The sequence below is a fragment of the Paenibacillus sp. J22TS3 genome (assembly GCF_018403205.1).
In the GTDB taxonomy this organism is placed as follows: domain Bacteria; phylum Bacillota; class Bacilli; order Paenibacillales; family Paenibacillaceae; genus Fontibacillus; species Fontibacillus tuaregi.
Map to the genome: position 1 here is coordinate 460,213 of NZ_BOSF01000001.1, position 115,343 is coordinate 575,555.

The 115,343-nt window shown below is 48.2% G+C and carries 120 protein-coding genes, 1 pseudogene and 1 other annotated feature (2 of these 122 only partly in view); of the genes and pseudogenes, 21 read left to right on the forward strand and 100 right to left on the reverse strand.

The window, feature by feature from the left end:
• Both KJS63_RS02170 and KJS63_RS02175 read right to left on the reverse strand, forming a co-directional pair.
• Positions 1 to 242 carry the start of a DNA sulfur modification protein DndB gene (locus KJS63_RS02170; protein ID WP_213617772.1) on the reverse strand. It extends 970 nt beyond the left edge of the window, so only the first 242 of its 1,212 coding nucleotides appear in the window; its start codon is at positions 240 to 242; its stop codon lies off the left edge, out of view.
• Positions 243 to 460: 218 nt separating this feature from the next.
• Positions 461 to 916 carry a hypothetical protein gene (locus KJS63_RS02175; protein WP_213617773.1) on the reverse strand — a complete coding sequence of 152 codons (456 nt, stop codon included), beginning with the start codon at positions 914 to 916 and terminating at the stop codon, positions 461 to 463.
• A gap of 184 nt (positions 917 to 1,100) precedes the next feature.
• On the opposite strand from KJS63_RS02175, the gene KJS63_RS02180 reads away from it, so the two are divergent.
• The 3 genes from KJS63_RS02180 (at position 1,101) to tlp (ending at position 2,364) form a co-directional block, all read left to right on the forward strand.
• Entirely contained in the window at positions 1,101 to 1,685 is a 585-nt protein-coding gene (locus tag KJS63_RS02180; protein WP_213617774.1) for a helix-turn-helix domain-containing protein, read from the forward strand.
• Between the two features lie 73 nt (positions 1,686 to 1,758).
• Complete coding sequence (locus KJS63_RS02185) at positions 1,759 to 1,974, forward strand: hypothetical protein (protein ID WP_213617775.1); 216 nt, start codon at positions 1,759 to 1,761, stop codon at positions 1,972 to 1,974.
• A gap of 159 nt (positions 1,975 to 2,133) precedes the next feature.
• Positions 2,134 to 2,364, forward strand: coding sequence for a small acid-soluble spore protein Tlp (gene tlp, locus KJS63_RS02190; protein ID WP_068617011.1), 231 nt, complete (start codon positions 2,134 to 2,136; stop codon positions 2,362 to 2,364).
• A gap of 110 nt (positions 2,365 to 2,474) precedes the next feature.
• Here tlp and KJS63_RS02195 read toward each other — a convergent pair whose 3' ends face one another.
• The 16 genes from KJS63_RS02195 to KJS63_RS02270 form a co-directional block, all read right to left on the reverse strand.
• Positions 2,475 to 2,909, reverse strand: coding sequence for a peptidylprolyl isomerase (locus KJS63_RS02195; RefSeq protein ID WP_213617776.1), 435 nt, complete (start codon positions 2,907 to 2,909; stop codon positions 2,475 to 2,477).
• A 230-nt stretch (positions 2,910 to 3,139) separates the two neighbouring features.
• Positions 3,140 to 4,471, reverse strand: coding sequence for a diaminopimelate decarboxylase (gene lysA / locus KJS63_RS02200; protein WP_213617777.1), 1,332 nt, complete (start codon positions 4,469 to 4,471; stop codon positions 3,140 to 3,142).
• A 114-nt stretch (positions 4,472 to 4,585) separates the two neighbouring features.
• Complete coding sequence (locus tag KJS63_RS02205) at positions 4,586 to 6,214, reverse strand: spore germination protein (RefSeq protein ID WP_213617778.1); 1,629 nt, start codon at positions 6,212 to 6,214, stop codon at positions 4,586 to 4,588.
• Positions 6,215 to 6,237: 23 nt separating this feature from the next.
• Positions 6,238 to 6,666 carry a stage V sporulation protein AB gene (locus tag KJS63_RS02210; RefSeq protein WP_068617004.1) on the reverse strand — a complete coding sequence of 143 codons (429 nt, stop codon included), beginning with the start codon at positions 6,664 to 6,666 and terminating at the stop codon, positions 6,238 to 6,240.
• Complete coding sequence (locus KJS63_RS02215; RefSeq protein ID WP_213618306.1) at positions 6,663 to 7,304, reverse strand: stage V sporulation protein AA; 642 nt, start codon at positions 7,302 to 7,304, stop codon at positions 6,663 to 6,665. The genes KJS63_RS02210 and KJS63_RS02215 overlap by 4 nt, the downstream gene beginning before the upstream one ends.
• 165 nt (positions 7,305 to 7,469) lie before the next feature.
• Positions 7,470 to 8,225 carry an RNA polymerase sporulation sigma factor SigF gene (sigF, locus tag KJS63_RS02220; RefSeq protein ID WP_068617000.1) on the reverse strand — a complete coding sequence of 252 codons (756 nt, stop codon included), beginning with the start codon at positions 8,223 to 8,225 and terminating at the stop codon, positions 7,470 to 7,472.
• A gap of 11 nt (positions 8,226 to 8,236) precedes the next feature.
• The gene (gene spoIIAB, locus KJS63_RS02225) at positions 8,237 to 8,689 is read right to left on the reverse strand and encodes an anti-sigma F factor (RefSeq protein WP_213617779.1); all 453 of its coding nucleotides are present in this window, start codon (positions 8,687 to 8,689) and stop codon (positions 8,237 to 8,239) included.
• The gene (gene spoIIAA / locus KJS63_RS02230) at positions 8,686 to 9,039 is read right to left on the reverse strand and encodes an anti-sigma F factor antagonist (protein ID WP_068616995.1); all 354 of its coding nucleotides are present in this window, start codon (positions 9,037 to 9,039) and stop codon (positions 8,686 to 8,688) included. The genes spoIIAB and spoIIAA overlap by 4 nt, the downstream gene beginning before the upstream one ends.
• A 92-nt stretch (positions 9,040 to 9,131) precedes the next feature.
• Positions 9,132 to 10,319: a D-alanyl-D-alanine carboxypeptidase family protein gene (locus tag KJS63_RS02235; protein WP_213617780.1), complete on the reverse strand. Its 1,188-nt coding sequence runs from the start codon at positions 10,317 to 10,319 to the stop codon at positions 9,132 to 9,134.
• 152 nt (positions 10,320 to 10,471) lie between these two features.
• Entirely contained in the window at positions 10,472 to 11,296 is an 825-nt protein-coding gene (locus KJS63_RS02240; protein ID WP_213617781.1) for a purine-nucleoside phosphorylase, read from the reverse strand.
• Positions 11,297 to 11,338: 42 nt separating this feature from the next.
• Positions 11,339 to 12,244 carry a tyrosine recombinase gene (locus tag KJS63_RS02245; protein WP_213617782.1) on the reverse strand — a complete coding sequence of 302 codons (906 nt, stop codon included), beginning with the start codon at positions 12,242 to 12,244 and terminating at the stop codon, positions 11,339 to 11,341.
• Positions 12,245 to 12,265: 21 nt separating this feature from the next.
• The gene (locus KJS63_RS02250; RefSeq protein ID WP_213617783.1) at positions 12,266 to 12,502 is read right to left on the reverse strand and encodes a DUF4227 family protein; all 237 of its coding nucleotides are present in this window, start codon (positions 12,500 to 12,502) and stop codon (positions 12,266 to 12,268) included.
• Between the two features lie 213 nt (positions 12,503 to 12,715).
• Complete coding sequence (fur, locus tag KJS63_RS02255; RefSeq protein ID WP_213617784.1) at positions 12,716 to 13,198, reverse strand: ferric iron uptake transcriptional regulator; 483 nt, start codon at positions 13,196 to 13,198, stop codon at positions 12,716 to 12,718.
• A gap of 93 nt (positions 13,199 to 13,291) precedes the next feature.
• Entirely contained in the window at positions 13,292 to 13,939 is a 648-nt protein-coding gene (gene spoIIM / locus KJS63_RS02260; RefSeq protein ID WP_213617785.1) for a stage II sporulation protein M, read from the reverse strand.
• Between the two features lie 74 nt (positions 13,940 to 14,013).
• The gene (locus KJS63_RS02265; RefSeq protein ID WP_213617786.1) at positions 14,014 to 15,204 is read right to left on the reverse strand and encodes an endonuclease Q family protein; all 1,191 of its coding nucleotides are present in this window, start codon (positions 15,202 to 15,204) and stop codon (positions 14,014 to 14,016) included.
• Positions 15,197 to 15,766, reverse strand: a complete 570-nt coding sequence (locus KJS63_RS02270; RefSeq protein WP_068616979.1) for an NUDIX hydrolase — start codon at positions 15,764 to 15,766, stop codon at positions 15,197 to 15,199. The genes KJS63_RS02265 and KJS63_RS02270 overlap by 8 nt, the downstream gene beginning before the upstream one ends.
• Before the next feature lie 100 nt (positions 15,767 to 15,866).
• Between KJS63_RS02270 and mciZ the strand changes: the two genes are divergently transcribed.
• A complete protein-coding gene (gene mciZ, locus KJS63_RS02275; RefSeq protein WP_082926865.1) occupies positions 15,867 to 16,010 on the forward strand; it encodes a Z-ring formation inhibitor MciZ in 144 nt (47 codons plus the stop codon).
• Between the two features lie 77 nt (positions 16,011 to 16,087).
• A complete protein-coding gene (locus KJS63_RS02280; RefSeq protein ID WP_213617787.1) occupies positions 16,088 to 17,272 on the forward strand; it encodes a hypothetical protein in 1,185 nt (394 codons plus the stop codon).
• A 76-nt stretch (positions 17,273 to 17,348) separates the two neighbouring features.
• Here KJS63_RS02280 and KJS63_RS02285 read toward each other — a convergent pair whose 3' ends face one another.
• The gene (locus tag KJS63_RS02285; protein WP_213617788.1) at positions 17,349 to 18,479 is read right to left on the reverse strand and encodes a M20/M25/M40 family metallo-hydrolase; all 1,131 of its coding nucleotides are present in this window, start codon (positions 18,477 to 18,479) and stop codon (positions 17,349 to 17,351) included.
• A gap of 291 nt (positions 18,480 to 18,770) precedes the next feature.
• Between KJS63_RS02285 and prli42 the strand changes: the two genes are divergently transcribed.
• Positions 18,771 to 18,866 carry a stressosome-associated protein Prli42 gene (gene prli42, locus KJS63_RS26390; RefSeq protein ID WP_089153545.1) on the forward strand — a complete coding sequence of 32 codons (96 nt, stop codon included), beginning with the start codon at positions 18,771 to 18,773 and terminating at the stop codon, positions 18,864 to 18,866.
• On the opposite strand, the gene lipB is transcribed toward prli42, so the two are convergent.
• The 5 genes from lipB to lpdA form a co-directional block, all read right to left on the reverse strand.
• On the reverse strand, positions 18,859 to 19,551 hold the full coding sequence (gene lipB, locus KJS63_RS02295) for a lipoyl(octanoyl) transferase LipB (RefSeq protein ID WP_213617789.1): 693 nt from the start codon (positions 19,549 to 19,551) through the stop codon (positions 18,859 to 18,861). The two genes, prli42 and lipB, sit on opposite strands and share 8 nt — an antisense overlap.
• A 291-nt stretch (positions 19,552 to 19,842) precedes the next feature.
• On the reverse strand, positions 19,843 to 21,237 hold the full coding sequence (locus KJS63_RS02300; protein ID WP_213617790.1) for a dihydrolipoamide acetyltransferase family protein: 1,395 nt from the start codon (positions 21,235 to 21,237) through the stop codon (positions 19,843 to 19,845).
• Positions 21,238 to 21,292: 55 nt separating this feature from the next.
• Positions 21,293 to 22,279: an alpha-ketoacid dehydrogenase subunit beta gene (locus tag KJS63_RS02305; protein WP_213617791.1), complete on the reverse strand. Its 987-nt coding sequence runs from the start codon at positions 22,277 to 22,279 to the stop codon at positions 21,293 to 21,295.
• Positions 22,279 to 23,307, reverse strand: coding sequence for a thiamine pyrophosphate-dependent dehydrogenase E1 component subunit alpha (locus KJS63_RS02310; protein WP_213617792.1), 1,029 nt, complete (start codon positions 23,305 to 23,307; stop codon positions 22,279 to 22,281). Before KJS63_RS02310 ends, KJS63_RS02305 begins: the two co-directional genes overlap by 1 nt.
• Positions 23,308 to 23,434: 127 nt before the next feature.
• Positions 23,435 to 24,853 (reverse strand): dihydrolipoyl dehydrogenase, encoded by a 1,419-nt coding sequence (lpdA, locus tag KJS63_RS02315; protein WP_213617793.1) that lies wholly within the window; start codon positions 24,851 to 24,853, stop codon positions 23,435 to 23,437.
• A gap of 181 nt (positions 24,854 to 25,034) precedes the next feature.
• Between lpdA and KJS63_RS02320 the strand changes: the two genes are divergently transcribed.
• Positions 25,035 to 25,343, forward strand: a complete 309-nt coding sequence (locus tag KJS63_RS02320; RefSeq protein ID WP_068616964.1) for a DUF2627 domain-containing protein — start codon at positions 25,035 to 25,037, stop codon at positions 25,341 to 25,343.
• Between the two features lie 75 nt (positions 25,344 to 25,418).
• Here the strand turns inward: KJS63_RS02320 and KJS63_RS02325 are convergent, their stop codons facing one another.
• Genes KJS63_RS02325 through KJS63_RS02335 form a run of 3 tightly spaced genes read right to left on the reverse strand, consistent with a single transcriptional unit; the run spans position 25,419 to position 26,750 of the window.
• The gene (locus KJS63_RS02325) at positions 25,419 to 26,135 is read right to left on the reverse strand and encodes an SAM-dependent methyltransferase (RefSeq protein WP_244862468.1); all 717 of its coding nucleotides are present in this window, start codon (positions 26,133 to 26,135) and stop codon (positions 25,419 to 25,421) included.
• A gap of 21 nt (positions 26,136 to 26,156) precedes the next feature.
• Complete coding sequence (locus tag KJS63_RS02330) at positions 26,157 to 26,339, reverse strand: hypothetical protein (protein WP_213617794.1); 183 nt, start codon at positions 26,337 to 26,339, stop codon at positions 26,157 to 26,159.
• Positions 26,340 to 26,372: 33 nt separating this feature from the next.
• Positions 26,373 to 26,750 (reverse strand): hypothetical protein, encoded by a 378-nt coding sequence (locus KJS63_RS02335; RefSeq protein ID WP_213617795.1) that lies wholly within the window; start codon positions 26,748 to 26,750, stop codon positions 26,373 to 26,375.
• Positions 26,751 to 27,088: 338 nt separating this feature from the next.
• Here KJS63_RS02335 and KJS63_RS02340 point away from each other — a divergent pair.
• Both KJS63_RS02340 and KJS63_RS02345 read left to right on the forward strand, forming a co-directional pair.
• Positions 27,089 to 27,492: pseudogene (locus KJS63_RS02340) on the forward strand (DEAD/DEAH box helicase family protein).
• Between the two features lie 142 nt (positions 27,493 to 27,634).
• Complete coding sequence (locus KJS63_RS02345; protein WP_213617796.1) at positions 27,635 to 28,981, forward strand: GH1 family beta-glucosidase; 1,347 nt, start codon at positions 27,635 to 27,637, stop codon at positions 28,979 to 28,981.
• Positions 28,982 to 29,173: 192 nt separating this feature from the next.
• On the opposite strand, the gene KJS63_RS02350 is transcribed toward KJS63_RS02345, so the two are convergent.
• The 32 genes from KJS63_RS02350 to KJS63_RS02505 all read right to left on the reverse strand — a co-directional run bounded on the left by KJS63_RS02350 (position 29,174) and on the right by KJS63_RS02505 (position 56,536).
• Positions 29,174 to 29,764, reverse strand: a complete 591-nt coding sequence (locus tag KJS63_RS02350) for a GNAT family N-acetyltransferase (RefSeq protein WP_213617797.1) — start codon at positions 29,762 to 29,764, stop codon at positions 29,174 to 29,176.
• Positions 29,765 to 30,136: 372 nt separating this feature from the next.
• On the reverse strand, positions 30,137 to 30,955 hold the full coding sequence (gene spo0A / locus KJS63_RS02355; protein WP_213617798.1) for a sporulation transcription factor Spo0A: 819 nt from the start codon (positions 30,953 to 30,955) through the stop codon (positions 30,137 to 30,139).
• A gap of 199 nt (positions 30,956 to 31,154) precedes the next feature.
• On the reverse strand, positions 31,155 to 32,501 hold the full coding sequence (gene spoIVB, locus KJS63_RS02360; protein ID WP_068616952.1) for a SpoIVB peptidase: 1,347 nt from the start codon (positions 32,499 to 32,501) through the stop codon (positions 31,155 to 31,157).
• Positions 32,502 to 32,622: 121 nt separating this feature from the next.
• On the reverse strand, positions 32,623 to 34,341 hold the full coding sequence (recN, locus tag KJS63_RS02365; RefSeq protein ID WP_068616950.1) for a DNA repair protein RecN: 1,719 nt from the start codon (positions 34,339 to 34,341) through the stop codon (positions 32,623 to 32,625).
• Between the two features lie 21 nt (positions 34,342 to 34,362).
• A complete protein-coding gene (ahrC, locus tag KJS63_RS02370; RefSeq protein ID WP_068616948.1) occupies positions 34,363 to 34,812 on the reverse strand; it encodes a transcriptional regulator AhrC/ArgR in 450 nt (149 codons plus the stop codon).
• A 29-nt stretch (positions 34,813 to 34,841) separates the two neighbouring features.
• Positions 34,842 to 35,297, reverse strand: coding sequence for a hypothetical protein (locus tag KJS63_RS02375; RefSeq protein ID WP_213617799.1), 456 nt, complete (start codon positions 35,295 to 35,297; stop codon positions 34,842 to 34,844).
• Between the two features lie 170 nt (positions 35,298 to 35,467).
• Positions 35,468 to 36,310: a TlyA family RNA methyltransferase gene (locus tag KJS63_RS02380; protein ID WP_213617800.1), complete on the reverse strand. Its 843-nt coding sequence runs from the start codon at positions 36,308 to 36,310 to the stop codon at positions 35,468 to 35,470.
• A gap of 39 nt (positions 36,311 to 36,349) precedes the next feature.
• On the reverse strand, positions 36,350 to 38,257 hold the full coding sequence (gene dxs, locus KJS63_RS02385; protein WP_213617801.1) for a 1-deoxy-D-xylulose-5-phosphate synthase: 1,908 nt from the start codon (positions 38,255 to 38,257) through the stop codon (positions 36,350 to 36,352).
• A gap of 225 nt (positions 38,258 to 38,482) precedes the next feature.
• Positions 38,483 to 39,358, reverse strand: coding sequence for a polyprenyl synthetase family protein (locus KJS63_RS02390; protein ID WP_244862495.1), 876 nt, complete (start codon positions 39,356 to 39,358; stop codon positions 38,483 to 38,485).
• A gap of 19 nt (positions 39,359 to 39,377) precedes the next feature.
• Complete coding sequence (gene xseB / locus KJS63_RS26065; protein ID WP_262363152.1) at positions 39,378 to 39,632, reverse strand: exodeoxyribonuclease VII small subunit; 255 nt, start codon at positions 39,630 to 39,632, stop codon at positions 39,378 to 39,380.
• Complete coding sequence (gene xseA, locus KJS63_RS02400; RefSeq protein ID WP_374706252.1) at positions 39,622 to 40,935, reverse strand: exodeoxyribonuclease VII large subunit; 1,314 nt, start codon at positions 40,933 to 40,935, stop codon at positions 39,622 to 39,624. The genes xseB and xseA overlap by 11 nt, the downstream gene beginning before the upstream one ends.
• A 79-nt stretch (positions 40,936 to 41,014) precedes the next feature.
• On the reverse strand, positions 41,015 to 41,872 hold the full coding sequence (gene folD / locus KJS63_RS02405; RefSeq protein WP_213617805.1) for a bifunctional methylenetetrahydrofolate dehydrogenase/methenyltetrahydrofolate cyclohydrolase FolD: 858 nt from the start codon (positions 41,870 to 41,872) through the stop codon (positions 41,015 to 41,017).
• A 26-nt stretch (positions 41,873 to 41,898) separates the two neighbouring features.
• Positions 41,899 to 42,348, reverse strand: a complete 450-nt coding sequence (nusB, locus tag KJS63_RS02410; RefSeq protein ID WP_213617806.1) for a transcription antitermination factor NusB — start codon at positions 42,346 to 42,348, stop codon at positions 41,899 to 41,901.
• Between the two features lie 283 nt (positions 42,349 to 42,631).
• Positions 42,632 to 42,877: a DUF2273 domain-containing protein gene (locus KJS63_RS02415; protein ID WP_374706239.1), complete on the reverse strand. Its 246-nt coding sequence runs from the start codon at positions 42,875 to 42,877 to the stop codon at positions 42,632 to 42,634.
• 2 nt (positions 42,878 to 42,879) lie between these two features.
• On the reverse strand, positions 42,880 to 43,419 hold the full coding sequence (gene amaP / locus KJS63_RS02420; RefSeq protein ID WP_068616936.1) for an alkaline shock response membrane anchor protein AmaP: 540 nt from the start codon (positions 43,417 to 43,419) through the stop codon (positions 42,880 to 42,882).
• A 69-nt stretch (positions 43,420 to 43,488) separates the two neighbouring features.
• Positions 43,489 to 43,896, reverse strand: coding sequence for an Asp23/Gls24 family envelope stress response protein (locus KJS63_RS02425; RefSeq protein WP_068616935.1), 408 nt, complete (start codon positions 43,894 to 43,896; stop codon positions 43,489 to 43,491).
• Between the two features lie 114 nt (positions 43,897 to 44,010).
• Positions 44,011 to 45,354 (reverse strand): acetyl-CoA carboxylase biotin carboxylase subunit, encoded by a 1,344-nt coding sequence (gene accC, locus KJS63_RS02430; protein WP_213617808.1) that lies wholly within the window; start codon positions 45,352 to 45,354, stop codon positions 44,011 to 44,013.
• 58 nt (positions 45,355 to 45,412) lie between these two features.
• Positions 45,413 to 45,916 carry an acetyl-CoA carboxylase biotin carboxyl carrier protein gene (gene accB, locus KJS63_RS02435; protein WP_068616933.1) on the reverse strand — a complete coding sequence of 168 codons (504 nt, stop codon included), beginning with the start codon at positions 45,914 to 45,916 and terminating at the stop codon, positions 45,413 to 45,415.
• Between the two features lie 178 nt (positions 45,917 to 46,094).
• Positions 46,095 to 46,889: a SpoIIIAH-like family protein gene (locus tag KJS63_RS02440; protein WP_213617809.1), complete on the reverse strand. Its 795-nt coding sequence runs from the start codon at positions 46,887 to 46,889 to the stop codon at positions 46,095 to 46,097.
• Between the two features lie 36 nt (positions 46,890 to 46,925).
• Positions 46,926 to 47,573 carry a stage III sporulation protein AG gene (gene spoIIIAG / locus KJS63_RS02445; RefSeq protein WP_068616929.1) on the reverse strand — a complete coding sequence of 216 codons (648 nt, stop codon included), beginning with the start codon at positions 47,571 to 47,573 and terminating at the stop codon, positions 46,926 to 46,928.
• 19 nt (positions 47,574 to 47,592) lie between these two features.
• On the reverse strand, positions 47,593 to 48,357 hold the full coding sequence (spoIIIAF, locus tag KJS63_RS02450) for a stage III sporulation protein AF (protein ID WP_213617810.1): 765 nt from the start codon (positions 48,355 to 48,357) through the stop codon (positions 47,593 to 47,595).
• A gap of 25 nt (positions 48,358 to 48,382) precedes the next feature.
• A complete protein-coding gene (spoIIIAE, locus tag KJS63_RS02455; protein ID WP_068616926.1) occupies positions 48,383 to 49,573 on the reverse strand; it encodes a stage III sporulation protein AE in 1,191 nt (396 codons plus the stop codon).
• Between the two features lie 19 nt (positions 49,574 to 49,592).
• Positions 49,593 to 49,982: a stage III sporulation protein AD gene (gene spoIIIAD, locus KJS63_RS02460; protein WP_068616924.1), complete on the reverse strand. Its 390-nt coding sequence runs from the start codon at positions 49,980 to 49,982 to the stop codon at positions 49,593 to 49,595.
• Positions 49,983 to 49,994: 12 nt separating this feature from the next.
• Positions 49,995 to 50,198 (reverse strand): stage III sporulation protein AC, encoded by a 204-nt coding sequence (gene spoIIIAC / locus KJS63_RS02465; RefSeq protein ID WP_068616922.1) that lies wholly within the window; start codon positions 50,196 to 50,198, stop codon positions 49,995 to 49,997.
• A gap of 54 nt (positions 50,199 to 50,252) precedes the next feature.
• Positions 50,253 to 50,771, reverse strand: coding sequence for a stage III sporulation protein SpoIIIAB (gene spoIIIAB, locus KJS63_RS02470; RefSeq protein WP_213617811.1), 519 nt, complete (start codon positions 50,769 to 50,771; stop codon positions 50,253 to 50,255).
• Positions 50,772 to 50,795: 24 nt separating this feature from the next.
• Positions 50,796 to 51,758 (reverse strand): stage III sporulation protein AA, encoded by a 963-nt coding sequence (gene spoIIIAA / locus KJS63_RS02475; RefSeq protein ID WP_213617812.1) that lies wholly within the window; start codon positions 51,756 to 51,758, stop codon positions 50,796 to 50,798.
• 91 nt (positions 51,759 to 51,849) lie between these two features.
• A complete protein-coding gene (locus tag KJS63_RS02480; RefSeq protein WP_068616918.1) occupies positions 51,850 to 52,116 on the reverse strand; it encodes a YqhV family protein in 267 nt (88 codons plus the stop codon).
• Positions 52,117 to 52,271: 155 nt separating this feature from the next.
• Positions 52,272 to 53,525: an aspartate kinase gene (locus KJS63_RS02485; RefSeq protein ID WP_213617813.1), complete on the reverse strand. Its 1,254-nt coding sequence runs from the start codon at positions 53,523 to 53,525 to the stop codon at positions 52,272 to 52,274.
• Positions 53,526 to 53,819: 294 nt separating this feature from the next.
• Positions 53,820 to 54,377, reverse strand: coding sequence for an elongation factor P (efp, locus tag KJS63_RS02490; protein ID WP_068616915.1), 558 nt, complete (start codon positions 54,375 to 54,377; stop codon positions 53,820 to 53,822).
• A gap of 55 nt (positions 54,378 to 54,432) precedes the next feature.
• Entirely contained in the window at positions 54,433 to 55,503 is a 1,071-nt protein-coding gene (locus tag KJS63_RS02495) for a M24 family metallopeptidase (RefSeq protein WP_213617814.1), read from the reverse strand.
• Between the two features lie 12 nt (positions 55,504 to 55,515).
• Complete coding sequence (gene aroQ / locus KJS63_RS02500) at positions 55,516 to 55,959, reverse strand: type II 3-dehydroquinate dehydratase (RefSeq protein ID WP_213617815.1); 444 nt, start codon at positions 55,957 to 55,959, stop codon at positions 55,516 to 55,518.
• A gap of 55 nt (positions 55,960 to 56,014) precedes the next feature.
• On the reverse strand, positions 56,015 to 56,536 hold the full coding sequence (locus tag KJS63_RS02505) for a YqhR family membrane protein (RefSeq protein ID WP_213617816.1): 522 nt from the start codon (positions 56,534 to 56,536) through the stop codon (positions 56,015 to 56,017).
• A 213-nt stretch (positions 56,537 to 56,749) separates the two neighbouring features.
• Here KJS63_RS02505 and KJS63_RS02510 point away from each other — a divergent pair, with 213 nt between their 5' ends.
• Both KJS63_RS02510 and KJS63_RS02515 read left to right on the forward strand, forming a co-directional pair.
• Complete coding sequence (locus tag KJS63_RS02510) at positions 56,750 to 57,745, forward strand: DUF1385 domain-containing protein (RefSeq protein WP_213618308.1); 996 nt, start codon at positions 56,750 to 56,752, stop codon at positions 57,743 to 57,745.
• Positions 57,746 to 57,752: 7 nt separating this feature from the next.
• Positions 57,753 to 58,076 (forward strand): hypothetical protein, encoded by a 324-nt coding sequence (locus tag KJS63_RS02515; RefSeq protein WP_068616905.1) that lies wholly within the window; start codon positions 57,753 to 57,755, stop codon positions 58,074 to 58,076.
• A 26-nt stretch (positions 58,077 to 58,102) separates the two neighbouring features.
• Here the strand turns inward: KJS63_RS02515 and KJS63_RS02520 are convergent, their stop codons facing one another.
• From KJS63_RS02520 to mntR, 3 genes are all read right to left on the reverse strand, one after another.
• Positions 58,103 to 59,077 carry a patatin-like phospholipase family protein gene (locus KJS63_RS02520; protein WP_213617817.1) on the reverse strand — a complete coding sequence of 325 codons (975 nt, stop codon included), beginning with the start codon at positions 59,075 to 59,077 and terminating at the stop codon, positions 58,103 to 58,105.
• 113 nt (positions 59,078 to 59,190) lie between these two features.
• Positions 59,191 to 60,825, reverse strand: coding sequence for a family 10 glycosylhydrolase (locus tag KJS63_RS02525; protein WP_213617818.1), 1,635 nt, complete (start codon positions 60,823 to 60,825; stop codon positions 59,191 to 59,193).
• Positions 60,826 to 60,948: 123 nt separating this feature from the next.
• The gene (gene mntR, locus KJS63_RS02530) at positions 60,949 to 61,374 is read right to left on the reverse strand and encodes a transcriptional regulator MntR (RefSeq protein WP_068616900.1); all 426 of its coding nucleotides are present in this window, start codon (positions 61,372 to 61,374) and stop codon (positions 60,949 to 60,951) included.
• Positions 61,375 to 61,576: 202 nt separating this feature from the next.
• On the opposite strand from mntR, the gene splB reads away from it, so the two are divergent.
• On the forward strand, positions 61,577 to 62,647 hold the full coding sequence (gene splB / locus KJS63_RS02535; protein ID WP_213617819.1) for a spore photoproduct lyase: 1,071 nt from the start codon (positions 61,577 to 61,579) through the stop codon (positions 62,645 to 62,647).
• Here the strand turns inward: splB and KJS63_RS02540 are convergent.
• From KJS63_RS02540 to adhE, 16 genes are all read right to left on the reverse strand, one after another.
• Positions 62,644 to 63,357: a cytochrome c biogenesis CcdA family protein gene (locus KJS63_RS02540; RefSeq protein WP_213617820.1), complete on the reverse strand. Its 714-nt coding sequence runs from the start codon at positions 63,355 to 63,357 to the stop codon at positions 62,644 to 62,646. The genes splB and KJS63_RS02540 overlap by 4 nt on opposite strands.
• A 25-nt stretch (positions 63,358 to 63,382) precedes the next feature.
• A complete protein-coding gene (locus tag KJS63_RS02545) occupies positions 63,383 to 64,186 on the reverse strand; it encodes a metal ABC transporter permease (protein WP_068616894.1) in 804 nt (267 codons plus the stop codon).
• 45 nt (positions 64,187 to 64,231) lie between these two features.
• Positions 64,232 to 64,999, reverse strand: a complete 768-nt coding sequence (locus KJS63_RS02550; protein ID WP_213617821.1) for a metal ABC transporter ATP-binding protein — start codon at positions 64,997 to 64,999, stop codon at positions 64,232 to 64,234.
• 36 nt (positions 65,000 to 65,035) lie between these two features.
• The gene (locus KJS63_RS02555) at positions 65,036 to 65,989 is read right to left on the reverse strand and encodes a metal ABC transporter substrate-binding protein (RefSeq protein WP_213617822.1); all 954 of its coding nucleotides are present in this window, start codon (positions 65,987 to 65,989) and stop codon (positions 65,036 to 65,038) included.
• A 171-nt stretch (positions 65,990 to 66,160) separates the two neighbouring features.
• Complete coding sequence (metG, locus tag KJS63_RS02560; protein WP_213617823.1) at positions 66,161 to 68,188, reverse strand: methionine--tRNA ligase; 2,028 nt, start codon at positions 68,186 to 68,188, stop codon at positions 66,161 to 66,163.
• A 99-nt stretch (positions 68,189 to 68,287) separates the two neighbouring features.
• Positions 68,288 to 68,556 (reverse strand) — a binding site (T-box leader).
• A 51-nt stretch (positions 68,557 to 68,607) separates the two neighbouring features.
• Complete coding sequence (gene yidD, locus KJS63_RS02565; RefSeq protein ID WP_213617824.1) at positions 68,608 to 68,862, reverse strand: membrane protein insertion efficiency factor YidD; 255 nt, start codon at positions 68,860 to 68,862, stop codon at positions 68,608 to 68,610.
• Between the two features lie 4 nt (positions 68,863 to 68,866).
• A complete protein-coding gene (locus KJS63_RS02570; RefSeq protein WP_068616886.1) occupies positions 68,867 to 69,316 on the reverse strand; it encodes a Fur family transcriptional regulator in 450 nt (149 codons plus the stop codon).
• Positions 69,317 to 69,677: 361 nt separating this feature from the next.
• A complete protein-coding gene (gene nagZ / locus KJS63_RS02575) occupies positions 69,678 to 71,303 on the reverse strand; it encodes a beta-N-acetylhexosaminidase (protein WP_213617825.1) in 1,626 nt (541 codons plus the stop codon).
• An 18-nt stretch (positions 71,304 to 71,321) separates the two neighbouring features.
• Positions 71,322 to 72,923, reverse strand: coding sequence for a response regulator (locus KJS63_RS02580; protein WP_213617826.1), 1,602 nt, complete (start codon positions 72,921 to 72,923; stop codon positions 71,322 to 71,324).
• Entirely contained in the window at positions 72,920 to 74,782 is a 1,863-nt protein-coding gene (locus tag KJS63_RS02585; protein ID WP_068616881.1) for a cache domain-containing sensor histidine kinase, read from the reverse strand. The genes KJS63_RS02580 and KJS63_RS02585 overlap by 4 nt, the downstream gene beginning before the upstream one ends.
• A gap of 22 nt (positions 74,783 to 74,804) precedes the next feature.
• Positions 74,805 to 75,635: a carbohydrate ABC transporter permease gene (locus KJS63_RS02590; RefSeq protein WP_213617827.1), complete on the reverse strand. Its 831-nt coding sequence runs from the start codon at positions 75,633 to 75,635 to the stop codon at positions 74,805 to 74,807.
• Positions 75,635 to 76,519 carry a carbohydrate ABC transporter permease gene (locus tag KJS63_RS02595; protein WP_213617828.1) on the reverse strand — a complete coding sequence of 295 codons (885 nt, stop codon included), beginning with the start codon at positions 76,517 to 76,519 and terminating at the stop codon, positions 75,635 to 75,637. The genes KJS63_RS02590 and KJS63_RS02595 overlap by 1 nt, the downstream gene beginning before the upstream one ends.
• Before the next feature lie 112 nt (positions 76,520 to 76,631).
• The gene (locus KJS63_RS02600; RefSeq protein WP_213617829.1) at positions 76,632 to 78,011 is read right to left on the reverse strand and encodes an ABC transporter substrate-binding protein; all 1,380 of its coding nucleotides are present in this window, start codon (positions 78,009 to 78,011) and stop codon (positions 76,632 to 76,634) included.
• 214 nt (positions 78,012 to 78,225) lie between these two features.
• On the reverse strand, positions 78,226 to 78,966 hold the full coding sequence (gene pflA / locus KJS63_RS02605; RefSeq protein ID WP_213617830.1) for a pyruvate formate-lyase-activating protein: 741 nt from the start codon (positions 78,964 to 78,966) through the stop codon (positions 78,226 to 78,228).
• Between the two features lie 72 nt (positions 78,967 to 79,038).
• Entirely contained in the window at positions 79,039 to 81,300 is a 2,262-nt protein-coding gene (pflB, locus tag KJS63_RS02610) for a formate C-acetyltransferase (protein WP_213617831.1), read from the reverse strand.
• Positions 81,301 to 81,558: 258 nt separating this feature from the next.
• The gene (gene adhE / locus KJS63_RS02615) at positions 81,559 to 84,171 is read right to left on the reverse strand and encodes a bifunctional acetaldehyde-CoA/alcohol dehydrogenase (protein WP_068616872.1); all 2,613 of its coding nucleotides are present in this window, start codon (positions 84,169 to 84,171) and stop codon (positions 81,559 to 81,561) included.
• 340 nt (positions 84,172 to 84,511) lie between these two features.
• Here adhE and KJS63_RS02620 point away from each other — a divergent pair, with 340 nt between their 5' ends.
• A complete protein-coding gene (locus KJS63_RS02620; RefSeq protein ID WP_068616870.1) occupies positions 84,512 to 85,228 on the forward strand; it encodes a Crp/Fnr family transcriptional regulator in 717 nt (238 codons plus the stop codon).
• Positions 85,229 to 85,324: 96 nt separating this feature from the next.
• Here KJS63_RS02620 and KJS63_RS02625 read toward each other — a convergent pair whose 3' ends face one another.
• The gene (locus tag KJS63_RS02625; RefSeq protein WP_213617832.1) at positions 85,325 to 87,304 is read right to left on the reverse strand and encodes a serine hydrolase domain-containing protein; all 1,980 of its coding nucleotides are present in this window, start codon (positions 87,302 to 87,304) and stop codon (positions 85,325 to 85,327) included.
• Positions 87,305 to 87,535: 231 nt separating this feature from the next.
• On the opposite strand from KJS63_RS02625, the gene KJS63_RS02630 reads away from it, so the two are divergent.
• Both KJS63_RS02630 and KJS63_RS02635 read left to right on the forward strand, forming a co-directional pair.
• Complete coding sequence (locus KJS63_RS02630) at positions 87,536 to 88,249, forward strand: response regulator transcription factor (protein WP_213617833.1); 714 nt, start codon at positions 87,536 to 87,538, stop codon at positions 88,247 to 88,249.
• Positions 88,246 to 89,640 (forward strand): HAMP domain-containing sensor histidine kinase, encoded by a 1,395-nt coding sequence (locus KJS63_RS02635; protein WP_213617834.1) that lies wholly within the window; start codon positions 88,246 to 88,248, stop codon positions 89,638 to 89,640. The genes KJS63_RS02630 and KJS63_RS02635 overlap by 4 nt, the downstream gene beginning before the upstream one ends.
• A gap of 282 nt (positions 89,641 to 89,922) precedes the next feature.
• Here the strand turns inward: KJS63_RS02635 and KJS63_RS02640 are convergent, their stop codons facing one another.
• From KJS63_RS02640 to KJS63_RS02725, 19 genes are all read right to left on the reverse strand, one after another.
• Entirely contained in the window at positions 89,923 to 90,675 is a 753-nt protein-coding gene (locus KJS63_RS02640) for a hypothetical protein (RefSeq protein WP_213617835.1), read from the reverse strand.
• A 32-nt stretch (positions 90,676 to 90,707) separates the two neighbouring features.
• Positions 90,708 to 91,628, reverse strand: coding sequence for an ABC transporter ATP-binding protein (locus KJS63_RS02645; protein WP_213617836.1), 921 nt, complete (start codon positions 91,626 to 91,628; stop codon positions 90,708 to 90,710).
• A 37-nt stretch (positions 91,629 to 91,665) separates the two neighbouring features.
• The gene (locus tag KJS63_RS02650) at positions 91,666 to 93,345 is read right to left on the reverse strand and encodes an ABC transporter ATP-binding protein (RefSeq protein WP_213617837.1); all 1,680 of its coding nucleotides are present in this window, start codon (positions 93,343 to 93,345) and stop codon (positions 91,666 to 91,668) included.
• Between the two features lie 3 nt (positions 93,346 to 93,348).
• On the reverse strand, positions 93,349 to 93,510 hold the full coding sequence (locus KJS63_RS02655) for a hypothetical protein (RefSeq protein ID WP_213617838.1): 162 nt from the start codon (positions 93,508 to 93,510) through the stop codon (positions 93,349 to 93,351).
• A complete protein-coding gene (locus KJS63_RS02660; RefSeq protein WP_213617839.1) occupies positions 93,507 to 94,751 on the reverse strand; it encodes a radical SAM protein in 1,245 nt (414 codons plus the stop codon). Before KJS63_RS02660 ends, KJS63_RS02655 begins: the two co-directional genes overlap by 4 nt.
• A gap of 42 nt (positions 94,752 to 94,793) precedes the next feature.
• Positions 94,794 to 96,269: a radical SAM protein gene (locus KJS63_RS02665; RefSeq protein WP_213617840.1), complete on the reverse strand. Its 1,476-nt coding sequence runs from the start codon at positions 96,267 to 96,269 to the stop codon at positions 94,794 to 94,796.
• Positions 96,270 to 96,357: 88 nt separating this feature from the next.
• Positions 96,358 to 96,546 carry a hypothetical protein gene (locus tag KJS63_RS02670; RefSeq protein ID WP_213617841.1) on the reverse strand — a complete coding sequence of 63 codons (189 nt, stop codon included), beginning with the start codon at positions 96,544 to 96,546 and terminating at the stop codon, positions 96,358 to 96,360.
• A 61-nt stretch (positions 96,547 to 96,607) separates the two neighbouring features.
• Positions 96,608 to 96,793 (reverse strand): hypothetical protein, encoded by a 186-nt coding sequence (locus KJS63_RS02675; protein WP_213617842.1) that lies wholly within the window; start codon positions 96,791 to 96,793, stop codon positions 96,608 to 96,610.
• Positions 96,794 to 97,340: 547 nt separating this feature from the next.
• On the reverse strand, positions 97,341 to 97,976 hold the full coding sequence (locus KJS63_RS26070) for an IS110 family transposase (RefSeq protein WP_244862469.1): 636 nt from the start codon (positions 97,974 to 97,976) through the stop codon (positions 97,341 to 97,343).
• Positions 97,977 to 98,032: 56 nt separating this feature from the next.
• Positions 98,033 to 98,182 carry a hypothetical protein gene (locus KJS63_RS26075; RefSeq protein ID WP_244862470.1) on the reverse strand — a complete coding sequence of 50 codons (150 nt, stop codon included), beginning with the start codon at positions 98,180 to 98,182 and terminating at the stop codon, positions 98,033 to 98,035.
• Between the two features lie 279 nt (positions 98,183 to 98,461).
• Positions 98,462 to 98,812 (reverse strand): nitrite reductase small subunit NirD, encoded by a 351-nt coding sequence (gene nirD, locus KJS63_RS02685; protein ID WP_213617843.1) that lies wholly within the window; start codon positions 98,810 to 98,812, stop codon positions 98,462 to 98,464.
• 23 nt (positions 98,813 to 98,835) lie between these two features.
• A complete protein-coding gene (nirB, locus tag KJS63_RS02690; RefSeq protein ID WP_213617844.1) occupies positions 98,836 to 101,271 on the reverse strand; it encodes a nitrite reductase large subunit NirB in 2,436 nt (811 codons plus the stop codon).
• Between the two features lie 161 nt (positions 101,272 to 101,432).
• Positions 101,433 to 102,137 (reverse strand): iron-sulfur cluster repair di-iron protein, encoded by a 705-nt coding sequence (gene ric, locus KJS63_RS02695; protein ID WP_213617845.1) that lies wholly within the window; start codon positions 102,135 to 102,137, stop codon positions 101,433 to 101,435.
• Positions 102,138 to 102,301: 164 nt separating this feature from the next.
• Positions 102,302 to 102,868 carry an FAD-dependent oxidoreductase gene (locus KJS63_RS02700; protein ID WP_213617846.1) on the reverse strand — a complete coding sequence of 189 codons (567 nt, stop codon included), beginning with the start codon at positions 102,866 to 102,868 and terminating at the stop codon, positions 102,302 to 102,304.
• A gap of 64 nt (positions 102,869 to 102,932) precedes the next feature.
• Positions 102,933 to 103,247: a winged helix-turn-helix transcriptional regulator gene (locus KJS63_RS02705; RefSeq protein ID WP_068616857.1), complete on the reverse strand. Its 315-nt coding sequence runs from the start codon at positions 103,245 to 103,247 to the stop codon at positions 102,933 to 102,935.
• A gap of 254 nt (positions 103,248 to 103,501) precedes the next feature.
• Complete coding sequence (locus tag KJS63_RS02710) at positions 103,502 to 104,470, reverse strand: sugar phosphate isomerase/epimerase family protein (protein ID WP_213617847.1); 969 nt, start codon at positions 104,468 to 104,470, stop codon at positions 103,502 to 103,504.
• A 21-nt stretch (positions 104,471 to 104,491) separates the two neighbouring features.
• A complete protein-coding gene (locus KJS63_RS02715; protein ID WP_213617848.1) occupies positions 104,492 to 105,574 on the reverse strand; it encodes a Gfo/Idh/MocA family protein in 1,083 nt (360 codons plus the stop codon).
• Positions 105,567 to 106,340 (reverse strand): sugar phosphate isomerase/epimerase family protein, encoded by a 774-nt coding sequence (locus KJS63_RS02720; protein WP_213617849.1) that lies wholly within the window; start codon positions 106,338 to 106,340, stop codon positions 105,567 to 105,569. Before KJS63_RS02720 ends, KJS63_RS02715 begins: the two co-directional genes overlap by 8 nt.
• Positions 106,341 to 106,589: 249 nt before the next feature.
• Positions 106,590 to 107,687 (reverse strand): Gfo/Idh/MocA family protein, encoded by a 1,098-nt coding sequence (locus KJS63_RS02725; RefSeq protein ID WP_213617850.1) that lies wholly within the window; start codon positions 107,685 to 107,687, stop codon positions 106,590 to 106,592.
• Between the two features lie 156 nt (positions 107,688 to 107,843).
• On the opposite strand from KJS63_RS02725, the gene KJS63_RS02730 reads away from it, so the two are divergent.
• Positions 107,844 to 108,668: an AraC family transcriptional regulator gene (locus tag KJS63_RS02730; protein WP_068616848.1), complete on the forward strand. Its 825-nt coding sequence runs from the start codon at positions 107,844 to 107,846 to the stop codon at positions 108,666 to 108,668.
• 150 nt (positions 108,669 to 108,818) lie between these two features.
• On the opposite strand, the gene KJS63_RS02735 is transcribed toward KJS63_RS02730, so the two are convergent.
• Positions 108,819 to 109,508 (reverse strand): TerC family protein, encoded by a 690-nt coding sequence (locus tag KJS63_RS02735; RefSeq protein WP_213617851.1) that lies wholly within the window; start codon positions 109,506 to 109,508, stop codon positions 108,819 to 108,821.
• A 581-nt stretch (positions 109,509 to 110,089) separates the two neighbouring features.
• On the opposite strand from KJS63_RS02735, the gene KJS63_RS02740 reads away from it, so the two are divergent.
• The 3 genes from KJS63_RS02740 to KJS63_RS02750 all read left to right on the forward strand — a co-directional run bounded on the left by KJS63_RS02740 (position 110,090) and on the right by KJS63_RS02750 (position 112,042).
• Complete coding sequence (locus KJS63_RS02740) at positions 110,090 to 110,698, forward strand: TVP38/TMEM64 family protein (RefSeq protein WP_213617852.1); 609 nt, start codon at positions 110,090 to 110,092, stop codon at positions 110,696 to 110,698.
• 44 nt (positions 110,699 to 110,742) lie between these two features.
• Positions 110,743 to 111,717 carry a peptide-methionine (S)-S-oxide reductase MsrA gene (gene msrA, locus KJS63_RS02745; RefSeq protein ID WP_213617853.1) on the forward strand — a complete coding sequence of 325 codons (975 nt, stop codon included), beginning with the start codon at positions 110,743 to 110,745 and terminating at the stop codon, positions 111,715 to 111,717.
• A gap of 142 nt (positions 111,718 to 111,859) precedes the next feature.
• The gene (locus KJS63_RS02750) at positions 111,860 to 112,042 is read left to right on the forward strand and encodes a DUF2188 domain-containing protein (RefSeq protein WP_213617854.1); all 183 of its coding nucleotides are present in this window, start codon (positions 111,860 to 111,862) and stop codon (positions 112,040 to 112,042) included.
• Positions 112,043 to 112,157: 115 nt separating this feature from the next.
• On the opposite strand, the gene KJS63_RS02755 is transcribed toward KJS63_RS02750, so the two are convergent.
• Positions 112,158 to 112,820, reverse strand: coding sequence for a YitT family protein (locus KJS63_RS02755; protein ID WP_213617855.1), 663 nt, complete (start codon positions 112,818 to 112,820; stop codon positions 112,158 to 112,160).
• A gap of 495 nt (positions 112,821 to 113,315) precedes the next feature.
• On the opposite strand from KJS63_RS02755, the gene hmpA reads away from it, so the two are divergent.
• Positions 113,316 to 114,515: an NO-inducible flavohemoprotein gene (gene hmpA, locus KJS63_RS02760; RefSeq protein ID WP_213617856.1), complete on the forward strand. Its 1,200-nt coding sequence runs from the start codon at positions 113,316 to 113,318 to the stop codon at positions 114,513 to 114,515.
• Between the two features lie 294 nt (positions 114,516 to 114,809).
• Positions 114,810 to 115,343, forward strand: the beginning of a protein-coding gene (locus KJS63_RS02765; protein WP_213617857.1) for an amidase family protein. The gene runs 1,392 nt beyond the window's last position; the window shows 534 of its 1,926 coding nt (coding positions 1-534); it begins with the start codon at positions 114,810 to 114,812; its stop codon lies beyond the right edge, outside the window.

Consider the following 115,343-nt stretch of genomic DNA (forward strand, 5'->3'; position numbering starts at 1 on the left):
ACGTTCTCCATGGTCACAGGCAGTTCAACCCGGCTGCTTGACGGCCTCTCTGCGATGGATTCCCGAGAAACCCTGATTTCCTTCTCCGTAAACCATTCCACAGGATTAATTTGGGCATCATTTGTCACCTCAAACAACACAACGGTTAGAATGCACAGCAATGGCATTTCCACCGAAGAGAGCGGTTTAATTCCTTTGGAGATCTCATCAAATACCCCAATCGGAACTCCTTTATTACTCAATCTTTTATTGACATCCAAAACTTTCTTCCTCGAAAGTTTAATTTCCTTTATCATTTCATGAAGGTAAAATTCTAAGTCTTGCCTGTCTTTTCTCAAAGAACCACCCCATCTACAATTCTGACCATGCTTAAGTGAGTTATAACATAAATATATTATATTATTTTTGTTTGTATGAATATACTTATTTTATAAACAAAATAAAAAACACTCATTTATCATCAAATGAGCGTCGATTTTTTACTGGGCGACATTTCGTATTTTAATATTAACTCCATCATTTGATCTTCAGGATTCCGCATATGAAGCCAATACATCTGCTCAGCAGTCATACCTGAACTTGCGAATCTGTGCATTTTCCCAGGCTGTATGTGCTCCTGCAGCATATTTTCCAGTGCTAAAATTGGGTCACTTCCATAGTCCGCCAAGAATTGTTCAAGCGATAGCGTTGTACTTTTCAACCTGCGAAGCCTAATTTCCCATAATAAATCCCTGACTAATCTCCCCATCATGGTGACGGGATAATTAAATAACATCTGTTTATGCCTAGCTTCTTTAATAAAATCAAGCTTTTGCTGGTCAGATATCAAGAAATATTTTATTAAATTGATAAGTTCTTGTGCCTTAGGATTTAAGCCCAGTTCCTTCAGTACGTAAGTATGAGATAGCGTATCCATGTATTCCAGCCTCCAAGCGGCCTAACTTTTTTAACTACAGTAGTTATAATATAATCTGCATAAAGCTGTTAGTCAACCAAAATTAACTCCTGAAGTTAAAATTCATAACCCTATAAGATTGTCACCAGGACCTGCGCATGGTATAATTATTTCTAAAATCTTAGTAGGAAGAGGCTTAATTTCCATGATTAAGTTTAATCTCGAACACACAATTCAACAAATTGGAATTACAAAGAATAAATTAGCTGTTCTATCCGAGGTGCGCCCAAACACGATTAATGACCTGGCTAACGGGACATCCAAACGGATTGAAATCGATACTCTCGAGAAAATACTGACAACCATTAATCAAATATCCGTCATGAGAGGACTTAACAAAAGGTTTAACGTGTCAGATGTCGTTGAATTTGTTTCTCTGGATTTTCGAAGTGAAGATGCCGAATCAGGCAAACTAATTTCCGATGAAGCTTTTCTCAAGATTAAAGAAATTTTATCCAAGCATCATGTCCCCACTCCAATTGCAGGACTTGAGATCACCAATATCTTGCAGCTCATCGACTTATATGAAGATCATATTAAAGAAGGGGTTTATGAAGTTCTTGCAAGCAAATCCTCTTCTGCTCTTAGAACCCTTAACAGAATTCTGTATGGCATAGGAGATACTTTGGAATTATATGGGCTTGTAGAGTATAAGCAAGATTCCTATGGCACTTTTTATACTTTTACAGATAAAGGTAATTTTTTCATGAAGCTTCTTAAAAATCAATAAAGAAAATTTGATTTATTGACTGATTTCTATTAAAATAAAAATATGTATATAGATGAGGGGGGGATTACATACTATGGCAAAAGGAAATCAAGGCAATCATTCGATTGTGACGTGGCAGGACCAATATTTCGATGGACAAGAAGAATACATCTGTGAACAAACGTACTTAAATAAAAAAACTGATAAAACTCAAAAATTGATGACCAGGAAAGAAAATACCCAAACGCTTTGGCTTAAACACTATGCACACCAGAAACACTTTCGGGAACCATTTAACCCTTTTTTATAAAGTAAATATAATTATATTATATAAATTAATCATCGGAATATTCTACATACTCTCCCTACGATACCCGCCAAATCTGGGGTGTATGATCAGCCTTGTTGTGGGAGTCTATATGTGTTCATTTTAAATTTACTCTGATCAATCCTTAAGGAGGCGTGAACCATGAGCAGACCCAAACCGGATAACCGTGCAGACAATGTAAAACATCTTCAGCAGCACATTCACAATTCGATCGAGAACTACAACGAAGCTGAGGACTACCTTGCTGAGCATGCGGATGAGATCACCGCAGATGAGAAAAGTGATATTCATGCCAAGAATCACAGACGCCTGGAGAGCATTAAAGGCTTCCGCGAAGAGATCAAAGACGAAGCCAGCCATGCCCGGGAATAGATAGACCGCTAAGGTGCCGTGTTATACGGACATTCAAAGGCAATAAAATACTGCTATACAAAAGCCCCCTTGAGGATGTTATTCCTCCAAGGGGGCTACGTTTGGTCAGATTACTCTTCCCAAACTTTTACTTCTTTCATTTTGTCACCTTGTTTGGTGTTATCAATCAGATCCATACCTTTGGTAACTTTGCCAAACACGGTATGTACCCCGTCCAAATGCGGCTGTGGTGCGTAGCAGATGAAGAACTGGCTTCCACCTGTGTTGCGACCCGCATGAGCCATAGAAAGCACGCCCTTGGTGTGCTTGGTGGTGTTCGTAGCTGTCTCACAATCGATGGTGTAGCCTGGGCCTCCTGTGCCGTTTCCGACAGGACATCCGCCTTGAGCCACGAAGCCCGGGATAACACGATGGAAGCTAAGTCCGTTGTAGAATCCGGAGTTTGCAAGCTTCTCAAAGTTGGCAACGGTGTTGGGAGCCTCTTCAGGGAAAAATTCGATTTCCACAATTCCGCCTTTTTCTAATTCAATTGTACCTTTTTTCATCTGGGGTCACCTCGTTAAGAATATTAGGGTAGGTTGTATTTGGAATCAACCATGATTCAACTGCTGTGTTTGTTACAGGACTTAACGTACATTAGTGTACTATGAAACTTGTCCCAGTGCAAAAGCTGTTCATGTCATAATCTAAAAATAACAGCCCCCAGGGATTAAACCTGCGAGGCTGTTACTTTTATTACTCGGGGGTTCCGGCCTGCTCTGCCAGAACCGCCCGGTTATTTAAACGAGGGCTGCTTCTGAATCCGCTCAGGAATTAGATCATTCGCCACGATATCATCCAGCGACTCCCTCTTCACAACGAGATCACTTGAACCGTCTTTGACAAAGACAACCGCCGGTCTGCGGATCCGGTTGTAATTGCTTGCCATCGCGTAGTTATAAGCACCGGTGCAGGATACGGCCAGCAAATCTCCGCTGTTCACCTTAGGCAGCTCCAAATCCCAAATCAGCATGTCGCCACTCTCACAGCATTTGCCCGCGATAGACACGGTCTCTTCAGCTTCATCACGGCCACGGTTAGCCAGCATCGCCTCATACTTCGACTCATAAAGGGCCGGACGCGGATTATCGGTCATTCCCCCGTCAACCGCAACATACTTTCGGACACCAGGGATATCTTTGCTGGTACCGACGGTGTATAAGGTAGTCCCCGCGTCACCGACAATGCTGCGGCCCGGCTCCACCCAGATCTCTGGAAGCTTGTCGTAGGCCCCTGCAAAATACTGCTTTACTCCATCCGTAATCGCCTTAACGTACTCAGCTACTTGAAGTGGAGTATCGCCTTCCATATAACGGATGCCAAAGCCTCCGCCCAGGTTGACCACTTGGAATACTACCCCGATCTGCTCCTTAACCGACTTGGCAAACGCAGCCACCCGCTCAACTGCCATCTGGAAGCCTTCAACCTCAAAAATCTGGGAGCCAATGTGGGAGTGCACGCCAAGCAAGTTCAAATGAGACTGCACACTCGACAGCTTCACCGCATCAAATGCCGATCCGTTCCCAATATCAAAACCAAATTTGGAATCGGTCTGGCCGGTGGAAATGTATTCGTGGGTATGAGCTTCAACCCCAGGAGTAACTCGAAGCAGGACGTTAACCTTCACCCCATTTTCCACAGCGATGGCGTTCAAGAGATGAATCTCTGTGAAATTATCCACGACAAAGCATCCAATACCAGCGGTAATCGCCATTTGAATCTCGTCAGGAGTTTTGTTGTTGCCATGGAAATGAATTCTTTCTACCGGAAATCCCGCCTGCAGCGCGGTGTAAAGTTCCCCTTCGGATACAACATCCAGGGACAGTCCTTCCTCTTCAGCCAGACGGCACATAGCGAGGGTGCAGAACGCTTTGCTGGCGTAGGCAACCTGGAACGAGAGGCCGGACTGCTTGAAGGCCTCGACATACTCGCGGCTGCGCTGGCGTACAAGCGCTTCATCCACAATATATAATGGTGTTCCATACTTTTCCTTTAGTTCAACTGTATCACATCCACCAATCTCTAGATGGCCTTTGGCATTAATCGTGCTTGTACCGTGTAGAAACATTTCCACAATCCTCCGATAAATTTGATTTTTTTTAGTATAACAAACAATTCGGAGTGTGAATAATGGATTTTTTCGTATTTGATTTGTGTTTTTTACCTACCGCGAGTACTCCGATTACTTTCCAGGAAGCCGTGTATTGTCACGAGTTTTGTTAAAGGATGGGCGTTTTTTGGAATATAACACCGGGACCCTAAACAATATACTGTACAACGCTTTTGCATTAAAAGGTATAAACGGCCACATATAAGAAGAGTTAAACGAGCGACGGATCGTCAACAGCACAATAAATAACGTGATTCCCCCGACAAAGCCTGGTATTCCAAAAATAGCTACCGCAAGAAGCAGAAGCAGCCGGACCAACCGGTTAGCCAGCCCAAGCTCATAGCTAGGCGTTGCAAACATACCGATAGCAGCGACAGCCATGTAAAGAACAACCTCGTTCACGAACAGCCCGGTTTTGACAGCGATGTCACCGATTAGAATAGCCGCAATCAAGCCCATGGCTGAAGCTAACGGGGTCGGCGTGTGAACCGCCGCCATCCTCATAAGATCAACGCCAAACTCAACAAGCAGAAATTGCACAATAAGCGGGAGCTTAGCCTGGGTCTGCGGCCCGATGAAAGACAGCGCTGGAGGCTTGATCTCCGGATGGATTACAACAAGCAGCCACAAGGGCAGCAGGATTAACGAGGCCAGTATCCCGGCAAAACGGATCCATCGCAGATAGGTGCCCATCGTTGAGGTTTGGCGGTTCTCCTCGGCATGCTGACATAAATCAAAAAAGGTGGTGGGAAGAATCATGACGCTAGGTGAGGTATCCACGAAGACAACGACCCTGCCCTCCATAATATGCGAAGCAACCACATCTGGACGCTCCGAATACCGGACCATCGGATACGGATTCCAGCCGCTTTCCATGATGGCCTCTTCTAACTGTTTATCCGCCAAAGGAATGCCGTCCATATTGACCGCTTTGATCTTCTCCCGAATTTTGTCCACCTGAACCTTGTCTACGATGTCATCGATATAAGCAATACTTACATCCGTCTGGGTTCTGCGGCCGACTTGAATATACTCAAATTTAAGCCCCGGATCCCGAAGTCTTCGCCGGACCAGGGCAATATTCGTCAGCAGCGTCTCTGTGAAGCCATCACGGGCCCCGCGGACAACTCTTTCAAGCGATGGCTCCTCAGGGCTTCTCATAGGGTAAGAACGTGTATCCATCACAATGGCAGATTCTTCACCCTCAATGAAGAATGCGCTCATACCTGTCATCACCTTGTTGATGACCTCGCTCATTGTCTTCGCCTTGGATACTTGGATATGAGGAATGTAATAGGTGAAGAATTCTTCTAACGCATCCCCGGAAAGTGAATCCGGTGTCAGGTAGGTTAGGCGTTTGATGATCTCCTGCATGATATTATCTTTGGCGAATCCCGTAATGAAGAAGAGCGCCGCCTTCCGTCCGCCATAAGTCATTTCCCGGAAGTTCACATCAAAGCTTTCGTCCAGGCCAATTACCTTAACCAATGTTTTACGGACAGTGCTCAGCTCTTCGCTTATACGGTCAGATCTCTGCCAATATATAACGGATTCCTCCACATTCCCCGAGTGTTCCGCTTCAACTTTGCTCTGTTCACCTGAGCGGTCTGTATGTTCATTCTCCTGCCGGTCTTCAGCCAAAAATTCTGGAGGAGGCCCCATATCCCCACTATCCGCTGTATGCGTCTCATGTTCCCTCATGCTGTATTTGCCCTCCTATGATCCTAAGGTTGATAGATGAACCATTCAAATAGTGAGCCCGCCACCTTCCCGAACACCATGGCCAGCAACAAGCCGAACAGATACTGCCCCATGTGCAGCCGTTTGGCAAGAATCGGGAGAACGTTTAATACCTCTGTCAACGCGGCGGCCAACATGCCTATGAAGATTCCGTTTAACATGCCAATGAAGGCGCTCAACACCTCGGAATCAAGACCCAGCTTGAAATTCCAGAAGTCCGCCACCGTCCCTACAAAAGACCCGCTGACCATTGCTCCTTCATACCAGTGAACCTTATTGTATGTACGGCTTAGCTGGGCAAGCCGGGGAATAATATCTAGAACAACAAAAAGCGCTATAACTCCGCCACCCACGGCGATTCCCCCGGCAAGCCCCAGGAACAGGAGAATAAGGAGAGACAGCGCAGGTGTCATGGCTTCTCCCCCCTGGATTCCAGTTGGTGGATCTTTTTATATTCCTCAGTGATAACATAATGGTTCAAATTCTCCTGGTATAAGAACATTTCCACTTCAAGCGGCGTAGGCTCCTCATTCCATTTCTTTTTGAAAATATGATTAAAGAACACAATCATCCCAAGGCCGATCCCTACGGAATATGCGGCTTGAAACGCATAGGGATGCTCGTCCCGTGTCCCGGTGATCATCTCCACCAGTCTGACCTGAACCTCAGGCATACTCACATCGGCGTGAAAATTCATAATGGTAAGTATGGACCCGAAGAACAGCAGCAGCCATACCACCGTAAACAACAAGACTGAAGGCTTCTTCTGATTCCCCGCAATCTCAATCAGGGTATGCGGCTCGCCGATATGCTCAATGCTGCAGCCCGGTATTACGGTATGGATTTTTCGGATAATTTGCAGCATATCAATAACAATCCGGTTGCCGTCCTGATGCTCAGGCCTGTCCATGACGAGCTTCTTTAATTTATCCTCCCAATCACCGGGAGCCAGAATTTGAGCAATATCTCCGAGCCTTATCATATGGCCTTCGCGAAGCTTGACATTTTTGCGGAGCCTTAGATATACGGTGAGAGCAGGATCATTGCCCATCCAGATCACCCCTTTGCTGCCGTAATGGCCATAGTATGCCAAGGGAAGCCTTCTTTTAACCGGAATGCCTGAGTACCCGACTTGAGCCAATCCGGTCCTTCGCTTAGCCACATTAAGTAAAAAGCTGTTCCTGCGGCTGCGTTAGAGCCGTGGAACAGCTAAATTTTACTGTGCGATCTGGTCGCGGATATTCTGCAGAATTTTCTTCTCCAGCCTGGAGACCTGCACCTGTGATATTCCCAGCCGGTGTGCCACCTCAGACTGAGTCTGATCCCGGTAATAACGCAGGTAGACGATCAGCCTCTCCCGTTCGCTAAGGCCATCAATCGCCTCATGAAGGGCGAGCTTATCGAACCAGCGCTCCTGGGACTCATCGGCGATCTGGTCCATCAAAGTGATCGGGTCTCCATCATTCTCGAAGACGGTCTCATGGATGGACGCCGGAGGCTTGTTCGCCTCCTGGGCAAAGACCACATCCTCAGGCGTAACCTCAAGCGCTTCGGCCACTTCTTTAATCGTTGGAAGACGGCCCAGCAGCTTAGCCAGCTCGTCCTTTTTCTTGCGGACTTTATTAGCCATTTCCTTGAGTGAGCGGCTTACCTTCAAGGTACCGTCATCCCGCAGAAAGCGCTGAATCTCCCCAATAATCATGGGAACCGCATAGGTGGAGAACTTGACGTCGTAGCTTAGATCGAATTTGTCGACCGATTTAAGAAGGCCGATACAACCGATCTGAAACAAATCTTCGGGCTCGTACCCCCGGTTCATAAACCGCTGTACGACGGACCAGACAAGACGGATATTACAGTTCACTAACGTATCCCTGGCGACTGAGTCCCCTGTCTGGCTCAGGGCGATCAGACGCTTCACTTCCGCGTCATCCAAGTAGGTCTGTGAGGTTTGCTTCACATCGGCATTCATATACCCAACCCCTAATTGTATAAAGCTTTCTTAGATTCGATCCTCTTCTTCATGCGGATGGAGGTTCCCCCACCAACTTCACTTACCAATTCGAATTCATCCATGAAATTCTCCATAATCGTAAAGCCCATTCCCGACCGCTCCAGTTCCGGCTTGGAGGTGTACAGCGGCTGTTTGGCCAATTCCATATCCTCAATGCCCCGCCCTTTATCCTCAATCACCAGGGTAACTACATCCTGCTCAATTTCAGCATGTATATAGACAATCCCGCTTGGATCGTTGTCATAACCATGAATGATGCAGTTGGTGACGGCTTCAGAGACAACGGTCTTCAGATCAGTGATCTCCTCCATTGTCGGGTCCAGTTGCGAGACGAAAGCGGCAACGGTCACCCGGGCGAAGGACTCATTCTCCGACTTGGCCGCGAACTGCAAATTCATGAAATTTCCAGATTTCTCGCTCATAGGGCAACCTCCAGTTCAGAGAGAGCGGCGCCCTCATCATCAAATACAGGCATAATCTTGAATAGACCTGACATCTCGAACAGTCGGTACACCGGTGGGTTCACATCGCAAATCGCCATTCTCCCGCCTTTTTGCTTAATCAGCTTGTACCGTCCGAGAATAACACCAAGTCCCGAACTATCCATGAACTGAAGTGACTTTAAGCTGAATATCAGATCTTTACAGCGCCCGCGGGCAATCTCCTCATCAAGCTGCAGTCTGACGGAATCCGCGGTATGATGATCCAGTTCCCCTTGCAGCCTTACAATCAGCGTATCGCGGCGTTGTTCCATTTCCAAATGAAGATTCACGTCTGTTCACTCTCCTCTCTGACAATGAACACTCATTTCTACAATTTGACGGCCTATTCCTGCACCCCGACAAAACTAGAAGAAAACTCCTATCAATCTACAAAAAACAGTTTCGAGGTTGTCCGCTTGAACAAGGTCCACCAGCCCGCTTTCTCAATCTGGGCGGAAGACTTCAACTCGAACTCCTTAAGAATCTTGTCCCCTTGATACACCACCAGCTTGCCGAGCACTTGCCCTTCTTTAACCGGGGCGGACACTTCTGTAGGGATCAACAGTTTATGTGTGATCTTATCCGCTGCTCCGCTTTTCTTCACCAGTACGGTATAAGGATGGGAAGCGGCCAGCTGCAGCTCCTTGGTGTCCCCCTTACGGATCTTGACCGTACCGATAACATCCCCCCTCTTAAACAAGGACTTCACCGTATATTGGGAAAATGCATAATCGAACATCGTGCCTACTTCGCTATTCCGGGTCTTGGTATTCGGCTCGCCGAGCACCACGGCAATCAATCTCAGCCCCTCACGAACTGCTGTTGCCGAGAGACAGAATTTGGCTTCAGAAGTGTAACCCGTCTTAAGACCATCTGCGCCGCTGTAGAAGCGGACCAGCTTGTTGGTATTAACCAGCCAGAACGGTTTCTCCGTATTCTTGCGAAGGTAATCCTGGTATGCACCCGTGTACTTGGTGATCTGCGGATACTTGAGAAGCTCCTTGCTCATAATCGCAATATCATGCGCGGAGGAGTAATGATTGTCCGTAGGCAGCCCGTTACAATTCATGAAGTGGGTATCGTTCATCCCAAGCTCCTTGGCTCTCTTGTTCATCAGCTTGACGAACTCCACCTCGGACCCTGCCAGCTTCTCGGCCATGGCTACGGACGCGTCATTCCCGGACGCCATCGCAATTCCCTTCAGCATTTCATCCACGGTCATTTCCTCGCCAGGCTCCAGGAAGATTTGGGAGCCTCCCATGGATGCGGCATATTCGCTGGTAGGAACTTTATCTGTAAGCTTCAGGGTTCCCTTGCTGATCGCCTCCATGGTGAGCAGCATAGTCATAATCTTTGTGATACTTGCAGGAGGCAGCTTCTCATGACTTTTCTTCTCATAAAGAACAGTTCCGGTGTCTGCATCCATCAGGATGGCTGATCCTGCGTTCGGAGCCAGATCGGACACCTCGGATGATTTTGGTGCAGTCTCCTCTTTGGCCAGACTGGTGGCCGGCGTGGCTGCGGATGTCAGCATTAGTGCGGCTGTGCATATCAGTAGCCATTTTTTCATTAGGAATATCCCCCTCTCAAAACTTCAACTGATAGCCTATTATCGTCCAATCCCAACCAGAATATTCCTGAAAATACAAAAAAAGCACAGAGCCATCCATAATACGGACGGGTCTGCACTTTCATTCAAATCTTATATCATCAATTCCAGGCCTACAATTTAGGAATAATTGAAGTAACTAATCCGAGAAACTTCTCCTTAACCAGCTCGGTTGTCTCCATAACCTCATCGTGGGAGAGAGGCTGATCCAAAATCCCCGACGCCATATTGCTGATGCAGGAAATTCCAAGCACTTCAATGCCGGCGTGACGGGCAACAATCACCTCCGAAACCGTGGACATGCCTACGGCATCCGCGCCGAGCGTACGCAGCATCCGGATCTCCGCCGGAGTCTCATAGGCTGGTCCAATCATGCCCGCATAAACACCCTCCTGCAGAGGAATCTGGTGTTCACTGGCAACCTGACGGGCCAAGTCCCGAAGGCGTCTGCTGTATGCTTCCGACATATCCGGGAAGCGGGGACCGAGCGCATTGTCATTTGCCCCGGTTAACGGACTTTGGCCAGTAAGGTTCAGATGATCTGAAATCAGCATCAGATCACCTGGCTTGAAGGAGGTGTTTACCCCTCCTGCCGCATTGGTAACAAGCAGCTTGGTCGCGCCAAGCGCTTTCATCACCCGCACTGGAAATGCTGTAACTTCGGGTCCATACCCCTCATACATATGGAAACGACCCTTCATCAGCACTACTTGACGTCCTCCCACAGTGCCAAGCACCAGTTCTCCCGCATGTCCTTCTACAGTAGATTGCGGAAAATGAGGGATATCACGATAGTCAATTACGACCGGATTCTCGATATGATCCGCCAGAACCCCAAGTCCCGAGCCGAGGATCAAGCCGACCTCCGGCTTCGCTTTGGACTTGTCCAATATGTAAGCAGCTGCTTCCTGGATGATTCCCTGATTTAATGTTGTCATGTTCATCTCTCCATTCTTATTCATCCATCAATAATTACAGTCTTAGTCATGTTGGGAACCGAGCTTCGCCCTAGGATGATAGCTTTGATAGACAGATTTCAGGTTTTCCTTGGGTTTCCGTAGATATACCTGGGTTGAACTTAAATCGGCGTGGCCCAGCATCTCTTGAACGGACCTCAGATCAGCCCCATTATCCAGCAAATGCGCCGCAAAAGAGTGCCGAAGAGTATGCGGGGTAATATCCGCTTCGATACCAGCCTCCGCCCCGTACTTCTTGATCGCCTTCCAAAACCCCTGCCGGGAGATTCTTCCCCCGAGCCGGTTCGGGAACAAAGCCTCTTCCTCCTCATCCGCCAAGGCTTCCCACGCTTCACTTAAGTACTTCTCCACCCAGCCGCTCGTTACCCTGCTTACAGGAATAATCCGCTCCTTGCCCGTGTCCCCTCCGCAGCGGACGAAGCCAAGGGAAATATCCACATCAGACCTGTTGAGCAGGATTAATTCCGTCACTCTGATTCCAGTCCCATATAACAGCTCAAGCATTGCTTTATCCCTAAGCCCCACAGGCGTGGTCAGATCCGGCCGATCCAGCAATCTGGCCACCTCAGTCTCACTCAGAATCTGCGGGGCTTTTTTTTGATGTTTGGGGCTCTCCAGGTGCAGGAAAGGATCATGTACAAGATCCTTCTCCACCATAAGATAGCGGAAGAAGGAACGAATGGAGACCGAGGCACGGGTAACTGAAGCAGAAGCCCTGCCCGCCTCCTTCAGACCGGCAAAATACAAGGTCAAGTGAGTCTTGGAAACCTGACTGGCTTCGGTCAATCCCCGGTCCTCCATGGCCTGGATAAATTGCTCCAGATCTTTCTGATAAGATGACAGCGTTGCGGTGCTTAAACCCCGCTGATCCCGTAAATAGTCCATAAAGAAAGGCAAGTGCCGCTTCATCCCCGTGTCTCCTTCCCATCATTACTCCCCGTACCAATAGAACGTTCTCAACCGGTCTATTACTGTCCCGCCTTCGGGTTTAAAGCCGCCATCATGCACAAATGCCTTTACAGCAGCACCCTGGGGTGTCCCGTATTTATCGGCGGGAAATACCCAGGCATCCAGCCAATGGATTGCTTTGTAGAATAACAGCGATAGACCCAGAAACACAATCAGCAGCCTGATGGAACGAAGCCATTTGCGAAGTGAAATGACCATTCCTCTCCCTCTTTCTATACCCGATTTTGTCCTGTTTACAAATAAGAAAATTCATATTCATAAAAAGATGGTATAGATTATGTATACAGACAAGAGATCAGGATTATGAATGCTTGACCAGGTCTCGGACTGTGGAACCGGCCTGAATATAGACAGGCCCAAAAAAAAGCCCCCGGCGGCCAAGCGGCCGAAGAGAGCTTACGGTAACCCTTGTTATTCTTTGGAATTCTTGTCGGTGTCACCGTTCTTGTCTTTATCTTTGTCCTTACAGCGGTAGCAAATCCCTTGAAAATCAAGCCGGTGATCCAGAACCGTAAAATTAAATTCCTTCTCCAACCGTTCCTCCAAAGGGCCCAGCCAGTCTTCTCTGATCTCGTCCATGGCACCGCATTGCACACAGATCAAATGGTGATGATGATGCTTGGATGTATCCGTACGAAGGTCATAACGGGCAACACCGTCGCCAAAGTTAATCTTCTCCACCACATGGAGCTCACTTAACAGCTCAAGTGTACGATATACTGTCGCAAGACCTATTTCCGGAGCTTTATCTTTAACGAGCATGAACACATCTTCCGCGCTCAAATGGTCGTCTTCATTCTCAAGCAAAACCCTTACCGTGGCTTCCCGTTGGGGCGTAAGCTTATAACCATGGGATTGCAGCTGCTGCTTAATTTTATCGATCCGTTCTTCCATGTAATCTCCCCCTTGGAAAAAAGCCGACCACCTTCTGGCACAAATCACTTCTTTCATTATAGGGGGTTAAGATCAACAAAGTCAAACATTTTACTAGAGTGAGGAGGCCGTGGAAGCCTGTTCCAACACTGGGGCAACCCATCCTATCAGAACCGGGGTAACCCAGGTTTCAAAAGAAGAAATCCCTAAAATCAGCACCGCCATCATGAGCACCAAACCAGAGTAGTTGAAAAAAGGCTTGGCAAGCGAGCCGTGGCCCCTCAGCATTACCCTGCTGCGGATAATGTTCAGTGAGAAGGTCACCGCCGCCACACTGCATATGAGCAGGACAGGGATTAGGACCAGGTTATGAGGTGCTATGGAAACCAAGGCGAACAGCATGCCTTTCCAAGTGAACTGGCCGACGAGACAGCCCACCGAGAAGCCAATCAGGACTCCCTTCAGGAAATCGATAATCAGAATTCCAGGGAGCCCGATGACCGAGAGCCCCAGAACCCATATTAAACCGATCCACTTCAGATTCAGTACGGCAATGCTCCAGAATGAGGAGAGCCCCGCGGAATCCTCTTGGTTAAAGGAGGTGAAGAAATCACCCAAATAGCGGGAAAGATCCTGCTGCTGCTCCAGTGTCAAAGCATTGACCATAAGCGCACCAAAGATAACGCCCATCAGAAAAAGGACGGTAACAAACACATACAGCGGGGTTTGGTCTTTAAGGGTATGATTGAAAGCTTTAAACATAGGACGGCCTCCTTCCTTGTCCATAGAAGTCTCTATCATTCTATGTACAGGCTGGTCCGCCTATGCCGTGAGATTTACGGTTTCCTTACCTTCCCGTAAGTTCCCCCGCCTCCTGCAGTCAGCTGGGTTCTTCCCTCCCTGGCATCCACAATCGCGGCCGACAGCTCGGGCCCTACAACGGATGCCAATTCCTCCGCGCTGACTCTGTGAAGAATGTTCATCTCGGTACCAAAAGCTTCAAGCAGTGCCGTAAGCTTTGCCGGCCCAAGCCCTGGAATGAACTCCAGTGGAATCTGGTATTTATAAGGGGGGCGATGCGCTGGAACCTCCGGTACTTCCCTGTCGGCAATCGAACGGATCCGGTCAAGTACCCCTTTGGTCAGTTTAGTGCTCCCACAATAAGAGCATTTTTGGACCGCAATGTTCTGCTCGTCCAGAATGCTCTGACACCCACTGCAGTATGTCCGGTGATATTTCCCAAGCCGGGGATTGAGCCCATAATTGGCGGTAACCGCACGTCCATCCTGCCGATTGAGGGCCTTCTCGAATTCAAAATAGTTCGGCTTCAAGAGAGCCAGCTCATTGTATTCCCGTCCAATCTTTCCAAGGGAATGAGCATCTGAATTGGTGAGGATCGTGAACGCATCCAGCTCACTCAAATAACCGGCCATTTCCGAATCGGCGCTAAGCCCAAGTTCTACAGCCCTGATCAGGGACAAATCCAGAACATCTTCCATGCGTGGTGCCGCGCTGCCATAAATGCTTTTATGAGGTGTGAAGATATGAGCTGGAATAAGCATCCCGCCCCGTGCAGCAACCTCCTCCTGCAGGGTACGGGCCGGAGCGTGCAGACGTTGAGAGCTTAAGCCCACATTTTTCATCCGCTTGCTTAACCAGCCGGTGAACTCCTCCATCACTTTCAAATGTGGAAAATAGACAAGCAGATGTGCCGGGCCCATGCCAGGCTCCCGAATCTCAATTTCACTCCCGAGGAGAATGGTTGTCCTGCCATAAGTAATACCGCCTTCTTCAAGCTCAACCATATCCCCGCGATCAAGACTTTGGTGGATGTCATATTGAACTCCTGGCGAGTGACAATCGATAATCCCGATCAACTCAATTCCCTTGCGGTCACTGGCTTCACTTGCGATTTGGGCGAAGGTCAAGTTGCGGCTGCCGCTGATCTTGACCGGCTCTCCACGCTCCGTTCTGCCGATGTGAATATGCAGATCCGCATAATACCGCTGAAGTCCCGCGTTACTCATGACCGAATCGCCCGGTATGGGCGGCCAATTCCCAAATGTATACGGCCATAATGGTTTTCGCATCCGATATCCAGCCTTCGGATATATACTTCTTCGCTTCCTGCAGGGTGATCTCATGTACCTCTAGGAATTCATCCTCATCCGGGGATGCCTTCCCCTTCTTCAAATCCTCTGCGAGATACAGATGAATCAGCTCGTCTGCAAATCCGGGTGAGGTGTAGAACGAATGCAGCAGCGAAGTCTTGCCAGCGCTATAGCCGGTCTCCTCCTGCAGCTCGCGCTTCGCGGCTTCAAGGGGATCTTCGCCCTTCTCCAGCTTGCCGGCCGGGATCTCCAGCTCACCTCTGCCAATGGATTGACGGAATTGATCCACCAGCAACAGCCGTCCGTTACGAACAGCCAGCACCGCTACCGCACCTGGGTGTTTAACAATTTCGCGTTCACCGGTAGAACCGTCAGGCAGCTCGACAGTATCAATCTGCAGAGAAATAATTTTGCCCGTATAAATGGACTTGGATGAGAGGGTCTTCTCATTAAGTGCGGAATTTGCAGACTTTGTCATGGAATTTTGCCTCCTTTTGATTAGAAAAAGCATAGCTTGTCACTTCTGAACATATGGTGTTATTATACCAAATCGTTCTCGAAAAGGAGTAATCGCGAGTATGAAGAGTTATTTTGCCAAGGACCAACTCCATCTATCCGGTAAAGCCTGGGAAGTCCGCGCCGTTCTGGCCATGTGGAAGAAAAAAGCAGCACAAGGCACCGAAATGAGACAATTTATTGCAGATCAGACCTACAGAAAGTAGATTATTTTACGTTTTTGACAAAATAAGAATACTTTTGATACCAATATGTGTTATTAAGAAGAGAGGAGGGTTGCCGAGTGGAAAAAAACCGTCTATTTCGATCGAATAGAACAGATTCCAAATCTTTGTCCCTTCTTTATCAGAGGAGCCTCAGGCACAGGGACCGGGGAGATATTGCGAAAGCGCTGTCATGTCTGGAGGAAGGATTGCTGAACGTGTTCAGCCAGGACTCTACTCAGATTAGTGAAAGGGGAAGTCTGGCCGATTGCTGGCTGGAATACGGCAGGCTGCTGCGGCTTAACAATCAACATGCCAAAGCCATTTATGCATTAGAACAATGTTCGGTATACCCTGGTTATGAAATCGAAGCCATGACCGAGTGGGGGGACCTGCTGCATGAGCAGGGTTACAGCGATGAAATTATTGCGGACCGGCTTAAGCACAAACTGGCGCACCTGCCTGAAGCAACTGAGCTTCTCATCGACATCCTGTGCCGTATTGGAGCATTCCACACGGCTTATACATACTTTGCGGAGAATCTTATGGACAAAAGCGGGCGGATGCTTGAACTGTATTCGCAATGCCTGATCCGTGAGGGGCTGTATGAACAAGCCCTAAATCTGGCTTCCAGTGCGGTTGACGCAGGCCAACTCAGGCCTGAACTCACAGACCCCCTTGCCATGGATGCGCTCCTGTGCAAGTGGAAGCTGGGCGAGGAGGACCGGCTGGCGGTGGAGAACCGGCAGTTGTTATCCGAAAGCTTAAAGCGGTCCGTGCATCTTGGGCTCTTGGACTTAAGCCATCAGATTGCGGGGGACGATCCCTATCTTCAGAACGAGCTTACTCTAGGTCTATACCAAGAAGGTTATACGGAGCTTGCAGAGCAAAAGCTGAGAACCTATGACCTCAACTCTTTGAACTTATACGAACCTTTGAGCAAGGAAATGGCATTTATTACAGCTGAAATAGATTACGACGAAGGGCGGTATGATCAGGCTGCCCAGATTTTTGAGTGTTTGATCGAACATGATCCCTTAACAGCCTCTTACCGGTTCGCCGCGGCCTCCTGTTATCTTCAGATATCCTACCGACAAATGGAGCAGCGGACCGGGCTGCTCATGCAAGACCCATCAAACCTAATAAAAACACAGCAGTATATGGAGACGATGACACAATCCTTGTTCATTGTGCACCGCTCCAAATGGCATACCGAATGGACTCCAGCCCAGCGGCGGAACCGGCAGGTACGCTCATTTCAGTAATATTAAAAAGAGACAAGCTCCTTATAAAAATAGGAACTTGTCTCTTTATATTTCTAATTCAGCCTTCAATCATCTGCTATTTCCGATCCGTTGTAACTTTAACGATCTGCAGCACGTATTCAGCAGCCTTAACGATATCCTCAACCTTGATCCGTTCTGAAGTGGTGTGGATATTCTCATACCCCACAGCCAGATTTACGGTAGGTATGCCCAGCCCGTTGAAGATGTTCGCGTCACTGCCGCCGCCGGACATGAACGTTCTACCGGAAAGCCCTAATTGATCGGCCGCTTTCTTCGCCAACTGAACAACCGCGTCCGTCTCGTTATGCTGAAATGCCGGGTAGATGATATTGCTCTTGAACTCCCCTCTTGCCCCATAATCGCGGCAAGCGGATTCAACCGCTTCTTTCATGCCCGCAATCTGCTTCTCCACCTTTTCTTGTACTATGCTGCGCGCTTCTGCATACAGCTTGGCGTAGTCTGTCACAATGTTGGTGGCTCCGCCTCCTTCGAACTTGCCGATATTAGCAGTGGTCTCCGCGTCAATCCGTCCGAGCTTCATTCTGGAAATCGCTTTGCCTGCAACCTGAATCGCGCTGATGCCATCTTCCGGATTCACACCCGCATGCGCGGATTTGCCAAAAATCTCTATTTCAATCCGCGCCTGGGTAGGTGCCGCCACACATATTGCCCCTACCTCGCCATTGGAATCCAGAGCGAATCCATACTTGGCATCAAGCTTGCTGCCGTCAAGGGCACGCGCTCCCATGAGTCCTGATTCTTCTCCAGCTGTAATTACAAACTGAATTTGGCCGTGAGGCACCTGCTGCTCATTCAGCACCTGAATCATCTCCAGCAGTGCGGCCACTCCCGCTTTATCGTCTGCACCAAGGATGGTGGTTCCGTCACTGCGGATCCAGCCGTCTTCGCCCACAACCGGCTTAATTCCGACACCAGGAGTTACCGTATCCATATGGCAAGTGAACAGGATCGGCTCCGCCTCCTCCGCCCCTGCCGGTTTCAATGTGGCAATCAAATTACCCGCGCCATGCCCGGTAACCGCGGCAGAATCATCCTCGATAACTTCTAAGCCAAGCGCCTCAAATTTCTTCTTAAGCACGTCCGCAATGGCTCTTTCGTGTTTTGTCTCACTGTCTATCTGAACAAGCTCCAGGAACTGCCCGATTACTCTGTCTTTATTAATCATGGACTTTCTTCTCCTCTCGCATTACGCTAAAATGATGAAGTAAGGACTAGCATTTGCTAATTATATAAAATGAACTTATGAAGGTTAGCCTTTAGAGACGCTGCAGTGCCGAGTGTTCTTTAAGGCCGCTGTTGTCTCCGAAATACTTGAACCAGACATCCTGTGGGGTATTTCGGAGACAAAGGCGGACGCTCCGCTTCTTCAGAATCACTCGGCCTCTCCGCTGCGAACAGTTAAGTCTAAAGTTCATTTTATACAGCAATTATTATTGTACATAAAGGAGTCTGAGTTATGCCTAAGAAATGGATGAAGGTGTTCGTTTATATCATGCTTATCGCCTTGATAGGTTCCTCATTACTCATGATTTTTGAACCATTTATCAGATAGTCTCCTTCGGCCAAACGGCATCATAGCCAAACACCTCTTCGAAATATGGAACGATGTCCTTGGCCGTCTGCTCTACTGAAAATTCCCTTCCCACTGCGTCTTCAAGTGAAGTGACTCCGTATTCTTGTATCCCGCAAGGAATAATCCCCTGGAACCCTTCATGCTGAATCCCGGATTTGATATTAAAGGCGAACCCGTGACTGGTCACAAACCCTCTTCGGCCGCGGCATTTGTTGAACTTGACCCCAATTGCGCAAATCTTCACATTTCCAATCCATACACCGGTGTATTCGGACTTGCGGCTTCCCTCAATCCCGAACTGTGCCAAATAGTTAATAATGACCTGCTCCAGCTTCCGCAGATAATCGTGCAGATCAAGCCCCTTCGATCCGTCCAGCATGAGAATGGGGTACCCGACCAGCTGGCCAGGACCATGATATGTAATATCACCACCCCGGTCAATTTCGAACACGGAAATTCCTTGTTCTTTCAACTGCTCGGGACTTAACAGCAGATGTTCAGGATGCCGCTGGGAACCAATTGTATAAGTCGGCGGATGCTGCAAAAGCAGCAGGGTTTCCTGCTGCTCCTCACGATCCACACGCTTTACGATCTGCTTCTGGAGTTCCCAGGCTTCCCCATAGTCGATGGTAGGGATATAGCGGACTTCCAGTGTTCTCGTCATGATGGATACGCCTCTTTTCAGTTAGTTGTCGTCTTGAGCAGCTCAATCTTCTTCTATATATAATGAACTTATGAAAGCTTACCCTTTTGAGGCGCTGCAATGCCGAGTGTTCTTTAAGGCCCTTGTTGTCTCCGAAATGCTTGAACTAGCTATCCAAGCAAGGGCATTTCGGAGACCAAGGCGGACGCTCCGCTTCTTCAGAATCACTCGGGATCGAAGCTGAGATCGGTTAATTCTAAAGTTCATTTTATATAGTTGGAGGGACGTTTAGTTCTATATCCTGCGAGCGGGTTAATAAACTTGAGTGTCCAGCGAGTAGCCTTCAATATTGTCCTTCACCCGCTGCATAAAGCGTCCGCAGATGACACCATCCAGAATCCGATGGTCCAGGGACAGACAAATATTGGCCATGGAGCGGACACCAATCATATCGTTAATCACAACAGGTCTTTTCACAATGGATTCGAATGTAAGTATAGCGGCCTGAGGATAGTTGATGATCGGCTGGGAAAGAATGGAGCCGAATGAGCCTGTATTATTAACGGTAAAGGTACCACCCTGCATATCGTCCAGCTTCAACTTGCCCTCGCGGGTCTTGCGGGCCAATTCTTCCACTTCGCGGGCCAGGCCAGCGATATTCTTCTGATCGGCTTTCTTGATGACTGGTGTAAGCACCGAATCTTCCGTTCCGACCGCCAGGGAAATGTTAATATCCCGCTTCACGATGATTTTGTCAACGGCCCATACCGAGTTCATAATCGGGTAATCCTTGATGGCGTTCACCACAGCTTTGATCATAAAAGCAAGGTAAGTCAGGTTTACGCCCTCTTTGGCTTTGAAGTCGTTCTTAAGCTTGTTGCGAAGCTGCACCAGGTTCGTGACATCCACCTCGATCATCATCCAGCCGTGCGGAATTTCAGATACACTCTGTCTCATCCGCGTGGCAATCGTATTCCGGACAGGCGTAATATCAATATAATGCTCCGACTGGCCACCTTCTACCTCAATGGTAGGAATCTTCGGTGTATCACTCAAATGGATACCTGTATTCCGGACAGGCTCGGCCGCACCAGGTGCTGGAGGGATAACCGGAATGGCCTGCTGAGGAGGAGCCTGGTTATATGGCTGCTGAGTTGGCGCAGCAGGGATTGTAGACACAGAAGGAGCAGCAGGAGCAGTCTGAGATGCCTGCTGCATTCCTGTGGATGCCGCAGCCGCCCCCCCGTTTGCAATATAGTTCAGCACATCTTTACGGGTGATGCGTCCTCCGAGGCCGGTTCCTTGGATTGCATTCAAATTCAGTCCATGCTCAGCTGCCAGCGTCTGGACAGCTGGTGAATAGCGGCTGCGCTGTGACACATCCGCGCTACCTGGACTGCTTGAAGCTGGTGCTTCAGACTGGGGTACAGTGGCAGCCTCGTTCAGCTCGGCTCCCTCTACACCAATTCTGCAGATCACAGCTCCGACATCAATAGTCTCGCCTTCCTGGGCCAGGATCTCTCCCATCACTCCATCCAGCGTAGACGGAAGCTCGGCATTTACTTTATCAGTTATAACCTCACAAATCGGTTCGTACTGCTCCACCTTGTCTCCCGGCTTCTTGAGCCACTTGCCAACTGTCGCCGACACCAGAGATTCAGCCAGCTGAGGCATGAGGACATCGGTCCATGTTTTGTTCGATGACATTGTTCTCACTCCTAGGTTTATAGCGCTTCAGGTCCTGATGATGCGGTCCTGAGGCTTAATATAAAGCCAGCTCCAGCATGGCTTCCTTCACTTTGTCCTTGCTTAACATGAAGAATTTCTCCATCGGCGGGCTGATCGGCATAGCCGGAACATCAGGACCGCATAAGCGCTTGATAGGCGCATCAAGCTCAAACAAGCATTCCTCGGATATAATCGCCGACACCTCAGCACCTACACCGCCGGTCTTGTTATCCTCATGGATAATCAGAACCTTACCGGTACGGCGGGCCGCTTCAATGATCGCATCACGGTCCAGCGGCTGAAGTGTGCGAAGATCGAGAATATGCGAGCTGACACCATGCTCGCTGGCAAGCTCTTCAGCCGCCTGCATGGCAAAATGAAGCGGAAGACTGTACCCGATCACCGTAATATCGCTGCCCTCGCGGATAACGTTGGCTTTTCCGATAGGCACGATGTAATCCTCGAGTGGAACATCCTCTTTAATCAGCTTGTAACATTTCTTGTTCTCGAAGAACAATACAGGGTCCGGGTCCCGGACAGCCGCTTTAAGCAGGCCTTTGGCGTCATAAGCCGAATACGGGGCAATAATCTTGATCCCCGGCGTACCGAAGAAGATCGATTCCGGACACTGGGAGTGATACAATCCGCCGAATATTCCTCCACCGATCGGTGCGCGCACCACCAGCGGACAATTCCAATCATTATTGGAACGGTAACGGATCTTAGCGGCTTCGCTGATAATTTGATTTGTAGCCGGCAGCATAAAATCTGAATATTGCATCTCCGCAATCGGCTTCATGCCGTACATTGCCGCTCCGATGGCTACACCAGCGATTGCAGATTCAGCCAAAGGCGTATCAATGACCCGCTCTTCCCCGAACTGCTCCTGCAGTCCCTTCGTTGTAGTGAACACGCCGCCTTTAAGGCCGACATCCTCCCCGAGCACAAAAACGTTCTCATCCAGCTCCATCTCTTCTTTCATGGCAAGGCGGATGGCATCAATATATTCCATTACCGGCATTAGCGAGCTCCTCCTTCATTGTCGGCATACACATGCAGCAGAGTATCCTCCGGTTTAGGGAACGGCGCTTTATCCGCGGCATCAATTGCTTCCTTGAGCTGCTGCGCAATCTCGGCGGACAGATCGGCATCCTGCTCTTCACTCCAAATTCCGCAGTCGATCAAATACTGCTTCATCTTCGGCAGGCTGTCCTTCTTCCAATTCTCTTCCACTTCTTCCTTCGTCCGGTACACCAGATCGTTATCAGATGTAGAGTGCGGGGACAGACGGTACATCATAGCCTCAATCAGAGTTGGCCCTTCTCCGCGAATAGCACGTTCGCGCGCTTCCTTCACAACCCGGTACACTTCCAATGGGTCATTTCCGTCCACACGCACGCCTGGGAAGCCATACCCCAGGGCCCGGTCGCTAACCTTGCCGGCCAGCTGCTTCTGAACAGGCACAGAGATTGCATATTGGTTATTCTCACACATAATAATGACCGGAAGTTTATGAACCCCGGCAAAGTTGCAGCCCTCGTGGAAATCCCCCTGGTTGCTGGAGCCCTCTCCGAAAGTGACAAAGGAGACGATGTCCTTCTTCTGCATTTTGGCAGCGAGTGCAACACCGACAGCATGAGGAACCTGCGTGGTCACTGGGCTTGAGCCGGTAACAATCCGAAGCCGCTTGCTTCCAAAGTGACCCGGCATTTGGCGGCCGCCGCTGTTCGGGTCTTCCGCCTTGGCAAAGGCCGAGAGCATAAGCTCCGTCAAGGTCATGCCGGCAGCAAGCACAAATCCGTAGTCGCGATAATACGGAAGGAAATAGTCACGGCTGCGGTCCAGCGCGAAGGCCGCGCCCACCTGTGCGGCCTCCTGGCCGATCCCGGACACGTGGAAGTTGATCTTGCCCGCCCGCTGCAGCAGCAGGTTGCGTTCATCATATTTACGCGCCATAAGCATATATCTGTACATGTCAATCACTTCAGCATGGCTGAGTCCCAGCTGCTCGTGTCTGGCTTTCGTTTTTACCGTTGATTTTGCATTCATTTGGGAGTTACCTCCTTCATTTTAGGAGCCTTCAGATTCGTTAGGGCTCATCTTATAACCTGGTACTAAGACTAGGGATAACTCTATTATAAACACTTTCCATGTAAAAAGAAAATATTATCTCGCTTTAAATTCCAGTAGCCCGCCCATCCACAGCCAGCGCGGCTTCGCCAATAATTTCAGACAGCGTAGGATGGGCATGTACGGCCTGCCCAATCTCCCACGGTGTTGCATCCAGAATTTGGGCAAGCGTGGCTTCTCCGATCATATCGGTCACATGGGGACCGATCATATGCACTCCCAGAATATCCTGAGTTTCCGCGTTTGCAATCACTTTGACAAAACCTTCCTTTTCACCATAGACAAGCGCCTTCCCGATGGCAGAGAACGGAAATTTCCCTGTCTTGATCGAATACCCTTTCTCGCGGGCTTCCTTCTCCGTCAATCCCACCGAAGCTACTTCAGGACGGGTATACACACAGCGCGGCACATGAACAGGATCATATCCGTGCGGCTTCTCTCCGCTCAAATGCTCTACTGCCACGATTCCCTCATGACTGGCTGCATGTGCAAGCTGAAGGCCGCCAATACAGTCTCCGATTGCGTAAATATGAGGCTCGGTTGTCTGCATGTGCTCATTTACACGAATAAAGCCATTCTTAATTCCAACATCGGTATTCTCCAGCCCGATATTCTCCACATTGGCCTGACGACCGATCGAGACCAGCATCTTCTCTGCCGCGAGCTCAACAACCTTGTCCCCCTGCTTTGCAGACAGGGTAACTCCTTGAGCTTTTTGCACAGAGTCCGGTATTACGGCCGTTCCCGTCAACACCTTAATTCCGCGTCTGACCAAGATCCGCTGAAGTTCCCGGGATATCTCTTCATCCTCTGCCGGGATCAGCTGGGAAGCGGCCTCAACGACGGTAACCTCTACACCGAAATCATGGAGAAGGGAAGCCCATTCCACGCCGATGACACCCCCGCCCACAATGAGCATGGACGCTGGAAGCTCGTCCAGCACCAGTGCCTCATCACTGCTTAGGACATGGCTGCCATCAGGCTCTAAACCAGGCAGGACACGGGGTCTGGAGCCTGTTGCAATGATCAGATGCGCCGGAACCACGGTCTCCATCTCGCCATCCGCGAGTTCGACCGCAACGGCTCCACTCTTCGGGGAAAAGATGGACGGTCCAATCACCCTGCCTGTACCTTGGATTACCTTGATATTATGCTTGCGCATCAAATATTGAACCCCTCCGTGCAGCTGGTCCACAATAGCCTGCTTGCGCTGCTGCACCTTGGGAAATACCAGCTTCACTCCGCTGGCCTCTATGCCAAAGCTCTCGCTCTCTTTCATTTGGGCAAAAAGTTCCGCACTGCGAAGCAAACTTTTACTGGGAATGCAGCCCCGGTGAAGGCAGGTGCCGCCGAGCTTGTCCTGCTCTATAATCACAACTTCCTTTCCGAGCTGAGCTGCCCGGATCGCTGCCACATACCCGCCTGTGCCGCCTCCTAAAATTGCCACATCGCACGAAATTGTCATATGTACCCTCCACTAACGTGATCATAGTTCTTCTTCGGATAATATTGTACCTCGTTTTTGCCGGATATGGAATTCGGCCAACCTCACTACGTTTTCAAATGGACAGGAAACCCCGAACAAGTTATGATAAAAGGGATCGGCTTTGTCTTTACGAATACGGACGACAGGAAGGTTTTTACCAATGAATACGAGAATTCTGACCGCCCGGTTTATTGCCGTGCTTATTCTGGTCATTCCAGGGATTATCGCCATGACTGGCTTTCTGTTTATGAAAGATGCTTTATTTGAGTATATGTACATGCACGGGGACGATTCATTAACCCGCATCACCTTTGACTGGCTGCATTTTGCTCTCGGCTTGATCATGTTCCTTGCTGGGATCTCCTTCCTGGGCGGATGGATCTTCTTCCGGGACCGGAAGCGGGGTTACGTTGGGCCCCGTTTTAAAGAGACCAAGAACAAGAAGCGTCCACCAGATCCAAGCGCCTAATTTTGATAGAGTTAATTTGATAACTAATCGTAAACAAATCAAGCCTCCGGAACTTTGAAATTCCGGAGGCTTGTGTTATTTCTGCTTAGTCAGCTTTATGTAGGTATCGGCACCATGCTGGAAACGGTAGGATGTGTTCTTCTCTTCCGCAGCCCATCCCCTGGAAGCAGCCAGCATCAACATACGATCCATGGCTTTATAACGCTGGCTGCTGAGGTCAATCAACGGAAAAATCCGGATCTCTTCTCTTGTTATCCGAAGCAGCTCCAGCAAGGATTCCTCATGAAAAGGCTCACTCAGTCGGTCCGCATACATAAACAGAAAGTGGGCTGACAAAGTTAAATCAAAGGATTGATCCGCTAAAGGAAGCGCCGGAAACGCCGCGAAAATATACCGGTCCGGATATCGCCTTCTGTGCTCAATATTAAACTGCAGCGCTTCCTCTCTCATCTGATTATGACGCTCAATCGTTCCATAGTAGTCCCAGTTGTACTGTCCCCTAGACTGCCGAAGACGTTCTTCCGCATGAAGCAGGTCACGCTTTCCTTTAGCTTCAAGTTCATCTGGACCATACTGATAGGCAATGTCCGCCGCAGTTATATTAAACCCCCGCCCACTTCCTTCGGCCGTAAACGAGCATGCCCCCGCGGGACAGTCCAATATCACACGTCCTTGAAGTTCGGATTCCTGCAAATCGAACATTGCCAGATACTCTCTGTACGTCCGTCCAATAAACACAATAAGTTCCAAATCCAATTTCTTACTCACTTTGCTCAGCTCATCTCTGCTCATCTAGGCTCACCTCATCTAAAATTATTCATACAAGGCACTCTTCAGCTTGCTCGACATTTTGGGAAGATTGCTTGAAGCCTTAAGCAGCGCTTTGCGAAGACGGGCGTTCTCAGCCTTCAACTCTTCAATTTGCTTCTGCAGCTCTGCGATCTCCACTTGTACACGAGCGTCCATCTCAGCTTCACTGGTAATGATGTTATTCATGAAGCATCTTCACCTCATTTCTTAAATACCAAATTAAGTATTTGATTTTTTGGAAATTCTGTCAAGGAGGTTAACAATTTCACCCATACCATAGAAGAATGCCGCACACATTAACGCAAGCATCCACCACTCCATGGCGATCTTGGTATCAAATCCGCTCTCCTGACCAGCACGGCCCGTAACGATTCCAATTAGAAACCCACCAGCCAGCACGAGCACCCCAATAGCTTTAAGCATGATGCCCACGATATTTGGAAACCCCGGCTTACGGCGTGGCGATTCAAGGACCACATCCTCATGCCCGTGATCATCCAGCCTCCTTGCTTCCTGCTCAGCCGCGGTAAAATTCGTAAAAACTTTTTTCTGAACCGACTGATCTTCCTTATCTTTATACGTTACCTTGTAAGCCATCTAAGTTACCTCCTGTAATAACCTTAGCCACCAGTCTAAGAACATATGTCTTAACCTCGTGCAAACCGATGTCCACTTCACAGTCCCTATATACATAATTGAATATTAGACTGATTTATATTTTATAATATACCGCCGCCCGAACACAAAATTCTTTCACCGATTGGCTTCCGTCAGTTCATGATTATATAACGCAGACCGCCTAAAAAAGTTACTTATTGTAATGACTCTTAAGTTTTTGAATTTAACTTTCTGCTGTATAGATCATGTTGGTTAAACAGCTATCAAAGCTGCTTTGACTTATAATATTATTGAAATATATCCCAGGAGGTGATTTGTTGAAACTTGTTATTATATTTGGTCCACAGGCTGTAGGAAAAATGACCGTTGGACATGAACTGGAAAAGATGACCAATCTCAAGTTATTCCATAACCACATGACTATTGAATGGCTAGCCCCGCTTTTTGGCTTTAGCCATGATATGTGGAGACTAGTAAATAAATTTCGTCAAGATATATTTGAAGTCGCCGCAGCAAGTGATATGTATGGGGATGACTTGAACACAAACCAACAAAAAGGGATGTTACTCGTTCTTAACAGGACCTATTACGTACGATGGAGCAGCATCGCTTAAACTCATTAGAAGGAGAAATGAATAGAGAAAATTATCTCAGAATTAACAACACGAATTTATCTGCTTGTGAAGTTGCCGAAATTATAAAATACAAGTTTAATCTATAACTCCTTTAAATATAGACACCGGTATATTCAACCTTAAAAAATTGTACTATAATAAGCTTGTGCAAAATAACGAAAGCGGTTTCGAACCAAGTGCAGCAAGCATTACTACCATTTCTTATTTCTTCGAAGGGAGTTTTAAACCATGGCAAAAATCTCTTTTCCCAATGACTTTCTGTGGGGATCTGCTACCTCCTCCTATCAAATTGAGGGTGCCACAAGGGAAGATCAGCGTGGGGAATCCATCTGGGACGTCTTTTCCAGGACCCCCGGCAAGGTGTTTAACGGCGATACCGGAGATACGGCCTGCGACAGCTACCACCGCTATAAGGAAGATGTTGCTCTCCTGAAACAACTTGGAGCCAAAGTATACCGATTCTCGATTGCCTGGCCGCGTATTTATCCTCATGGTGTTGGGGAAGTCAATCCATTGGGTCTTGAGTATTACCACCGTTTGGTCGACGAGCTGCTCGCTAACGGCATAGAGCCGATGTGCACACTTTATCATTGGGACCTTCCGCAGGCTCTGCAGGACAAAGGAGGATGGAATTCAAGGGCCACAATTGAGGCATTTGTGCGGTACGCCGAGACGATGTTTAAATCTTTTGACGGAAAAATTAAAAAATGGATTACCTTCAACGAGCCATGGTGTATCTCGTTCTTGTCCAATGAGCTTGGTGATCATGCTCCTGGCAACAAGGATTTCCAGTTGGCCCTGAACGTAGCCCACCATATTATGGTGGCCCATGGGGAGACAGTTAAAGCCTTTAGACAGCTGGGGATTTCTGGTGAGATCGGGTATGCTCCGAATACCGAGTGGTTTGAACCATTCAGCAGGCAGGAGGCTGATGTGGAGGCAGCAGCAAGAAGGCTGGAGTACTTCAATAACTGGTTCTTCGATCCGGTATTCAAAGGGGAGTATCCACAGAGGACACTGAACTGGTATAAAGCGAAAGGGTATGAACCACCCGTTGAACCTGGCGATATGGAGACGATTAGGCAGCCGATTGATTTCCTTGGGATCAATTATTACACCGGCGGTATTGGCCGGCACAATCCAGAAGCGGGACTGCTTGAATTTGAGCCGCTTTCTGGCGCTTTGGATCAGACGGACTTCGAGTGGAATATTTATCCGCAGGGCTTCTTAAGTGTCCTCGAATGGGTGAATGACCGCTACGGCTCTATTCCAATCTATATTACTGAGAATGGCGCTTATTATGAGTCTACCTTGGGTGAAGATGGTGAACATCATGATCCGAAGCGGATTTCTTACCTGCAAAAGCACTTATTCCAGCTTTCCAGAGCCATTGAGTCAGGCATCCAGGTTAAGGGATATATGCTGTGGTCCTTAATGGACAATTTCGAATGGGCCTTTGGCTACAGCAAGCCGTTTGGGCTGGTTCATGTTGACTTCACAACTTTCAAGCGCACTCCTAAAGACAGCTATTACTGGTATCAGAACGTGATTGTTTCTGACGGCTTTGAAGTGTAGCACCGCCGATTGGTATTTATAATGAAAATAAATAATAAAGCACCTGATCAGATAATGAAGACTGGGTTCTATCCCATCTCTGATCGGTGCTTTTTCTTTTTCATCTATATTGTCCCTATTCCCCTTGTGAAGCGTGTTACCGACCCTATAACTTCTTGGTATGGGAAATACGTAAAAGAAATACCAGGCATCTTAGCTGCTGGACAGACCGCCTGCTTGACTCGAACTGAACCTAAACTCACTATGCCCCGTCTGCTCCGCAGCAGGGTTAACTGCCAGCCTATAGCACTTCACAAGCACATCCCCGTTATACATCTCCTGCTCACGTGCCCGTTTAAATCCAAGGTGCTCATATAATCGGATGGCAGGAGCCATCATATCTGAAGTGTGCAAATAAATGTACTCCGCTCCCAACGATCTTGCACGGGCTGCGGTTTCGTTAATAAGGCGAGTCGCCACTCCTTGCCCTCTGACTTGTGGAGATGTGGCAAGCAGTCTGATAATCGGGTCCTTAATGCTTAGATCATCTCGGCCATATGCGGTTTCCGAATCTAGGAACACAAGCAAGCTGCCCACAATATCCCCTGCCTGCTCTGCTATAATCCTCGCGTAAGGCCCTTCCTTGTATACGGACTCCTTGATCGACTCCAGGTACAGCCTCCACCGTTCCGGAGCCATGGTTGCCTCATACTGGCTGTAGGCTTCAACCACCAGCTTCTGAATTTGCTCCCGGTCTTCTTCCCGGGCATCCCGGATGATAATGGGTGCTGTTATTTGTCCCATATAAAATGCACACCTCCAGCTAAAGAATCGATTCACGAATATTTCACCCATTATACCACTTGGCATAATCGGTATATTTAAGTATTGTACCCGTAAATGACAAAATTTTATTATAAGAAGAACCAATTTGGCAATAGAAAGATTCTATACTGCCCCTTTTTGCTAAAAGAAGCCAATAAAACCTGGCATCCCCTAAGAAGGGAGCCAGGTTTTATTTTCAAATAACATAATTAGGATACCATTCGATAAAACTTTAATATTCCTAATTCTTGTTAAAGATGAACGAAGTTGAGAAGCTTGTCATACGGATTAACGGACTAATTCTTCTAGGGTTTAAAGCTGGATCCTGAGAACTCACTGCCCCTAACCCTTTCAGCTCACCTTATGCTCAATCCGCAGCTTATCTGCAACCATCGCGATGAACTCGCTGTTCGTGGGCTTGGACTTGCTGATGTTGATCGTGTAGCCGAACAGGTGGCTGATGGAGTCAATGTTGCCGCGGGTCCAAGCAACTTCAATGGCGTGGCGAATCGCACGTTCCACCCGGGAAGGAGTTGTTTTGAACTTCTCTGCAATGGCTGGATACAGCGTCTTGGTGATCGCCCCAAGAATTTCGATATTGTTGTACACCATGGTGATGGCTTCACGCAGGTATTGATATCCCTTAATATGCGCAGGCACACCGATTTCATGTATGATCGAGGTAATATTCGCATCCAGATTCTTGCCCTTGGCCATAGGCACAACATTGGATTTAAACAAGGAGGACGACGATGCAGAAATCTGACCGGAACCGCTGGATTGAGAAGGAGCACCTACGAGCTGACGAATACGGTTAGCGAGAACCTCCATATCAAACGGCTTAAGGATGTAATAAGAAGCACCAAGCTGAACTGCACGCTGAGTTATGTTCTCTTGTCCGAAGGCCGTCAGCATGATGACCTTAGGCTGTGGTGATAAATTCATATCACGAAGGCGTTCCAACACGCCGAGACCATCCAGATGAGGCATAATGATATCAAGAATCAGCACATCAGGAACTTTAGAGCCGTTCTCGATCATTTGCAGGGCCTCTTCGCCGTTGTAAGCGATGCCCGTAACATTCATATCATCTTGACCTGAAATGTACTCTGCTAATAAATTTGTAAATTCCCGATTATCATCCGCTAACAATACCTCAATGTTTTGCAATTTCCATGTCCTCCTTCAGATATTAAGTATTTATGTCGGTTGCATTCTCATGTCCTAATATATGGATTCGACACAAAGATCTGAATCCCTGCGTCGAAAATTATTTTTCTTTATTTTTTTTAACACGTAGTTTATAATAAATTATTTGCTACACAACATGACTGGAAATATGTTTATTCGACAAAAAAATCTTAAGGCGCTAGCTGGCCTTAAGATTTTTGTTTTGCCCCGGCTTCAGCATCACACCGGCGTCTTGAAGCATCCATTCAATAAAACATCCATAACCTGATTTCGGGTCATTCACAAATACGTGCGTCACTGCACCAATAAGCTTGCCATTCTGAATAATAGGGCTGCCGCTCATGCCTTGAACAATCCCGCCAGTCTTGCTCACAAGTCTTGGATCGGTAATGCGTATGACCATGCCTTTGGTTTGAGGTACATTCTGAGTAGAGACGTGAACAATTTCAATAGTGTATCTCTCCACCTTCTGCCCATTGACCACGGTTAGTATTTCAGCAGGGCCTTCTTTGACATGCTCTGCGAAAGCGACGGGTATCGGCTCTCCGTACAGGCCGTGCTCTGGATTTAGAGACATTTTGCCAAAAATCCCGAAATCCGTGTTCTGCTCAATGGTTCCCAAAACCCGGCCCTCCTTCAGGAAATGTGCCCTCTTCTCTCCAGGCTCACCGCTTTCACTCTTGGAGATTGAAGTGACACTGGACTCAACGATATGTCCGCTTCCCACAACAATCGGCGTCTGTGTGTTCATGTCTGTAATGACATGGCCTAAAGCACCGTACACCCCCTGCTCAGGAGCATAGAAAGTTAGGGTTCCAACCCCTGCAGCGGAATCACGGATATATAGACCCATCCGCCAGGTTTTGTCCTGCTCATCATACGCGGGAGACAGCGACGTTGTGTAGACACGGTCGCCCCGCTTGTAGGTAACCTCAATCGGTTTCTTCTGCTTGCCTGCCTGGTCTACGATAGACGCAACATCCCGCACGTCTTTAAGCTGAATTCCATTAAGATGGGTAATGCGGTCTCCGAGCTTCAATCCGGCTTTTTCACCAGGGGATTGTTTCGTTTCACCGGGCGAGCTGACCAAATGATGTCCAACCACGAGTATTCCTGATGATTTCAATTTCACGCCAATCGTCTGCCCGCCAGGGATCACCTTTAAATCGGGGATAACATTCACCTTTACGGTTTTGAGAGGAATTTGACCGAATAATTTCATACGCAGATGGGCTTCTCCGGCAGATTGGGAGCTGAGCAGAAGCGGTTTTCCTTTGCCAAAATCCGCATTTGCCCCCATCCGGCTGGAGCCTCCGCCCTTAAGCTGCACAACATCCGGGCGGTCAACACTGACCTGTGCTTGAACCGGAAGCGCTGATTCAATACGGGCCTGTTCCCCTTCAAAGAGCCTCAGCTCATTAGGCATTAGAGGGTTGCCGATCTCACCGGCTGCGGCCGTCCCAAGGAAACAAAAGAAGAAAGCAAATAAAAGGCCGAGCAATCTCTTCCTGAGGTTCGGGTTCAATGGCTGTCACGCTCCCTTAGCTTCTTTCGCTTGACGAAAAGGTGGTCGCCAATTGCGTACCTATAAGATACCCCCGAGCAGGCCATTTATTACTGTCAATCATTACTCCGCACTTACAGCATTACGCTTTCTGGGCCTTAGCCAGGCCGAGCATTTCCTGAGCATGATGAAGGGTCTTCTCCGTAATTTCCACGCCTCCAAGCATACGGGCGAGTTCTTTCACCCGTCCTTCCTCCGACAACGCCTCAACTTGGGTCATGGTCCTGCCGTCATGAACCGTCTTCTCGATCAGATATTGGTTGTCGGCCATGCAGGCAACCTGTGGCAGGTGGGTGATTGAGAACACCTGGCAAGAAGCAGAAAGCTTGTACAGCTTCTCAGCGATCGACTGGGCAGCACGCCCACTTACCCCTGTATCCACCTCATCAAATATAAGCACGGGAACTTCATCATGCCTTGCAAAAATACTCTTCAGCGCAAGCATCATACGCGACAGCTCACCACCAGAAGCGATCTTGCTCAGCGGCCTTAGCGGTTCTCCCGGGTTAGGGGAAATCAGGAATTCCGCAGTGTCCAAACCCTGCCTGCTAAGCCTGATCCGTTTGCCTTTCCATTCCACACCCGATGGATCCTCCAAGCGACCAAGCTTCACTTCAAGAGAAGTTCTGCCCATCTGAAGATCTTTAAGCTCCCCTTCGATCTGAGCAGCCAGATCCTCAGCACACTGGCGCCGCGCCTGACTGAGCTCTTCCCCTTCTTCAAGAAGCTGGGCAAGCAGCTTCTCCCTCTTCTCCTTCAGTTGTTCCATAATTTCATCTTTGTTCTCCAGCGTATCTGTCTCCAGCTTGATCTGATCGTGGTAAGCCAAGATACGCTCAATGCTCTCCCCATACTTTCTCTTCAGGGAGGAGATAAAGTCCAGCCTTTCCTGTACCTCATCCAGTCGGCCCGGATTCACTTCAATGCCATCCCGGTAGCTGCGAAGCGCAAAAGACGCGTCCTCCAACTGATAATACGCAGACTGCAGCTGCTCGAGTATAGGCTGAATGCCTTTATGATCATAGTCCACAATATCCTCAAAAAGGGAGATGGCCTTGGCTACCGCCTCCATCCCTTGAGAGCCGTAGAGCAGCTCATAAGCACCGGAAATGGAATCCATCATTTTCTCACTATGGGATAGCTTGACCTTTTCATCGGCAAGTAATTCATCTTCACCAACTTTAAGCTTAGCGGCAGCTATTTCCTCCAGCTGATACCGGTACATATCCAGCATTTGAAACGTCTGCTGACTTGTTTTCTGAAGCTCATTCCACTCCTTCTCCACTTTAACAAATGCGGAATACGTCATCTGATACTTGGATTTGAGTGGCGCAAGGACTGCGGCACCATAGGCGTCAAGCAGGTGTAAGTGTCTTTCGGGACGGAGCAGCGTCTGGTGCTCATGCTGGCCATGGATGTTGATAAGCTGATCGCCCACTTCCCTAAGCATGCTTAAGTTCACCATTTGACCATTAACTCTGGAAACGCTCTTGCCTTGGATGCTGATCTCTCTTCGGATAATCAGGGATTCAGCCGGATCGGCGTGAATGCCGTATCCTTCAAGCGTGTTCCATACCGGATGTGCAGGCCGCAGATCGAACGAAGCCTCGATTTCAGCTTTATCGCAACCGTAACGGATCAGATCCGCAGAGCCCCTGCCCCCGGCAATAAAACCGAGCGCGTCAATGATAATGGATTTACCGGCTCCCGTCTCCCCGGTAAGCACATGGAACCCTTCATGGAAGGTAACATCCACCGACTCCACCACAGCCAGATTTCTAATTGATAAATGAGCTAACATTAGCGCACCTCCGTCCGCCTCTTAAGAAATAAAACTCATAATTTGATTAATCATGGATTTGCTGTTCTCCTCAGTACGGCAAATAATCAGAATGGTATCATCCCCGCATATGGTACCGAGAATTTCCGGCCACTCCATATTATCAATCAGCACGGCGACTGAATTGGCTGTACCCGGCAAACACTTCATAACAACCAAATTCCCCGCATGATCGATATGTACAAAGCTGTCAACCAAATAACGCTTGAGCTTCTGGATCGGATTGGCCCTTTGGTCGATCGGAAGCGAGTACTTGTAACGCCCATCGTCCATAGGGACCTTAATCAGCAGCAGCTCCTTAATATCTCTGGAAACTGTGGCCTGTGTGACTTGATAGCCTGCATCCCTTAGTGCCTCAACCAGCTCGTCCTGAGTTTCGATTTCCTGACTGGAAATAATTTCACGAATCTTAATATGTCTTTGACCCTTCATAAATTCCTCCGTCATGCCTAGTAATCGGCTTATTCATCATCAGAGTCCAGCACGATGACTTTAATCTCACTATAGTCGGCATCAATATATAATAAACCTGAACAATCCGGATACAACAAAAGAAATGGGAGCAGCTCCCTCCGAACCCCGCTCCCTGTCCAATCCACAGGCTGCCTGGGCCGTTCCAAACGGACAAGGAACAACTCCTCGCCTTGGACTGCAACATAATCAATAAAGAGCCGGCTATGAAGCTCCATCCGGTTGACTTTAAAGGTTAGCGGAACCTTAAGTTTGCCGCTGATGACCTCATACCCTGCCGACTTTAACAAGTCAACGGCCGGGTGTTCCTCTATCTCCTCATTCAGTTCAAACCGTAAACCGCGTCTTAACACGGCAGGTTTGCGGAGCCATGATTGGATACCACGGTAAAACAGGAACAACAGCAAAACGGTGATTATAACCATTAAATATCCGTCAACCTGCATATTCACTCATCACCTCAAGATGTCTATTCGACATCCCCTGGACTGGCTCCTGTCTTGTAGCCATAATTATGAGGACAAAATCCGAAAACAAAACACTTGTTCCCATTATACAAGATACATTAAACAAGTATCAATCCCAAAAAAAAGCCGCTGGGGTCAGCGGCTCTTCTTCACTTGTGGCCTGTAAACGTGGCTGATGCTTCCTGTACCACATTCTGCACCAGTTGGATAATCTCATCCTGCTTGCTTAAGGAATCGCCCTGCGGCTCGTCCTCCAGCCGAAGATGGACCAGGAATTCAATGTTCCCCTCCCCGCCTGTAATTGGCGAGAACGTAAGCCCCTGAATAAGATATCCTTCTTCAGCAGCGAAAGTCAAAACCTGCTCAAGCACTTCTTCATGAACCTTTGGTTCCCGCACTACACCTGTCTTCGGCACCTTCTCCCGTCCAGCTTCGAATTGGGGCTTGATCAATGCTGCAATGTCCGCCGGCTTCTTCAGAAGAGCCTTTAACGGCGGCAGAATTAGCTTCAAAGAAATAAAGGACACATCAATACTGGCAAAATCAGGTGCCGGCCCGTCCAAGTCCTCCGGGGTCATATACCTGAAATTCATGCGCTCCTTCACATTAACCCGCTCATCATTACGCAGGGACCAATCCAACTGATTATAACCGACATCGATTGCATACACATAAGTGGCCCCGTTCTGGAGCGCACAATCTGTGAACCCACCGGTCGAAGCCCCGATATCCAGCATAACCCTCTCTCTCATGTCCAGCCCAAACACCTGAATCGCCTTAGCCAGCTTCAGCCCTCCGCGGCTGACATAAGGATGAATAGCACCTTTAACGGTGAGCTGTGTCTCCCGAGGGATTTTGGTTCCGGCCTTCTCGATCCGCTCCGTATCCCCGTATACCAGACCCGCCATAATGGCGGCCTTGGCCTTTTCCCTGCTTTCAAAAAAACCTTGCTCTACGAGCAGAACGTCAATTCGTTCCTTAGCACCAGCCATACTCATCCCCTGTATTCTTGACGTAATGAAAGAAGCTGCCTATGAAGGCAGCGTCTTCTTTCCAAATGCGTAATGATGATCATTCCGCAGCTTCTGAACTTGCTCAACAAGCGCCTCCGACGTAAGGCCGACTTCCTGGCACTGCTCCTTAATGCTGCCGTGTTCAATAAACCGGTCAGGAACACCCATCAGCCTGATGTCCAGTCCGTAAATCCCGTGCTCAGCGTAAAATTCCAATATAGCACTTCCGAGACCTCCGGCGATTGATGCCTCTTCGATCACGATCATTTTACCATGTGTTCTTGCAAGCTCGAGCAGCATAGCTTCATCAAGCGGCTTGATAAACCTTGCATTAATAACCGCCGCCTGGATACCGTCCCGTTTCAGCACATCAGCTGCGTCTTCGGCAACCTGCACCATCGTACCCACAGCAATGATGGCTGTGCCTTCCCCTTCCCGAACTTTCTCCCACGTGCCAATCGGAATAGGAACAAGCTCTTTGTCCAACTTAACTCCTAAGATATCGGCTCTAGGATAACGGTAAGCGATAGGTCCGTCGTTATATTCAAGTGCGGTCTTCATCATATGCCGAAGCTCATTCTCATCCTTCGGCATCATCATGACCATATTCGGGATATGGCGCATGAATGAGATATCGAATACCCCCTGATGCGTCTCGCCATCTGCCCCAACAAACCCGGCCCGGTCAATGGCAACCATCACATTGGCGTTGTGACGGCAAATATCGTGAACAATCTGGTCATAGGCCCTCTGCATAAATGTCGAGTACACCGCAAACACCGGCTTTAAGCCCTCCATAGCTATGGCTGCACACATGGTAGCCGCATGCTGCTCTGCAATGCCCACGTCAATCATTCGGTCTGGAAACCGTTCAGCGAATTCAAGCAATCCAGATCCGCGCGGCATAGCCGGAGTAACAGCAACAATTCGTGAATCCTGCTCAGCAAGTTCGATCAAAGTCTGTCCAAACACTTCGGTATAAGACGGACTGCCTACCGCCTTAAGAGCTTTCCCGGACTCGATCTTGTACGGGGATGCGCCATGCCATTTATGCGAATCCGCTTCGGCCGGCGAGTACCCTTTACCTTTGGTGGTCAGCACATGAACGAGCACAGGTCCGGTCACATTGTCAGCCTGCTTAAACGCCTCAATTAGCTTAGGGAGATCATGGCCATCCACAGGTCCAAGATAAGTGAATCCTAATTCTTCAAAAAGAACCCCGTTCATCAGCATATATTTCAAGCTGTCCTTAAAGTTCGCCGCAGTCTTGGCAAGCTTGTCACCAATAGCCGGAATCTTCTTCAGGATCAGCTCCACTTCATCCTTGGCTCTGAGATAGGTCTTGTCAGAACGGATTTTGCTTAAGTAATTGTGCATTGCTCCGACATTAGGGGCAATGGACATCTCATTATCATTAAGCACCACCATCAGGTTCTTCTTCTCATGGCCGATATGGTTCATGGCCTCAAAAGCCATACCGCCCGTCAAAGCGCCGTCTCCGATAATCGCTACCACTTTGTTCGTTTCACCCTTGAGATCACGGGCTAAGGCCATGCCCATTGCAGCGGACAAGGAAGTGCTGCTGTGGCCAGCTTCCCACACGTCATGTTCACTCTCATTGCGCTTGACGAATCCGCAGAGTCCCTTGTACTTGCGGAGCGTATCGAATTGATCCATACGCCCGGTTAACATCTTATGGACATACGCCTGATGACCGACATCAAATATAAACTTGTCCTTCGGGCTGTTATAACAATAGTGAAGAGCAAGCGTTAACTCAACCACACCCAGATTGGATGCGAGATGTCCACCCGTGGAGGACAGCTTCTCAATTAGAAACTGACGGATTTCAGCGGCCACCCGGCCGAGATCTTCAACAGAATATTTTTTTAAGTCATTGGGTTCATGGATTTGTGAAAGCAGCACATGAATTCCCCGCTTTCCTAATTGGATTTATCATGATGTAGTGCAGATTCCTCTGCTCTTAATGGATTAACGTATAGGATTATGGCCCATTTAACAAGAAGAACAGGTCATAATCCCATGAAACCTGCGAGCCAATCCACGTAATGTTGTATATTATACCACAAAAGTAAGCGCTGCAATAATCCCCTGCCTGCTTACACTAATCTGAACGTCCTAAACTTTCTATCAATGATCCCGGTTCAGGAGAAACTCAGCAATCTGAAGCAGCCTCTCCGGATTGGGAATAACCCCTCCGCTAACGGCTTCCTTAGCCAGCTTGGTTAACCGGTCAACTTCAGCCTTGGACTCATCCAGCCCAATAAAATAGGGATAGGTCACTTTATTCATAGCCACATCGCTTTGTGTCTTCTTACCCAGCTTCTGCTCATTGCCAATCAGATCGAGAATATCATCTTGAATCTGAAAAGCTAAACCGATGCTGCGCCCGAACGTTTCTAAGGCTCGGAGTTGCTCCTGCGAAGCTGAAGCGATCCGTCCTCCGGCCTTGAGCGAAAATACAATTAAATCCCCTGTCTTGTGTATATGAATGTACTTGAGCTGTTCCAGGTCCGTAATCCCCTGTTCCCCTTCCATGTCCGCCGCTTGACCGCCGACCATGCCTTTTGGCCCCGCATACACGGACAGCTCCTCTACGATAGCCAAAGTCTGCTCTGCAGGAACATGGAACTTCCGGCTGGCCTCCGTAATGCTGTAAAAAGCATGGGTGAGCAGACCATCACCAGCCAGGATCGCCGTTGCCTCTCCGAATACTTTATGATTCGTCGGCTTGCCGCGCCGGAAATCATCATTGTCCATGGCTGGAAGATCATCATGAATCAAAGAGTAGGTATGCACCATTTCCACAGCACAGGCGACAGGCAGTGCCGCTTCCCGGCTTCCTCCCATCGACTCTGCCGCAGCAATGACTAACAGCGGCCGTATCCGCTTGCCTCCGGCAAGAAGGGAGTAATGCATCGCTTCCCGCAAAGAGGATGGAATGCTCCAATCCCCCGGAATCGATTGCTCCAGACCTTGGTTAACGAGGCTCCCGATTTCGTTCATATACGCTTCAAAAGAAGACTTATTCAACAGGTTCACCGCTTTCTTCTGGAGCTGCAAATGGCTTCTTGGTGACTTCCCCATCTGTTTCTACGATCATTTCTATTTTACGTTCCACCTGTGCCAGTTTCTGGCCGCACAGTTGGGACAGCTGCATTCCCCGCTGAAACAGATCGATGGCTTTCTCTAAAGGCACATCCCCATGCTCCAGCTGGGATACGATCTCTTCCAGCTGTTCCATCGCTTCTTCAAAATTAATGTCATTGTTAAGTTCCACGATCTTCTCCTTCCCGCTGCATCCCCCATACCTGACAATCCAACTCTCCGTCGGTAACCTTGATCTTGACCATATCCCCAGGCTGGACATCGTTCAGCGATTTAATCAAACGCTTACCTTGTTCATCGTAAACCAGGCTGTAGCCTCTGCCCATCACCTTAAGAGGGCTGAGGGCGTCAAGCTGCCGCACGCCGGCGCTGAGCTGGGCTGAGCGGTCCTTCAGCACCGCCAGCATCCCTTGGCGAAGCACCTTCGTGGCGTCCTGCTGCCGCCGCGCGGCGTACTGCAGCTGCTCCTGCGGATGGAACCGCAGGAGCCTCGCATGCAGCCTGCCCCGGCGCTCGCTGGTCAGCAGCGCACGGGAGTGCATGCGGCTTGCGAGACGGTGCTTCAGCACGTCGAGCCGCTCTGCGTGCTGGAGCAGGCTCCGCCGCGGATGCACCAGCACCGGCGAGCGCTGCAGGCGCGCGAGCCGCTCGCGGGCGCGGGCCAGACGGTGCTTCAGCCCCTGCTGAAGCTCGCGCTCCCGCTGGCTGATCAGCGCCCGCAGCTCTGCCGCGTGCGGCACCGCAAGCTCAGCGGCGGCCGTTGGCGTCGCGGCCCGCAGATCCGCTACAAAATCGGCGATCGTAAAATCGGTCTCGTGCCCGACGGCCGAGATGACCGGAATCGCCGATTCGTATATGGCGCGGGCCACCATTTCTTCATTGAAGGCCCACAGCTCCTCAAGTGAGCCGCCGCCCCGGCCGACAATAATGACGTCGGCCTCCCCCATGGCATTCAGCGTCCGGAGAGCCTTTACAATGGAAGGGGCCGCCTGTTTGCCCTGCACGAGCACAGGGTGCAGTATAACCGGGACCTGCGGATAACGCCGCTGCAGCGTGATAATGATGTCACGTACAGCCGCACCCGTAGGAGATGTGATGACCCCGATCGTTTTGGGATAACGGGGCAGGGCTCTTTTGCGGGACGGGTCGAACAGCCCCTCCTCTTCCAGCTTCTTCTTAAGCTGCTCATAAGCCAAATACAAGCTGCCTATGCCATCCGGCTGCATATGTGTTGCATAAAACTGATATTGGCCATCCCGTTCGTATACAGACACATTACCTCTGGCGATGACCCGCGAACCTTCCTTCGGAATAAAAGGAAGGCGCTGGTTGTGAGAGGCGAACATGATACTCTTAATCCGGCTGTCCGCATCCTTCAGGGTAAAATACATGTGACCGCTGGAGTGGTGGGTGAAATTCGAGATTTCCCCCCGGATCCATACCTCGGACAGCAGCGTGTCTGACTCCAGCTTCATCCGGATATACCGGTTCAATTCCTTTATGGAAAATACACGTTGGTTCACGGGGAGACCCCCTTAGAATTAGAAAAATTAATTAGGAGAGACCACTTAACCGCTTGGCCGCGATCATAGTGTTATTCATAAGCATTGTAATCGTCATCGGACCTACTCCGCCAGGTACCGGTGTAATCGGTCCGGAAACTTCCTTCGCGCTTTCGAAATCAACATCTCCAGCAAGCTTGCCGTTCTCCAGCCGGTTTACGCCCACATCAATCACAACCGCCCCCGGTTTGATATAGGATGCGTCGATGAAGTTCGCCTTGCCGACGGCAACAACCAGAATATCCGCTTGAAGAGCCAGCTCTTTCATATTCGCCGTACGGGAATGGCACATCGTCACGGTCGCATTCTCCCGTTGAAGAAGAAGAGACACCGGCTTCCCGACAATGTTGCTTCGTCCGATAACGACCGCATGTTTGCCGGAGATTTCGACTCCTGTCCGTTTAATCAGCTCAATGACTCCGGCAGGAGTGCAAGGCAGCAGGCTGTCATCCCCGATAACCAGATTGCCAACATTCACCGGATGGAACCCGTCCACATCCTTGGCAACCGAGATGGCGTCGATCACGGCTTTCTCATCAATATGCTTAGGGAGAGGAAGCTGAACGAGAATGCCGTGGATATTGTCCTGATGGTTCAACTTGTCAACAAGAGCAAGAAGCTCCTCCTGCGAAGTGGATTCCTCCAGTCTATGAACCTCCGAGTAGTATCCGAGCTCATGGCAAGCCTTGTCCTTGGAACGGACATATACATGAGAAGCCGGGTCCTCCCCGACAATAACGACCGCAAGCCCGGGTCTGAAGCCCGTAGGGGACAATCTGTCCATTTCCTCGCGCAGTCCTTGACGAATCTCTTCAGCTATCTGTTTTCCGCTAATGATTGTTGCTGTCATTATTCTCTCTCCCTCATCTTTGAAATTTAGATTTGTTTGTTTTTCAGCTGTTCGGTATCCTGAATCATTTTACCAAGCACTCCATTTACGAACTTGCCTGATTCCGAGGTGCCGAAGTGTTTGGCAAGCTCAATGGCTTCATTAACAACAACCTTAGCTGGTGTATCTTCACGATAAATCATTTCAAAAGCGGCAAGACGCAGGATTTGCCGGTCCACCCTGGATAGACGGCTGATCTGCCATCCCTTGAGGTATTCAGTCAAAAGGTTATCGATCTCGCTTTTTCTCGTCCATACCCCGTTTACCAGCTCCAGGACAAACTCTGGAGTTCCCATGTCCTTAAGTTCCACTTCACTTTCATTCTCTCCGCCCGCTTCGGCCAGCAGCATGGTGACTGCCTCCTGTGCCTCTACTTCATTCATTTCCATCTGGTACAAGCTCTGTACCGCAATTTCTCTGGCCAGTCGTCTTTTCATGAACTTCCTCCTTGAGGTTAACTCCTCTGAACATCCCTATGCCTTTGGCAAAGGACGGAAATAATAATTAAGTGTATAGGTTTTCACACACTAGTCTAATAGGTAAATCTTAAGCTCACTTAAAGCGCACAAGATTTAATACTGCTCTTCCTATTGTGCATGACAATCGACAGAAAAAAACCCGTGAAATGCTCTCCACAACAAAAAAATGTGCAGAATTATACAGAATGAAATCTCCATTCCATATGAACAGCAGTTTTTTCGGAGCAGCATATCACAGGATTTATTTAAAAGGACGCCAGCGCGAGCTCAGCCATTCACGAATTTGAACCCAGGGAATCAAAGGACCCTGTTCAAGGTCTTTGTATTTGCCAATGGTATACCCGATGTACAGCAAAAGCGCGCAAAAAAGCATGTTCCAAAACCCGAAAAACAGATAAATCGGACATAGTAACAGGGCTGTCGCAAGACCCAGCAAGCGTCCTCTGTGACTCTCCCATATTTGTTTCCAGAGCACCCTGAAATCCACCCCTATTCAACCCGGCTTTTGATCGTGGACGACTGAACAAGATTCGCAATATACACAGAGACATAAGCTACCGGGATGCCGGTAGTCTCTTCAACGTGATCATGCACCTGCTTTTGGACTTCCTCAGTCAGAGCGGGTATTGAGCTCTCCCCGTCAACGAGTGCCCGGATCATAATGTTCAGACCCGACTCGGAAATTTTAATTCTGGTCTTCACATCCTTGATTCCTCTAACTCTGGAAGCTGCTTTGAGGGACAGATTCTCGATCGTTTCTACGGAAATTTGAATGTCTCCAAATTCGGTGCGCTGGTCAATGGACGGCAGCGATGCCCGATCGCGACGAATGGAGATATAAAAGAACCGGATGCTGAGCAGAAACAGCACAGCCGCCACCCCAATCAGAACATTCAACAGGATTTTCTCCTGACTGCTGTAAATTTCAAAAGTGACCGTTCCGGTGAAGAGAAGAATTGCAATAACGGATAGAATGCCAATGCTGAGACTGTAGATAAACAGCAGAAGTCTGTCCAAGATTTTTGCCACTGAACGTGCACCCACCTTAAATTATAGTAAACCCCTGACGCTGATCGTCAGGGGTTAGTCGCTCATTCTTTATTTCACCCTGTGGTTCAGTTCCGACTCCTCGATCTTCTCAGCCGTCTTGAAGATAACGTCATGGATATGCACGTTGACCTCAACAACGTTAAGTCCGGTCATTGTCTCAATCGAGCGCTTCACGTTGCGTTGAATTTCGGTCGCTACTTCAGGGAGACGATTACCGTATTCCACGATGACCGACACATCTACTGCAGCTTCCAGCTGACCCACTTCAACCTTCACACCCTTGGACAGGTTCTTGCGTCCCAGAAGCTCGGCAATACCGCCGGCGAACCCGCCGCTCATGCCAGCAACCCCTTTGACTTCAACAGCCGCAAGACCTGCGATCACTTCAATAACCTCAGGAGCAATCTGAATTTCACCAATCTCGGTTTTCTCATATTCTGTAGGAACTGTACTCATTGTCGTCTTCATCCACCTCTCAATAAGTTTGCGGATGTCTAAATTGTAGGCAAGCGCACTTATTATACATACTATATCATTTTGGGGTCATTATGACAAACAGAGTCCAAGTTATTAAATCTCATTTTCTTCCAGAAATTTAATATCAAAATCCCCGCGCACAAACGTTGGATGATCCAAAAGCTTCTGATGGAACGGGATCGTAGTATGGATCCCCTCAATAGCAAACTCCGACAAAGCCCGCTTCATCTTCGCAATCGCTTCATCCCGCGTTGGCGCCCAGACGATGAGCTTGGCAATCATCGAATCATAGAACGGCGTAATCGTATAACCCGGATAAGCGCCGCTGTCCACACGCACTCCAGGGCCGCCCGGAGCCAGATAGAAGCCGATCTTTCCTGCAGCCGGCATAAAGTTACGGGAAGGATCCTCCGCATTGATACGGCATTCAATAGACCAGCCGTTAATCACTACATCCTCTTGGGAGAAGGACAATGGGTTTCCTTCCGCAACGGAGATCATTTCCTTGATCAGATCGATTCCGGTGACCATCTCAGTGACTGGATGTTCAACCTGAATCCGGGTATTCATCTCCATGAAGTAGAACTGCCCATCCGGACCTAAGAGGAACTCGAGTGTTCCCGCTCCAGAGTAGTTCACAGCCAGGGCGGCACGAACCGCAGCTTCACCCATCTCCTGGCGCTTCTCCGGACTTAAGATCGGACAAGGCGCTTCTTCAACAAGTTTCTGGCGGCGGCGCTGCACGGAGCAGTCACGCTCACCCAAGTAGGCGACATTACCATGCTTATCGGCAATGATCTGGATTTCAACGTGTTTCATTCCCGTTAGAAACTTCTCAAGATAGACCCCGGCATTACCGAAAGCTTTCTGGGCCTCCTGCTGGGCAGTGGTAATCTGCTGGATCAAGGACTCCTCATCCTCGGCAATCCGGATTCCTTTACCGCCGCCGCCTGCAGTGGCTTTGATAATAACCGGATATCCGATATCGCGGGCGACCATAATGGCCTGGTCCATGTCCTCAACCAGACCGTCCGATCCCGGAATTACCGGAACGTTCGCATCCTTCATCGTTTGTTTGGCGACAGCCTTGTCCCCCATTCGGACAATGGCATCCGGGGAAGGACCGATGAAGGTGATATTGCATGAGTCGCAAATCTCCGCAAAGTCCGCGTTCTCAGCCAGAAACCCGTAGCCTGGATGAATAGCATCACATTCCGTCAGGGTAGCCACACTCATCAAATTGGTAAAATTCAAATAGCTGTCTTTGGACAACGTGGGTCCAATACAGTAGGCTTCATCGGCCAGACGTACATGAAGCGAGTCTTTATCCGCTTCGGAATATACGGCTACGGTCTGAATGCCAAGCTCGCGGCACGCGCGAATAATACGAACCGCAATTTCTCCGCGGTTAGCAATTAGTATTTTATGAAAGTTCATGTCTGCATCCTCCTTGGTAACCAAGATAGCGGCCGTAAAGGCCGCCTTCTTACGCTAATCACTCCGGCTTCACCAGAAAGAGGGGCTGTCCATATTCAACCAGCTGGCCGTTCTCAGCCAAAATCTCAACAATTTCCCCTTTGACCTCGGCTTCGAGTTCATTCATCAGCTTCATGGCTTCAATAATGCAGACGATTGATTTGTCTCCAACCTTGTCACCCACGTTGACATAAGGCCCCTTCTCAGGCGATGGAGAGCGGTAGAATGTGCCCACCATTGGGGAAGCAATCGTATGTAAATTAGCCTGATTCTCCTGTGCGCGGGATGTGGCATCCTGGGCAGCGGCTGGGGCAGAGGTCTCCACGGAAGACTGAATATGTACCTGAGCCGGCTGTACCGCTGCTTGCGGAACAGAAACGGCTGCAGACTGCACCTGTACAAGTTCCGTTTTACCCGGCTTGCGGATTGCCAGTCTTGTCCCCTCATTCTCAATTTCAAGTTCGTGGACCGAAGTCTGATCCACCAATTTAATCAGCTCTTTAATTTCGTTTAATTTGAACATTCGCAATTTCACTCCTTCAGCTTTGTAACACACAAGCCTTGGCCATCTTAGAACATAGCATTATGTATTATATCACAAAGGCACGAAATAGAAAGAGCCCAAGATGTATTGGACTCTTCCTCCTTCACCAGCCTTCAAAATGCCCGAAAACCCGCGATATTTCTAGTTTTTTTTCAGCTTACTGCTTAATGTACTGCACCTTTACCTTATCTTGGCTAACTCCAAGTTCCTTGATGACCATATCCACAATACCTACCGCCTGTTTCGGCTCCAGCTTGTCGCTCAGCACGACAACCGTATACTGGCTGTCCTTCTCTGTGACAACCGCATTGGCGTACTGCTGCTGCAGTTTGGTCTCGATATCCGTAATCTTGGATTCTTTATCCTGAAGAGCCGCCAGCTCTTTCTGAGCTTTGGCGCTTTCATCAGCCGGCTTGCTCTGGTCTGCGATAATCTTCGTCAGCTTATCCGACAGCTTGGCATTCTCAGTAACCCGCTCATATTGATAATTCGTGATCGCATCATTACCGGAAGTGCCCTGGGCTTCAATCTTCTTGATAACCTCTTCATCCTTTTTAGCAGAATCCTCGGCTGCGTTAGTCTTGCCAGCGGCGTCTGTTCCCCCGCTCTTCGGTTTGGAGTCCTCTCCGGCCGCTTTTCCTGTATCGGCTCCTTCTTTGGTTTTGTCTGTTGGAGATGGTGTTGAAGCTGGCTCCTGCTTCGTAGAGCCCGAGTCGCCTTCCGGAGTTGCAGCGTCTGTGTTTCCAGTGACTTCTGTTACTACTACATCATCCTTCGCCTGAGTGACCGGAGTATCCTTGGAGCCTGATTTATCCTTTGCGGTCACCTGCTGTCCTTCAGCGACTTTTGGAGTTTTCGTGCCTGAATCCTCGGTGAACAGATAATACGCAGAGAGAATCACCATCAAGCTGAGCATAGACACAAGCCAAATTGTTTGTCTGTTGGTTTTCATTACATATTCCTCCTGATAATAATGATATAGACCTGCCTACTGAGACCCCTTTCGCGGCACAACCGAAATCTGGTAGGCCGCCACATTCAGCCCTTTTTCAACCGCATCCACAATCAGCTGCTTCACTACCTTGTTCTCAGCCCCTCGGGCAACCACAAGCACCCCCCGGATCTTCGGTTTGATCTTCTTGGAAATCAACGGCTGTTTATCTCCCGAAGATTCATAGGTGACAATCTGGCCATCCCGGGTAATCTGGGTAACATGTCTCTTGCCGCCCCCGGCATCTGTCTCATCTGTCTGCTCCTGGGAGTCTTTCATATTACGCTGGACCACAACCTCCTCGGTGGAATCCACGGTTACCATCACATCCACCGTGCCTACACCTACAATTTTCTCCAAAATCTCCTTGGTCCGGTTCTCCAGATTCCCCTCAATGCTGTCAAAGACGTTCCCGCTCTCCTCCTGCCCCGATGCAGTGGCAGCGGATTGGGTCTGGGGCTGAACCGGAGGCTCACGTACCGCTCCCCCTGTATCGATCTTTTTTATGTTGACAAAAGAACTAAACAGCATAATCGCCACACCGATGAGTCCTAGAATAATCAGCAATCTGAACGTGTTAATTCGCTTGCTGCCATCCTGCCCCCCGCCGATCCACTGCTCCAGTTTTTTGATCCACTTGGCCATGAGCTTCACCCCCTTTGATCTATTCCTTGGTCTTCTCATGGATCTTCACCATGGTTCTTGAAATACCCCACTCCTTGGTTAGCTGTTCCATAATTAAGCCGGCTCTGCTGCCCTGTTCCCCTTGAGCAGAAGCTGCACCCGGAGATTCGGATGATGTGCCCTGATCTTCACGTTTGGTCTTCGATTCCCCGATCCGGACCTCAACTTTCTCCACTTGACTGATGGCCGGGACACTGACCGCTTTGCCTTCCTTCTCCTGCTGATCAGCCGAATTAGATGAGGACTTCTGGTCCGCGCTCACATAGACATTCACCTCTTTGATCTCCGGCTTGGCCACAGCAGGCTCCCCGGTTGTCTCCTCCTGCTTGGTGCCCTGGCTGTCCACTTCTAAAGCTACCTCGACCCTCTGGATCTGGATGCCTGTCTTGCTCTCAATCTGCTGTTTCATCTCTCTGCCTACTTCCTCACCAGCCCGCTGGAGTGTCTCGGCTTCCTGCTTCTTGCGCAGTGCCAGCCCCTGCTGAATGATCTGCTGGGTTCCAGCCTGATTCATCTTGTCCGGGTCCAGCTCATCCAGGCTCTGTCCAAGCGCGGTCTGCAATTTGAGTACAGGATTGCCTCCAATCAGCTTAACCAGCGGAGACATCAGAGTCAGCAGGATCAGCAGACTGACCACCAGCTTGACGTATCGCTCAAAGGAGCGGTTCGGCAGCAGCAGATCAATAAAACCTGCCAGAAGCACTACAAATATAATTTCTTTAAGCCACCCGCCCAGCCAGCTCATCTGCTTCCTCCTCAGGTCATAAAAGTCAGCGCATCATCACTGTAATATTTCCGGCGGTCAGCATTATGGTAATGGCCAGAAAGAACATCAATCCGACCGCGGCCATAGCAGCGAACACATAGATCATGCTTTTGCCAATCGTCTCCAGACACACCACAATGGGTGAGTCCCCAAGCGGCTGCATAACCGCTGCCGAGAGATTGTAGATCAGGGCTAGGGTCAGAATCTTGATCGCAGGGAAAGCACACAGGAACAGAATGATGATGACGCCTACCAGACCTACGGCATTCTTGACCAGCAGCGAGGCGGATATCACGGTATCTGTTGCATCAGCGAACACTTTGCCTACGACGGGAACGAAATTTCCCGTCACATATTTCGCAGCCCGGAGTGTGACGCCGTCCGCGACCGATCCGGTGATGCCTTTTACCGAGATGATTCCAAGAAAGACGGTGAGCATAACCCCCAGCAGGCTCATGCTGATCGTCCGCAGCAGATTGGCGAGCTGGGTCAGCTTGTACTTGTCGGACAGAGAGCTGACGATATGCAGCAGCGCCGAGAAGAACAGAAGCGGAAACACCACTGTGCGGACCAGCGTGCCCACGGTATGAACCATGAACACCACAAGCGGATGTGTCACGGTTACCGTTACCACATTTCCCATGGAAGCCAGCATGGTGAACAGCAGCGGCACCATGGCCATCATGAAATCAATCATGTCTCTGATCGCATCGGACGCATAACCAATGGCCACATTAAAGCTGTTGATGGCCAGAATCAGGATAACCATATAACAAATGGAATAGGCCACTTTACTGACATTGCCCCGTTCAAAGGCGGTTTGGAGCGTCTCAAGAATCATGCTGAATACCGTAAGAATAACGATGGTAACCAGAATCTTGCCGTTGTAGAGCACTTCATGCCACATATATTTCAGCAGGGCTGACAAGCCTGCCTTCATGTTGAACTCCTGCCCGCCGGGGAGAAGCATGTCCATGAAGGAAGGCACTTTCTCATCTGGAAAAAAACCGCCATAATCCTTCATCAGATGTTTCCAATAGGCTTCGACCTGGTCTGTCGGCAGCTCGGACGCCTGCTGTTTCATCCGTCCTTCGTCCTGTGACTCGGCGAACAACCGGGCCGGCCAGAAGATCAGAAATCCCAGGATGAAGAGGATCAGCGTTTTCTTTTGCCAATTCAGGTCGTATAGCTTCATGGTCTTGTCCCCGTTTCTTCTATACCGGCAGCAGCTTCATAACCGTTTCGATAATGATGCCTATAATCGGCAGGGCGAGCACCATAATCAAGACTTTGCCGGCGAGTTCAATTTTTGAGGCAATCCCGTCCTGGCCCGCGTCCCGGACAATTTGAGCGCCAAATTCGGCAATATAAGCAATCCCGATAATCTTCAAAATCGTTTTGAGATAGATGGTCTCAACTCCGGAGGCTTCAGCCAGATTTTCCAGCACACTGATGATTGAACTGATCTTGCCGATAAGCAGAAGGAAAATGGTGATACCTGTGCAAGCGGCAATCAAAAACGCAAATACAGGTTTTTGTTCCTTAAGCACCAGAATGAGTATGGCCGCCAGCAGACCCAGCCCAACGATCTGGATAATTTCCATTCCCGGGCCTCCCTACTGAAAGAGGAAGATCGATTTGATTTCCTGAAATAGGCTGTCCAGCATACGAATAACCATGAATAAAACGACAACGAACCCGATCAGGGTAACCCAATGTGCCATATCTTCCTTGCCCATCTGCTTCAGCACCGTATGGATCATGGCGATAATAATGCCGATGCCCGCGATCTGGAATATTGCATTGACTTCTAAGTTCATGAAAGGCACCTCACTATCAGGTTTAGCGGGAGGCAGCTGAGGTTCGGGAACGTGCTAATAGATCAGAATCACAATAAGTGCTGAGGTGAGCAGCCCGAGACTGCGGAACATCTTCTCGTACCGGGATTGCTCTTCCCTCGCGACAGATTCTTCTGCTTCCAGCTGCCGAACCGCAGTTTCAATATGTTTCAGCTGATCCCTGCGGTCGCTTGTCCCAAGCGAATAGGCCAACTGATACAGCACATCTCTCTCGGCGGGCCTCATCGCGGTGTGTTTCCACTCTTCCCGGATTGCCTGATGGACGCTTTCCTGGGCGCTCAGCGACTGGCTGCCATCCATACCGTCAGCTGCCCTTAGCAGAACAGCCTTGACCGGTTGGCCACTCTGGCTTCCAATCCGGCGAAGTGCGTCCGGCAATGGGGTAAAGCCATAGCTGATCTCTGTCTCCAGTCTTGCGAGCGCCTGGATCAGCCGTCTAATCTGTTCCGGTCTGCTGGCGAACTGCCTGGCCTTGAGCCAGCCTGCCAGCGTGCCTGCCGCAATGATCAGCACCGCCCCAAGCATCTTCAACATGAGAATCACCCCGCTTAAGCTTGATTAGGCCAGCAAGGACCGCTGTTTGTTATCCATCAGCTTGAAGGAGACTCCCTTGTCGGTCCTGGTAAGAACTACATACATTTGGAAAAAAGGTGGATCAACCAGCTTCGCTAAGGAGGGACGATGCATCAGCTCGCCAACCTCGCTTCCATGAGCTGTCGCAATCACCCTGACACCTGCATGAAGAGCCTCAGCGAGCGCCTCCACATCTTCCTGACGTCCAATCTCGTCCACAATAAGCACATCCGGAGACATTGACCGGATCATCATCATGATGCCTTCAGCCTTCGGGCAGGCGTCCATCACATCGGTACGTGGACCTACATCGAAGCTGGGTACCCCACGCTTGCTTCCGGCAATCTCTGACCGTTCGTCGATAATGCCCACCTTGAGCCCAGGCCATTTGGCTTCCGGGTTTCCCCAGCTTCCAAGACTGATTTGTCTAGCCAGATCGCGAAGCAGGGTTGTCTTGCCCTGCTGGGGAGGAGACAGGATCAGGGTATGCTTGACACTGCGATGCTTGAAGTCAAGCAGCTGCGGGAGAACTGCATCACCAATTCCTCTGACCTCACGGGCAATTCTCATGTTAAACCCGCTAATATCCCGGATATGCTCTACTCTGCCGCCACTCAGCACAGTCCTGCCGGCAAGGCCGATTCTGTGACCACCCGAGACAGTGATGAATCCTCGCCGCAGCTCCTCTTCCATCGTATACAGGGAGTGGTTGGTAATTTGATCCAGAAGGCGGTGAGTGTCTTCCCGTCCGGGCTTGTAAGCCGTCCCCGGGTCCCGGCTCAGCTCGCCGCTCTCGGTGACGAAGTAGTAACGTCCCGATGCATTAACTTCAAGCGCCCGTCCTTCCCGGATACGGATTTCTTCAAGCTGGGAGAGAAGCTCGGCGGGAAGAAGCCGGAGCATCCGGGCAAGCTGCTCAGGGAATACAGATAACCAAGATAGATGCATACATACCCCCACAATGAACAGGTTTAGGTGTGTTGACTCTTTTCTTAAGACAAGTCTATGCCTGAGAAATTCCAGGTATGACGGGAATCTATCATTTTTTTAAAATACCTATTAAGAGACAGATCACACCGCAGGCTACCCATCCTATCTTTCCCCAAGAGAGTTTGTCCGCCATGCCTATTAGACCGATTGAAGTAGTTACAATCAGCACGGTAGGTCCTACGAAAGCCAAGGCTGAATTGACAGCCAGAGCTTTATCCACCCGTCCTAACTTGATCATAAGAATGGCCGCAATAATCTCCAGCGTTCCGGAAATCACCCGAAGTGTTGCCATGCTGGCTACGAATTTATCAAGCATAAGCGCCTCCTTACTGAAATCCCTCTCTCTATCGTTATGCGCGCCTGTCCATTTTTAGAAAGAAAAATGATCCTCATGTAAAACTAACCAAACAAAAAAAAAGACCCGCATCATCATGCGGATCTTCGTTAAAGCTATGATATCTTGCCAGCAGCTTATCTGCGGTCCTGAGGGCCTCCAACAAATACTTGCTCCTCGGTATCCAGTTTGTAAGCGGTGTGAAGTGCTTTGATAACCTCCTGCAGCTTGGCTCCGTCAATAACGCAAGAAACCTTGATTTCAGAGGTACTTACCATCTTGATGTTCACACCCTGCTTGGAGATGACATCGAACATTTGAGCCGCAACCCCTGGATGGCTGACCATTCCAGCTCCAACAATCGAGATTTTAACCAGATTGTCTTCTGAGGTGACATCGCGGAAAGGCAGGCTTTCGCGGAGATTTTCAATAACACCAAGCGCCTTCTCTCTATCAGAGAGGGCCACGGTAAATGAGAAGTCTGCTTTTCCTTCCAATACCCCGCTCTGAACAATAATATCAACGTCAATTTGTGCGGCTGCAAGAGAACCGAATACTTTAGCCAGAACCCCAGGCTCATGGGATACTCCAAGAATACTAATCCGTGCCACATTCTTATCATAAGCGATACCGCTAACTACTACTCCCTGCTCCATGCTGACTTCCTCCTTCACAACTGTACCTTCGTTATGGTTAAAGCTTGAGCGCACGACCAGACATACATTATGGTGCTTCGCGTATTCCACCGCGCGCGGATGCAGTACGGCTGCTCCCAGATTAGCCAGCTCCAGCATCTCGTCATAAGAAATTTCATTCAGCTTGCGCGCGCATTTCACGATTCGCGGGTCGGTTGAATAAATGCCGTCCACATCCGTATAAATTTCACACACATCCGCTTCAATCGCTGCGGCAAGCGCTACCGCCGTCGTATCGGAGCCCCCACGGCCAAACGTTGTAATCTCGCCGTCTTCGGTCATGCCTTGGAAACCGGCAACGACTACGATAGCCCCCTCTTCAAGCGACTTCCTTACCTTCTCAGGACGGATGTCTGTAATCCGGGCCTTTCCAAACACGGCCTCCGTCCGGAAGCCTGCCTGCCAGCCTGTATAGGAGACAGCCTTTCGTCCAATTGCATGCAGTGCAATGGACAGCATGGCAATCGAAATTTGTTCACCATTGGTCATCAGCATATCCATCTCTCTGATTGGCGGCTGATCGTTCAGCAGCTTCGCCTGATCGATTAAGTCGTCAGTAGTATCTCCCATCGCGGAGACGACCACTACGCACTGATGCCCCTCATCTTGCTTCTCTGCGATACGTTTTGCTACGCGTTTCATGCGCTCTGTGTCGCCTACAGAGCTCCCTCCGAATTTCATGACGTATAAAGCCAAGTTGGTTCACTCCTCAATGATCATGATCCTGCAAGACCGGCGTCATGGGTTCATCTCTGTAACCGCCGTCTTTGGACACACCTAATAATCGGTAACGCTTTAACCCAGTATAATACGAAAGTCCTTGGGGAAGCCATTCTTTTTGTATATCTATGCAAAAATTCCTCCATCGGGGATGGAGGAATTGACAATAACACTACAATTCTCCATCCGGGGATGGAGAAATTGATCATAACCCTACAAATTCTCCATCCGGGGATGGAGGAATTGATGATAACACTGCGTTTAACAAACCTATGCGCGGGAAATGTATTTACCTTCGCGAGTGTCGATGAGCAGAACATCGCCTTCGTTGATGAAGAGCGGTACTTGAACGTTCAGGCCAGTTTCAAGCTTGGCGTTCTTAGTTGCGCCTTGAGCGGTGTTACCTTTAACGCCCGGCTCAGTCTCAACTACTTTAAGCTCAACGCTTGTAGGCAGGTTAATGCCGAGAAGCTCGCCTTGGTAGCTGACTATCTTAACATTCATGTTTTCTTTCAGGAAGTTAAGCTCCCACTCCAGTTGGTCGGCATCCAGGGAGAACTGGTCATAAGTCTCGTTATCCATGAAGGTATGCTCTTGACCGCTTGCATACAGATATTGAACCTCACGGTTCTCGATCATGGCACGGCCAATCGTTTCGCCCGCACGGAAAGTTTTCTCTACCGTGTTGCCGTTGCGAAGATTCTTCAGCTTGGAGCGTACAAAGGCAGCTCCTTTACCCGGTTTAACATGCTGAAACTCCAGAACCGTAAAGATATCGCCGTCCACTTCTACAGTGAGACCTGTTTTAAAATCGTTGACTGAAATCACAGAAAATCCTCCTCAAGTTAGACAAAATACTTCAATAATTATGCGTTAGTTTGTGCTAAATAACAATAAAATCTTTCGTGGATTCCGTCAACCGCCGCATGCCGTTCTCCGTAATCACCACATCGTCCTCAATCCGGACTCCTCCGAAGCCAGGCAGGTAAATTCCCGGCTCCACAGTAACAACCATGCCCGGCTTTAGAATCGTATCACTCAGCTTGGACAACCGCGGCGATTCATGTACTTCCATACCCAAACCATGCCCCGTGCTGTGTCCAAATTGATCGCCATAACCATAACGGGTAATAATGTCCCGGGCAAGGGCATCCGCTTCAGCTCCAGTCATCCCGGGACGAAGATGTTCGAGGGTATGAAGCTGGGCTTCAAGCACAATGTCATAGATTTCCCGGTGCTTGGCCGTTGGCGTGCCCAGCACAACCGTACGTGTAATATCGGAGCAGTAGCCGTTCAGAAGCGCTCCGAAATCCATTTTTACAAACTCATTATTCCCCAGAACCCGCTCACTTGCAACCCCATGAGGCAGCGCAGAACGTTCTCCTGAAGCCACAATCGTATCAAATGAGGAAGAGGTTGCGCCGTTCTTGCGCATGAAGAACTCCATTTCCAATGCCATTTCAAGCTCGGTCACACCCGGCTTCAAAACTCCCAACATATGCTCGAAAGTACGGTCCGCCAGGTCGGCGGCCTGCTTCATGATGGCGAGCTCCTCCTCATCCTTGAACACCCGAAGAAGCTCTACCAGGCCCGTTACCGGAACCAGTTTCACAGGCGCCAGCTCCTGCTCGTACTTGCGGAAAGCAGAGAATACGACATCATCCTGCTCAAAACCAACCTCATTAATCTGCTCTGCAGTGAGCAGACTCTTCAGCGTCTCACCAACCGAAACGCCGTGTTCAACCACCTCATACCCGGTTGCCTGCTGGGGAGCTTGGGTCATATAACGGAAATCGGTAAGCAGAAAGGCTTTGTTCTGTGTAATCAGCACGTAACCGGAGGACCCAGTGAAGCCGGACAAATATCTGCGGTTAATAGCGCTAGTAATAAATACCGCCTCTAGACCTCTTTGAAGCATTGCTTGTCTTAATTGAACTACCCGTTTGTTCGCCATATTCAAGTCTCCTTATTTCCCGCTTTCCAAGTGACGTCCCATTGCATCCAGGGCTAAATAATAGCTGCCATCGCCAAATCCTGCGATCTGACCAACTGCGATGGGGGCCACTACAGACTTATGTCTAAACTCCTCGCGGGCGTGGATATTGGACATATGTACTTCCACTACAGGGATCTTCACCGTAGTTAAGGCATCACGGATGGCATAGCTATAATGCGTCAGCGCTCCAGGGTTGATGATAATCCCATCAGACTCCCCCATAGCTGCATGGATGCGGTCAATAATATGCCCTTCGTGATTGGATTGGAAGAATGAAATGTGAATTCCCAGGCTCTCCGCCTGCTTCTTAAGATTGTCTTCTATAGAAGCTAAGCTCAAAGAACCGTATATGCCAGGCTCCCGGACCCCGAGCAAATTCAGGTTCGGTCCGTTAATGACCAGAACACGTTTCATCGTCTCCCTCACCCCTTCTGATAAAATAACCAAAGCTTATTTTACCATAGGACAGTTATCCTTGAGAAGCACTTTCACGCCGCAGCAAGGGTTTACGCGGCTCCCTGTCCCTTTCGTCTGTATACTCCATAGCAGCGGTGTACCCGATAAATAAACCCCAAAGGAGGTAGAGACAGAATTCACTGAAATGTGTATTAAAGTTCAGCTGTCTGAATGGGGGAGTCATATGAAGAGCAGGCCCCGCCAATAAAAAGAGCACGGCCCACCATAAGGCCCCGTAGACTAAACCGGGCCAAGGACCTTTTAACTTCCGCAGAAACATCGTGTAAATTAACGCAGCCAGGATGGAGAATATGATAAAAAACAGCCAGCCTATAAAGTAACCTGGCATGGTTTTTAAGTAAGCGTGCTTAAAAAAGGGCTCCGCTAGGAAACCGGGAATGATCTTCGTAAATCTCATAAAGTAAAAAACGCCATGAATCCCTCCCCAGATTAACCCGGCAAAAAAGCCGAGCTGAAGCGCAAACCACCAAGGATTTGTAACTTGTTTACCCTCTCGCTGCCGCTGCTTTGCCATATTGTTTTCCTCATCCTTTCTAACGTGTAATCCTGCACCACATCAGTTTTTAATGTGTAGTATGCACCAAATAAACGGGATGAATCCGACAGCCTGAAGCGATCATGCCATATAACTAGAATTTAGGACTGAAGTTAGATACAATAGACTTTATAGAGATACGGATTTGAGAACCATACAAATCTGAGAATAAATCTTAGGAAGGTGAAGTTGTTGCCTGATCAATCCAAACCAGCCGTTTATGGTGGCCAAGCTGTCATAGAAGGCGTTATGTTCGGCGGGAAACACGTGAATGTTACGGCGGTCCGCCGCAAGAACCAAGAGATTACCTTTTTGGAGGTCCCTAAGCACGATAAGAGATGGGTGAACCAGCTTCGCAGGATTCCCCTGATCCGTGGTGTGGTAAGTATTATTGATGCAAGCGCCAAAGGCTCTAAACATCTGAATTACTCAGCTGAGGCTCTGGCTGATGACGAGGTTGATCCTGAAGAAAGAGAAAAGCAGAAGGAAAAACAGGAATCTGGCTGGTCACTGACTTTAATCCTAGGTGTGGCTATAGTAGGTATTCTTTCCTTTATCTTTGGTAAAGTGGTTCTCACGGTTGTTCCTGCGGTAATTGAGGATTTCCTGTTTAAAAACGCATTCAGCAGCACTTTTTTGCATACGTTGTTGGAAGGTGTCATCAAGATTGTGTTCTTGCTTGCTTATTTGTGGGGGATCTCCCAGACTCCTATGATGAAACGTCTGTTTCAGTATCACGGGGCTGAGCATAAGGTGATCAGTGCTTTTGAAGCCGGGGAAGAACTTACGGTGAAGAATGTGCAGAAGTACAGCCGTCTACATTACCGCTGCGGAAGCAGCTTTATGGTCCTTACCGTTATCGTAGGTGTGGTTATCTATTCGTTCTTCCACTGGGATAACCTGTGGGAACGCGTGTACATCCGTCTGCTGCTGCTTCCGCTGGTGATCGGAGTCTCCTTCGAACTTCTGCGGATCACCAACTCCATGCGTGATATTCCGGTGCTGCGTTACCTTGGATACCCGGGGCTATGGCTGCAGCTGCTGACCACTAAGGAGCCGAATGATGATCAGGTTGAGGTATCCATCGCTTCCTTCAACCGGATGCGTGAACTTGATGCCGAAATGGAAAGCAAATCTTCTGCTGAGCTGTCAACGCTTGGCACCCATCTGGACCCTGTGAAAGGATGATTCAATGATGAGAAAACAAGGCATCATCTTCTGGGTCGTTCTCGGCCTGGCGGCCATCGGAATTGTGAACAGTATGCTTGCTGGCGGACTGTTGAACTGGCTGATTCCTGTTGTATTGGTCGGAATTGTATTCCTTTTATACAAGTTTCCTCCGGCCAAGTACCGTTCCAAGTCTCCCAAAGTGAAGCCTTCTGCCAAAACGATGGCCAAAGTAGCAAAAACGGCGCCGCAGCGCCGTTCAGATTCAACTCCAAAGCGTAAATCGTATCCTTTCCAGGTCATTGAAGGCCATAAGGGAAAAAATGATGATGGTCAGCCCAAATACCACTGAACGTGTATAACAGTTATTACTGTAAGCTAGAAAGCCTGCTGAAAATACTTTGTGAATTCCTCTTCGTAATACTGGGTACTCCAGTCGCCGAAGAATTTGCTTCCTGCACGGAAGCCGGATTCATGAAGCAGCAGGCTTTCTTCATGTGTAATATTGAACTGCGTAACTCCGATGCCAAGGATGGGCACTTTTATCGTTCTATACCGATTCGCCTGCTCAATATACCGCTCATCATGAGCGGACAGCATCGTATCGAACAGGGCCTGAAGCATGCTGAACGGCCCTCCGATCCGATGAGGCTTGCCCGAGTTCTTCCCTACCATTTGAAAACCTACCGTTGGAGTAATTTTGCCATGGCCTCCGTTTGGCTTCACACCATCCTGGTCAAACAGCCACAGGGGCATATTACTGAGCAGACCTCCATCCACAATGTGCAGGAACTGGTCCTTGAAGGCCTTAGACCTTGATAATTTGGGCGGAAGCCGAAGCAGTACGGGATCGAAGAAATAAGGAATGCTGCAGCTCATCCGTACGGCACGTGCCACCTCGAAATATTCCTCGTTAATCCCCAGCTTGTTCAAATCATTGGGAAGAATCAGGATTTTGCCGCTGGTAATATCCGAGGCGATGATCGACAGCTTGCCCGGTTCGATATCCTTGAAGGTTCGAATCCCCTTGGCTAACAGCACCTTTCTAAGCCAATCCTCCAAAGCCTCTCCCGCATACAAGCCTTTCTTAAGCATGATTCGTACTGCCGGACCTACTAGAGGTGTATTAAATATAAACGCTCTCTTCAGAAACTTGGTAAAGTTTGTTTCCAGGATGAGCTCCTTCATTTCCTCAGCCTGATATCCCGATGCCAGCATGGAGGCGACGATGGAGCCCGAAGAAGTCCCCGCCAATTTGTCAAAAGTAAACCCATGAATTTCAGCCGCCCGCACAGCACCAACCAGCGATATCCCCCGAACTCCGCCGCCCTGGAAGACTCCATTAATCCGCATCCAGCACACAGCCCCCATCCCGCATAAGTTGACCGGCCGCAGTAAGGGCGGTGGTCTACTGCTTATGTATGAGAATGGGGGCTGCCTTTATTCCTTATTATGCCTGCATTTTCTTAATTAGAAACTAAATATGATTTCAACAGCGGAAGCAGGCCGAGCGTGTTACTTAGCAGATTCTTTGCACTAAAAAATATACTTCCTTTAACTTCACTATACTGCGTATTATATTTTAGCTGGTTTACAATTTCCTGGGCGGTGTGCCACCCTACCTCTGGTGTACCCAGCTTATACGCTGCGTGGCCAATGTAGAGCTTCACGTTGGTGCCTCTGACCTCACTAGCCCACCAGTCCACCAATTTATCATAACGCGCTGTGTTAAAGGACATACTCCAATAAATCTGCGGCGCCACATAATCGATCCAGTCGTTCTTAATCCATGTGCGCACATCCGCGTACATACTGTCATAATCCGTGATACCTGCCTTCGTATCCGAGCCGGTCACGTCAGTCGCTTTATTCCGCCACACTCCGAATGGGCTGATTCCAAAGCTCACGTTTGGCTTCGCCTGATGGATGGACTGTCCCAAATCCCGAACTAAGCTGTTGATGTTGCTTCGGCGCCAGTCCCCCTTGTTGGAGATGGCCTCCGGGTTATAAGTTTTAAATGTGCTGTCGTCATTAAATTTATCACTGGAGCTCTCGCCTGATGGGTAAAAATAATCATCCAGATGCACGCCATCAATATTGTAGTTCTTCACTACTTCCATCACCGTGTCGATGATCTGCTGCCTCGCCTCCGGTATGCCCGGATTAATGTAGAGCTTGCCTCCCTGCTTCACAATCCAATCTGGATGCTGAACTGCCACACTGTTCGCAGGCAGCTTCGTCACATCCGTGATCGTGCTGGCGCGGAACGGGTTGAACCAGGCGTGAAACTGCATTCCCCTCTTGTGTGTCTCGTCCACCAGGAAAGCGAGCGGATCATAACCCGGATCTTTGCCAGGTGTGCCTGTAAGATACTGTGACCATGGCACAAGGCTTGATGGGTAGATGGCATCAGCAGCTGGTCTAACCTGCACAAAGACCGCATTGATTCCGGTATCCTGCAGCTTGTCGAGCATATCCGTATACTCCGCTTTTTGCTTCACTTCATTTCCATAGGATTTACTGCTTGGCCAGTCAATGTTGTATACCGTGGAAATCCATGCGCCTTTTAATTCAGCAGCATCATGGCCTCCCGGCACCGTACCAGGGATTGTGGGTTCCTCACTCGGATTATCACCAGGAAGTGTTGGGGTTGGAACATCCACCTTATTCTTGGTTACCAGAATTACCTGCTGCTTGGATGCGTTCCAGTCCACGAGCAGGCCCAGGTTCTCACCAACAAACCGAAGCGGAATCATAGTCCGCCCCTTCACCACCTGAACCGTAGCATCCAACGATACCGTGTTTCCGTTGACCTTAGCCGTTTTCTTGCCAGCTTGCAGGATAATGGTGTCCGAATCCTTGCTTATTGTGGCCGTGTTCGTGGATGGCTTCCAATCCACGCTTGCGCCAAGCCCTTCGGTAATCACCCGGACTGGAACCATGGTGAAGCCCGATTTCAGGTAAGGAGGCACATCACTCGTAAGCGGCTGTCCATCAAGCAGCATGGTGATGGTTGATGATTTGGCCAGGGCCGAAGGGGACAAGGACGACAGACTCAGCACCGACAACAGCATCAGCATCAGCAAACTACGAAACTTCATAAACTAGCATCCTCCCAGAATCAATAGATTTGCAGGCGAAAAACAACAGTCTACTAAAAGATCATACACCCTTCTTCACCCTAAAAAAGAATAAGCACCTGTCTATAAGGACAGATGCCTCATTCAAGAATCACTGGTCACTTCACCGTGCATGGCGTGAAGCTGCTGTATTCTTTGTTTATCCTGACGTAAAAATTCGACTAATGTTTCAATTCTCGTGATCGAATCCCAACTTAAATGATGTTCGATCCCTTCCACGTCCTTGTAGATGTTCTCCTGCTGTACTCCAATCATCTCCAGGAACTCTTCAAGCAGCTGATGTCTATCTACGAGACGTTTGCCTACCTTCTTGCCTTTACTGGTCAGAACAAGGCCTCTGTACTTCTCATAGATCAGATATTCGTCTTTGTCTAGCTTCTGGATCATCTTCGTGACGGATGAGGGGTGAACCTCCAAGCCTTCGGCAATATCCGATACTCGCGCATAACCTTTCTCATCAATGAGCTTGTAAATGCGCTCCAAATAATCCTCCATGCTGGGCGTTGGCAATGTAATTCCCTCTTTTCTTATTATCAACAAAATGGCCTGTGCGCCGGGTAAACCTGCTCTTGTAATGATACATGTTTCGCAGAGGACTTGGCAAGTCCTGGCGCCGTATCCTTCTAAGCTTCCTGCTCATTATTGCCATGACTTTAAGGGTCCCTGCGCACACACAATAACCACATTCCCTTTAAGAATGGAGGCTGAAGCGATGTCCACCCATGTTGCGGAGCCACCCGTAAAGCCGCGCGCACATACTAAACCTTTTATTCCCGACTTTGTCTATTTTGAACCGGGGGCACTGGAATATCCGAAGGGAATCAAAATTATGGACTGGGTAAAGTCCCAAGATATCCCTTACAAAATGACCGGCTCGCATAACCGCATAACAGGTCTTCCCGGCGATACCGAGCTCCAGCAATATAAAAATGCCAAACGTACCCTTGTCGTTGGTGTCCGCAAAACGCTGACCTTTGACCAGTCTAAGCCGTCCGCTGAGTATGCCATCCCCATTTCGACCGGCTGTATGGGTCACTGTCATTATTGTTACCTTCAAACCACACTTGGCGCCAAGCCGTACATCCGTGTGTATGTGAATACAAATGATGTTATTGCCGCCGCCAAAAAGTATATTGATGAGCGGATCCCTGAAATCACACGCTTTGAAGCCGCCTGTACTTCTGATCCGGTCGGCCTGGAGCATATCACAGGCTCATTAACCGAGCTCATTGAATTTATGGCCAAGGAAGAATACGGCCGGCTGCGTTTTGTCACGAAATTTCATCATGTCGAGCCCTTCTTAAAGCTCAAGCATAATGACCATACCCGCATCCGATTCAGCATTAACTCGGACTATGTTATCCGTCAATTCGAACCTGCCACCTCTTCGTTCGAGGAGCGGATCGCGGCTGCAGGAAAAGTTGCGGAAGCAGGCTACCCGCTTGGTTTCATCATTGCCCCCATTATCTGGTACGAAGGCTGGGAAGAAGGGTATGGCGATCTGCTCAAGCGCTTAGCGGCTGTTATGCCGAAGGAACCGGTAAAAGACCTCACCTTCGAAATGATCCAGCACCGCTTCACCAAGACAGCTAAAACGACCATCGAGAAGCGCTACCCGAAAACCAAACTTGAGATGGATATCGAGAAGCGAAAGAAGAAATGGGGCCGTTATGGCCAGTACAAATATGTTTATCCGGACGAACAGCAAAACGCCCTGCGAGAATTTATCACAGAGCGGATTTTTGAGTATTTTCCTTATGCCCGTATTGATTATTTCACTTAAAATTTAAGCCAATCCGGGGTGATACTTTGAAGCCAGATCGTAATGTAGGTCATCCGGTTGGTAAACAGCAGAATCCCCATTAGCACCATAAGAGCACCGCCGATTTTCATCATCAGGCTGGAATAGCGCAGAATCCACTTCGTTGAGCCGATGAAGAAGGCCAGTACAAAAAAAGGCAGGGCAAAGCCTACGGAGTAGGCAGTTATCAGCCCCAGCCAGGTGCCGGGAGCGCTTGCGGACAAGGCAATGATAGACATCAGAATTGGCCCGACACACGGGGACCAGCCTGCAGAGAAGCCGATTCCCAGAATGAAGGAGCCTACGTACCCCGCTGGTTTGAATTTAAACTGCATCTTGCGTTCCTTCATCAGGAACTGGGGTTGGAACAGTCCTAGCAGGAATAACCCCATCACGATAATCAATATCGCTGATAATTGACGGATCAGGTCCCGATATTCATTGAACAGCTGGCCAAACATCCCCGCCCCGAATCCAAGCGTGTAGAAAACAGCAGAGAAGCCTAAAATAAAAGCGAGCGTATGGGTCATCGTCCGGAAGCGGACGTTTGGCCTATCCTGCTCACTTCGCAGTGTCTGAACGGACATTCCTGTTATGTAGGATAGATAAGATGGGTACAAAGGCAAACAGCAGGGTGAAATAAATGAAGCGATCCCTGCCGCGAAAGCCACCCAAATATTAAGATCCGGCATAAGTTCCTCCCTCTGATTGAAGAAATTACGCGGTAAAACCCCTTTTACCCAGAAGAGTCAGAATCAGCATGGCAATCAGCAGCAGAACAATCGTTGCGCCAGGAGCCAGGTTCCAGATTCCTGCAACCATAAGTCCCAGAACCACAGCAATCTCCGCAATCACAACCGAGAAGACAACCGAGCTTTTGAAGCTTCGTGCAATTAATAAGCTGCAGGCTGCCGGGATCGTAATTAAGGCGGATACGAGAAGTGCCCCAACAATCTTGATTGCGGTGCTAATGACCAAGGCGGTCATGACGGTAATCAATAAATTCAGCCATTTCACGGGAAGTCCACTTACCGCGGCGGCATCCTCTTCAAAGGTAAGCAGGAAGAATTCTTTGAAGAACAGACCGATTCCAACTACAACGAGCACAGTGACCGCGCCGACCACGTACAAATCCGTTGTATCCAATGTATAAATACTGCCGAATAAATAACTCACAACATCGGTATTATATCCCATTCCTAGCGTGAAGAACAGGGAGGCCAAAGCGACACCACCAGACATGATGATGGCTATGGACAGCTCAGCATATCCCCGGTAGGCCTTACGCAGCTTCTCAATCGCAAATGAAGCCACAATCGCGAAGATCAGACCAATGGCAATCGGATAGATATTGATTAGAAAACCGAGTGCAACCCCAGCAATCGTGACATGTGCCAGCGTGTCCCCGATCATCGACAATCTGCGAAGTACGAGAAAGATGCCAATAAGCGGAGCCGTGATTCCGATAAGTATCCCACCGGCAAGCGCCCTCTGAAAAAAATCAACGGTTAAAATCTCCAAGTTTCATATCTCCTTCAAAATATATCTATCGAACCCTGGGGCAGATCATTGCATCGTATTCAGGGAATGCTGAAGATCCGATATCCCGCAATCCTGATCATGGGAGTGTCTTACATAAAATTTAATCCCGCCACAGCGGTCACGAGGCTCCTTGCCCAGGTATCCCTCAATCATCTCAATATCATGGGAGACCATAAGGAAGGTCATGTGATGATGGGCATGCATGTGGAAAATCAGTTCAAAGAAATCTGCCTGCGTCTGCACATCAATCCCTACCGTGGGCTCATCCAAAATCAACAAATCAGGATGATTAATAAGCGCACGGGCCAAGAACACCCGCTGCTGCTGCCCACCTGACAGCTGGCCGATCCGCTTGTCAGCGATATCAGTGATTCGCATGACCTCCATAGCGTCCGCACATTTCTGATGGTCGGACTTATTCATCCTGCGGAAGATCTTTGTGTTGCAATACAGCCCGGAAAGCACAACTTCCCGCACAGTGGCGGGAAACAGCGGATTGAAGGCATTCTTCTGGGGAACATAACCGATACGTTCCCAGTCTTTGAATTTCTGTATCGGCTGACCGAACAGCCTGATGCTCCCTTGGGAAGGGGAGAGCAGCCCTACAATCATTTTCAGGAGCGTAGTCTTCCCCGTCCCATTCGAGCCAATGACCCCGACGAAATCCCGTTCCTTGGCGGAGAAGCTGAGGTCTGTAATTACCTTCTGATCTCTATACGAGAAGGACACCCCTTCAATATCAAGTATATTCTGATGACAAAATGCTGCTTGCTGGTTGCTGTCTAAGCTCATAAGCGGCCGCCTTCCATTTCCTTGGAATAACTATCTTTATTGTAAAGCTAGAATTAGATTTTGCAAATTCTTCTCCATAAGGGTGAAGTAATTATCCTTGTTCTGCTCTTCCTGTTTGGTGAGACCCTCTACCGGATTTAGCACAAGGGTCTGCACCCCTGTCTCACTGGCCAGCGTGCGGGCCATCTTATCCGAGACCAGCTCTTCGAAGAAGATATATTTAATATTTTCCTCTTTAACAATCTTGGAAAGCTTAATGATGTCCTGTGCCCGTGGTTCGGCATCAGGTGATAAGCCCATAATGGCATGCTGTGTCAATCCATAATCCCGGCACAGATAACCAAATGCTTGATGAGAGACTACAATTTCTTTTTTGCTCATTTTAGATAATTCTGTGGTGAACTTCGCGTCCAGCTTTGCCAGCTGATCCGAGAGCTGCTGATAACGCGCCTCATATCCGCTCTTATGGGCGGGGTCTACCTGAATGTAGCTGTCTTTAATGTTCTTTGCAATCTGCATCGCTGATTTTGGGCTGACCCATGTATGCGGGTCCGTCAGATGAGCTTCAGGGGAAGCATTTGCATCGCCGTGGTCATGTCCATCTTCGTTCTCTTCAGCCTCGATCAGCTTAATTCCCTTGCTTACCTCTACGGTTGTCACTTTGGAATCTTTGCTCAGTCCCTTTAGAAAATTAGGGACCCAGCCCTCAAGCCCAGCTCCATTGTAGAGAAACAGCTGTGCCTTGGAAGCCGTTATCATGTCATTACTGCGCGGAGTCCACTCATGCGGCTCCACACCGGCAGGCAGCAGATTAATGACGTTGGCGTTCTCGCCTCCTATGGCGGAAGCGAATTCGTAGATCGGGTAGAAACTGGTTACCACATTGACTTTGCCTTCCACAAGCTGACCGTTCCCGCCTCGGCCGCAGCCGGCCAGTATACCTATAATTAAGAGTCCAATAAGAGCCCCGCCAAATCTAATTTTCATCATCTTTCGCCTTCCCTATTCGTAATAATTACAAAGAGAATTATAGGGTCACTATAAAATGAATGTCAACCCCGAGTTCCATTGTTCCCTGCCAAAAGAAAAAAAGACCTTTTCTAATGGATAAGGTTCCACTAGAAAAGGTCTTTCTACATCTACATAAGCTGAGTTCAGCGATTATTTAACCACAGCACCATTCGGCATACTGTCCGGTACCGTAGCCAGGGTCAATTGATCTCCCTGTGAAGCTGCAAGAATCATGCCTTGGGACAGCTCACCCCGCAGCTTAACCGGCTTAAGATTAGTTACCACAATCACTTTGCGGCCAACCAGCTCTTCAGGCTTATAGAACTTGGCGATTCCTGATACCACCTGTCTCTGCTCAAACCCAAGATCCAGCTGCAGCTTCAGCAGCTTATCCGCTTTTGGAATCGCCTCCGCTTTAATGACCTGCCCTACCCGGAGCTCCACCTTGGCAAATTCATCAATGCCGATCTCGTCTTTGAGCTCGGGTGCCGGTGCATGGGTATCAGCACTCTCACCTGATGCTGACTTGGCAGGCTCCTCCGCAGCTGCAAAAGCTGCTGCAGTGCCAGCCATAGCCTGCACAATGTAAGCGACCTCCTCGGCACTGTCCAGACGCGGGAAGATCGGCTCCCCTTTGCCAAGCTTAGTTCCAGCAGGAATCAGGCCAAATGATTTGGCGCTGTCCCAAGTGGTCAGCTCCCCTTGCCCGATTCCAAGCTGTGCCCAGATTTTGGCTGGTGCCTGGGTAAGGAATGGCTGAAGCAGAATCGAAGCAATCCGCAGAGACTCAACCAAGTGCACCATAACCGAGGCCAGTTCATCTTTCTTGGACTCATCTTTAGCAAGCGTCCAGGGCTGCGTCTCATCAATATACTTGTTCGTACGGCTGACAAACTGGCTGATCGCGGTCAGGGCAACGGAGAATTCCAGGTTCTCCATTACCTCTTCTACCTTGCCAATAGCAGCCTCGGCAGCACGTGTCAGCTCCTGGTCGTACGGGGTCACATTTGGCACATACGCCGGCAGTACGCCGTCGAAATACTTGTTAACCATCGCCACAGTCCGGTTGAGCAGGTTGCCGAGGTCGTTGGCCAGGTCGGAGTTGATTCGTTCAACGAAGCTCTCTGGAGTAAACTGCCCGTCGGAGCCAAATGGAACTTCTCGAAGCAGATAGTAGCGTGTTGCATCGAGTCCATAGCGGTCGATCAGGGTGTTTGGGTCCACCACGTTACCTTTGGATTTGGACATTTTGCCATCTTTCATCAACAGCCATCCATGTCCAAACACTTTCTTAGGCAGTGGAATATCGAGAGCCATCAGCATAATTGGCCAGTAGATGGAGTGGAAACGCACAATCTCTTTACCTACGAGGTGCACATCCGCGGGCCAATAGCGCTGATACAGCTCGTCATTATCCGTTCCATATCCGAGGGCGGTAATATAGTTCGACAGGGCATCGATCCATACGTAAACCACATGCTTCGGATCCCCTTTTACCTTCACACCCCATTCGAAAGTCGTACGGGACACTGCCAAATCCTCAAGCCCCGGCTTAATGAAGTTATTGATCATCTCATTCTTGCGGGACTCCGGCTGAATGAAATCCGGGTGCTCCTCGTAATACTGAAGCAGACGGTCTGCGTAGTGGCTCATTCTGAAGAAATAGGATTCTTCCTTCACCAATTCGACAGGATGACCGCTGTCGGGACTCTTGGCGCTTTGGATGTTCCCCTTCTCATCCCTTACGATATCTACGAGTTGAGTCTCGGTATAAAACGTTTCGTCCGGGATACTGTACCAGCCCTCATATTCTCCTTTATAAATGTCACCCTTTTGTAACAATCGGTCGAAGATATCCTGCACTATTTTTTTATGATTTTCGTCTGTGGTGCGGATAAAGTCATCGTTGGAAATGTCAAGCTTCTTCCACAGCTGCTTGATGCCTGCCACAATATCATCAACAAATTGCTGCGGGGTCTTGCCGCTTTGCTGGGCCTTCTGCTCAATCTTCTGTCCATGTTCGTCCGTACCCGTCAGGAAGCGGACATCGTAGCCACGCAGACGCTTGTACCGGCTCATAGCATCCCCCGCCACGGTTGTGTAGGCATGCCCTATATGCAGCTTGTCACTTGGGTAATAGATCGGTGTTGTCAGGTAAAACGTTTTTCGATCAGACATGAAATAGCCTCCTTCAAATTATCCGCATGAAAACCATACTTCCAAATCACTTCTGTAAGCCCATCTTCTTCTGCGGCAAAACAAAAAAACTCCCGCCCGCAATGGGACGAGAGAGTTCTCACGTGGTACCACCCAAATTCCCCAGGATTCATCCATGCAATTCCCAGGCTCAATTTCCGTCTGAATGTAGACGCACCCTTAACGCTGGTTCTGCGCTGCTCCCTTACTCAGACCGTCCAGACCATGGCTGACAGCTCGAAAGCAGTTCCTCCCGGACCATCTTCCAAAGTCCCTCCAGACCGGCTCACAGCTTACCCCGGCTCTCTGTACTGGCGGATGCTTCGTACTTATCCGTTCACAGGAAATGGATATGCAAATCATTTATATAAAATATATGAAATGTCATGAGGACTGTCAAGTCATCCCTCTTCCCTTTCCCGGTTAACCGTTTTGCGGGGAGGTACAGGATCGAGGCCGCCCGGATGAAACGGGTGGCACTTGGCAATTCTTTTCGCCGCTAACCAGGAGCCTTTCAGCGCCCCATGAACCTCAACCGCCTCCAAAGCATAGGCGGAACATGTCGGATAGAACCGGCAGGTTGGCGGCTTCAAGGGAGAAATGAATTTGCGGTAGACATGAATGGGTCCCTGCACCATTTTGCGCCCTATTGACATGTGATCAACCCTCTTGTCCTACCGGCTTTGGCTGCTCCCGGTCCACACGGCAGTTCTTGCAGTAGCCGAACACCTCAAACTTGTGCTTAACCACCTGGAATTGTTCTGGCGCATCCGTAAGCGGCATTGGGCAGAAATGAATCGGATAGGTCTTCTCACACTGAAGGCATATCATATGGTGATGATGGTGATTCTCGCTGCATCCGCCTCTAAATTTAAGTCCATCTTCAAATACAACCTGTTCGATCGCCCCAAGCTCCTCCATGACCCTCAGGTTGCGGTAGACGGTATCAAAGCTGAGTCCGCTGTATTTTTTGCACATATAGTCATACACATCTTTGGGTGTCAAATATCCTTCCGTTTCCGAAAACAACTTCGCCAGCGTCCTCCGTTGATCCGTAATCCGAAGTCCTTGCGCTGACATGATACGGATGATCTGTTCTGTCGACAGCATATGCTTTTCCTCCTGCCCTGACAAATCTGTCTACTAATCATAATGCCGCAAATAAAAGATAGAGTCAAACTGGACGAGGCTGGACACAAACAGCCCTGCTCCCACTGTGTTTAACACAAGAGAAGCAGGGCCATTCTTACATAATAGGTATAAGTCCGGTTGTTCTTAACTATATAAAATGAACTTATGAAGGTTACCCTTTAGGGGTACTGCGATGCCAAGTGTTCTTTAAGGCCCCTGTTGTCTCCGAAATCCTTGAACTAGATATTCATTGGAGCATTTCGGAGACAAAGGCGGACGCTCCGCTTCTTCAGAATCACTCGGCCTCTCCGCTGAGAGAGGTTAATTTTTAAAGTTCGTTTTATATAGAAGCAACCTCTGCAGGGAACCTGCTGCTTAGGGTTACCGGCAGTTTTCCCTCAGCCTGAATCTGCCCAACCAATACCTTAGCAATGGCATCAACCGTTACAGGACGGTTCTCATAAGCGCATAAGTATGTGGTGACATCCGGTATTTCATTGATATCATACGGATTTCTAACAGAAACAACAATGAGCTTGCCGCCCGTACGCTGATTTAAATCCTCAATCAACAGCTTCTGTCCTTCCGGCAGACGTCCCTCTGAGGTATAAGTAACCACAACGATCTGGCTGTATTCCGCGCTCCGCTCAATTGCAGCCGAGATTTCAGAGCTTTTCGGATGCGAGCCAATCAGTATCTCATCTACTTGGAAGTATGGCGCTAAAGCCTCGCCAAGTGTATATCGGAAGTGAGCCGGCTCATCAACCTCAGTAAAGTGGCGGACCTCAGCCCAGATTACAAGTGTTCTGGCATCGGTTCGGAGGGGAAGGTTATTCCCGGCATCCGTCACCAAGGTGATGCTCTTCTCAGCAATCTGGCGAAGGATTCGCTCGGACTCCTCTGCGGGAGTCAGAGGAACCGTTATCTCTGGTGCTTTATCGCTGATTTGCCCAATTCTCTTCTCTTTCAATGACAGAATTCGCTCCAAGGAAGCATCAATCCGCTCCTCAGTCAAACGTCCGCTGTTCACGGCTGCACGTACCGCCTTGATTGCGGCAACCTGGTCCTTCATAGTATGACTAACCAGAATTAGATCAGCCCCGGCTTCCAATGCTTTCACTGCCCCTTCGGGAATGCCGACCGATTTGGAAATCGCATGCATTTCAAGACAATCGGTCACAATTAGTCCCTCATAACCAAGCTCCTCGCGGAGCAGCTTAGTCAGCACCCCATAAGACAAGGTTGCAGGGATCTCCTCACTTTCGAAGGCCGGGAAGATCACGTGGGCCGTCATGATCATATCCACGCCCACCTCAATCGCCTTGCGGAAAGGCAGCAGCTCTACCTGTTCCAGGCGCTCTTTATCATGGGGAACAACCGCCAGCCCGAGGTGGGTATCCACAGCTGTGTCCCCGTGCCCTGGGAAATGTTTGGCTGTTGCGCTTACGCCTTGGTTCTGATATCCCTTGATCGCGGCAGCGCCATGAGCAGCGACCAGTTTAGGGTCTTCCCCGAAGGAGCGAACCCCGATGACCGGATTCACCGGATTGTTATTCACATCAACAACCGGGGCAAAGTTAAGGTTAATCCCAAGTTTGAAGAGCTCCTCACCGCCCAGAGCGGCAGCCGCCTCGGTTAACTTGAGATCACCTGCAGCTCCAAGGGACATATTGCCCGGAATCCGGCTGACCCCGTCATGATCAATCCGGGAGACCATGCCGCCCTCCTGATCAATGGCAATGAACAGCGGAATTTCACTAAGCGGCTTGGAAAGAACCTGCAGATTATGCGAAAGATCCGCAAGCTGTGAAGCCGAGCCTACATTACGGCGGAAATATATGACACCGCCAAGATGGTACTGCTCGATCAGCGTCTTGATTTGCTCGTCAGGTGTTTGGCTGTGAAACCCGCAAATAAACAGCTGCCCGATTTTTTCATCTAGGGTAAGTTTGCTTAATTGAACCAATTGAATGCACCTTCTTAATTAGGATGCGGGAGATTCCTTCAGGCGGTATTCTGATGGAGTCATCCCAATATATTTCTGGAATACTTTGGTGAAATATCGGCGCTCCTGATATCCTACGCCTATGCCAATTTGGGCAATGCTCTTGTCACTGCTGCGCAGCAGACACTTGGCCATTTCCATCCGCTGCTTGGTCAGGTATTCGACAAATGTCTCGCCAAAGTGGTTCTTGAACAATAGACAGAAATAACTGCAGCTGATTCCCAAATACTCCGCAATATCTTCAATGCCAAAATCTTTCCCAAGCTTGTGCTGGATATAATCTTGGGCAGCCAGCATCAGCTGCTCGGAGGTTTTCTTGGACGATACAGACTCTCTGGATCGCTCGATCAAGGATACCAGCAAGGACAGTAGCTCTTTCAGGCTAAGGGATTGCTGCATCTGCTGCCACACGGCTTCTTCCTGATCAGCAGGAAGCATGTGAAGCTCTCTCATCTCACGAACTAAGTGAATCAGGAGATAATGGAGAAGTTTCTCCGCCCGCCCGATCGCATTCTCATTCAGATGACCCACATAATGTTTCAGCTCGCCTATCATCTGTTGGAGCACTTGACTGTCACCGTTGCGAAGCCCTGTACCGATCTGCTCAATCCATTTCCACTGTGATGGAATATCTCCTTGCGGAGCTGCTTCATCCTTGGCCATAGTTTTATCAGCGCTTACAAACCAGTCGTTGGAAGAGTTCAGGATCAGTGCCTGCTGCATTCGTTGATACACCGTGGACATTTCATTAAGCGCCACAGGTCCATGCTCGAGACACATGCGCAGCTGCATATAGTCTTTCTTGTCAATCAAAGACTGGAGAGCCAAGAACCCGGGATAAAGCTGGTCTTTCGTGATTTCACCGGAACCCGCCGAAGAGAACACAATGCACCACTCCCCCTCCCGGATTTGGAGAACCGTCTGTTCTTTGAGCATGGAAACAAATGTTTCCCGCAGCATCTCTTTAATATGAAGATTCCACGCCTTGCGCTCATGAATCGACCATGTAATCGATTGATGGGCATATCCTTCGATGTCCACGACAAGAACGGCAAAATCCTTACGTTCAAGCAGGCTTTCTTCATCCAAAATCAGCTTGCCCTTATCCGCTTCCTGACCGAGCAGGGTATGAAGCAGAAAGTTCTCATTAGCCCAGTGGACCACCTGATCTATCTGCTGCTCCTTAAGCAATTTTCTTCTCTTCTCGCGAATCTCTTCACCGATCCTGCGAACGGTTGACTCCAGCTCTGCATAATCAATAGGCTTGCAAATGTAGTCCTTCACGTTATATTGAATTGCTGCCCGTGCATATTCAAATTCCTGATAACCGGTTAATAGTAGAACTTCACAAAGATTGCCCTGGCTTCTAAGCTCTTTAATCAAGCTGATCCCATCCATAACGGGCATCCGGATATCACTCAAAATCAAATCGGGCTGGTGCTCACTCACCATTCGAAGGGCTTCTAATCCATTCTTGGCCATACCTACAATCTCATAATCCATGTCCTCCCAAGGAAGAACTTTGGTCAAATTCTTCAAGATAGGGGCTTCATCATCGACCAGTAAGGCTTTAAGCTTCAAATTTTATCACCCAATTCATTTTTAGGAATTACGCACTGTATGATTGTGCCATGCCCCGGCGCGGAGCAGATAAACAAACCGTATCGGTGCCCATACTTAAACCTTAGACGATCTACAACACTTCGTAGCCCTAAACCTCTTCTTTCATGGTTGGTGACATCCGTAGTCTCCTGTACCACTTCACTCTCATCAAAATATTTGAACTTCTGCAGCTGATCATTGGTCATTCCGATCCCGTTATCTTCAATACGAAGCAAAATCCGGTCTTCCTCGACCCGGCCTGAGATTCTGAGCTGTCCCTTGTATTCAATCCCCTCGAATCCGTGCTGTATGCTGTTCTCCACAATAGGCTGAATCGTGAGCTTGAGCACAAGACAATTCATCATTTCATCCGGAATGTCGATCGTATAATCGAACAGATCCTCAAACCTGAATTTCTGGATTTCCAAATAATTGGACACATGCTCCAGCTCCTGCCGAAGCATGATCTCTTCTTTTCCCTGGAAGCTGATTCTTAGTATGCTTGCCAGCCTCAGAACCATCTCGTTTACCTTTTTGCCTTGATTCTGAATCGCGAGAACATTAATAGATTCCAGAGTGTTGAACAGAAAATGTGGTTTGATCTGTGCCTGCAGCACCCTCAGCTCAGCATTAATCTTCTTCTCCTGCTCGTTCTTGACCTGGTCAAACAGCTGGGAGATTTTATCCATCTGATTATTAAAGCCCTTCTGAAGCAGCAGCAGCTCATCGTCACCCTTTTCGTCAACCCTTGCCCCGAGTTCCCCAGCTTCTGCCTTGCGCATGAACCGAACAATGACCCCAATTGTCCCTGTAATACGATTCATAAAAAACACATTAAACATAATAGCTGTAACAACGAAAATGCCCAAGATCCCCACGAACCACTTGGCAAATGTCATGACTTCATTGGACAAATAGCTCCATGAGGTCACTGACACGATACTCCATGGATGCTCTTTCAAATGATAGATAGAAATAACGCTTTCTTGACCGTTGAATTTACCTTTAAAGCTCTGATAATTTCTACCGTAAGAAAGCGGTTCGTTCACGTATTTATTAATGGATGTGCCGTCAAACGAGTGTTTATTGTCGTATAGGACAAGACCACTGTCATTCACCAGATAGAAACTGGTATCACGCTGATTGCCACCAACCTGCAAATTTTTAAAGATATCATCAATTTCCCAGTTTTTGATCTGCACAGCAAGAATCCCTATTTTGTGCATGTTGGAAAGCTTCTTAATAACTCTAATTTGCGTGAAAACAGGCTCCGAGCCTGTAATCTCCGGATATTCGTGCGGGGCAATCCACAGCGCCTTGCCATTGAGCTTCATAACTTCCTTGTATACCGGATGATTCTTCAATTGAAGATAAGTAAGAGGGGTAAAGCCTTCCTTGTCGAATACCGGGAACGGCTTTTCCGTCTCATATTCTTTGTCGGCATCCAAATTGTTCATGACACTCATCTTATACAAGAAAGCATAATCGATTGCGGGATGATTATATAACAACGTCCTAAAGCTTGTTTGGTTAGCGTTAAATTCAATTTGTCCTTTAACCGTTAAAGCTAAGTTCTGATTCTTCGTTTTTTCTGGGTCCTTCACACTTAGAGCATTTTGAAAAAGCTCTCGGTCGCTTCCGCTCCGGGTCACATTATCGATTTCAGTGAACACGCTGTTAATACTGAATCCAATAGATTTCAATGCATATTCAGCCTGTTCACTGTATTTGCTCTGAATCGACTTAAAGGTAACCAGAAAAGTAATAATTCCCAAAACAAAAATAGGTATTATAATTAGCAAAATAAACGCGGTAAGAAGTTTAATTCTCAGATTCATAGGGATAACTCCAATCTGGCAATTATCCCTTAACGCTACCCGCTGTAACTCCCTCTATAATCTTCTCCTGCAGGAATGCATAGATGACAACAACCGGAACCACACTGTAGACAATACCGGCTGACATCTGCGCATAGTTCATCTGATATTGGTTGCGGAACTGAACCATACCGACCGGCAGGGTGCGAAGCGTGTCTTTCGACAAGAAATAGTTAGCAAGCAAGAATTCGTTCCAGTTGCTCAGGAAGTTAACGATAAATACGGTGATAATTGCGGGAACTGTTAAAGGTAACACTATTCTAGCAAAGATGCCTGAGGCGCTCAATCCATCCATAACCGCTGCTTCTTCGATCTCACTTGGAAGCGACCTCATGAACGCAGCCAAGATGATTACGGTAAATGGAATCGCATTACCAATGTAAGGAATTATCAATGCAAGGTGCGTATTCAAAATTCCCAATTTGCGGACTAGAGTATAAATTGGCAGCATCATAGCGTTATTTGGAATCAGCATTCCAATCAGAACCAAACCGAACAAAGCCGCAGCCAGCTTACCAAACCGCATCCGTGTAACCGCATAAGAGAACATGGCTGCAATAAGAATCGTTACAATTGCTGCCAAGAGGGAGATGTACAGACTGTTAAGGAAATACGTACTAATCTTGGCATTTACCCATGCCTCATAGTAGTTGTTAAATACAAACTCCTTTGGCAGACCGAAAGGATGCAGAGCAATCGCGTTGTTATCCTTCTTGACTGAGGAGAATAGAACAAACAAGAACGGAAACAAAATGATCAACAGGTAGCCTAACAGAAATATATGAGGTATACCCTTCTTCAAGTTACGCACCATTAGTACTCAATCCTTTCATTACGCCGCGCAATCAGCAGTTGGTAGATTAAGGTAACGATAAGCGTAAAGACAAAGATAAGTACAGCAATCGTGTTACCATAACCGTATTTAAAGCTCGTAATCGCATATCTAATCATGTACGTAGCCATAACCTCTGTAGAACCCGCCGGTCCTCCGTTTGTCATAACCAGAACAATATCGGCAGCCTTCATGGCACCCGCAATGGAGAGCATGATAACAACTGAAATGATCGGGGTAATTAGAGGAAGCGTGATACGGGTTGCTCGCTGGAATGCAGTGGCTCCATCAATCGCTGCCGCCTCTTCAAGTTCCTTGGGAATCGAGAGAATCGCGGCCAGTACCATAATGATGTAGTAACCGGTCCACTGCCAGGCGTTCGTGATAAGAATAGACAGCATGGCATAATTTTCATCGGAAAGCCAATAGATCTTGCCTACCCCAAAGAAGCTAAGAATTTTGTTGAGTAGACCGATATCAGGCTCGTAAATAAATCCCCATAGAATACCAATTACTGCAGTAGACATAATCGATGGAAGAAAGATTGAGGTCTTGTATAGCCCTTTCAGCTTCTTAACGTTGGCTATCAAGAGTGAGAAAATTACAATGATAGGCACTTGGAGCAAGCAGGAAAACAAAATGAAGTACACGTTGTTTTTTACAGAAACCCAAAAACGTTCTTGGCCTAAGGCCTTTGTAAAATTATCAAAGCCAATAAATTTCATATGCGTGGAAACACCGTTCCAGCTTGTAAAACTCAAATAAATTGATGAAAAAATCGGGTAAATAAAAAACATACCAAACAATATTAATGCGGGTAATACGAACAATATGAATACAGTAGGGTTCTTCAACGCTTTGTTCATACCAAACCTCCGGTTCTTGGGACGTGAGCTGCTCTATTTCTATTGTCCAGCTTTCGTGTAGAAGGGAATGCACCCTTACCGTGGTGAAGGATACATTCCCTTTGTTACCTAATTACTCTTTGTTGGCCAGCACTTCATCAGTTACCTTTTGAAGATCTTGAGCCATCTTCTCAGGAGTCGTTTGGCCGCCAATCAGTTTTTGAATTTGTACTGCGCTGAACTCTGTGTTGATGTCAGCTGCAACTTGGGAATCCCATGCAGGGAAGGAACCTTTAGTGGAGCTCAGTACTTTAGTGATGTCTTTCATCAGATCATCTGTAACAGTTGCGTTGAGCTTGTCTTCTGAAACTGCCATCGAAGGAAGAACCCCGTCTTCAGCAAGTCCGCGAAGCTGCATGTCTTCATTGAACAGTTCTTTGATAAATTTCTTAACCGCATCCAACTTACGAGGATCGTCAGCTACAGAAGCGGAGAAGCCATAACCATTATTGGAATCGCGCATAAGAGCTGTTTGTTCTCCAACACCGCCATCAACAGGAGGCATATTAAAGAATCCTACTTTTCCGATCATAGCTTCACCGGATTGGCCCTTCTTGAATACGGAGGATTTCCAAGTACCATCGAACCAGAGTGGTGCTTCACCGGAAGTGAATTGGCCAGTGATATCGCCATATGCGAAGCCAAGCTCACCTTTCTTAAAGTAACCTTTCTTCTCCCAGTCCACATGTTTAGCGAACGCTTTCACCATGTTCGGATCTGTCCATTTTGCTTCGCCGGCAGCAATCTTCTTCACAATATCCGGTCCAGCGTAGCGAGCCCACAGTTGGTTTGTCAGCATCAGAGGTACCCAGCCCTCTTTGGAAGCTGCTGCAATAGGTGTTTTGCCATCAGCTTTGATCTTGGCAAGCAAGTCTTCAAGCTCTGGGAAAGTCGTAGGAACTTTCAGACCTTTTTTCTCAAAGTACTCTTTGTTATAAAAGAAACCTTCGGCGGAAGCACCGATCGGAAGACCGTATACTTTACCATCAACAGTGTAAGGATCCAACACGTTCGGGAATTTGTCAGCGATTCCAAGTTCTGCGAGGATTGGAGTCAGGTCAAGCATTCTTCCCTCTTTAGCATACATTTGGGCATCCGGGCTGCCGAATACGTCAAAGATATCAGGTGGGTTGCCCGCAGCCATTTCTCCGCGAAGTTTTTCCTTACGGTTAACTTCAGAATCTACACCGTCGAGCTTAATGGTAAGACCTGGTGTTTCTTCTTGTACCTTCTTAACAACATCCTGAAGGATTGCCAGGCGGTTCTTCTTATCGGCCCCTACTTGGGTGTGACGTAGTGTCACTTCAAATGGTGAAGTATCCGCTTTCTCTTCTTGCTTCGGTGTATCACCTGTCTTTGGTGGCTCTTCGGCTTTGGTGCCGCCGCCGCACGCTGTCAGCATAGTAGTTGTCACGAGAAACAATGACAGTAACAATACTAGACTCTTTTTCATTTATTTGACCCTCCCATAGAATGGTTTGCCTTACACTTTCATTATAGGAACCGCTTTCAATATTGGTAAGGAGGACATATTTCTTTTGAAGGGATAAAATCCTCTAATCATTAACCTTCCTCTCAAAAATCTGTTGAAACAACGGCAAATAGCGCAAGAAATCCGGTTTTCACCTTCATTTCTCACGCTATTTCTGGATAAACTTGCAATTATTTTATGATTCCAGGACTTTCTGCTTACTTCCAATTCCGATTAAATCATAGGCCCTTTGGACCTCTTCATCTGTTGGAGACGGGACATTCTCTAACGGATACTTCCATTTCAGAGCTTCCCATTTATAGATTCCCATCTGATGGTATGGAAGAATCTCAAACTTCTCTACCCCGTTCAATTTGCCTACGAATCTACCTAAACGGAGCAGGTCCTCTTCCTCGTCATTGATTCCTGGCACAAGCACGTGCCGGATCCACATCGCTCTATTATGCTCTGACAACCACTCCGCCATCTTCAGCATACGCTCATTCGGCTTGCCGGTCAGCTCAATGTGTTTCTCGTTATCAATATGCTTCAAGTCCAGGAGCACCAGATCTGTAACATCGAGCAGATCTTTAATCTTGTCACCCTCGTTATAACCATTCGTATCCAGCGTGGTATGAAGTCCCCACCGTTTCTTCACTTCCCGGAACAGTTCTGTTACAAAGTGCGCCTGTAGTGTCGCTTCACCACCAGAGACCGTAATTCCTCCACCCGAAGAACGATAGTAATTAACATAAGGCTCAATCTCTGCCAACACCTCTTCGAGGCTCATATCCTTTCCGCCAGTCAAGTCCCATGTATCCGGGTTGTGGCAGTACTTGCATTTAAGTAGGCAGCCCTGCATAAAGAGGACGAACCGAATTCCCGGGCCATCTACGGTGCCGAATGTTTCCAATGAATGAATATGACCTGTAATCATGCTATTGTCACCCTTTCTGCAGGTCTGCAGCAATTTATTATAAGATTGTATCCCTATACGACCAGTTGATCCTTACATAGAACCGTGGAAAGTACGGTTAATTACGTCGAGCTGCTGTTCGCGAGTCAGCTTAATGAAGTTTACGGCATAACCCGATACACGAATAGTCAGCTGAGGATAGTTCTCTGGATGCTCCATAGCGTCCATGAGCTGTTCACGGTCAAATACGTTGACGTTCAGGTGATGGGCCCCACTGCCGAAATATCCGTCCATCATAGACACCAGATTGGACTTGCGTACTTCCGGCTCTTTCCCCAACGCTTTCGGAACAATGGAGAATGTATTGGAGATACCATCAAGACTGTGCTCATATGGCAGCTTTGCTACAGAGCTCAGGGAAGCGAGGGCTCCCTTCTTGTCACGGCCATGCATAGGGTTAGCGCCTGGAGCAAATGGCTCGCCGGCTTTACGTCCGTCTGGTGTAGTACCGGTCTTCTTACCGTATACCACGTTGGATGTGATGGTCAGCACGGATTGTGTAGGCATGGCGTTCCGGTAAGCTTTATGCTTGCGGATCATACTCATGAACTGCTCAACCAGCCCAACAGCGATTTGGTCGACCCGGTCGTCATTGTTACCGTAGCAAGGGTATTCACCTTCAATTTTGAAGTCTACCGCAATTCCTTTCTCGTTGCGGATAGGGGTCACCTTCGCATATTTTATTGCGCTAAGTGAGTCCGCCGCTACTGATAAGCCGGCAATACCACAAGCCATTGTGCGGAGAATATCGCGGTCATGAAGCGCCATCTCGATGCGTTCATAACTGTATTTATCATGCATGTAGTGGATGACATTCAGCGTATTCATATAAAGCTTAGCCAGCCACTCCATCATAGGTTTGAAGCGTTTCATAACCTCGTTGTAATCAAGTACCTCAGATGTGATTGCCGGATATTCAGGACCTACCTGAACGCCGGATTTCTCATCTTTACCTCCGTTAATGGCGTACAGCAGGGCTTTGGCCAAGTTAGCACGAGCTCCGAAGAACTGCATCTGTTTACCGATCTCCATAGCGGATACGCAGCATGCGATACCGTAATCATCGCCATAGATCGGGCGCATCAAATCATCACTTTCATATTGAATGGAACTTGTTTCGATGGAGACTTTAGCACAGTATTTCTTGAAGCCTTCAGGAAGCTGTTCCGACCACAATACAGTTAAGTTTGGCTCTGGTGCTGGACCCAGATTGTACAGGGTATGCAGGAACCGGAAGCTGTTCTTGGTCACGCGGGTCTGACCGTTCACCGCCATGCCCCCGAGGGATTCGGTTACCCAGGTTGGGTCTCCACTGAACAGTTCATTGTAGTCAGGAGTACGCAGGAATTTCACGATCCGAAGCTTCATGACAAAATGGTCAACCAGTTCCTGTGCTTGTTCTTCTGTCAATGTGCCTTCAGCAAGGTCACGTTCGATGTAAATATCCAGGAAGGAAGATACGCGGCCCAGAGACATCGCGGCACCGTTCTGTTCTTTAATGGCTGCAAGATAGCCGAAATATACCCACTGGAAGGCTTCTTTGGCTGTATTGGCGGGCTGTGAAATATCAAAGCCGTGCATCTCAGCAAGAACCTTAAGCTCGCCCAGAGCCCGGATTTGCTCGGATAATTCCTCACGCAGACGAATTACATCCTCATCAATCACATCAAGTTCAAGCTGCACCAGTTCATTCTTCTTCTGAGCGATCAGGAAATCAACACCATAGAGTGCAACCCGGCGGTAGTCCCCGATAATCCGGCCACGGCCGTAAGCATCTGGAAGACCGGTAATGATCCCTGCTTTACGGGCAGCTCTCATCTCGGAAGTATAAGCATCGAATACGCCTTGATTGTGTGTTTTGCGGATCGTTGTGAAGATGTTTACAACTTCTTCAGGCATTTTGAAGCCATAAGCCTCACAAGCATCAATCATCATCCGGATGCCGCCAAATGGTTGAATGGAGCGTTTGAATGGCGCGTCTGTTTGAACCCCGACGATTTGTTCTTTGTCCTTATCCAAATATCCAGGTTTATGTGAAATAATTGTCGAAGGGGTGTTCACATCCACATCCAGCACTCCGCCATTTTCCCGTTCCTGTTTGGTCAAGTTGGATACAATCTCCCACAGTGCTTTCGTATTGGCTGTCGCACCTTGAAGGAAGTCCTCACGGCCATGGTAAGGGGTAAGATTATGGTCGAGGAAGTCACGAACATTAACCTCTTTCTGCCATTTCCCTTTCTTAAAGCTTCTCCAACCCGATTGTGCGGCTTGTACTTCTCTCTCAATTACCGACATGATAATTCCCTCCATCTCTGAATTGTGTGAACAGACAAGATCCCCCAAGGCAATGCCAACTTAATGTTGTGATAGTTTTCACAATCAAATTTACTCCTACCCTAACATCAATGCCGATACTCCCTATAACTTCTGTTTACCGGGACCTTTTATACTTTTATCATAGAGGATTTGCCTGAAAAAGGATGTGACAAATATCACATTTGCGGTGATATTTGTCACTCCATTTTTTACGTGCTATGAACCTGTAGTTTGTGCTTATTCAAATCTTCCGTAGAATGCGTCTCTATAGACTTCTGCAAGTTCCTTAACAAGCGGCAGCTTAGGATTCGCAGTTGTACATTGGTCTTCGAAGGCGCGGTCAGCCAGATAGTCCACTCTGCTCTCGAAGTCTTTTGGATCGAAGCCCAGCTCCTGGAACGTTTCTGGAATACCCAGTTTGCGGTTCAGATCGCGGATTGCGCCAATCAGACTCTTCACGCCTTCTTCGGTAGTGCGGGCTGGCAGTCCCAGAATGCGGGCAATCTCAGCATAACGTTGATCCGCAACAAAGTTGGTGTATTTAGGGAACGCTGCGAACTTAGTTGGTTTCTTCGCATTATAGCGGATGACATGCGGCATCAGGATCGCGTTGGTGCGTCCATGAGCGGTATGGTATTGTCCGCCCCATTTATGAGCCAAGCTGTGGTTGATGCCAAGGAAAGCATTCGCGAATGCCATACCGGCCAATGTTGATGCGTTATGCATTTTCTCGCGTGCCAGCTTGTCACCAGTCAACGCCGATTTCTCAAGCCATTCGAATACAAGCTGAATTGCTTTGATCGCCAAACCATCGGTGTAGTCATTAGCCATGACAGATACATAGGCTTCGATAGCATGGGTGAGTACGTCCATACCTGTGTCAGCTACGGCTACTTTAGGCAGACTGTACACAAATTCAGGATCAATAATGGCTACATCCGGTGTTAATTCATAGTCAGCGAGCGGGTACTTGGTGTTACCGTTAACCTTGTCGGTGATAACTGCGAAAGATGTTACTTCAGAACCCGTACCCGAAGTGGTTGGGATCGCAACAAACTGTGCTTTTTGACCAAGGCGTGGATATTTGTAGATCCGTTTGCGGATATCCATGAATTTCTGTTTCAAGTTGTTGAAATCTGTGTCTGGGTATTCATAGAACAACCACATGCCTTTTGCAGCATCCATTGGAGAACCGCCGCCGAGTGCGATGATGCAGTCCGGCTGGAATTGAGCCATAAGCTCTGTTCCCCGTTTCACCGTAGTTGTGGATGGGTCCGGCTCAACTTCCGAGAACACTTCAATGGCGACCGGAGTTTGTCTTTGACGCAGATAGTGCTCTACTCTTTCCACATAACCCAGTTTCACCATCATTGGGTCCGTTACGATCAGCACACGGCTGATATCCGGCATTTTGGCAAGATATTGAGTAGCCCCTTTTTCAAAATAAATCTTCGAAGGTACTTTGAACCATTGCATATTCACGGTACGGCGATTCACCCTTTTCACGTTGATGAGGTTAACTGCAGTTACGTTAGAAGATGTCGAATTGCGTCCATACGAGCCACAGCCCAGTGTCAGAGATGGCAGGTTCGTATTGTAGATATCACCGATACCGCCTTGCGAAGATGGCTGATTCACCAGAATCCGGCAGGTTGGCATGCGGTCAGAGAATTTTTGGATAACTTCTTCGTTGTTCGAGTGAATAACCGAAGAGTGACCCATACCGCCGAAGGCAACGACTTCAGCCGCGCGATCAATACCTTGCTGAGCGTTGGATACTTTGTAGCAGGCCAGAACCGGGCTCAGCTTCTCAGCCGACAGCGGGTATTTAGGACCTACGCCTTCTACTTCGGCAACAAGGATTTTGGTGCCTTCAGGTACTTGAATTCCGCACATTTCAGCAATTTTTACGGCTGGTTGGCCTACAATTGCCGGGTTAACTGCACATTTCTCAGCAACGATTGCGCCTGCGCTCAGCTTAGCAGCTTCTTCCTTATTCACGAAATAACATCCGTTGGCAATCATTTTCTTCTTCACTTGGTCGAAGATTGGCTCTTCAATAATTACAGCTTGCTCGGAAGCGCAAATCATACCGTTGTCAAAAGTTTTGGACAAGATCAGGTCGTTTACCGCTTGATCGATATCCGCGCTTTTCTCAATGAAGCATGGCACGTTACCAGGTCCCACGCCGAGTGCTGGCTTACCACAGCTGTAGGCTGCACGAACCATTGCCGAACCGCCAGTTGCCAGAATCAAGGCCACATCAGGATGATTCATCAAAGCGTTCGTTTTATCCATGGAAGGTGCTTCAATCCACTGGATGCAATCAGCCGGTGCGCCGTGCTCGACAGCTGCTTTCAGCAGGATCTGTGCAGTTGCGGTACAGCAGCTTTGTGCAGATGGATGGAAGCCGAAGATAATCGGGTTGCGTGTCTTAATCGCAATAAGTGCTTTGAAGATCGTAGTTGATGTCGGGTTGGTTACCGGAGTAATCCCCATGATAATACCTACTGGCTCTGCAATCTTCTGGAAGCTGTCATACGGGTTGTCTTCAATAACCCCTACGGTCTTGTCGTTCTTGATATTATGGTAGATATATTCTGTCGCGAACATATTCTTGATAATTTTATCTTCGTACACACCCCGACCTGTTTCTTCAATAGCCAGCTTCGCCAGGTGCATGTGCTTATCCATACCCGCAAGGGCCATGGCTTGGACAATTTCATCAATTTGCTCCTGGTTCATTTGCATGAAGGCGTCGGATGCTTTCTTTGCTTTGTTGATCAATGTCTGGATGTGTTCTTCAGCAGTTGGCTTTACAGTTTCGTTAACTTGAGCTTTGGTAGCCATAACTCTCATCCTCCTATTATTTAGGTGAGCGGATTGTTGAAGTTGTTATTTCGTGAAATTTTTCACAAGTGTATTTAACTTCAATGTTGCCACTCGTCTTTCTTCTCTCTACGCATTGATCTTAGCATAGTGAAAAACCGCATACTGTGATATTTGTCACAGAAATAAAGTAAAGTGAAATAAATCACAAAGTTCGTTTATTCGACACTTTTAGGGCCTCTTTCGCCCCCTAAATTCCAAATTAAAGCTATATAATTGAGGCATAGAAAAAGAAATGGAACGAACCTCATAAGTTCATCCACAGAGCTTGTATAATTGGAATACTAAGGAGTGATCGGTGATGATTGATTATTTAAGTACAACATTAACCCGCGGGAACACCGGCAGCTTTACGGAGCAGAACTTCAACCGTCTTCTCGTGATGATGAAAGACAAAGCTTATGCTAGCGGGTCCCACCTGTTCTGGGAGGGAGATCTTGCGGATAAGCTGTTCTATATTAAACGCGGACGCATTAAATTGACTAAGTCAACAGATGAAGGAAAAGAACTTATTTTATATATGTACCAAAGCGGCGATCTCGTTGGGCAGGCTGATCCCTTCTTCGGATCTAAATACAGCTTTACAGCTGAGGTTATTGAGGATAGTGAGATCGGTATTATTGAGCAGCGTGACTTGGAGATTCTGATCTGCCAGCATGCGGATTTTGCAATCGACTTTATGAAATGGATGGGAATCCATCACCGGCTGACACAGACCAAGTTCCGCGACCTGATGATGTACGGCAAGCCCGGGGCCTTATGCTCGACTTTGATTCGTCTCAGTAATTCTTACGGTGAGAAGCATGGTGATTCGATCCGGATTAATAGAAAAATCACCCATACCGACTTGTCCAATATGATCGGAGCAACAAGAGAAAGTGTCAACCGCATGCTTAGTGATCTGCGGAGAAAAGAAGCGCTGGAGTACGAGAATGGCTATATCGTTATTAAAGACCTGGTTATGCTTCAGGATATCTGTCACTGCGAGCTGTGTCCGCATCAAATTTGCCGGATTTAAATTGTTAACCTTTATGATAATATGCTGTTTCAATCCCATTTATAGATAAAAAAAGAGCAGGAAGGCCGGAGTTAATCCAGCTTTCCTGCTTTTAAATTAGCTTGGAGGGTTAACCAGTGTGTAGAAGAATACAGCAGCTTCCTGTCTTTTTAGAGGCTGCTTGGATCGATAGTCAACAGACCCATCCTCATTCTTTTTGGCTTCAGGCCCATAAAGCCCAAGAGCGACAACGGTCTTGACGCTTTCAAGCGCCCAGGAATCCGTGCCCGGTGCGAGCTTGGCATCCTGCGGGGAAATTCCCCACATGCCTCTGACGACTTGGTAGAACAGATAAGCCGCCTCCTGTCTGGTTATCGCCTGATCAGGATTCGCGTTTCCTTTGCTATCAGGTGTCAGCAGACCGCCTTCCGCTGCTGTCTGCAGATCTGCCTCAGCCCAGTGACCTGCCGTATCCTTAAAAGCTGGCTCAGAGCTACGGGGTGTCAGTCCAAACAGAGTGATCAGGAAATGGACAAATTCGGCCCGGGTGGTATTGCCCTCAGGACTAAACTTACCGTCCGATCTCCCATTCAAGAATCCAAAGCTGTATAATGGATCAATGAACTTTGCATATGGACTCTTTGAACTAACGTCAGTGAACGGAGTTGGCAGCTTTATTTTTTCGAAATAATCAACGCCTAGATATTTAAAATATTTCGGAGTTCCAGCCGAATCGTTCACGAACGCAAGGGTTGCTCCGTTCTCATCTTTAAACACCTGTGGTCCTGTCTGCCGAAACTTAAGCGCCTTACCGTTAAGACCACTCAGAGCAATTTCCCCGTTACCCACAGCCTTAATCTGAACCACTGCGTTGAATGTCCGCAGCTTGCGGTAGCTTCCTTCCACAGCCTGCAAATCCTGAACTGGTGTATTCAAGAATTGTACCTGTGCCGGTTTGGCGGGGAAGAAATGGTCCATAAATTCGCTGTAAAGCTGCTCTCTCAGCTGCGTAGAGGCTGTGAAGCTGACAAATACACCAATGCTCTGCTCGGGGATAAGCCACATATAGGAAGTAAAGCCTTGATAGTCCCCATCCTTACCTACAACCTTCTGTCCGTTATCCTTCCAAGGCACATTGGAGGGCTCGTACCCGTAAGCTGTATCCGGAACGCCTGGTGCGGCGTAGTGATGGAACGTCTGCATTTCTTTTACAGAGCTTTCCTTCAATATCCGGTTATTTCCCACTGCTCCGCCGTTCAACTGGGAGATCAGAAACTTGGCCATATCCTCCCCTGTCGAGAGCATGCTGCCCTGAGGCTGGACTGTAGGTGCCACTTCGTGCAGCGGCATCGGGTTCCCGGCGCCATCATATGCTGTGGCCAATTGCTGCGCCAGCTTGCTTGTGAGCCTGAATGTGGAGTGGTTCATCCCAAGCGGGGTAAATATTGCTTTGTTCACATAGTCCTCGAACGGAGTCTTTGCAATTTGCTGTACAATATACCCCTGAAGCATCCATCCGAAATTGTCATACATAACGGCTTCACCTGGTTCGCGCTTCACTGGCCGCAGCATCTGCTTGAGGAAATCCTCCAGCGGCAAATAGGCATCCAAATCTTTGTAGTTGTCGGTTTCCTGTGCATCTCTTGCTGTGAACCCTGCGGTATGCGTTAACAGATTTGCTGAGGTCACCGGCTTAGAGAAGGGATTTTGCAGCTTGGGCCCGCCCAGATAATCTTCAATATTCTGATCCAGCTTGAGCTTGCCTTGCTCTACAAGCTGCATGGATGCCGCGGCTGTAACTACCTTCGCAATAGAGGCTACGCGAAATAGTGTCGCCTGTGGATCTATCCGTTTCTTGCTCTCCACATCCGCATAACCATAACCCTGATTAAGCAGCACCTTGTCCCCTTGCACAACGGTGAATATCGCCCCCGGAACCGATTTATCATTCAAATTGCGCTTGAAGAAATCTTCGGCGAACTGTTTGACCTCCTCCACTGTCAGCTGCCGCTTCCCCTCGGCGGACACCTTTCCACCCGGGAAGGCCGAGACCAAGACCAGCAGCGCCGACATGGTTAGTAAAATAATCCTTTGCATAAGCTCCTCCTTCGTATACCTTTAAGCAGCAACGTTGTCCCCAATTCCAACTTGTTCATTCGCCGCTTAGCACAAGCATACCGCCTCCTTCTTACGCCGATTTATCGACAATCTTAAATTAATCTTACAATGAGATCCCTGGTACAGGTTTTACAGTTCTTTCATAGAAATAGTGACTCAGAAATAATAGACTTATAGTAAAGAAGTGTTATGAACTGGAGGAGTCCTTGCATGAACCCAACCATACTGGTTGTTGATGATCAGCCTGACATCGCTGAGTTGCTCAAGCTGTTTCTCGAGCGGGAGCCCTACCGCGTGATTGAGGCATACGACGGTATCGAAGCCTGGAAGACCATCCAATCCGAGCAGGTGGATCTGGCTGTTATCGATATCATGATGCCTCATCAGGATGGTTATCAATTAGTTAAGCAAATTAGGGCGCACTATAATATGCCGATTATTTTTCTATCCGCGAAGGATCAGGACAGCGACAAAATACTTGGTCTGAGCCTTGGAGCCGATGATTTCATCGTAAAGCCCTTCAATCCGCTTGAGGTTGTTGCACGTATCCAGGCTCAGCTCAGAAGAGCGTATGATCTTAATATGCCTTCCCAGATGCATGCGGCTCAAACCTGGGTATCCATAGGAGAGTTAACATTGAATCTCGAGTCCTGCATACTCCTTCATGAAGAAGGAGAAATCACTTTGACATCAACAGAATTCAAGCTGCTTGAAACCTTTATGATGGCCCCCGGACGAGTCTTCACCAAAAAACAGCTGTTTGAAAAAGTATGGAGCGATACCTACTGGAAAGATGACAATACAGTGATGGTTCATATCTCAAGGCTAAGGGACAAAATAGAGAAGGACCCGCGTCAACCCGTTTATATCAAGACGATCCGCGGACTGGGGTATAAGTTCGCCAAGGAAGAAGACTTCCAATGAAAACTAAACGCCGGCTGCTCAACAGTCTAATCCGCTCTTATTTATTGTTCGCCTTTACACTTGGCTTAATCTTTCTTCTGGTTCAGTTATTCTCAGGGGAGCTGTCTGATCATTATGTAACAAAACCTATCGAGCCTTCTCAAATCGCCAGACCCGATTATACGTCCATCGATTCCGAAGTCATTGAAGAATCGGGGGGATGGGTCGAAATTCTGGACGAAGAACGGAATGTCATCTATATTAAAGGCACCCAGAAAGTGCCCCACAAAGCCTATTCCGCTGCTGAGCTTACGTCATTGCTGTATGACGGGAGCAGAATGCCTTATCTATATGCCTTAGCCCCGTTCAAGTCGGATAAGGGCGCCTCTCTGCTGTGCCTTGTAGCCATCCCCAGAGAGCGGGGGCAGACCAGCTTTAAACTGCTGACCCCGCCTGAGACAATATCAATTAATCTTAAGCTTTCATACGGCTTCTTCGGTGTTCTTCTGTTGTCAGTGATCAGTGTCTACCTGTATGGACGCTACACCTCAAAACAGTTGACCACCCCTCTTGAGCAGATCTCCACAGCTATGAGGCATATGAGGAACGGCCATTATGACCAGCGCCTGAACTATAATTCCAACAAAGAATTAACCACGATCCAGGAGTGCTTTAATGAAATGGCCGATCATCTGGAACAGACCGAGCGCGCCAATCAGCAGCTGATCGAGAGCAAACAGCGGATGCTTCTTGATATATCCCACGATTTGAAGACACCCATCACCACGATCCAGGGTTATGCAAGCGCACTGCTTCTTGGTCTGGCCGATACGGAGGAGAAGCGGCTCAGGTATTTAAATCTTATTTATTCCAAGGCTGGATTGATGACCGAGTTGGTTGGGGATTTATTCGAGCTGTCCAAGCTGGAAACTACGGAATATCCACTTTCAGGGGAATTTGAGGTAACAGACCTGGGCGAGTTGGTACGTGAGATTATCGCCGAGAATTATGAGCAGTTTGAACAAAAGAACTTTAATCTCACGTTCTCCATCCCCCATGAGGAGATTCCGCTTCGTCTTCATAAGACCTTGATAAGCAGGGCTGTGTCCAATCTGCTGACCAATGCCCTGAAGCATAATCCCAAAGGCACCACAGTGGATATTGACCTTAAGCATCTGGACAATGTTGTCAGGCTGACCATCATGGATAACGGGGCAGGAATTCCCGAATCGATACGGACAACCCTTTTTGACCCCTTTGTCCGGGGCAATGCGGCAAGAACCAGTGATGGAGGAACCGGGTTAGGGCTGTCTATTGCCAAGAAGGCGGTAGAGCTACACGGGGGAGAACTCCGGCTTTTAGATACCGAGGGGAGAACTTCTTTCCAAATCACCTTTAGTAAAACGGCATAAAAAGAGGAGCGCTTCGCTCGCGAAGCGTTTGGAACACAAACTGAACTTCTAAATTAATAAAATTTTTAATCTTCTAAACATCAATACAAATTGTTAAAATGCTGCGTTCTCCGATTTCTAGTCATCTGTAACTAAATCTCCACATTGCAGATCAGCAAATTTGGAAACAGCGGCAACCTGGAACGGAACTGTAGCCTAAAGCACACGTCAAAGAGCGATCCTCTATCTGCAGAGGATCGCTCTTAATTCTCCTTGTAGTCAAGCCTCAGATATCGTGTACAGCTAGACGACTTTTTCGACCCTGAATAATCTCATTAGAAACTGGGCCATTAGTGCAGTTATAACACAAATGCCTCCGCTGATCGCAGCATAACGGAAATCCAGGTAACTGAAATCCATCCGCAGATAGTTTACCGCCGGAAAAGCTGCGACAATTCCCACTAATATCAGCATTCTGAAAATCTTCAACACAGTCTCACTCCCGTTGGTCGCCCACACAATAGCGTTGGCAATGTACAGAAATGCTGCCACACCCAGTATAATGGTCAAAGTTGAGGAGAACAGACTGACAGACCACACCGATCGGAATCCGAGCGCAGTAAAGATACACCAGATAAGAACGCCGTTTATTAGTGCCATGACGACAACACGAATTAGGGCGAACAGCCACACCGCCAGCATAATTTTACCGGGCCGCGACACCACTGCCAGCAGAAAGCTCAAGTTTTTCTCTGTCTTTTCTTTGGTGAAGAACTGCAGCACATGCGGAATGCCTACATACAGTGCAAATACAAGTACGGATGACAAAAAGCCAACAGCAATTAAAGAATTGGTAAATATCAGCCGGTGCTCACGGGTCTCGTTTAACTTGCGCAATAGCGGGACAATGCCATCAATGGACAGATCCAGACTTTGTTCCAATTCCCCCAGCTGGCCAATCGTAAATACGAAAAAAATACCAAACATCAGCACCTGCATGGTCAATGACCTTTTCCAGTTCAGAGTTTTCACATCTTTTCTTAACAATGGCAGCATGTACAGCCTCTCCTTCCCGGCCATGGGTTACTTTATTGTTGCGCGGCGGCTTTTTTGGTAGTTCTATAGAAATCCTCGAGCGAGCTTTTCTCTTTAAAAAATTCCTCTACCTCAACGCCATGCTCCAGCAGAACCTGCAGCGGCTGAGCGATAAGCTCTGGTTGGACCGCAAATGTTACCGATTGCCCATCATGACCCGCCACCGTAATCCCTTCAATAGTACGAAGGAGCTCGGCCACTGTGTCCGGATTGCGGCAGATAACAATATAATGCTCGCTGATCCCGGTAATCTCCTGCAGCGCCTGATCTGCCACAATCCGGCCTTGGTGGATCATAATCACCTGATCCGCAATTTTCTCAATGTCATATAAATCATGTGAGCTGATGAGGATGGATGTGCCCTGTTCTGAACAGATTCTGCTCAATTTATCCCGCAAAAAAATTTTGGAATCCGGATCAAGTCCGTTGAAGGGCTCGTCAAGAATCAACAGCTCAGGCTCGTGCAATAATTCACGTATAATCATCAGCTTCTGCTTCATACCTTTGGAATACTGCCCTACTTTTACGACAGTTTTCAATTCAAAGTGTTGCACAAGCATGCTGAACCGCTCCACAATACTCTCTTTATTCATTCCACGAAGCCGCCCAAAAAACAGCGCATTCTCCCACGCCGTCATTTCGCCGTAAAGTCCCCCTTCATCAAACACAATGCCAAAACGGTTTCTGTTCTTCTGGCTCATGTTATAAGAAGGCTCGCCAAACATACTGCATCTTCCCTCAGTTGGAGGGTAGAGGCCTGTAATGCAGCGGATCGTTGAAGTTTTCCCTGCCCCATTCTCACCAATCAGAGCACAAATTTGCGCCGGATGAGTAATGATATTCATATCCTTAAGGACCACATGGCCTTGCAGGGTCAGGTTTAGTCCGCGTGTTTCAATAACCGGAGATGTCATGTTCTTCCCCCTTGTACATTACCAGGGGCTGCCTGGTTTATGTGTAACTGTAGCCGGCTGGCTGACTGCGCGGTTCTCCAATCTTTAAATGCCTGCCTAAGTAGAAGAAATCAGAATCATGGGAAATAATGATCAGAATTTTATAGAAAGCCTCATTCTCAATCATATTCAAAACACATTTTTTGGTTTCGGCATCCATGTTAGCCGTTGGTTCATCCAGAATTACAATATCTTTGCCCGCCAGTACAGCCCTCAAAAAGGCAATCATCTGACGCTGCCCGCCCGAGACATTGGCTCCTCCATGACCGATGGCCGTATCCAGCGCATCCGGAAAAACGGAGAAGAACGAATGAAGCTGATATTTCTCAACCAGCTCTTGTAATGGAGCGGCCTGTTCCTGCCGACCGTTCAGCAGAATATTGTCCAATATAGTACCTTGGAACAAATAAATGTTCTGTGATACGTATGAAATTTTGCTTCGCAGGTCAGATAGTTTAAGGGTTGAAATATCCGTTCCGTTGTAATAAATTGCTCCTTCACTCACAGGATACAGACCCAGAAGCAGCTTAATAAAGGTGGTTTTGCCCGACCCGTTGGCACCACTAAGGATTATGATATCACCTGCGTGGATGCTCTCATCGACCTGGTCCAGTACCGGCCGCGAATTACTTTCATTTCTGTAGGAAAAAGAAATATTTCTGATATTCACCGATTCAATAGGACCTGCAAGAACCTCATCTCTTCCATCATCCTCATTCCTATTATCCATATATTCCCTTACCCTATCAATACTAACCATAATAGGATTAATAGTCACCCCAAAGGTAGCCATAGCCTGCACATTGCCCAGTACTTTTGCCAGATACCCTGTAAAGGATACGTAGTCACCTAAAGTCAGTGTTTTGCCCAGGATCATGATCCCGGAGAAAAGTAGAACAACAGCTCCAGAGATGGAGCTGATGAGACTTGAACTTTCCATATAACCATTAACGTTCCTGTTCTGCTGCAAAATCGCTGTAATGACATGATGTGTCTTGGTATAGATCCCCGATATGTAACGCTGTTTGGCACCCAGGACCTTGATCTCCTCAAGTCCGTTAAGGGTTTCAAAGACGACTCCTGCCATCTCCGCTGAACTTTCACTTACCTTCCTCGTACTGGCACTCATCCGTCGGCTGTACCAAACTGTCACAGCAACATACAGCGGGATGATCGCAAGGACAATAAGCGACAGCTTTGGATTAATCCGGACCAGCAGAACTGCGGAGATCACACAATCAAACACGCCAATGATAATATTTATAACTGACGGAGAAAAAAGGTTGGATACACTTCCGCTTTCCGAAATTCGTGACATCAGATAGCCTTTGTCATGCTTATCGATAAATGCCATAGGCATATCTACCGTATGAGCGATCATCTCCATCCGGAGGTTGTTGGAAGCCTGGGTCCCGGCCTTGACAATATAATATTTACCGATGAGCGACAGGAAATATCTAATCAGATGCAGACACAATATAATGATGACTTGTTGATATAAGAAGTTTGCAGTCCCCTGCGAGGAAGACAGATTGTCAATAATTCTGCCGGTAATGAGCGGTATAGGCATAGCAATTAAAGATACTGCGGCAAGAGATCCAAGCGACAGCAGCAGCAGCAGTCTGTTCCCTTCCAGATACGGCCTTAAGAACATAAGGTTGCTCCAGAGTTTTCTCATAAATTAACCCTTGAACATGCCTATAATAAGAAAGGTTGAGATATACAAGACAAAAATGATGGCCAGAATCATGCTCATCCTGCTCTTATTCTTTACTTTTTTATTAAGAAAAACTGTAAATATGCCGATGACTACAATACTCAGAATCATAATCAGATTGTTCATACCAAGTTCTCCTTTAAAGCATGCTTACAATATACTTTTGATGACATCTCTCCCCCGGCGCTTCTCTCAATTGCCCGGCAATCTGTGCAAGCGTACCGCGAACTGCAGCTCTGGCAGGAATCCACTTTATCGAGCGTATACGTCCAGTACTCCTGGTACTTTCTTTTATCCACAATCTGTTTAAAGGTGTCCTTCAGCACATTGCCGATCACTTCATCCCGCATCATCGGACATACCGACACATCGCCGTTCCTGAAAACGGACAGCTTACCGTTTAGACAGGGATGAAAGTCAACATTATGAAAGAAGCTTAGATCGGTAAAACAACTTCCCTCCCCTTTATCGCTGAATAAAAGTTCGTTGTATACCGGATCATCACCAGTTTCATGGATTAAGCTAAACTGCATGCCCAAGGGATTAAATTGTTTATAGTATTCTACAATCTCCTCTCGGAATGTATAGTTTATTTTGTTCAATATTACATTAAAATAGAAGGGAATTCCTGTTTTTTTCAATTTATTCATATTTTCGTAGAAAATTGAAAAGTCAGGACGGTTCCTTACCTGCTGATTGGATGATTCCTGATTATGCGCAGAGGCATGAATCACAAGACTTGCTGTTGACAGCTGCTCCCAGTCCACCTGTTCAACATTAAATAGGTTCGTATAAATAAATATGCTGCTGAAATCCAGTATACGCGCCTCTATTAATATTGACGAGAGCAAATCCCATTGCAGTAACGGCTCCCCGCCGATAATGTGCAGTGTCTTGCAGCCTAATTGTTGACTGTGCTGTAATACATCCCGGTAGTCATTCTGCTCCATAACGTTATCTTGACTGAATCCGCTGTACCGTTTGCACCCGGTCGTACGGTTCACCCGATTATCCGTGCTGCAATAAGAGCATTCCAGATTGCATTCATCGTTAATGTTTAGATACAGATTGGATATTCTTACTTTATTCTTGGCAAAATCTTTGATTGAAGGCGGGAGGCCAAACCGTACCTTATCGATATAAGCATTATTGTCATAGTAGCTCCCCATCCCCTTGTCTACCAGCTGTGACAACAGCATATAATTGATGTTCCCCACCTGTTCGACAGGTACTCCCCTGTTCAGTTCGAGCAGCATTGCTGCGTCAGTTGGCGGTATATTCAGCATTACATTTTTGCTCAAATCGTATATAGAAGCCTGGCGTTCTCCCTGTACAACATAACAGTGTGCTCCGGTCTTAAAATACACTTCAGACACCTCCATTTGTAAATGCAGTTTATACAATTAGCTTCAGCATTTATCCATTACAAAACGAAAGGATTCGTACTTCCGGTCAATACTGTCTTTATGTGCCGTAATTTCACGCATTGCATCCGGATTCTTCTCCAGGACACCGTATAACACAGACAACTGTCTCTCAATGTCTGTTCTTCTCGTTGTACAGATTCCTTTTACATCGAAATTGTTGCCTACAGCACAGCTTGCATAACACAGGCCGCAAATAGCTTGATACGGGCATTCCCTGCATTGTTCCGTAAACTTGTCACTCCATTTTTCTACAATTTCACTGATTGCGTTCATATCTAATCCGTCTTCACAATTACCTATCGGAAATTGATAGCTAATCTTCTCACACATATGAAAGGTTCCATCGACAGCCACGAACATTCTACTGCCGGGAATACAGGCATTCCCCAGCAGTGACGAATAATTTCTGGCATAGGGATTGATGTTGCGATTGTGGCTTACTTTCAGGCTGGAACCAAAAAGCCTTTCTTTGAAAAACAGCTCGGACTTCCGCGAATCACCGCTAACATCCGTAATCTCCTGAAGATATTGATCCAGAAGAACGGACATACTGTCATTGATGCCTCCGCTCTCTCCCAATTCAGTATCCAGTATCTTGGATAATCTGCCGCCCATGGTCTTCATTAAATGCTTTTCCCTGATGAAGAAATCATTCATAGCGACCATATCTGTCTCATTATCGTAACAACTTAGAATCATTGTCGGGAGCAGCAGCTCTTTCCCTTGTCTCTCGATCTCGGCAAGCAGTTTCCGGATGTTCCCATAGACTACATCAAACGATCCGCGGTCATTCGCAAAGACCCTGTTCTTATCGTGCATCTCCTTGGAACCGTCCAGGCTGACAGAGACCATTACGTTATGCGTAACTAAGAATTCAATGATGGAATCTGTAAGGAGCGTTCCGTTTGTAGTCATGGAGAACATGGTCTTAAAGCCTGTCTGCTGTACATAAGCGACGACTTCCTGAATCAGATCAAATCTCAGTAAGGGCTCGCCCCCGTAGAATGAAATGACCGGTTGCTTATCCGGTGCATACTCTTTCCATTCTTCAATATAATCAATGTATTTCTGTACACTTTTGAGCGCAGTTTCCTTCTCCATCCGCTTCAAAGTATGCGTTCTCATCTCTTCATAATTTCCTGAGAAGATACAGTACTTACACCGCAAATTACAATTCTCTGTAAGCCCGAGAATCAGCTGTGGATAAGGATACGTTCTAAGCTCATCCAGAATCATATCTTGGTTCAGTTCAACCTCATGCGTATTGAATAAATCCCATTTCTTCATTAACTGTCTTGTCGGCAAGTCTGCAACTTCATAGATCAGCTCTCTGTCCAGCTTATCGTGGCTCTCAATCAGCTGAGCCAGCTCTTTGCTGGCTGGCACAACCATATTGGTAGCCCCGTCAAAAATATATTTACTTCCCTGTTTGGTTTCGAATACACCTATATTATTCATTATTCAGCCCACCTTAATTATGAATAAAGAACTTTAATAATAAAGAGGACATCCCGTACCTACTGTCCGGAATGTCCCGACTATTAGCTTAGAGTGCAGAGCTTGTCTTACTTGAAGTAATTGTTGTAGCGGTCGCATTGACAGCGGTTGCTCCGATAACATCGGAAATAGGAACCGGACCGTCTACCGCACATCCTGCTGCACAGCCTACCAGACATCCGCCGAAACAAGTTACACTACACAACCAGCCGTTTGTACCAAATTGTTGTTCAGACATAGTGAATTCCTCCTCATAATTATATAAGTTATATAAAGATAAGAGTCCTGAAAAACCTGAATTAAAATGCCGACTTTGTTGCTCCTGTAGATACGGTTGTAGCTGTTGCATTAACAGCAGTTGCACCAACAACATCGGAAATAGGAATCGGACCGTCTACTGCACATCCTGCTGCACAACCTACCAAACAACCTCCAAAGCAAGTAACACCGCACAACCAGCCATTCGTACCAAATTGTTGTTCCATGTCTCATTCTCCTCTTAAATGGAATTTGGACTTATCATTGCGACTTGCAAACGACCGGCCACAGCCCCCTTATCCAATTTAACATGTAAATAATTAGGTTATTTATTAATTACATTCAAATAATAGTATTTTATAGAACATAACAATATAATATATGTCACAATTTTATCTAATTTGATATTAATGGGAGTTTTTATATTAATAAGAAAAGATTAATAAAATAAGGATTTATACAAAAATGTAATCTCTCCTAAAAAGCGCAAAAAGACACTCTCTCCGAAAAACGAGAATGTCCAAATTTTAAGAGGCTTCGGTGGATTCTCGCTTCTCGTTGAATCCCTGAGCCTCAATTTTTTTAATCCAATATTCCACAGATGATGTTGAAGAGGTTATATAATCCCAGCCTACTTCACGGTAAGGTATTTTGTCCTTCAGCATTCGGTAAATGATTCGAAGTATGAGATGGGCTGCCGCTATGGTTGCCTTTTTCTGTCCTCGTCGTTTCTGAATTCGATAAAAGAAAGAAGCGAGTCGAGTGCCCTTGGTTTTACTTGCTGCCCAAGCTGCAATTTGCGGATCGCCTCCAAAACAAGACATATATTCCTGATCTCTGCACCGCATCTTTTTGGATTCCAGGAATGGTGACCAACAGCTCAGTGGATGCCGAATAGGGCTCTAACAATCGATCAATTTCTAGTTCTACTTTCTTCAATTGCTTTTCAACGAATGATAAGTGCTCCATATGCAGCCCCAACATCATCCGATGATGTTTCTTCAAACGCCCATCTAGAGCCTCCAAAAGTTCAGGAACTTTGCGCTTTAGTGAAGTTTTTACTTTTTCCTTGATCTCATCAGCCACTAAAACTTCACCATTAATGACGCATTCCAATAAAGCAGATACGCCAAAAATATCGCTAATGTAAGTGGTAAGCTTCAAATTAGCATCTTGCAATATCGTATGAATCCGATTTTTCTCAGCTGTTGCATCCCGAAGCAGTTTTCGTCGATAACGAGTTAAATCGCGCATACTCCGAATGTCTGCTCGAGGTACAAAGCTAGGAGTAATTAGCCCCGATCGAAGTAATTGTGCAATCCATGCTGCATCGGATACATTCGTTTTACGTCCGGGTACGTTTTTGATCCGTCTGGCATTCGCCAAAATTAAAGTGAATTGCTCCTCCAAACCAGATACACACCTGTACTTTCCATGGCAACATGCGTGCATTTGCAATCACTTAACTAATCATTGAGTGCGATCAGTCCTTTTGTTGTAGAGAAAGTACGAATTTCTTGCTTAGGTTTATGATCCAAATCACCATATAGAACACAAGCAACTATGGTCTCTTGATGTACATCAAGTCCAGCACACCTTTCCAAAATCGCTTCCATCCCACAGATCACTCCCGTAATTGTTAAGTTGCAGGTCATGTACCCTCAGAGAAAAGAATTTTTATAAACGTGCTCGTGGCAACAATTGGCGGTACTCGTGGGATATGGCCGGCCAGTTTGGGACTCAGAGTGTTATCCTACCAAAAAAGTCTCGGCCTGTGACCTGCAGTTCCATTATGGAACATACAGATCAGCAGGCCAAGACATTTTCATTCATCGTGGTGGCCGTCAAGCCATGTTAGTTGGGGACGGCCCCCTATCTTACTAACAGTTGAGATTTTAAGACAACAAACCTGCGGCTTCCTGTGCAGCTGCAGCCAAATATACAATCCCGTCTTTAACCATAACCGGGTAGGTTTGCACCTGTCCCTGGTCGGGTGCTTGGACGAGCCCCGTTCTTAAGTCAATCTTCCAATCGTACAGAGGATCGTACAGATAGAATCCTGACACGATACCTTCCGCCATAGGCCCTCCTTTGGGATGAGGATTGCGGTTGTCTATGGCATACATCTCTCCCACGGAAGTTAGAAATATGGCAATTTCCTTGCCACCTACCACGACAGTCCGTCCAATCCGGTCAGGGAAATCATTCACACTCCCCACTGGAATAAAGGTTGTTTCCTGTTTCATTGTTGATTTCTCCCTTCAGCAGATCATTTGACCGAATGGCCGCTTGGATGAAGCTGGTTAAACAAGGTCTGTTTGGCACGTTCATCCTCAATAACTTTCTTCCAAGGATCTTCTACCTGCTGCAGAGCAAATTCGATCCGCTCCATCAAGGCTTTACGCTGATCCAGGTTATCAACGACGGTCTCGCGGATTTGCGCAAGCCCCATTCGCTCCACCCATTCCGAAGTTCTCTCCAGATACTTACCAGTCTCTCTGTAATATTGCATAACAGCACCACAGATCTCGATCAGCTCTTCGTCTGTTTTTACTTTGCAGAGCGAATCCGCCAATCTTGCTTTTATTCCGCCATTTCCGCCTATGAAGATCTCCCAGCCGCCATCATTGCCCACAATACCGATGTCCTTCGTGCAAGACTCCGCACAGTTTCTTGGGCAGCCGTTTACCGCCAGCTTGAATTTAGCCGGGAAGTCCAGTCTCTCGAATTTGCGTTCCAGGATAGCTCCCATTCCCATGGAATCCTGGGTTCCAAACCGGCAGAATTGCGAACCGACACAGGTCTTGACCGTGCGGAGAGATTTAGCGTAAGCATAACCCGAAGGCATATCCAGTTCTTTCCAAACCTTCGGAAGGTCTTCCTTCTTCACCCCGATTAAGTCTAACCGCTGGCCGCCAGTCACTTTAACAACCTTCACGTTATACTTAAGCGATACATCGGCAATCTTCTTGAGATCCTCTGGAGTTGTTACGCCGCCGTACATCCGTGGAACGACAGTATAAGTCCCGTCCTTCTGAATATTAGCGTTCATCCGCTCGTTAACAAAGCGGGATTCCTTCTCATCACTATGGGTGTCCGGATACAGCATCCCCAGGTAGTAGTTGATCGCAGGACGGCACTTCGAGCAGCCTTCCGGTTGACTCCAGCCAAGAACGTTCATGACTTCTTTAGTTGTTGATAAGCCTTTAGCCTGAATTTCGGCCACGATCTCATCACGGCTTAATGTGGTACATCCGCAAATCCCCTGTTTGGCAGCTTCCTTGAAACCATCGCCAAGCACGTATTGGAGAATTTGTTCCACCATTGGCTTACAGCCGCCGCAAGAGCGGGTTGCCCCGGTGCAGGCTTTAATTTCGTCTACTGTAGTAAGCCCCTGCTCCGTGATCACATCCACAATTGTCTTCTTGGTGACCCCGTTACAGCCGCAGACGATCTCGTCATCCGCCATTGTCTCCACAGAGGCGGTCTTCTTAGCTCCGCCACCGCAGCAACCGCTGCCCGTAAGCTGGCCATAGAGTTCATCCGTCATTTCTGTGTGCTGTTTGATTAACTTCTGAAGATTAGCCGACTCTGTAATGTCTCCGAACAGAACCGCTCCTACCATAACGTTGTCTTTGAGCAAAATCTTCTTATAGGTACGTTTCCAATCATCCTTCTGAGAAATGACCCGATGCTCAGGACTATCGATGAATTCTCCTGTTGAGAATACATCCACCCCGGAGATTTTCAGCTTGGTCGAGACGACGGAACCCTCATAACCCGCAGTCTCCACTCCGCAAATATGCTTCGCAAGCACCATACCCTGCTCGAAGAGCGGCGCAACCAAGCCATAACAGATACCTCGGTGCTCATTGCATTCCCCTACCGAATAAACGCCCTCCATAGATGTGCGCATATAATCGTCAACCAGAATACCACGGCCTGTCTGAATTCCACTGGCAGCAGCCACATCGATATTAGGTTTGATGCCCACAGCCATAACTACGAAATCAGCCTCAAGCTCGGTTCCGTCGGTAAACTTAAGCCCGGTTACCCGGTTGCCGCCAAGCAGTTCCGCCGTCTGCACGCCCATCGCAAATTTGATTCCTTGCCGCTCCAGCTCATCCTTAAGCATCGCCGCCGCCTGGCTGTCAAGCTGGCGTTCCATCAGATCATTCATCAGATGCACAACTGTGACATCCATACCCAAATGCACTAGTCCCTTAGCAGCTTCCAATCCAAGCAATCCGCCGCCAATTACCGCAGCCTTACGGTAGCTCTTCGCAGCCTCAAGCATCTGATTGCAGTCTGCGATATCCCGGAAACCAATAACCCCTTCCTTATCACTTCCTGGTATAGGAAGAATGAATGGTTTGGAGCCTGTAGCTATAATTACATTATCATAAGGGACCCTAATGCCGTTCTCTGCGACAACTTCCCTTGTGTTCTCGTCAATACGGGTAACCGTGGTTCCGGTGTGAAGTGTAATTCCGTTCTCTTGATACCAATTCAGATCATTTAGAATGATATCATCAATGGTCTTGCTGCCTTCCAGCACGTAGGAAAGCATGATCCGATTGTAATTGGGATGAGGTTCACTCCCAAATACGGTAATCTCAAAATTTGAAGATAACTTTAAAATTTGCTCTACTGTACTAATTCCAGCCATCCCGTTACCGATGACCACTAGTTTCTTTTTATCCATATCAATATGCCTCCCACTCAATTCAGGCATTGGATTATCTATCGCCTTTGTTAAACCAAGTATACCGACTACCATGTAACTGAAGTGTGAGAATTGTCACACTTTAGTGATTATTTTCACAACTTTTTCCGCAAAATTGTATCCCTCTGTAAATGCGCTATTTATTCATAGCGCGGGAATAATATATTATTCTCCAGATGAACATGCTGGAAAGTCATCTCCTCCAGCTCCTCCAGACGGGAATAGGTGATTCTGTATGTGGTGCAAGCATGATCTGGCGGTGTAAAGTCCTGGGTTAATGCGCGAATTTCCTTAAGGATATTTCCCGCCTTGTCATGCTCCGCTTCCAGCTCAGCAATCGAGGTTTGCAATTTGACCAATGTCTCTGGTTCCCGCGCGGTCTCCCAATTGACCATTTTCGGAAATACTTCATCCTCTTCCTTCTCGGTATGCTCAAGCAGTTCCGCCTTCAATTGTCCGAACAACCGGTGTACCTCGGCCAAATGCGCTTCATGCTGTCCATGTACACGGAACACTTTATTCACGTTCTGCTCTATATGCGGGAGTTCCTGCCGCAAATAAGCATGATGCTTGTTAACGATATGAGCAATAAGATCACAGGAGTTCCAACGGGTATAATCGTTCTCTTCCTTGGCAGTAGGGTGTTCATTGACCATCTGGCGAAGATCATTCAGCACTTCCTCCAGGATGAGCCCTCTCTCTTCAACAGCCTCTTGCAGCGGACGGTTCCCTCCGCAGCAGAAATCAATTCTGCGGCTGCGGAAATAATCGCTGGATTTGGGGAAACGGATCACGATATCTCTAACTTGCTGCTCTCCGCCCAGTAACAGTTCAGCTAATCCCATATTTTATCTCTCCTATCTGTAGTCTGTGAATTTAGTTACATCGTACTTGATCCCTTGCACTAGGGTGTGTGATTTGAGTAACATGGAATATGGACAAATAAAAAAGCCCGGCAGAATTCCTGCCGAAGCTCTTATCGTTATTTATATACTGAATTTAACCTGAATTATTTCAAAACATCATGCTGCACATAACGCTCACCATTCAGTTCGCTCAATAATTCCACCGCAACCCTTGCTCCATCTCCAGCGGTGATAATCGAATGCACGCTTACTCCTGCAGCCGTCCCTGCCGCCCAAATTCTAGGATTGCTGGTTCGGCCAGCACCATCAGTTGCAATTACCGTCTTAATTCTTGGTTCAATACCTTCCTTAAGCTCAAGCCCGGTTTGCTTCGCCAAGTCAGTAAGCGCTCCCGTTGCAAGAATCACATAAGAAGCTTCATAGACTCTCCCGGATTCAGTCTTGATCTTAACGGTTTGACCGCCATTCGTATCCACTACGGTAACCTTCTCCTCGATGAACTTGGCACCAAATTTTGCAGCCTGCTCACGCCCAATCTTCAGCAGATCAGGACCAGAGATATCTTTGACGCCATAGTGGTTCTCAATCCAGGCCCGCTTGGTCATACTGGTGTTGCTGTCAATTACCAAGGTCTCTTTGCCTGCTTTGGCCAGGAATAATGCTGCACTGGCTCCAGCTGGTCCTGCTCCGATAATAATGATCTCTGCCACTAAAGCACCTACTCTCTGTAAGAATCAAGCCTGCCCGTCTGTCTAAAGACCGGGCTGGCTTATATTATTCTACCCAGGCTTCTGCCCAGGATTGAATCTGCTCCATGACAGGACGCAGCGCCCTGCCTTTGTCTGTCAGCTCATATTCAATTCTAACCGGGGTCTCCGGGTATACATGACGTACCAGTATCCCTTCACATTCCAGATCCTTCATGCGTTCAGACAGCATTTTATCACTCATAGACGGAATCAGTCCGGAAATATCCTTAAAGCGCTTCGGACCGCTCATCAATGTCTGTATAATCAGACCATTCCATCTTTTCCCCAAAAAAGAGAATGCAGACTCAAATCGCGGACACAAAACCCATTGATCCTCCACAAAAATCACCTCTTCGTCGTCCGGTCAGGGTTAACCGAAAAAACTTACGTTTAGTTAGTATATATATTTTACAACATTTTGCTTATAAATGAAACGGATAATATCTGATTATACAATATATACGTGCGATGGTATACAAAATGAACTTTGACACTGATTTTACAATTAAAATTCTGGGCGAAAAAGAGCCAAACCCGCTTCCGGCTCTTCCAGAAGGTAGTTTGGCTCTATTAGGTGGAACTTATTTGGTTATTTTACACCCACCACATATCCGCGCTTGAATCTTCAATAATAATCGGCTGAAGGTTGCGGACAGCCTTGGTAAAGCCTTCCTCGATCGACATCAGGCCGTCTTCATGCTCAATGCTGACCACATAATCATAACCAACAAGGCGCAGCGCACTCACAATATCCGCCCACGTCTTGCTGTCATGGCCGTATCCGACCGTCCGGAACTGCCAAGCCCGGTCAAGCATGTTGGTGTAGGACTGCATATCCGTAATCCCGTATTTGTTCACATTGATGGGATCAATCACCGTATCTTTAGCGTGGAAGTGGTGAATCGCACCTTCACGGCCGAGAATATGGATCGCTTGAACTGGATCAATCCCCTGCCACCACATATGACTCGGGTCAAGATTGGCCCCGATCGCTTCACCTGCAGCTTCCCTGAGGCGAAGCAGCGTAGCTGGTGTATGAACAGAGAAGCCGCCGTGAAGCTCGAGACCGACCTTCACATGATGGTCTGCCGCATATTTCCCCCATTCGCTCCAGTAAGGGATAACCTTGTTCTCCCACTGCCACTTCAGAATCTCTTGGTAGTCATTCGGCCATGGGGCCACAGGCCAGTTCGGATATTTCGCATCCTCGTGATCCCCCGGGCATCCGGAGAATGTATTTACAACGGGAACTTCCAATAATTCGGCAAGCTGCACCGTTTTTACAAAATCATCATGATCCGCCTTGGCAAGCGCCTTCTGCGGATGCAGCGGGTTACCATGACAGCTAAGCGCGCTGATGGTAATGCCCCTGGAATCGAGAGCCTTCTTAAATGCATCGCGTGCTGACTTGTTCTCCAGCAGCTCATCCGGCTTGCAGTGTTTGTTGCCAGGATTTCCTCCTGTACCAATCTCTACAGCTTTTACGCCTTGGGATGCGACAAAATCAAGGGCCTCTTCAAAAGAACGGTCTCCAAAAAGTACAAGAAATACACCTAGTTTCATTGTAATAGTTCCTCCTGTCCTCTATTCAAAATACACAGTTTTGCCTGTTTTGGCGGACTCATAGATCGCTTCCAGAATCTCCGTAACCACCAATGCCTGCTCTGGCTTAACAACTGGCTCCTCGTCCTCAAGCACGGCTTTCACCCAGGACTTGGCTTCCAGATAAGCATCCGTCTCCTCTTCGCCTTCGTAGAAGGCTACGCCGCCGGAGCTGAGATCCACCTTGGTCTCCCACAGCCGGCTGTTCTTCTCTCCATTCAGACGAAGACCGTTCTTCATATCCGCACCGCCTTCGGTTCCGCTTAGAATCGTCAGAGCTTCACCGATTTCAAGCACATTGAGCGCCCAACTGGATTCCAGAATAATGGTCGCCCCGTTCTTCATCGTAATGAAGCCGAATGCGGAATCCTCCACTTTAAACTTCTCAGGGTCCCAGGAGCCGAAAGCGTTAGCCGCATTGGCCCGGCTGCCCAGCTTATGGAACACAGAACCCGTCACACTCTTCGGTTCATAGTTGTCCATCAGCCACAATGTCAGATCAAGCGCATGGGTTCCGATGTCGATCAACGGGCCTCCGCCCTGCTTCTCTTCGTCCAGGAACACACCCCAGGTTGGAACCGCACGCCGCCGGATCGCCAGCGCCTTGCCCAGATAAATATCTCCGAGCTCGCCGTCCTCACATAGCTTCTTCAGGTATTGACTGTCACTGCGGAAACGGTTCTGGTAAGCGATCGATAATTTCTTGCCTGTACGTTTTGCCGCTTCCAGCATAGCCCGTGCCTGCTCAGAAGTCTTGGCCATCGGCTTCTCACACATGACGTGTCTGCCGGATTCCAGCGAAGCGATTGTGATTTCAGCATGGGAGTCATTTGGCGTACATACATGAACGACTTCCGCTCCACTTTCCTCGAGCAGCTGTTTATAGTCAGTATAGACTTTACTGTCCGCACTTCCATATTTCTCCTTGGCTTCCACGGCACGCTCTTCAATAATATCGCAAAATGCTACCAGTTCAACCTCTGGTTGTTTGGCCAGACTTGGGAGATGTTTTCCCTTGGCAATTCCGCCGCAGCCAATTACCGCTACCTTCAAAACTTTAGACATGTATTTGTCCTCCTTGACGTCGATAGTTCTTAATCCATTCCATGCTAATCTCGATGCACTTCAGCGGGTCATTTCGCAGACACTCATCCTGTTCAACCACCAGCCACTCAGCCCCTGAAGCGACGGCCGCATCCGCGATAGCTTTCAGATCTACTTCTCCTTGACCCAGCTCTACCGTTTCAGCTGATCCATCCGCCTTCGTGACCATGTCTTTAAAATGAACAAGCGGAAGTCTGCCTGTATATTTCAAAATATACTCAACCGGATCATAACCCGCGAAGTGGACCCAGCAAGTGTCCAACTCGGCTTGAAGAAGAGAAGCAGGCACCTGCGAGAACATGGCATCGAGCGCAGGCTGCCCTTCATACTCTTCACTCAGCTCAAAATCATGGTTGTGATACAAGAGCACCATGTCTTCTTCCGCCGCTTTCATACCCAGGCTCCGAATGCCGTCAATGGCGCCCTGCCAGCCTTTACGCTGATCTTCCGACAGATAGGGAATAATTAAGTATTTGTTCCCAATGATCTGATTAAAAGCAACTTCATCACCCAGCGACTGCTTCAACCGCTCGTATCCGATATGGGAGCCCAAAGCCTCCAGGCCAGTCTCGGCCAGCAATTCTTTGACCTGCTCAGCGGTGCGTCCATAATACCCAGCAAACTCCACTCCATGGTACCCAAGCTCAGCCACCTTGCGGATCGTTCCTTCGAAGTCCTGTTCAAGTGATTCCCTGACTGTGTACAACTGCAAGCCGATTTTGGTCAAAATTGCTCACTCCAGTCTTTGTATTTAGTTCATTCCAAGTAATTATATAAAATGAACTTATTAAGGTTACCCTTTAGGGGCGCTGCGATGCCGAGTGTTCTTTAAGGCCGCTGTTGTCTCCGTAATGCCTGAACTAGATATCCAAGTAGGGGCATTTCGGAGACAAAGCCGGACGCTCCGCTTCTTCAGAATCACTCGGGATCGAAGCTAAGATCGGTAAATACTAAAGTTCATCTTATATAACATCATTCAGATCAGTTCTTGGGCTGACTGCCTGAAGTATGCCGCCAGAGCCGCTGCACTCTCCAGTTCAATATGACGCCCTTCTCTCGATGAACGCTCGAAGGCATGCATGGCCTCCAGCACATGATAAGCCTGAAGTCCATTAGCCCGGTGTAATATACCCGCCTGAATAGCCCTGGTCATATCCTCAACGCCGCGGCCCCTTTCATTACCCCCGCATTCAAATAGGGCAGGCAGGGTTTCCCATTCCTCATTCCCCGGCTTTCTCAGCTTGACCTCGCCACCGAAATAATTCGGATCAGGCAGATGAAGCGTACCTTCCGTACCATAAATCTCCATCCGAGGCAGCTGGCTGCCGCCAGGGATATCAAAGCTGGTGACCAGTGTTCCAATAGCCCCTCCCGCAAAATCAAGGGTCCCACTGTAATGCGTCGGTACATGCACCGGGATCTCATCTCCCGCATGCTCACCGGTATGTATCCTTCTGGGCGAAATCTGAATCCCCGCCGATCCGCTGATTCTTCGAATAGGCCCCAGAAGATTCACTAGGGCAGTTAAGTAGTATGGCCCCATATCGAACATGGGGCCGCCCCCGGCCATATAGAAAAACTCCGGATTGGGATGCCAGAGTTCAGGACCAGAGCCCACCATAAAGGCAGCAGCGGCTATCGGGCTCCCGATGGCTCCCTGATGAATAGCATTGCGCGCTGTCTCCATCCCCGCACCGAGGAAGGTATCGGGGGCTGCGCCCACCCGGAGGCCTTTCTGAGCAGCAAGCGCCAGGATGGACCTGGCTTCTGCCAGTTCGAGACACAGCGGCTTCTCCACGTAGACGTGCTTCCCTGCTTCAAGCGCCTGAAGGCTGACAGGTCCATGGGAGGCGGGGATCGTCAGATTGATAATCAGGTCAATCTCTGGAGATGCCAGCATCTCCTGGACCGTGTATACGTTTTCAACTCCATACTGTGCCGCTCGTTCTTTTGCTTTATCCAGGACGATATCCGCACAGGCGGCAATATGTACGTACGGACTGTGGCTCAGGTAAGTGAGATATGCCGGACTGATATTGCCACAGCCTATAATTCCCGCCTTAAGTTTCGTCAATGTCTCATCTCCCCGGGCTCTGGCGCAAGCCAAGCTGATATTCAATTCACTTAACAAGTAATATGGTATTCCTATTTGCAGTACAGTAAAATGAATAATATGATTGAAACCTGAACAATCTGGTCATTATTTCTGAGAGATATAGGGAGAAGCTTGATGAATATCAATGATAACTTGCATATATTGGCAGCTGGTTATGCAATGCACCATAAGCCTTATTTTTCTAATCATCCGGATGGACTTGATCACTATCTGATCCGGATCCAGACTGAAGGAAGAAGCCGGACACGGTGTGATGGCAAGCTAGTCAACGTTGAGGCTGGCGATCTGATCATCTTTGCTCCGGGAGAGCCCTATGAGCTGAGAATTGATGCCTTTGAGAACAAGCAGGGGGATAAGACTCTGTTCAGCGGAGATTATTATATACTTCTCCAAGGCAATTGGATGGACGAATGGTGGAAGATGAAGAGTCGTCCCCATAAGCTCCGTGTTCCCCTGTCTGAGGGCTTTGTCGGAATCTTCCGCCAGATAATGCTGGAGCAGCAGCGGATGTCGAACCCCACGCCCGAGATTGCTGAGTACTATCTGCGGATTCTGTGTCTTGAAATTGACAGACAGCTTCTGGAGCTTCCCGTTCCAACTCCGAGAACTTATCTTGCGTATCAGATCAAACAGTATATTGAAGAGAATGCCTCCACTTCCTTTAAGCTGGAGGACGTAGCTGCCCATGTGGGGATCAGTGTGTCCCGGGCAGTGCACCTCTTCAAGGCCGCGTTTGGAACCAGCATCATGCAGCATACGCTGGAAATTAGGCTGAACATGGCCAGAGAGCGGGTCATATTCAGCCCACTGTCCTTGGAACATATTGCTGAAAGCTCCGGCTTCCCAAGCTACAACTATTTTCACAAAGTATTCCGCTCACGGTTTGGCATGTCGCCCAAGCAGTTCAGATTGTCCAGCCGGGAATCCATGAACGGGTAGACAACAATGACCAAAATAGCAAAGCGCTAGTCCAAAGTTACCCCCTTGAACTAGCGCTTTGTTTATTTTTTGTAAAAGCTGACCGCTTTGCTGTAAGATTACTCGCTTTTGGGACGGCTCTGTCTGATTCCTCTTTATGGCTCAGTGGCTTCAGTTCACCGCGTTGCGGATGGCTCTTTGTCTTGCATTGTTTCTTTTAACATAATTGCCGATGCCAACCACCAAAGCAATCATAACAATCTCGAAACCGTACTTGATGAACCCATTCGTGAACCAGGCGGAAATCATCGGCTCGTCCACCAGCATCTTGGCAGCAGTCCAGGCCAGCACAGCTGCCCCCAGCGTGATGACAATCGGGAAGCGTTCGGTAAGCTTCAGAATCACTGTACTTCCCCAGATCATGATCGGAACAGAGATTGCCAGCCCGATGATGACCATCAGGTTGTCCCCATGCGCCGCTCCCGCAACAGCTAGAACGTTGTCGAGTCCCATCATGGTATCCGCAATAATAATCGTGCGAATTGCCGCCCAGGATCTGTTCCCCGCTTTAATCTCATGGTTCTTATCATCGACAATAAGCTTGTAGGCAATCCATAAGAGTGCAAGGCCCCCCACCAATCTCAGACCCGGCACAGCCAACAGCTGAACCACCAAAATGGTCATCACCACACGGACCAGAATAGCGCCGATCGTTCCCCACATAATGACCTTCTTCTGATCTTCCTTAGGCACATTCCTTGCTGCGAGACCAATAACAATCGCATTATCCCCGGCCAAAACCAAGTCAATCAAAATAATTGACATCAGCACAGTCCAAAAGTCCACGCTCATCAAATCCATTCTCATCTCCCCTTTACCATTTAAATTTAGTGGCCGGTCCACGCAAAATAAGCGCCGCGGCTTTTACTTGGGCCACGACGCTTAACGCATCAAAAAAGACCTTTACCCAAGTATAAGTACCGGGCAAAGGTCTCGCTAACAACGGTATCGTTGTCAATAAAGCCGGGGATGTTATCCCGTAATGACGACTTTATTGTCAGAAGCTACTCCCCTTTGAGGAACCATGCAATATTCTTATTTGGATTATAGCATGGTATTTATCAATACGCCAGTCCCTGGTCAAATGCCCATTCAATAACCTTCCCTTTAATATATAATTCGATTCCACGCGCACTCTTTGGTATTATGATCATATATAAAATGAACTTATGAAGGTTACCTTTTAGGGGCGCTACGATGCCGAGTGTTCTTACGACCACGGTTATCTCCGTAATGCTTGAACGAGATTATCCAAGTAGGGGCGTCTCGGAGACAAAGGTGGACGCTCCGCTTATTCAGAATCACTCGGGATCGAAGCTGGGATCGGTTACTCCTCAAGTTCATTTTATATAGCAGTTTTATTTTTTTTGAAAGGAGCCGCTATGCGAAAATGGCTGGCTGCCGTAGTATACGTCATATTGTTAGCTGCCGCTTGGGTTAATAAAGAAGCGCTGGCTGACTGGTTTAACCATCGCCCTCCGGCCGGGTCCATGCTGGCCATGGCCACCCTGCTTGCCTTATGTCCGGTCATCCCTTACAAAGTTGTTGTGGGTGCCGCAGGATTTATGTATGGACCTTGGTGGGGGGCTGTGATCTGTCTGATTGGCTCCACAACCGCCGGCGTTCTGGTCTACTTGGCCGTAGCCTATGCTTACCGGGAACAAGCCAGGGCTTGGCTGAGCAAGTATCAAATGCTTGGCCGCTACACCCAATATGTGGAGAAGCATCCTCTGGAGTCTATCATTATCATGCGGGTGATTCCCCTGCTTCCACAGATGGCCGTCAATGCCTTTGCTGGAATCACGCGAATGAAGCTGCACGTCTTTGTATTAGGCTCAGCGATCGGCAAGCTGCCCGGTATTTTTGTCTACTCCTTCCTTGGGGGAACCGTGTTCAAGGACCCAATGCTCGCCTTCGGGATTATGGCGGGTTACCTTCTGTTTACAGGGGCCGCCCTCTGGGGATATAAAAGAATGACACGAGTTAGATAAGGTGAGCCATATAACATACTATAGATAAGGAGTGATTCATACCTATGAGTAATTCAACTCAAACCCACGAACTTGCTACTTTTGCAGGAGGCTGCTTCTGGTGCATGGTCTCTCCTTTTGAGGACCTTCCCGGCATCGAGAAGGTTGTCTCCGGCTACACAGGAGGCCATGTTGAGAATCCAACCTACGAGCAGGTCTGTTCTGACACAACCGGCCACTATGAAGCCGTTCAGATTACGTTCAATCCTGACATCTTCCCCTATCAAAAGCTCCTGGAACTTTTCTGGCAGCAAATTGACCCGACAGATGCAGGCGGCCAGTTCCATGACCGTGGGGATTCTTACCGGACTGCCATCTTTTACCACAATGAAGAACAGCGTATCCAGGCGGAAGCATCCAAGAAGAAGCTTAGTGAGAGCGGACGCTTTGACAAGCCGATTGTGACGCCAATCCTGCCGGCGGCCCCTTTCTATGAGGCCGAGGAATACCATCAGGGTTACCACAAGAAGAACCCAGCCCATTATAAACGCTACCGCAAAGGATCGGGACGCCAGGACTTCATTGAGAGCCACTGGTCGGGCAAGGTTGATGAGGACGAGCTCCGCAGTCGCCTGACTCCGATGCAGTATAAGGTGACCCGCCAGAACGGGACCGAGCCTGCATTTGCCAATGAGTTCTGGGATCACCATGGCGAAGGGATTTATGTGGATATCGTCTCGGGCGAGCCTCTGTTCAGCTCCAAGGATAAATATGACTCAGGCTGCGGATGGCCGAGCTTTACCCGGCCAATCCGGGACTATAATGTCAAAGAAAAAACAGATCTCAGCCATTTCATGGTCCGTACGGAGGTGCGCAGCACGGAAGCTGATTCCCATCTCGGGCATGTGTTTAATGACGGTCCTGCCGACCGGGGAGGCCTGCGCTACTGCATCAACTCGGCAGCGCTTCGTTTTGTGCCGAAGGAAGAGCTTGAAGAGCAAGGATACGGTGAATACCGTTACCTTTTTGATACAGAGTAATTTTTGTGGGAGCTTCCTGCCAGGAGGCTCCTTTTTCATTTTGCCATGCCTGCATACCAGGCCGATAAACCTGTGAATTGAACGTTTCACCATACATCAGCAGGGTAAGTAGTAACTATACAGAGCATAAGGAGTGATTCATATGCCTTGGAGCAAGAATGATTACCCGCCCTCCATGAAGAACCTGGATTCCCGCGTCCGTAATAAAGCGGTGGAAATTGCCAACGCCCTTCTGGATGAAGGCTTTGATGAGGGACGCGCCATTGCGATCGGAACATCTAAAGCGGAAGAGTGGGACAAGAATCACCCCACACACCAAAAATAACAGAAGGAGGACCCTGAGCTTCAGGCGTCCTCTTTGCTTTTAATCCAACCAAGTGGCTTAGCAGATAAAATAAAGGCATTTCACAGCCTAAGCCGTAAAATGCCTTTAACTACCCTTATGCACGGGCTGTCTTCTCTTTGACTGCCACCGGAACACGGAGCTTCGGCTCTTCACTTCTGCCGTAGTTCACAGTCCAGGTTATGACCTTACCTGCGATCAATACCGCCACAACGGTAAACAGTGTCTCCATCATAGGCAGATAGATCAGCGAGATCAGAAGCACGACCGCATCCAGCGCAATAAACACAGTACCAATCTTCAGTCCGGTTAATTGACTTAGCAGCAGGGATAGAATATCATCACCGCCTGTTGCACCACCGGCCCGAAGCACCACCCCGGCTCCAATACCGGTAAATAACCCGGACAAAATTGCAGCGAGCAGCAAGTTGTTATGCAGATCAATATGAAGCGGCGAGAACCGGTCGCAAAGCTCATAGAAACCGGAGAAAGCAAGCGAACCGATAATCGTGTTCAGCAAGAACTTACGTCCTTTCAGAATCAAAGCCAGAATGAATACCGGAATGTCCAGCACCAAAGCCGTAACCGCTGGCGGGAAGTTAAACAGATACTTGCCCAGCAGGGAAAGGCCGACAAACCCGCCTTCTGAAAGGTGGTTCTGAAAATTAATATGGTAATAAGTAAATGCAAGCAAAAAAGTGCCAATAAGCATCAATACTAACTGTTCTGTGTCAACTAGCCATCTCTTGTCTTTCCTCATACGGAATCCCTCTTATCGTAGTTTGGTTGACCTTACGGCAACTCCCTACGAAGAAGGTCCTAGAGGGCTTTATCCTTCGCATTGTCACACTCTTCTTTCGTGGAAGTTTAGCCGTAAACCGACGAGCCACGAAAGAAGCTAAGTATAAGAGAGATCACAACGTTTCCAAATCGTCCTTTGGGGAATTGTCCTTCGGGGACACATGGTATCCTGATCCTTTCTTCTTTATATTGCAGAATGATTCATGGGGACTGATCAAATATTTCATCATGCCGATTCTGCTTACTAATACTATTATACCACACTAATAATCATGTCTAAACAGCTTGTTTGTAAAACAAGAAATTTTCTGAAAAGAAAAGTGATAAATTTCATTGCAATTTGATTCCTTTTCACAAAGTGTCAATTTTTCGTGTGACGGCGATCACACTGACAGACTATACGGGTTTCTATACTTAGTTATGAATTCAAGTTCATAACGGAAGGAAGAATCCCATGCTTGATCCAAAAACTATCGAAATTATTAAGTCCACCGTCCCTGTGCTCGAAATTCACGGACAGGACATTACACGCACATTTTACCAAGCTATGTTCAGAAATCATCCTGAACTGATGAATATCTTCAACCATGCCAACCAGAGACAAGGCAAACAATCCGCTGCCCTAGCCAACGCGGTGTATGCGGCAGCCGCCCACATCGACCGCCTGGAAGAGATTCTGCCAGTGGTCGTTCAAATTGCCCACAAGCACCGGGCATTGGGTGTCCTGCCGGAGCATTACCCGATCGTAGGTGAGAACCTGCTGGCGGCAATCAAAACCGTGCTTGGCGAAGCGGCAACCGATGAAATTCTGGACGCTTGGGCACGGGCCTATGGTGTAATAGCCGATGCATTCATTGATGTTGAGCAGAAAATGTATTCGGAGGCTGCCTCACAGGCTGGCGGCTGGCAAGGATTCCGTCCCTTCATTGTGGACCGTAAAGTCCGGGAGAGCGAGGTTATCACTTCTTTCTACCTCAGGCCCGCTGACGGCCAAGCCATTGCTTCCTTTGAGCCGGGTCAATATATCACGGTATGCGTAAAACCGGACGGGCAGGAGTTCACACATTTGCGGCATTACAGCCTGTCTTCAGCCCCTAACCCGGATTATTACCGGATCACCGTGAAACGCGAGGATGCCGGGGCCGGTTCACCGGCAGGCGTTGTATCCACCTATATGCATCATGCGGTGGAGGAGGGCAGTCAGCTTCAGATCAGCGCACCGGCGGGATCATTCGTACTAGATCAGGCGAAAAGCTCCCCGGTTGTTCTCATCAGCGGAGGTGTTGGTCTCACTCCTATGGTCAGCATGCTGGAAACACTTCTTGAGCAGAGCCCGGAGCGTGAGATTGTCTACATTCATGCGGCCCGTAGCGGAATCTACCACGCCATGAAAGATCATATCCTTGAGCTGACCAAGAATCATAATAATCTCAAATCCTATCTGATCTACGAAGATCCCGCAGATGGCGAAGTCTGTGATAAGACCGGATATATTGATCTGCCTTGGCTTCAACAGGTAGCGGATGGGCAGGCCGACTTTTATTTCTGTGGTCCGGTTCCTTTCATGCGGGCTGTAAACCGCGCGCTGCAGGAATGGGAGATTCCTCAGGAACGCATTCATTTTGAATTTTTCGGTCCAGCTGACAGCTTGTAACTCGCAAAATAGAATCTACTAAACTTCCGACCTCCCTTTCCTTCACTTTAGGCAAAAGGGAGGTTTTCTTGCTTAATTAAATGTAATATTATATTACATAACGAGGCATATTTAATTAAATATATTTTATTTTTTATATGAAAAATCAACGAAAAACTTAATAATTCAAAGAATTTATATGATGTATCCGCTTTTTTGACCTCTACTTAGATTTGTTAATTTACCTAACATCAATTTATGATCATTCCTGAACTTATTAAACTTTTTTGGGACATCAGGAAGGAGAGTGGATGCATGAGGATTGTTACATCTACAGGAAAAAAGGGGATATTAGCAGTACTTGCAGGGCTTCTGATCACTGGAGGAGCAGGATTAAGCCCAGCTCAGGCAGCGGGGAGCACAAATCTATCTGCGTCACATAATGTGACATACACTAAGCAGGTAAAAGGGGTTTCTCAGGCAGAATTTGCAGCAAAGCTTAAAGAGCTGACCGGAGCTGCAGACATCCCCTACTCTTCATCCAAAGGGTCCGGGATACTTCTAACAAGAGCGGAAGCTGCGAAAATGATACAGCTGGCGCTGAGCCTTAAAAGCAAGTCGACTGCGTTTCAAGATGTGTCTGGCTCTTCCCCCTACGCGACGTACATAGGTGCCGTGATTCGGGCCGGTATCATGAATGGGCAGTCCGAACGGCTTTTTGGACCAGAAGCTCCCATTACCGTCTCACAAGCCTCCATCATTTACGACAGGGTCCAGAATTATCTGAAGCCATTTGTACTTGAGGAAGCCTCCATCACCGATATGCAGACAGCGATGGAGCAGGGACGC

Coding starts and splice junctions, on each gene's coding strand:
- KJS63_RS02305 (WP_213617791.1), bottom strand. CDS start 22,279: ATGCCGGTAATGGAATATATTGATGCCATCCGCCTTGCCATGAAAGAA.
- KJS63_RS02240 (WP_213617781.1), bottom strand. CDS start 11,296: ATGACAACATTAAATCAGGGAATCATCCAGGAAGCAGCTGCTTACATA.
- KJS63_RS02235 (WP_213617780.1), bottom strand. CDS start 10,319: ATGAAAAAATGGCTACTGATATGCACAGCCGCACTAATGCTGACATCC.
- KJS63_RS02210 (WP_068617004.1), bottom strand. CDS start 6,666: ATGACACCTGCGCTGTCTCTCCTTATTCTCCTGTTCCTGGGGCTTGCC.
- ric (WP_213617845.1), bottom strand. CDS start 102,137: ATGGGATTAGCTGAACTGTTACTGGGCGGAGAGCAGCAAGTTAGAGAT.
- recN (WP_068616950.1), bottom strand. CDS start 34,341: ATGTTAGCTCATTTATCAATTAGAAATCTGGCTGTGGTGGAGTCGGTG.
- KJS63_RS02505 (WP_213617816.1), bottom strand. CDS start 56,536: ATGGCAAAGCAGCGGCAGCGAGAGGGTAAACAAGTTACAAATCCTTGG.
- KJS63_RS02350 (WP_213617797.1), bottom strand. CDS start 29,764: ATGGGACAAATAACAGCACCCATTATCATCCGGGATGCCCGGGAAGAA.
- accC (WP_213617808.1), bottom strand. CDS start 45,354: ATGAACTTTCATAAAATACTAATTGCTAACCGCGGAGAAATTGCGGTT.
- KJS63_RS02425 (WP_068616935.1), bottom strand. CDS start 43,896: ATGAGTACAGTTCCTACAGAATATGAGAAAACCGAGATTGGTGAAATT.
- lipB (WP_213617789.1), bottom strand. CDS start 19,551: ATGACGAGAACACTGGAAGTCCGCTATATCCCTACCATCGACTATGGG.
- KJS63_RS02515 (WP_068616905.1), top strand. CDS start 57,753: ATGAGAAAACAAGGCATCATCTTCTGGGTCGTTCTCGGCCTGGCGGCC.
- msrA (WP_213617853.1), top strand. CDS start 110,743: ATGAGTAATTCAACTCAAACCCACGAACTTGCTACTTTTGCAGGAGGC.
- spoIIAB (WP_213617779.1), bottom strand. CDS start 8,689: ATGAGCGAGAAATCTGGAAATTTCATGAATTTGCAGTTCGCGGCCAAG.
- KJS63_RS02585 (WP_068616881.1), bottom strand. CDS start 74,782: ATGAATCTGAGAATTAAACTTCTTACCGCGTTTATTTTGCTAATTATA.
- KJS63_RS02205 (WP_213617778.1), bottom strand. CDS start 6,214: ATGAGGGAACATGAGACGCATACAGCGGATAGTGGGGATATGGGGCCT.
- tlp (WP_068617011.1), top strand. CDS start 2,134: ATGAGCAGACCCAAACCGGATAACCGTGCAGACAATGTAAAACATCTT.
- KJS63_RS02325 (WP_244862468.1), bottom strand. CDS start 26,135: ATGAGCAGAGATGAGCTGAGCAAAGTGAGTAAGAAATTGGATTTGGAA.
- KJS63_RS02495 (WP_213617814.1), bottom strand. CDS start 55,503: ATGGCGAACAAACGGGTAGTTCAATTAAGACAAGCAATGCTTCAAAGA.
- KJS63_RS02740 (WP_213617852.1), top strand. CDS start 110,090: ATGCGAAAATGGCTGGCTGCCGTAGTATACGTCATATTGTTAGCTGCC.
- KJS63_RS02265 (WP_213617786.1), bottom strand. CDS start 15,204: ATGAGTAACGCGGGACTTCAGCGGTATTATGCGGATCTGCATATTCAC.
- KJS63_RS02570 (WP_068616886.1), bottom strand. CDS start 69,316: ATGCTGTCGACAGAACAGATCATCCGTATCATGTCAGCGCAAGGACTT.
- KJS63_RS02675 (WP_213617842.1), bottom strand. CDS start 96,793: ATGGAACAACAATTTGGTACGAATGGCTGGTTGTGCGGTGTTACTTGC.
- KJS63_RS02650 (WP_213617837.1), bottom strand. CDS start 93,345: ATGAGAAAACTCTGGAGCAACCTTATGTTCTTAAGGCCGTATCTGGAA.
- KJS63_RS02715 (WP_213617848.1), bottom strand. CDS start 105,574: ATGTCTAAAGTTTTGAAGGTAGCGGTAATTGGCTGCGGCGGAATTGCC.
- KJS63_RS02550 (WP_213617821.1), bottom strand. CDS start 64,999: ATGAGCTTAGACAGCAACCAGCAAGCAGCATTTTGTCATCAGAATATA.
- KJS63_RS02175 (WP_213617773.1), bottom strand. CDS start 916: ATGGATACGCTATCTCATACTTACGTACTGAAGGAACTGGGCTTAAAT.
- pflA (WP_213617830.1), bottom strand. CDS start 78,966: ATGATTACAGGTCATATTCATTCATTGGAAACATTCGGCACCGTAGAT.
- KJS63_RS02625 (WP_213617832.1), bottom strand. CDS start 87,304: ATGCAAAGGATTATTTTACTAACCATGTCGGCGCTGCTGGTCTTGGTC.
- spoIIIAA (WP_213617812.1), bottom strand. CDS start 51,758: ATGCATCTATCTTGGTTATCTGTATTCCCTGAGCAGCTTGCCCGGATG.
- lysA (WP_213617777.1), bottom strand. CDS start 4,471: ATGTTTCTACACGGTACAAGCACGATTAATGCCAAAGGCCATCTAGAG.
- KJS63_RS26075 (WP_244862470.1), bottom strand. CDS start 98,182: ATGGAAGCGATTTTGGAAAGGTGTGCTGGACTTGATGTACATCAAGAG.
- KJS63_RS02710 (WP_213617847.1), bottom strand. CDS start 104,470: ATGAAACTAGGTGTATTTCTTGTACTTTTTGGAGACCGTTCTTTTGAA.
- KJS63_RS02540 (WP_213617820.1), bottom strand. CDS start 63,357: ATGCCGGATCTTAATATTTGGGTGGCTTTCGCGGCAGGGATCGCTTCA.
- xseA (WP_374706252.1), bottom strand. CDS start 40,935: ATGAAGCTGGAGTCAGACACGCTGCTGTCCGAGGTATGGATCCGGGGG.
- folD (WP_213617805.1), bottom strand. CDS start 41,872: ATGACAGCAACAATCATTAGCGGAAAACAGATAGCTGAAGAGATTCGT.
- spoIIIAE (WP_068616926.1), bottom strand. CDS start 49,573: ATGAAGCTATACGACCTGAATTGGCAAAAGAAAACGCTGATCCTCTTC.
- spoIIIAC (WP_068616922.1), bottom strand. CDS start 50,198: ATGAACTTAGAAGTCAATGCAATATTCCAGATCGCGGGCATCGGCATT.
- accB (WP_068616933.1), bottom strand. CDS start 45,916: ATGTTCAAATTAAACGAAATTAAAGAGCTGATTAAATTGGTGGATCAG.
- KJS63_RS02735 (WP_213617851.1), bottom strand. CDS start 109,508: ATGGATTTGATGAGCGTGGACTTTTGGACTGTGCTGATGTCAATTATT.
- KJS63_RS02595 (WP_213617828.1), bottom strand. CDS start 76,519: ATGAACAAAGCGTTGAAGAACCCTACTGTATTCATATTGTTCGTATTA.
- splB (WP_213617819.1), top strand. CDS start 61,577: ATGTCCACCCATGTTGCGGAGCCACCCGTAAAGCCGCGCGCACATACT.
- KJS63_RS02330 (WP_213617794.1), bottom strand. CDS start 26,339: ATGAATAACATCATTACCAGTGAAGCTGAGATGGACGCTCGTGTACAA.
- KJS63_RS02600 (WP_213617829.1), bottom strand. CDS start 78,011: ATGAAAAAGAGTCTAGTATTGTTACTGTCATTGTTTCTCGTGACAACT.
- KJS63_RS02440 (WP_213617809.1), bottom strand. CDS start 46,889: ATGAAAACCAACAGACAAACAATTTGGCTTGTGTCTATGCTCAGCTTG.
- nirD (WP_213617843.1), bottom strand. CDS start 98,812: ATGAAACAGGAAACAACCTTTATTCCAGTGGGGAGTGTGAATGATTTC.
- yidD (WP_213617824.1), bottom strand. CDS start 68,862: ATGTCAATAGGGCGCAAAATGGTGCAGGGACCCATTCATGTCTACCGC.
- KJS63_RS02635 (WP_213617834.1), top strand. CDS start 88,246: ATGAAAACTAAACGCCGGCTGCTCAACAGTCTAATCCGCTCTTATTTA.
- ahrC (WP_068616948.1), bottom strand. CDS start 34,812: ATGAAGGGTCAAAGACATATTAAGATTCGTGAAATTATTTCCAGTCAG.
- adhE (WP_068616872.1), bottom strand. CDS start 84,171: ATGGCTACCAAAGCTCAAGTTAACGAAACTGTAAAGCCAACTGCTGAA.
- mciZ (WP_082926865.1), top strand. CDS start 15,867: ATGAAGAGTTATTTTGCCAAGGACCAACTCCATCTATCCGGTAAAGCC.
- KJS63_RS02480 (WP_068616918.1), bottom strand. CDS start 52,116: ATGCTTGATAAATTCGTAGCCAGCATGGCAACACTTCGGGTGATTTCC.
- KJS63_RS02285 (WP_213617788.1), bottom strand. CDS start 18,479: ATGATTAATAAAGACAGAGTAATCGGGCAGTTCCTGGAGCTTGTTCAG.
- KJS63_RS02730 (WP_068616848.1), top strand. CDS start 107,844: ATGAATATCAATGATAACTTGCATATATTGGCAGCTGGTTATGCAATG.
- KJS63_RS02750 (WP_213617854.1), top strand. CDS start 111,860: ATGCCTTGGAGCAAGAATGATTACCCGCCCTCCATGAAGAACCTGGAT.
- KJS63_RS02345 (WP_213617796.1), top strand. CDS start 27,635: ATGGCAAAAATCTCTTTTCCCAATGACTTTCTGTGGGGATCTGCTACC.
- KJS63_RS02555 (WP_213617822.1), bottom strand. CDS start 65,989: ATGATGAAAATTAGATTTGGCGGGGCTCTTATTGGACTCTTAATTATA.
- KJS63_RS02250 (WP_213617783.1), bottom strand. CDS start 12,502: ATGGTCATTTCACTTCGCAAATGGCTTCGTTCCATCAGGCTGCTGATT.
- KJS63_RS02195 (WP_213617776.1), bottom strand. CDS start 2,909: ATGAAAAAAGGTACAATTGAATTAGAAAAAGGCGGAATTGTGGAAATC.
- lpdA (WP_213617793.1), bottom strand. CDS start 24,853: ATGACAATTTCGTGCGATGTGGCAATTTTAGGAGGCGGCACAGGCGGG.
- KJS63_RS02245 (WP_213617782.1), bottom strand. CDS start 12,244: ATGAAGCGGCACTTGCCTTTCTTTATGGACTATTTACGGGATCAGCGG.
- KJS63_RS02525 (WP_213617818.1), bottom strand. CDS start 60,825: ATGAAGTTTCGTAGTTTGCTGATGCTGATGCTGTTGTCGGTGCTGAGT.
- spoIIM (WP_213617785.1), bottom strand. CDS start 13,939: ATGTTTAAAGCTTTCAATCATACCCTTAAAGACCAAACCCCGCTGTAT.
- KJS63_RS02520 (WP_213617817.1), bottom strand. CDS start 59,077: ATGCGGATTAATGGAGTCTTCCAGGGCGGCGGAGTTCGGGGGATATCG.
- KJS63_RS02620 (WP_068616870.1), top strand. CDS start 84,512: ATGATTGATTATTTAAGTACAACATTAACCCGCGGGAACACCGGCAGC.
- metG (WP_213617823.1), bottom strand. CDS start 68,188: ATGTCTGATCGAAAAACGTTTTACCTGACAACACCGATCTATTACCCA.
- KJS63_RS02630 (WP_213617833.1), top strand. CDS start 87,536: ATGAACCCAACCATACTGGTTGTTGATGATCAGCCTGACATCGCTGAG.
- KJS63_RS02640 (WP_213617835.1), bottom strand. CDS start 90,675: ATGCTGCCATTGTTAAGAAAAGATGTGAAAACTCTGAACTGGAAAAGG.
- KJS63_RS02270 (WP_068616979.1), bottom strand. CDS start 15,766: ATGACAAAGTCTGCAAATTCCGCACTTAATGAGAAGACCCTCTCATCC.
- KJS63_RS02755 (WP_213617855.1), bottom strand. CDS start 112,820: ATGAGGAAAGACAAGAGATGGCTAGTTGACACAGAACAGTTAGTATTG.
- pflB (WP_213617831.1), bottom strand. CDS start 81,300: ATGTCGGTAATTGAGAGAGAAGTACAAGCCGCACAATCGGGTTGGAGA.
- KJS63_RS02215 (WP_213618306.1), bottom strand. CDS start 7,304: ATGGGCAATGATCCTGCTCTCACCGTATATCTAAGGCTCCGCAAAAAT.
- KJS63_RS02380 (WP_213617800.1), bottom strand. CDS start 36,310: ATGGCTGGTGCTAAGGAACGAATTGACGTTCTGCTCGTAGAGCAAGGT.
- prli42 (WP_089153545.1), top strand. CDS start 18,771: ATGCCTAAGAAATGGATGAAGGTGTTCGTTTATATCATGCTTATCGCC.
- hmpA (WP_213617856.1), top strand. CDS start 113,316: ATGCTTGATCCAAAAACTATCGAAATTATTAAGTCCACCGTCCCTGTG.
- KJS63_RS02300 (WP_213617790.1), bottom strand. CDS start 21,237: ATGTCATCGAACAAAACATGGACCGATGTCCTCATGCCTCAGCTGGCT.
- KJS63_RS02665 (WP_213617840.1), bottom strand. CDS start 96,269: ATGAATAATATAGGTGTATTCGAAACCAAACAGGGAAGTAAATATATT.
- aroQ (WP_213617815.1), bottom strand. CDS start 55,959: ATGAAACGTGTTCTGGTCATTAACGGACCGAACCTGAATTTGCTCGGG.
- KJS63_RS02320 (WP_068616964.1), top strand. CDS start 25,035: ATGAATACGAGAATTCTGACCGCCCGGTTTATTGCCGTGCTTATTCTG.
- nirB (WP_213617844.1), bottom strand. CDS start 101,271: ATGGATAAAAAGAAACTAGTGGTCATCGGTAACGGGATGGCTGGAATT.
- KJS63_RS02310 (WP_213617792.1), bottom strand. CDS start 23,307: ATGAATGCAAAATCAACGGTAAAAACGAAAGCCAGACACGAGCAGCTG.
- sigF (WP_068617000.1), bottom strand. CDS start 8,225: ATGAATGCCGATGTGAAGCAAACCTCACAGACCTACTTGGATGACGCG.
- fur (WP_213617784.1), bottom strand. CDS start 13,198: ATGGAAGAACGGATCGATAAAATTAAGCAGCAGCTGCAATCCCATGGT.
- spoIIIAB (WP_213617811.1), bottom strand. CDS start 50,771: ATGTTGAAGATGCTTGGGGCGGTGCTGATCATTGCGGCAGGCACGCTG.
- nusB (WP_213617806.1), bottom strand. CDS start 42,348: ATGAAAAGACGACTGGCCAGAGAAATTGCGGTACAGAGCTTGTACCAG.
- KJS63_RS02335 (WP_213617795.1), bottom strand. CDS start 26,750: ATGGCTTACAAGGTAACGTATAAAGATAAGGAAGATCAGTCGGTTCAG.
- spoIIIAF (WP_213617810.1), bottom strand. CDS start 48,357: ATGAGCTGGCTGGGCGGGTGGCTTAAAGAAATTATATTTGTAGTGCTT.
- KJS63_RS02185 (WP_213617775.1), top strand. CDS start 1,759: ATGGCAAAAGGAAATCAAGGCAATCATTCGATTGTGACGTGGCAGGAC.
- KJS63_RS02375 (WP_213617799.1), bottom strand. CDS start 35,297: ATGCAGGTTGACGGATATTTAATGGTTATAATCACCGTTTTGCTGTTG.
- spoIIIAG (WP_068616929.1), bottom strand. CDS start 47,573: ATGGCCAAGTGGATCAAAAAACTGGAGCAGTGGATCGGCGGGGGGCAG.
- KJS63_RS02180 (WP_213617774.1), top strand. CDS start 1,101: ATGATTAAGTTTAATCTCGAACACACAATTCAACAAATTGGAATTACA.
- spoIIIAD (WP_068616924.1), bottom strand. CDS start 49,982: ATGGAAATTATCCAGATCGTTGGGCTGGGTCTGCTGGCGGCCATACTC.
- KJS63_RS02390 (WP_244862495.1), bottom strand. CDS start 39,358: ATGAACGAAATCGGGAGCCTCGTTAACCAAGGTCTGGAGCAATCGATT.
- KJS63_RS02670 (WP_213617841.1), bottom strand. CDS start 96,546: ATGTCTGAACAACAATTTGGTACAAACGGCTGGTTGTGTAGTGTAACT.
- KJS63_RS02645 (WP_213617836.1), bottom strand. CDS start 91,628: ATGACATCTCCGGTTATTGAAACACGCGGACTAAACCTGACCCTGCAA.
- KJS63_RS02590 (WP_213617827.1), bottom strand. CDS start 75,635: ATGGTGCGTAACTTGAAGAAGGGTATACCTCATATATTTCTGTTAGGC.
- KJS63_RS02655 (WP_213617838.1), bottom strand. CDS start 93,510: ATGAACAATCTGATTATGATTCTGAGTATTGTAGTCATCGGCATATTT.